The sequence below is a fragment of the Cryobacterium sp. MDB2-A-1 genome, assembly GCF_004402675.1.
In the GTDB taxonomy this organism is placed as follows: domain Bacteria; phylum Actinomycetota; class Actinomycetes; order Actinomycetales; family Microbacteriaceae; genus Cryobacterium; species Cryobacterium glucosi.
The window spans coordinates 1-113,584 of sequence record NZ_SOFK01000024.1 but is presented as its reverse complement, the minus strand read 5'-3'; the positions used below and the strand labels follow the sequence as shown (position 1 = coordinate 113,584).

The 113,584-nt window shown below is 65.6% G+C and carries 110 protein-coding genes, 1 tRNA gene, 1 rRNA gene and 1 riboswitch (1 of these 113 cut by a window edge); of the genes, 39 read left to right on the top strand and 73 right to left on the bottom strand.

The features are described 5' to 3' along the window. A protein-coding gene (locus E3O39_RS08005; protein ID WP_134450240.1) for a CoA pyrophosphatase crosses the window boundary here: on the bottom strand, positions 1-638 show its 5' portion. The gene continues 58 nt to the left of window position 1, outside the view; 638 of the gene's 696 nt are visible here — the first part of the coding sequence; the start codon lies at positions 636-638; its stop codon lies off the left edge, out of view. Between the two features lie 128 nt (positions 639-766). Here E3O39_RS08005 and E3O39_RS08000 point away from each other — a divergent pair, with 128 nt between their 5' ends. Together E3O39_RS08000 and E3O39_RS07995 are read left to right on the top strand one after the other, a co-directional pair. Beyond that, the gene (locus E3O39_RS08000; RefSeq protein ID WP_134450239.1) at positions 767-1,696 is read left to right on the top strand and encodes a hypothetical protein; all 930 of its coding nucleotides are present in this window, start codon (positions 767-769) and stop codon (positions 1,694-1,696) included. A 36-nt stretch (positions 1,697-1,732) separates the two neighbouring features. After that, complete coding sequence (locus E3O39_RS07995) at positions 1,733-2,029, top strand: PGPGW domain-containing protein (RefSeq protein WP_134450238.1); 297 nt, start codon at positions 1,733-1,735, stop codon at positions 2,027-2,029. A 19-nt stretch (positions 2,030-2,048) separates the two neighbouring features. Here the strand turns inward: E3O39_RS07995 and E3O39_RS07990 are convergent, their stop codons facing one another. Then, complete coding sequence (locus E3O39_RS07990) at positions 2,049-2,660, bottom strand: TetR/AcrR family transcriptional regulator (protein ID WP_134450237.1); 612 nt, start codon at positions 2,658-2,660, stop codon at positions 2,049-2,051. Positions 2,661-2,871: 211 nt separating this feature from the next. On the opposite strand from E3O39_RS07990, the gene E3O39_RS07985 reads away from it, so the two are divergent. The 3 genes from E3O39_RS07985 to E3O39_RS07975 are packed head-to-tail and all read left to right on the top strand — an operon-like array spanning position 2,872 to position 4,714. Further along, positions 2,872-3,468 (top strand): DUF6230 family protein, encoded by a 597-nt coding sequence (locus tag E3O39_RS07985; protein ID WP_134450236.1) that lies wholly within the window; start codon positions 2,872-2,874, stop codon positions 3,466-3,468. A gap of 32 nt (positions 3,469-3,500) precedes the next feature. Next, positions 3,501-3,962: a DUF6114 domain-containing protein gene (locus E3O39_RS07980; protein ID WP_174774589.1), complete on the top strand. Its 462-nt coding sequence runs from the start codon at positions 3,501-3,503 to the stop codon at positions 3,960-3,962. Next, a complete protein-coding gene (locus E3O39_RS07975; RefSeq protein WP_134450235.1) occupies positions 3,959-4,714 on the top strand; it encodes a hypothetical protein in 756 nt (251 codons plus the stop codon). The genes E3O39_RS07980 and E3O39_RS07975 overlap by 4 nt, the downstream gene beginning before the upstream one ends. A gap of 78 nt (positions 4,715-4,792) precedes the next feature. On the opposite strand, the gene E3O39_RS07970 is transcribed toward E3O39_RS07975, so the two are convergent. Continuing rightward, positions 4,793-5,305, bottom strand: coding sequence for a MarR family winged helix-turn-helix transcriptional regulator (locus E3O39_RS07970; protein WP_134450234.1), 513 nt, complete (start codon positions 5,303-5,305; stop codon positions 4,793-4,795). 39 nt (positions 5,306-5,344) lie between these two features. Here E3O39_RS07970 and E3O39_RS07965 point away from each other — a divergent pair, with 39 nt between their 5' ends. Together E3O39_RS07965 and E3O39_RS07960 are read left to right on the top strand one after the other, a co-directional pair. Then, a complete protein-coding gene (locus E3O39_RS07965; RefSeq protein WP_134450233.1) occupies positions 5,345-6,265 on the top strand; it encodes a DMT family transporter in 921 nt (306 codons plus the stop codon). Further along, complete coding sequence (locus tag E3O39_RS07960) at positions 6,244-6,519, top strand: hypothetical protein (protein ID WP_134450232.1); 276 nt, start codon at positions 6,244-6,246, stop codon at positions 6,517-6,519. Before E3O39_RS07965 ends, E3O39_RS07960 begins: the two co-directional genes overlap by 22 nt. A 208-nt stretch (positions 6,520-6,727) precedes the next feature. Here the strand turns inward: E3O39_RS07960 and E3O39_RS07955 are convergent, their stop codons facing one another. From E3O39_RS07955 to E3O39_RS07945, 3 genes are all read right to left on the bottom strand, one after another. After that, positions 6,728-8,005, bottom strand: coding sequence for an MFS transporter (locus E3O39_RS07955; protein ID WP_134450231.1), 1,278 nt, complete (start codon positions 8,003-8,005; stop codon positions 6,728-6,730). 93 nt (positions 8,006-8,098) lie between these two features. After that, the gene (locus E3O39_RS07950) at positions 8,099-8,878 is read right to left on the bottom strand and encodes a PspA/IM30 family protein (RefSeq protein ID WP_134450230.1); all 780 of its coding nucleotides are present in this window, start codon (positions 8,876-8,878) and stop codon (positions 8,099-8,101) included. Further along, entirely contained in the window at positions 8,875-9,486 is a 612-nt protein-coding gene (locus tag E3O39_RS07945; RefSeq protein WP_134450229.1) for a hypothetical protein, read from the bottom strand. Before E3O39_RS07945 ends, E3O39_RS07950 begins: the two co-directional genes overlap by 4 nt. A 432-nt stretch (positions 9,487-9,918) precedes the next feature. On the opposite strand from E3O39_RS07945, the gene E3O39_RS07940 reads away from it, so the two are divergent. Then, complete coding sequence (locus E3O39_RS07940) at positions 9,919-12,315, top strand: bifunctional diguanylate cyclase/phosphodiesterase (RefSeq protein WP_134450228.1); 2,397 nt, start codon at positions 9,919-9,921, stop codon at positions 12,313-12,315. A gap of 29 nt (positions 12,316-12,344) precedes the next feature. Here the strand turns inward: E3O39_RS07940 and E3O39_RS07935 are convergent, their stop codons facing one another. The 3 genes from E3O39_RS07935 to E3O39_RS07925 form a co-directional block, all read right to left on the bottom strand. Then, on the bottom strand, positions 12,345-12,836 hold the full coding sequence (locus tag E3O39_RS07935; RefSeq protein ID WP_134450227.1) for a hypothetical protein: 492 nt from the start codon (positions 12,834-12,836) through the stop codon (positions 12,345-12,347). A 365-nt stretch (positions 12,837-13,201) separates the two neighbouring features. Beyond that, positions 13,202-13,825, bottom strand: coding sequence for a response regulator transcription factor (locus E3O39_RS07930; protein WP_134450226.1), 624 nt, complete (start codon positions 13,823-13,825; stop codon positions 13,202-13,204). Continuing rightward, positions 13,822-15,063 (bottom strand): sensor histidine kinase, encoded by a 1,242-nt coding sequence (locus E3O39_RS07925; protein WP_134450225.1) that lies wholly within the window; start codon positions 15,061-15,063, stop codon positions 13,822-13,824. The genes E3O39_RS07930 and E3O39_RS07925 overlap by 4 nt, the downstream gene beginning before the upstream one ends. 224 nt (positions 15,064-15,287) lie before the next feature. Here E3O39_RS07925 and E3O39_RS07920 point away from each other — a divergent pair, with 224 nt between their 5' ends. Together E3O39_RS07920 and E3O39_RS07915 are read left to right on the top strand one after the other, a co-directional pair. After that, positions 15,288-16,358, top strand: coding sequence for an FtsX-like permease family protein (locus E3O39_RS07920; protein WP_134450224.1), 1,071 nt, complete (start codon positions 15,288-15,290; stop codon positions 16,356-16,358). Beyond that, a complete protein-coding gene (locus E3O39_RS07915) occupies positions 16,355-17,038 on the top strand; it encodes an ABC transporter ATP-binding protein (RefSeq protein WP_134450223.1) in 684 nt (227 codons plus the stop codon). Before E3O39_RS07920 ends, E3O39_RS07915 begins: the two co-directional genes overlap by 4 nt. Positions 17,039-17,051: 13 nt before the next feature. On the opposite strand, the gene E3O39_RS07910 is transcribed toward E3O39_RS07915, so the two are convergent. Continuing rightward, positions 17,052-17,834, bottom strand: coding sequence for an SDR family oxidoreductase (locus E3O39_RS07910; protein WP_134450222.1), 783 nt, complete (start codon positions 17,832-17,834; stop codon positions 17,052-17,054). A gap of 157 nt (positions 17,835-17,991) precedes the next feature. On the opposite strand from E3O39_RS07910, the gene E3O39_RS07905 reads away from it, so the two are divergent. After that, on the top strand, positions 17,992-18,843 hold the full coding sequence (locus E3O39_RS07905; protein ID WP_134450221.1) for a Cof-type HAD-IIB family hydrolase: 852 nt from the start codon (positions 17,992-17,994) through the stop codon (positions 18,841-18,843). A 56-nt stretch (positions 18,844-18,899) separates the two neighbouring features. Here E3O39_RS07905 and E3O39_RS07900 read toward each other — a convergent pair whose 3' ends face one another. Next, a complete protein-coding gene (locus tag E3O39_RS07900; protein ID WP_134450220.1) occupies positions 18,900-20,270 on the bottom strand; it encodes an NAD-dependent succinate-semialdehyde dehydrogenase in 1,371 nt (456 codons plus the stop codon). 124 nt (positions 20,271-20,394) lie between these two features. Between E3O39_RS07900 and E3O39_RS07895 the strand changes: the two genes are divergently transcribed. Both E3O39_RS07895 and E3O39_RS07890 read left to right on the top strand, forming a co-directional pair. Continuing rightward, entirely contained in the window at positions 20,395-21,216 is an 822-nt protein-coding gene (locus E3O39_RS07895) for an alpha/beta fold hydrolase (protein ID WP_134450219.1), read from the top strand. 51 nt (positions 21,217-21,267) lie between these two features. Further along, entirely contained in the window at positions 21,268-21,738 is a 471-nt protein-coding gene (locus E3O39_RS07890) for a GNAT family N-acetyltransferase (RefSeq protein ID WP_134450218.1), read from the top strand. Between the two features lie 9 nt (positions 21,739-21,747). On the opposite strand, the gene E3O39_RS07885 is transcribed toward E3O39_RS07890, so the two are convergent. The 7 genes from E3O39_RS07885 to E3O39_RS07855 all read right to left on the bottom strand — a co-directional run bounded on the left by E3O39_RS07885 (position 21,748) and on the right by E3O39_RS07855 (position 26,873). Further along, positions 21,748-22,698: a pseudouridine synthase gene (locus tag E3O39_RS07885; protein ID WP_134450217.1), complete on the bottom strand. Its 951-nt coding sequence runs from the start codon at positions 22,696-22,698 to the stop codon at positions 21,748-21,750. Between the two features lie 45 nt (positions 22,699-22,743). Beyond that, complete coding sequence (locus tag E3O39_RS07880) at positions 22,744-23,532, bottom strand: SCO1664 family protein (protein ID WP_134450216.1); 789 nt, start codon at positions 23,530-23,532, stop codon at positions 22,744-22,746. Beyond that, a complete protein-coding gene (locus E3O39_RS07875) occupies positions 23,532-24,104 on the bottom strand; it encodes a DUF3090 domain-containing protein (protein WP_134450215.1) in 573 nt (190 codons plus the stop codon). Before E3O39_RS07875 ends, E3O39_RS07880 begins: the two co-directional genes overlap by 1 nt. A gap of 9 nt (positions 24,105-24,113) precedes the next feature. Beyond that, positions 24,114-24,821, bottom strand: a complete 708-nt coding sequence (locus E3O39_RS07870; protein ID WP_134450214.1) for a histidine phosphatase family protein — start codon at positions 24,819-24,821, stop codon at positions 24,114-24,116. A gap of 128 nt (positions 24,822-24,949) precedes the next feature. Then, the gene (locus E3O39_RS07865) at positions 24,950-25,468 is read right to left on the bottom strand and encodes an O-acetyl-ADP-ribose deacetylase (RefSeq protein WP_134450213.1); all 519 of its coding nucleotides are present in this window, start codon (positions 25,466-25,468) and stop codon (positions 24,950-24,952) included. Positions 25,469-25,524: 56 nt separating this feature from the next. Further along, positions 25,525-26,505: an SRPBCC family protein gene (locus E3O39_RS07860; protein WP_134450212.1), complete on the bottom strand. Its 981-nt coding sequence runs from the start codon at positions 26,503-26,505 to the stop codon at positions 25,525-25,527. 14 nt (positions 26,506-26,519) lie between these two features. Beyond that, positions 26,520-26,873, bottom strand: coding sequence for a helix-turn-helix transcriptional regulator (locus E3O39_RS07855; RefSeq protein WP_134450211.1), 354 nt, complete (start codon positions 26,871-26,873; stop codon positions 26,520-26,522). A 333-nt stretch (positions 26,874-27,206) separates the two neighbouring features. Here E3O39_RS07855 and E3O39_RS07850 point away from each other — a divergent pair, with 333 nt between their 5' ends. Then, positions 27,207-27,575, top strand: coding sequence for a hypothetical protein (locus E3O39_RS07850; protein ID WP_134450210.1), 369 nt, complete (start codon positions 27,207-27,209; stop codon positions 27,573-27,575). A gap of 143 nt (positions 27,576-27,718) precedes the next feature. After that, a complete protein-coding gene (locus E3O39_RS07845; protein WP_134450209.1) occupies positions 27,719-28,084 on the top strand; it encodes an ATP-dependent DNA ligase in 366 nt (121 codons plus the stop codon). Here the strand turns inward: E3O39_RS07845 and E3O39_RS19830 are convergent. Continuing rightward, the gene (locus E3O39_RS19830; protein WP_323505066.1) at positions 28,057-28,224 is read right to left on the bottom strand and encodes a macro domain-containing protein; all 168 of its coding nucleotides are present in this window, start codon (positions 28,222-28,224) and stop codon (positions 28,057-28,059) included. The two genes, E3O39_RS07845 and E3O39_RS19830, sit on opposite strands and share 28 nt — an antisense overlap. Positions 28,225-28,257: 33 nt before the next feature. Continuing rightward, a complete protein-coding gene (locus E3O39_RS18950) occupies positions 28,258-28,416 on the bottom strand; it encodes a hypothetical protein (RefSeq protein WP_166787437.1) in 159 nt (52 codons plus the stop codon). 255 nt (positions 28,417-28,671) lie between these two features. Between E3O39_RS18950 and E3O39_RS07835 the strand changes: the two genes are divergently transcribed. Beyond that, a complete protein-coding gene (locus E3O39_RS07835) occupies positions 28,672-29,157 on the top strand; it encodes a cupin domain-containing protein (RefSeq protein WP_134450208.1) in 486 nt (161 codons plus the stop codon). Positions 29,158-29,184: 27 nt separating this feature from the next. Here the strand turns inward: E3O39_RS07835 and E3O39_RS07830 are convergent, their stop codons facing one another. The 3 genes from E3O39_RS07830 to E3O39_RS07820 all read right to left on the bottom strand — a co-directional run bounded on the left by E3O39_RS07830 (position 29,185) and on the right by E3O39_RS07820 (position 32,712). Next, positions 29,185-30,138, bottom strand: a complete 954-nt coding sequence (locus E3O39_RS07830) for a patatin-like phospholipase family protein (RefSeq protein WP_241985011.1) — start codon at positions 30,136-30,138, stop codon at positions 29,185-29,187. 247 nt (positions 30,139-30,385) lie between these two features. Further along, positions 30,386-31,042: a response regulator gene (locus E3O39_RS07825; protein ID WP_134450207.1), complete on the bottom strand. Its 657-nt coding sequence runs from the start codon at positions 31,040-31,042 to the stop codon at positions 30,386-30,388. After that, positions 31,039-32,712, bottom strand: coding sequence for a sensor histidine kinase (locus E3O39_RS07820; RefSeq protein WP_174774840.1), 1,674 nt, complete (start codon positions 32,710-32,712; stop codon positions 31,039-31,041). The genes E3O39_RS07825 and E3O39_RS07820 overlap by 4 nt, the downstream gene beginning before the upstream one ends. 222 nt (positions 32,713-32,934) lie before the next feature. Here E3O39_RS07820 and E3O39_RS07815 point away from each other — a divergent pair, with 222 nt between their 5' ends. Further along, positions 32,935-34,416, top strand: a complete 1,482-nt coding sequence (locus E3O39_RS07815; protein WP_134450273.1) for a CitMHS family transporter — start codon at positions 32,935-32,937, stop codon at positions 34,414-34,416. A 95-nt stretch (positions 34,417-34,511) separates the two neighbouring features. Here the strand turns inward: E3O39_RS07815 and E3O39_RS07810 are convergent, their stop codons facing one another. Next, entirely contained in the window at positions 34,512-34,997 is a 486-nt protein-coding gene (locus E3O39_RS07810) for a MarR family winged helix-turn-helix transcriptional regulator (protein WP_198413405.1), read from the bottom strand. A gap of 118 nt (positions 34,998-35,115) precedes the next feature. On the opposite strand from E3O39_RS07810, the gene E3O39_RS07805 reads away from it, so the two are divergent. Next, positions 35,116-37,122 carry an FAD-dependent oxidoreductase gene (locus E3O39_RS07805; protein ID WP_134450205.1) on the top strand — a complete coding sequence of 669 codons (2,007 nt, stop codon included), beginning with the start codon at positions 35,116-35,118 and terminating at the stop codon, positions 37,120-37,122. A 111-nt stretch (positions 37,123-37,233) separates the two neighbouring features. Here the strand turns inward: E3O39_RS07805 and E3O39_RS07800 are convergent, their stop codons facing one another. Continuing rightward, on the bottom strand, positions 37,234-38,124 hold the full coding sequence (locus tag E3O39_RS07800; RefSeq protein ID WP_134450204.1) for an aldo/keto reductase: 891 nt from the start codon (positions 38,122-38,124) through the stop codon (positions 37,234-37,236). A 126-nt stretch (positions 38,125-38,250) separates the two neighbouring features. Continuing rightward, entirely contained in the window at positions 38,251-38,868 is a 618-nt protein-coding gene (locus tag E3O39_RS07795; RefSeq protein WP_134450203.1) for an NADPH-dependent F420 reductase, read from the bottom strand. A gap of 123 nt (positions 38,869-38,991) precedes the next feature. On the opposite strand from E3O39_RS07795, the gene E3O39_RS07790 reads away from it, so the two are divergent. Further along, positions 38,992-39,567, top strand: a complete 576-nt coding sequence (locus tag E3O39_RS07790; RefSeq protein WP_134450202.1) for a TetR/AcrR family transcriptional regulator — start codon at positions 38,992-38,994, stop codon at positions 39,565-39,567. 157 nt (positions 39,568-39,724) lie between these two features. Continuing rightward, a riboswitch (guanidine-III (ykkC-III) riboswitch) is annotated at positions 39,725-39,787 on the top strand. 12 nt (positions 39,788-39,799) lie between these two features. After that, entirely contained in the window at positions 39,800-40,126 is a 327-nt protein-coding gene (locus E3O39_RS07785) for a multidrug efflux SMR transporter (RefSeq protein WP_134450272.1), read from the top strand. A gap of 134 nt (positions 40,127-40,260) precedes the next feature. On the opposite strand, the gene E3O39_RS07780 is transcribed toward E3O39_RS07785, so the two are convergent. The 6 genes from E3O39_RS07780 to E3O39_RS19455 form a co-directional block, all read right to left on the bottom strand. Further along, positions 40,261-40,647 carry a LysM domain-containing protein gene (locus tag E3O39_RS07780; protein ID WP_166788252.1) on the bottom strand — a complete coding sequence of 129 codons (387 nt, stop codon included), beginning with the start codon at positions 40,645-40,647 and terminating at the stop codon, positions 40,261-40,263. A 12-nt stretch (positions 40,648-40,659) separates the two neighbouring features. Then, positions 40,660-41,514, bottom strand: coding sequence for a hypothetical protein (locus tag E3O39_RS07775; RefSeq protein WP_134450200.1), 855 nt, complete (start codon positions 41,512-41,514; stop codon positions 40,660-40,662). A 150-nt stretch (positions 41,515-41,664) separates the two neighbouring features. Next, positions 41,665-44,325 carry a multicopper oxidase domain-containing protein gene (locus tag E3O39_RS07770; RefSeq protein WP_134450199.1) on the bottom strand — a complete coding sequence of 887 codons (2,661 nt, stop codon included), beginning with the start codon at positions 44,323-44,325 and terminating at the stop codon, positions 41,665-41,667. Then, positions 44,322-45,473 (bottom strand): hypothetical protein, encoded by a 1,152-nt coding sequence (locus E3O39_RS07765; RefSeq protein ID WP_134450198.1) that lies wholly within the window; start codon positions 45,471-45,473, stop codon positions 44,322-44,324. Before E3O39_RS07765 ends, E3O39_RS07770 begins: the two co-directional genes overlap by 4 nt. A gap of 340 nt (positions 45,474-45,813) precedes the next feature. Next, positions 45,814-46,083 (bottom strand): hypothetical protein, encoded by a 270-nt coding sequence (locus E3O39_RS19460; protein WP_241985010.1) that lies wholly within the window; start codon positions 46,081-46,083, stop codon positions 45,814-45,816. 15 nt (positions 46,084-46,098) lie between these two features. Beyond that, positions 46,099-46,425: an MBL fold metallo-hydrolase gene (locus E3O39_RS19455; RefSeq protein WP_241985009.1), complete on the bottom strand. Its 327-nt coding sequence runs from the start codon at positions 46,423-46,425 to the stop codon at positions 46,099-46,101. 367 nt (positions 46,426-46,792) lie between these two features. Here E3O39_RS19455 and E3O39_RS07755 point away from each other — a divergent pair, with 367 nt between their 5' ends. Both E3O39_RS07755 and pdxY read left to right on the top strand, forming a co-directional pair. Beyond that, entirely contained in the window at positions 46,793-49,099 is a 2,307-nt protein-coding gene (locus E3O39_RS07755) for a bifunctional diguanylate cyclase/phosphodiesterase (protein WP_134450197.1), read from the top strand. 226 nt (positions 49,100-49,325) lie between these two features. After that, positions 49,326-50,177, top strand: coding sequence for a pyridoxal kinase PdxY (gene pdxY, locus E3O39_RS07750; RefSeq protein ID WP_134450196.1), 852 nt, complete (start codon positions 49,326-49,328; stop codon positions 50,175-50,177). A gap of 109 nt (positions 50,178-50,286) precedes the next feature. Here the strand turns inward: pdxY and E3O39_RS07745 are convergent, their stop codons facing one another. Further along, on the bottom strand, positions 50,287-50,682 hold the full coding sequence (locus E3O39_RS07745; protein ID WP_241985008.1) for a DUF4177 domain-containing protein: 396 nt from the start codon (positions 50,680-50,682) through the stop codon (positions 50,287-50,289). Between the two features lie 326 nt (positions 50,683-51,008). Between E3O39_RS07745 and E3O39_RS07740 the strand changes: the two genes are divergently transcribed. The 3 genes from E3O39_RS07740 (at position 51,009) to E3O39_RS07730 (ending at position 52,077) form a co-directional block, all read left to right on the top strand. Further along, complete coding sequence (locus E3O39_RS07740; protein WP_370294742.1) at positions 51,009-51,158, top strand: hypothetical protein; 150 nt, start codon at positions 51,009-51,011, stop codon at positions 51,156-51,158. A 122-nt stretch (positions 51,159-51,280) separates the two neighbouring features. Then, positions 51,281-51,754 (top strand): SRPBCC family protein, encoded by a 474-nt coding sequence (locus E3O39_RS07735; protein ID WP_134450195.1) that lies wholly within the window; start codon positions 51,281-51,283, stop codon positions 51,752-51,754. After that, positions 51,751-52,077 (top strand): helix-turn-helix transcriptional regulator, encoded by a 327-nt coding sequence (locus tag E3O39_RS07730; protein WP_134450194.1) that lies wholly within the window; start codon positions 51,751-51,753, stop codon positions 52,075-52,077. The genes E3O39_RS07735 and E3O39_RS07730 overlap by 4 nt, the downstream gene beginning before the upstream one ends. Positions 52,078-52,192: 115 nt before the next feature. Here E3O39_RS07730 and E3O39_RS07725 read toward each other — a convergent pair whose 3' ends face one another. Together E3O39_RS07725 and E3O39_RS07720 are read right to left on the bottom strand one after the other, a co-directional pair. Next, a complete protein-coding gene (locus tag E3O39_RS07725) occupies positions 52,193-52,864 on the bottom strand; it encodes a DUF4386 domain-containing protein (protein ID WP_241985007.1) in 672 nt (223 codons plus the stop codon). A gap of 286 nt (positions 52,865-53,150) precedes the next feature. Then, positions 53,151-54,071, bottom strand: coding sequence for a helix-turn-helix transcriptional regulator (locus tag E3O39_RS07720; protein ID WP_198413404.1), 921 nt, complete (start codon positions 54,069-54,071; stop codon positions 53,151-53,153). 37 nt (positions 54,072-54,108) lie between these two features. On the opposite strand from E3O39_RS07720, the gene E3O39_RS07715 reads away from it, so the two are divergent. After that, positions 54,109-55,542, top strand: a complete 1,434-nt coding sequence (locus E3O39_RS07715) for an MFS transporter (RefSeq protein ID WP_198413403.1) — start codon at positions 54,109-54,111, stop codon at positions 55,540-55,542. Here E3O39_RS07715 and E3O39_RS07710 read toward each other — a convergent pair. From E3O39_RS07710 to E3O39_RS07695, 4 genes are all read right to left on the bottom strand, one after another. Next, positions 55,506-56,036 (bottom strand): hypothetical protein, encoded by a 531-nt coding sequence (locus E3O39_RS07710; protein WP_134450191.1) that lies wholly within the window; start codon positions 56,034-56,036, stop codon positions 55,506-55,508. The genes E3O39_RS07715 and E3O39_RS07710 overlap by 37 nt on opposite strands. 3 nt (positions 56,037-56,039) lie before the next feature. Continuing rightward, positions 56,040-57,335, bottom strand: coding sequence for a hypothetical protein (locus tag E3O39_RS07705; protein ID WP_134450190.1), 1,296 nt, complete (start codon positions 57,333-57,335; stop codon positions 56,040-56,042). A 68-nt stretch (positions 57,336-57,403) separates the two neighbouring features. After that, positions 57,404-57,976: an RNA polymerase sigma factor gene (locus tag E3O39_RS07700; protein WP_241975276.1), complete on the bottom strand. Its 573-nt coding sequence runs from the start codon at positions 57,974-57,976 to the stop codon at positions 57,404-57,406. Positions 57,977-58,040: 64 nt separating this feature from the next. Further along, positions 58,041-59,444, bottom strand: coding sequence for a sugar porter family MFS transporter (locus E3O39_RS07695; protein WP_134450189.1), 1,404 nt, complete (start codon positions 59,442-59,444; stop codon positions 58,041-58,043). A 329-nt stretch (positions 59,445-59,773) separates the two neighbouring features. Between E3O39_RS07695 and E3O39_RS19290 the strand changes: the two genes are divergently transcribed. The 3 genes from E3O39_RS19290 (at position 59,774) to E3O39_RS07680 (ending at position 63,618) form a co-directional block, all read left to right on the top strand. Then, positions 59,774-59,941 carry a hypothetical protein gene (locus tag E3O39_RS19290; RefSeq protein ID WP_198413402.1) on the top strand — a complete coding sequence of 56 codons (168 nt, stop codon included), beginning with the start codon at positions 59,774-59,776 and terminating at the stop codon, positions 59,939-59,941. 31 nt (positions 59,942-59,972) lie between these two features. Next, a complete protein-coding gene (locus tag E3O39_RS07685) occupies positions 59,973-61,874 on the top strand; it encodes an ABC transporter ATP-binding protein (protein ID WP_134450188.1) in 1,902 nt (633 codons plus the stop codon). Positions 61,875-62,019: 145 nt separating this feature from the next. Then, on the top strand, positions 62,020-63,618 hold the full coding sequence (locus E3O39_RS07680; RefSeq protein WP_198413401.1) for an MFS transporter: 1,599 nt from the start codon (positions 62,020-62,022) through the stop codon (positions 63,616-63,618). A gap of 1,044 nt (positions 63,619-64,662) precedes the next feature. Here the strand turns inward: E3O39_RS07680 and E3O39_RS07675 are convergent. From E3O39_RS07675 to E3O39_RS07660, 4 genes are all read right to left on the bottom strand, one after another. Continuing rightward, positions 64,663-65,088, bottom strand: a complete 426-nt coding sequence (locus E3O39_RS07675) for a hypothetical protein (RefSeq protein WP_134450187.1) — start codon at positions 65,086-65,088, stop codon at positions 64,663-64,665. Positions 65,089-65,278: 190 nt separating this feature from the next. Next, positions 65,279-65,596, bottom strand: a complete 318-nt coding sequence (locus E3O39_RS19825; RefSeq protein ID WP_134450186.1) for a DUF4190 domain-containing protein — start codon at positions 65,594-65,596, stop codon at positions 65,279-65,281. A gap of 76 nt (positions 65,597-65,672) precedes the next feature. Further along, positions 65,673-66,398 (bottom strand): LysM domain-containing protein, encoded by a 726-nt coding sequence (locus tag E3O39_RS07665; protein WP_134450185.1) that lies wholly within the window; start codon positions 66,396-66,398, stop codon positions 65,673-65,675. Positions 66,399-66,673: 275 nt separating this feature from the next. After that, positions 66,674-69,226, bottom strand: a complete 2,553-nt coding sequence (locus E3O39_RS07660) for a transglycosylase domain-containing protein (RefSeq protein ID WP_134450184.1) — start codon at positions 69,224-69,226, stop codon at positions 66,674-66,676. Positions 69,227-69,476: 250 nt separating this feature from the next. Here E3O39_RS07660 and E3O39_RS07655 point away from each other — a divergent pair, with 250 nt between their 5' ends. Next, entirely contained in the window at positions 69,477-70,565 is a 1,089-nt protein-coding gene (locus E3O39_RS07655; protein ID WP_134450183.1) for a sensor histidine kinase, read from the top strand. After that, positions 70,562-71,173, top strand: a complete 612-nt coding sequence (locus E3O39_RS07650) for a response regulator transcription factor (RefSeq protein WP_134450182.1) — start codon at positions 70,562-70,564, stop codon at positions 71,171-71,173. The genes E3O39_RS07655 and E3O39_RS07650 overlap by 4 nt, the downstream gene beginning before the upstream one ends. Positions 71,174-72,308: 1,135 nt before the next feature. On the opposite strand, the gene E3O39_RS07645 is transcribed toward E3O39_RS07650, so the two are convergent. Then, the gene (locus tag E3O39_RS07645) at positions 72,309-73,403 is read right to left on the bottom strand and encodes a hypothetical protein (RefSeq protein ID WP_134450181.1); all 1,095 of its coding nucleotides are present in this window, start codon (positions 73,401-73,403) and stop codon (positions 72,309-72,311) included. 142 nt (positions 73,404-73,545) lie between these two features. Between E3O39_RS07645 and E3O39_RS07640 the strand changes: the two genes are divergently transcribed. Then, positions 73,546-74,025: a hypothetical protein gene (locus E3O39_RS07640; RefSeq protein ID WP_134450180.1), complete on the top strand. Its 480-nt coding sequence runs from the start codon at positions 73,546-73,548 to the stop codon at positions 74,023-74,025. Beyond that, positions 74,022-74,492 (top strand): hypothetical protein, encoded by a 471-nt coding sequence (locus E3O39_RS07635; RefSeq protein ID WP_134450179.1) that lies wholly within the window; start codon positions 74,022-74,024, stop codon positions 74,490-74,492. The genes E3O39_RS07640 and E3O39_RS07635 overlap by 4 nt, the downstream gene beginning before the upstream one ends. Positions 74,493-74,540: 48 nt before the next feature. On the opposite strand, the gene E3O39_RS07630 is transcribed toward E3O39_RS07635, so the two are convergent. The 3 genes from E3O39_RS07630 to E3O39_RS07620 form a co-directional block, all read right to left on the bottom strand. Then, a complete protein-coding gene (locus tag E3O39_RS07630; protein ID WP_134450178.1) occupies positions 74,541-75,233 on the bottom strand; it encodes a hypothetical protein in 693 nt (230 codons plus the stop codon). 413 nt (positions 75,234-75,646) lie between these two features. Continuing rightward, complete coding sequence (locus tag E3O39_RS07625) at positions 75,647-76,201, bottom strand: hypothetical protein (RefSeq protein ID WP_134450177.1); 555 nt, start codon at positions 76,199-76,201, stop codon at positions 75,647-75,649. A gap of 81 nt (positions 76,202-76,282) precedes the next feature. Then, entirely contained in the window at positions 76,283-77,332 is a 1,050-nt protein-coding gene (locus tag E3O39_RS07620; RefSeq protein WP_166789564.1) for a hypothetical protein, read from the bottom strand. 410 nt (positions 77,333-77,742) lie between these two features. Here E3O39_RS07620 and E3O39_RS07615 point away from each other — a divergent pair, with 410 nt between their 5' ends. Next, complete coding sequence (locus E3O39_RS07615) at positions 77,743-78,984, top strand: site-specific integrase (protein WP_134450175.1); 1,242 nt, start codon at positions 77,743-77,745, stop codon at positions 78,982-78,984. Positions 78,985-79,737: 753 nt separating this feature from the next. Here E3O39_RS07615 and E3O39_RS19285 read toward each other — a convergent pair. From E3O39_RS19285 to E3O39_RS18945, 4 genes are all read right to left on the bottom strand, one after another. Further along, positions 79,738-79,968 carry a hypothetical protein gene (locus E3O39_RS19285; RefSeq protein WP_198413400.1) on the bottom strand — a complete coding sequence of 77 codons (231 nt, stop codon included), beginning with the start codon at positions 79,966-79,968 and terminating at the stop codon, positions 79,738-79,740. Positions 79,969-80,182: 214 nt separating this feature from the next. Beyond that, positions 80,183-80,602, bottom strand: coding sequence for a prevent-host-death protein (locus E3O39_RS07605; protein WP_134563736.1), 420 nt, complete (start codon positions 80,600-80,602; stop codon positions 80,183-80,185). Positions 80,603-80,789: 187 nt separating this feature from the next. After that, positions 80,790-81,827 (bottom strand): hypothetical protein, encoded by a 1,038-nt coding sequence (locus E3O39_RS07600; protein ID WP_134450172.1) that lies wholly within the window; start codon positions 81,825-81,827, stop codon positions 80,790-80,792. Positions 81,828-81,871: 44 nt separating this feature from the next. Then, on the bottom strand, positions 81,872-82,039 hold the full coding sequence (locus E3O39_RS18945; RefSeq protein ID WP_166787434.1) for a hypothetical protein: 168 nt from the start codon (positions 82,037-82,039) through the stop codon (positions 81,872-81,874). Positions 82,040-83,434: 1,395 nt separating this feature from the next. On the opposite strand from E3O39_RS18945, the gene E3O39_RS19690 reads away from it, so the two are divergent. Next, positions 83,435-83,566: a hypothetical protein gene (locus E3O39_RS19690; RefSeq protein ID WP_255454442.1), complete on the top strand. Its 132-nt coding sequence runs from the start codon at positions 83,435-83,437 to the stop codon at positions 83,564-83,566. Between the two features lie 793 nt (positions 83,567-84,359). Here E3O39_RS19690 and E3O39_RS07595 read toward each other — a convergent pair. The 3 genes from E3O39_RS07595 to E3O39_RS07585 form a co-directional block, all read right to left on the bottom strand. Then, entirely contained in the window at positions 84,360-87,869 is a 3,510-nt protein-coding gene (locus E3O39_RS07595) for an SIR2 family protein (RefSeq protein WP_134450171.1), read from the bottom strand. A gap of 299 nt (positions 87,870-88,168) precedes the next feature. After that, positions 88,169-88,465, bottom strand: coding sequence for a hypothetical protein (locus E3O39_RS07590; protein WP_134450170.1), 297 nt, complete (start codon positions 88,463-88,465; stop codon positions 88,169-88,171). A gap of 77 nt (positions 88,466-88,542) precedes the next feature. Next, positions 88,543-89,115, bottom strand: coding sequence for a hypothetical protein (locus E3O39_RS07585; protein ID WP_134450169.1), 573 nt, complete (start codon positions 89,113-89,115; stop codon positions 88,543-88,545). A 901-nt stretch (positions 89,116-90,016) separates the two neighbouring features. Between E3O39_RS07585 and E3O39_RS07580 the strand changes: the two genes are divergently transcribed. The 4 genes from E3O39_RS07580 to E3O39_RS07565 all read left to right on the top strand — a co-directional run bounded on the left by E3O39_RS07580 (position 90,017) and on the right by E3O39_RS07565 (position 94,236). Further along, positions 90,017-90,319, top strand: a complete 303-nt coding sequence (locus E3O39_RS07580) for a hypothetical protein (RefSeq protein ID WP_134450168.1) — start codon at positions 90,017-90,019, stop codon at positions 90,317-90,319. Between the two features lie 11 nt (positions 90,320-90,330). Beyond that, positions 90,331-91,221, top strand: a complete 891-nt coding sequence (locus E3O39_RS07575) for a hypothetical protein (RefSeq protein WP_134450167.1) — start codon at positions 90,331-90,333, stop codon at positions 91,219-91,221. Positions 91,222-91,462: 241 nt separating this feature from the next. Next, positions 91,463-92,317 (top strand): hypothetical protein, encoded by an 855-nt coding sequence (locus tag E3O39_RS07570; RefSeq protein ID WP_166787433.1) that lies wholly within the window; start codon positions 91,463-91,465, stop codon positions 92,315-92,317. Beyond that, positions 92,314-94,236 (top strand): hypothetical protein, encoded by a 1,923-nt coding sequence (locus tag E3O39_RS07565; RefSeq protein WP_134450165.1) that lies wholly within the window; start codon positions 92,314-92,316, stop codon positions 94,234-94,236. Before E3O39_RS07570 ends, E3O39_RS07565 begins: the two co-directional genes overlap by 4 nt. A gap of 237 nt (positions 94,237-94,473) precedes the next feature. Here the strand turns inward: E3O39_RS07565 and E3O39_RS07560 are convergent. From E3O39_RS07560 to rrf, 19 genes are all read right to left on the bottom strand, one after another. Beyond that, positions 94,474-94,547: transfer RNA gene (locus E3O39_RS07560), tRNA-Pro, on the bottom strand. 113 nt (positions 94,548-94,660) lie between these two features. After that, positions 94,661-96,301, bottom strand: a complete 1,641-nt coding sequence (locus tag E3O39_RS07555; RefSeq protein WP_134450164.1) for a hypothetical protein — start codon at positions 96,299-96,301, stop codon at positions 94,661-94,663. A gap of 253 nt (positions 96,302-96,554) precedes the next feature. Beyond that, on the bottom strand, positions 96,555-98,066 hold the full coding sequence (gene der, locus E3O39_RS07550; RefSeq protein ID WP_134450163.1) for a ribosome biogenesis GTPase Der: 1,512 nt from the start codon (positions 98,064-98,066) through the stop codon (positions 96,555-96,557). Continuing rightward, entirely contained in the window at positions 98,059-98,751 is a 693-nt protein-coding gene (gene cmk / locus E3O39_RS07545) for a (d)CMP kinase (RefSeq protein ID WP_134450162.1), read from the bottom strand. The genes der and cmk overlap by 8 nt, the downstream gene beginning before the upstream one ends. Positions 98,752-98,754: 3 nt before the next feature. After that, positions 98,755-99,837 (bottom strand): prephenate dehydrogenase, encoded by a 1,083-nt coding sequence (locus E3O39_RS07540; RefSeq protein WP_241985006.1) that lies wholly within the window; start codon positions 99,835-99,837, stop codon positions 98,755-98,757. A 32-nt stretch (positions 99,838-99,869) separates the two neighbouring features. After that, positions 99,870-100,658, bottom strand: coding sequence for a pseudouridine synthase (locus tag E3O39_RS07535; RefSeq protein ID WP_134450161.1), 789 nt, complete (start codon positions 100,656-100,658; stop codon positions 99,870-99,872). Continuing rightward, the gene (locus E3O39_RS07530; protein ID WP_134450160.1) at positions 100,655-101,302 is read right to left on the bottom strand and encodes an SMC-Scp complex subunit ScpB; all 648 of its coding nucleotides are present in this window, start codon (positions 101,300-101,302) and stop codon (positions 100,655-100,657) included. Before E3O39_RS07530 ends, E3O39_RS07535 begins: the two co-directional genes overlap by 4 nt. After that, complete coding sequence (locus E3O39_RS07525) at positions 101,292-102,116, bottom strand: ScpA family protein (RefSeq protein ID WP_134450159.1); 825 nt, start codon at positions 102,114-102,116, stop codon at positions 101,292-101,294. The genes E3O39_RS07530 and E3O39_RS07525 overlap by 11 nt, the downstream gene beginning before the upstream one ends. After that, positions 102,100-102,987, bottom strand: coding sequence for a ParA family protein (locus E3O39_RS07520; RefSeq protein WP_241975279.1), 888 nt, complete (start codon positions 102,985-102,987; stop codon positions 102,100-102,102). The genes E3O39_RS07525 and E3O39_RS07520 overlap by 17 nt, the downstream gene beginning before the upstream one ends. A 127-nt stretch (positions 102,988-103,114) precedes the next feature. Then, a complete protein-coding gene (xerD, locus tag E3O39_RS07515) occupies positions 103,115-104,020 on the bottom strand; it encodes a site-specific tyrosine recombinase XerD (protein WP_134450157.1) in 906 nt (301 codons plus the stop codon). Next, positions 104,017-104,655 (bottom strand): NUDIX hydrolase, encoded by a 639-nt coding sequence (locus E3O39_RS07510; RefSeq protein WP_134450156.1) that lies wholly within the window; start codon positions 104,653-104,655, stop codon positions 104,017-104,019. Before E3O39_RS07510 ends, xerD begins: the two co-directional genes overlap by 4 nt. Before the next feature lie 3 nt (positions 104,656-104,658). Beyond that, positions 104,659-106,419: a CTP synthase gene (locus E3O39_RS07505; protein ID WP_134450155.1), complete on the bottom strand. Its 1,761-nt coding sequence runs from the start codon at positions 106,417-106,419 to the stop codon at positions 104,659-104,661. Beyond that, complete coding sequence (gene recN / locus E3O39_RS07500; protein WP_134450154.1) at positions 106,416-108,128, bottom strand: DNA repair protein RecN; 1,713 nt, start codon at positions 108,126-108,128, stop codon at positions 106,416-106,418. Before recN ends, E3O39_RS07505 begins: the two co-directional genes overlap by 4 nt. 93 nt (positions 108,129-108,221) lie before the next feature. Further along, a complete protein-coding gene (locus E3O39_RS07495) occupies positions 108,222-109,142 on the bottom strand; it encodes an NAD kinase (RefSeq protein ID WP_134450153.1) in 921 nt (306 codons plus the stop codon). 4 nt (positions 109,143-109,146) lie between these two features. Beyond that, positions 109,147-109,947 carry a TlyA family RNA methyltransferase gene (locus E3O39_RS07490; protein ID WP_134450266.1) on the bottom strand — a complete coding sequence of 267 codons (801 nt, stop codon included), beginning with the start codon at positions 109,945-109,947 and terminating at the stop codon, positions 109,147-109,149. Between the two features lie 58 nt (positions 109,948-110,005). Then, positions 110,006-110,194: a hypothetical protein gene (locus E3O39_RS07485; protein ID WP_134450152.1), complete on the bottom strand. Its 189-nt coding sequence runs from the start codon at positions 110,192-110,194 to the stop codon at positions 110,006-110,008. A gap of 10 nt (positions 110,195-110,204) precedes the next feature. Then, positions 110,205-111,218: an HAD-IIA family hydrolase gene (locus E3O39_RS07480; protein ID WP_370294738.1), complete on the bottom strand. Its 1,014-nt coding sequence runs from the start codon at positions 111,216-111,218 to the stop codon at positions 110,205-110,207. Then, entirely contained in the window at positions 111,211-113,391 is a 2,181-nt protein-coding gene (locus E3O39_RS19450) for a primosomal protein (RefSeq protein WP_241985005.1), read from the bottom strand. The genes E3O39_RS07480 and E3O39_RS19450 overlap by 8 nt, the downstream gene beginning before the upstream one ends. A gap of 115 nt (positions 113,392-113,506) precedes the next feature. Next, positions 113,507-113,584, bottom strand: a 5S ribosomal RNA gene (rrf, locus tag E3O39_RS07470); the annotation flags it as partial.

The following is a 113,584-nucleotide window of genomic DNA, read 5'->3' as shown; positions in this document are numbered from 1 at the left end:
TCGAACATCCGCGACAGCACGATCGCCGTGAACCCCCAGATCAGCCGGCCGCCGACGGTGAAGGCCGGCGAACGGTACGCGGCTCCCCCGACGGTGTGAGCCGTGCTCACCCGGTTGGCGGGGTCGAGCAGGTCTGCGACGGGCACCCGGAAGACGTCGACCGTCTCCAGGTGATCGACGGCTGCCACCTCCGACTCGCGCGTCCACCAGGCCGGCACCGGGGTCACGAGGTGGTTGCTCACCGGCACGGGCAGTGCCGGAAGGGTGCCGAGCGGCTCGAGGCCCTCCGGGTCGAGGCCGGTCTCCTCGACGGCCTCCCGCAGAGCGGCCGCGATCGGGCCGGCATCGGAGGCTTCGAGCCGTCCGCCCGGGAAGGCGATCTGCCCCGGGTGGCTCCCGAGCGTTGCAGCACGACGCAGCAGCAACACGTCGAGGTCCCGTGGGACCTGCGCTCGCGCGCGTCCCTGCACCGGTGACTGGGCAGGCGAAAAGTCGAGCACCCCGAAGAGGACGAGCACCGCAGCGTGCCTTGCCTGCGCCGCATCCGGCAGGGAACGCGTCACCCCGGTGTGCCAGTCCAGGCCGCGCTCGCACAGAGCCGCGAGCTGCGCCCGGGGATCGTCCGTTACGTCGAGCATGACCCCAGCCTAGAGAATCGCGACGAAGGTCCTCCAAGGTGACACAACGGATGCCCCCGCCTCAATCCGCTGAACACGATGCAATATCCAATGCTAAGTTGTTGTGCATCGCGAGTGCTGGGGGCCGCATGTCATCCGATACTGTCTTTGTCTGGGTCTGCGTCGCTGTGGGCTGGCTGATGATCCTGGGCTCACTACTCGTCACGCGGACCCGAGGGGCGCAGGACCGGCGCTTTCTGCAGTTCTGGCACACCACCGGTTTGCCGATCGGCACTGAACTGATGGCGGCCACCGTCCGCCGCCGGATTCGCACCTCAGGAACCGTCGTCCTCGTCGGTGCGCTGACCGGTCTGCTCGCGGCATCCGTGATCCTCCTTCTGCGACCGGAACTCGCCTCGCCCCCGTTCGTCTGGCTGGTCGCCCTGCCGGCGACCCTGATAGGAGCGTCCACACTCGACCTGGGTCTCACCCTTCGACAGTCGCGATTCCTGCCCTCCATGAATGGCACTCGACCGGATCGGTCGCCCGCGGTCGTTCTCGCCGATTACGTCAGCCCTGGACGGTTGCGCGCGGCCCCCTTGCTGGTGATCGTCGCGGCCGTTCTCGCGGGCACAGCCCTCTGGCTGGGGTCCGTCGGCGTTCTCGATCTCGCCGTCTTCCTGCAGAGCGCCGCGCTTCCGGTTCTTGTCGTTGCGGGCTCCAGCCTCGTGGCCGGCAGGTTCGCATCACGGCGGATCCTCCGCCAGGCCCAGTCGGCGGGTACCGACCTCGAGCAGGCCTGGGACGACGCCTTCCGCGCCGAGACCTTGCGCAGCGCGAGCATGTTTCAGACCATGATCGCGTGGCTGGCCGTTGGAGCCGTCGGCCTGGGAATCCTCAACGGCTGGGACGCGGTGACGGGAACGACCTGGAGCACCGGACTCGGGTCCCAGCTCTTCACCTGGGGCTATCTTGCGACGATCATCTGGTTCAGTCACGGGAGCGCAACCGGGTACTCCCGGAGGCACCTTTGGTCGAATCTCGCCCCGACAGGACCCAGTACAGACCACGCGGCCTGACCTTCCCTGCCCAGACGGGTCGGCTACAATCGGCGCATGCCGGTCAGAACCGTAGCCCAGTCCGCCCGCGACCTCATCGGGCGCAACCGCACGGTCGACCGCGTCTACCGCACCTCCGTCGGTGTCATCGGCGGGGGAACCGTCGTGCTGGGTGTCGTGCTCATCCCTCTCCCCGGGCCCGGCGCGTTGATCAGCCTCGGCGGCCTCGCGCTGCTCGGCACCGAGTTCGACGGTGCCAAGAAGGTCAGCCGCCGGGCAAACGACCTCGCCAAGCGGGGTGCCGCCAAGGTCTCCCAGCTGCGTCAGGAGCGCAGGGACGCCCGCCAGGACTGACCGGGATCCGCGACGAACGTCACTCGCGAGCGATCGTGCCCTGCGGGTCAACGGATGCCGCGATCGCCGTGACGCTCCGCTCCAGGAACGACACGATCTCCTCTGAGGGCATCTCGGTGTCGAGCGCGAGGTCGACGAGGATGTCCTCGGCGAATCCGACCCAGGAGCGCAGGGCGAGACGAAGCAACTCCGAGTCCGCGACTCCGAGTTCCAGGAAGACCGTGATCACGCGATCGGCCTGGGCCGCCCGTGCTTCTTCCAGCACCTCGCGCACCTCGGTGTCGCCGCTCGCGACACCGCGCACGAGGGAGAAGAATGTCCCGCGGTACTCGCGGACAAAACCGACGATCCGCGTCAGGGTGTCGCGGAGTCGTTCGAGGGGCGGCAGTTCCGGGGCAGGCTCTGTGGCGTCCAGCATGGCGTCACGGGCTGTGCGCACCACTTCACGGTGCAGGCCCTTCTTCGAGGTGAAGTAGTGGAACAGCAATCCGCGGGAAACGCCGGCCCGCGCGGAGAGGTAGTCGATGGTGAGGGATTCCAGCGGCTGGTCCGCGAGGGACTTCACTCCGAGCGCGACCAGCTGGGCCCGGCGCTCGTCCGGAGTCAGCCGCGTTCGCCGCTCCGTTTCCATGGTTAGAGCATATCCGCGTTCGGCAGCGGGCCGTCCTCGGCACCCCCGAACCGGGCACTCCCACGCGAGTGCCCGGTTAGCAGATCGCAAAAAGCGTTGCCAAACCGTGATGTTTCGCAAATCCGGCTATTAGTACACTCGTCAACAGCGCTTATTGGTTGGCGAGTCAATAACGACCTGCCGGACTGTTTGCCCAGATCAAGGAGGATCTATGAAGTTCACCAAGCTCACCGGCACCCACGCCGGACGGATCGTGCTCGCTGCGGTTCCCGTGGCCCTGCTGTCCACCGTCCTCATGGCGGGGGTGGCCAACGGCGCCGTCCCCGTCTCGTTCGCCGTGTCGGGAGGCCAGTTCAAGATCAGCGCTTCCCAGCTCGATGGGACGGGCTTCTCTCAGTACGGAGGCGTCGCCCAGGAAGGCAAGACCGGCACGTACCACCCCGTCGCGATCGCGAACATCGCGACCGCGAGTCTGGCCGACCTGTGCCAGTCCGTGGTCGCCGTGACCCCGCTCGGCAAGGTCGGCCTGCTCATCGGTGCGGGCGGCGGCGGCAAGCCGGCCACCGCGACCGACCTGCAGATCGGCATGACCGACCTCAAGGGTGACGCGACCTTCGGCAACATCCGCATCGGCGTGGACGCCGCCGCGGTGAAGACGGCGGCCAAGGGCACCACGGGCGACTTCGCCCAGGACGCCGACACGATCAAGGTCGCCGGGCTTCAGCAGACCGCATGGAGCACCCAGGCCTCGGTGTTCACCCTGAACGGCATGCACCTGCAGCTGACCAACGGAACTGAGTGCTTCTAATCGAAGCACCCCGTCACCACGGAGGAGACCGGATGAAAACCAGCACGTGGGCCACATTCACTGCCTGGTGCCGTCAGAGACCGTTCGTCGGTGGCATCCTCGTCGTGCTGGCCGGAGTGGAGATGTTCTTCTCCGGCCAGCTCGACGTCGGCACGATCCACGTGCAGGTCGGGATCGAAGGCATGCAGGCGATGATCATCCCGATCATCGTGGTGCTGCTCGGTATCCTCGCGATCGCGATGCCCACGCACCGGATCTTTTACGGGGTGATCACACTGGTGTTCTCGATCTATTCGCTGGTCGGCGTCAACCTCGGCGGATTCTTCATCGGGATGGTCCTGAGCGCGATCGGCGGCATTCTGGTCGTCGCCTGGATGCCGAAGCCGGCCAGGGCGGGAACCGCCGTCGAGCTGTTTGCGAGCCCGGTCGAGGAGCCCGACATCCAGTTGGGTGAGCTCTTCGAAGAACGCTCGCGTCCGCGGCGTGCCCTGTGATGCGCGACCGCGGGCGCACCCGCGATCTGCGACCGCGCGTCGTCGGCGTCTGGCTCGTACTGTCGCTGTCGGCGATCGGGGCGGCGGCGATGCCGTCGCCGGGTCAGGCCGTGCCGTGCGATCTGCTCCTCGTGGACTGCGGCGTCCCGACGCCGACGCCGAGCACGACCGCTGACCCAACCGTGACGGATGCGACCCCCACCACCGTCCCGACAGCTCCGGTCGATCCGGCTCCCGTCGTTGCCCCGATCCCGGTCCCCACCACCGGTCCGACCGTGGGCGTCACGGCTCCGGGCCCGAACACCCCGGCCGCGGCGGCGGTTGTCGCCGTGGCAGACCCGAATGCACCCGTGTTCGGCAACCCGGCGGCTCAACTCGGCGCATCCTCGATGACCATCACCGGGCTCGCCTCAGTGACGGTCGTGACCGTGTCGCACGCCGACGGCACCACCGTGCCCGCGCTCAGGATCGTGGCCGATGACATTGTTCTGACGGACGCCGTCATCGACGTGCGGTCGACATCCGGCTCCGGCCTCGTGACGAGCTCCCCGCGGATGGAATTGCACGGCAACGTGCAGGTCTACCTGGACTCGATCACCACGACCCTGCCCGACGGAACCAGCGTCAGCTTCGGAGCGGCCACTCCCCCGCCGGGCGGGCTACCGTCGACACTCGGCTCCGTGACACTCGGGCTCGTCGGGACCCTTGCGGATTCCATCGGCTACAGCCAGGTGCACCAGAGCGTGAGCTGACCGCATGGCAGGACGCGGGGCCGGTCGCTTCAGGCGACCGGCCCCGCGCTGGCGGATCAGGCGCTCTCCCGGTGATGCTTACGACGGCAGCGGGGATTCGTAGGCGCGCAACCACCGGGTCAGGATCGCCTCGAGCCGGTCACGATCGTCGTCGGAGAGCTGGTCGACCAGGCGTCGCTCATTGTCCATGTGGTCTGCGAACGCGGCATCGATGACGTCGAGGCCGCGGGGGGTGAGCGCGACGACCCGGCGCCGACCGTCTCCGGCGACGTGCCTGCGCACGATCAGTCCGGCCGCCGCTAGCCGGTCGAGTCTCTTGGTCATCGCGCCCGTCGTCACCATCGTATGGTCGGCGAGTTCACGAGGCGCTCGTTCGTAGGGACTGCCGGCGCGACGCAAGGCAGCGAGCACATCGAATTCCCCCTCCCCGAGATCGTGGGCGCGATAGACACTCGCGAGCTCCCCGGTGAGGTGGGCGGCGAGCCGGTGCAGTCGTCCGATGACCGCTTGCGGGGCGACGTCGAGATCCGGGCGTTCACGTCGCCATTCAGCCTGGATGCGTGCGACCCGATCCGATGCGTCTTCCGTCATACTGCCACTATACCTTCCATGGAAGTTATAGTAGCTTCCATGGAAACTAAATGGCGCTGGCTGCTCGTCACCGCGATCGCCCCGATCGCCTGGGGATCGAACTACTTCGTCACCCGGCAGTTCCTGCCCCTCGACTATCCGCTATGGGGCAGCACGCTGCGCGCCCTGCCTGCGGGCCTCCTCCTGCTGGCGCTGGCGCGGTCCGTTCCCCGCGGCGCCTGGTGGTGGAAGTCCCTGGTACTCGGGGCTCTGAATGTCGGAGCGTTCTTCGTCCTCATCTACATTGCCTCCCACCTCCTGCCCTCGAGCCTTGCGGCCACGATCATGGCAAGTTCGGCGGGAGTCCTCCTGCTCCTGGCCTGGCCGATGCTGTCCGAACACCCGACCTGGACGGCCGCGCTCGGCGCGGGTGCCGGATTCGCCGGCGTGTGCGTCCTGCTCCTCGACGGCGGCAGCGCAGTGAATCCCGTGGGGGTACTCGCCTCGGTGGCCGCCATGCTGATGTCGTCGGTCGGCTACATCCTGGCCAGGAAATGGGCGGCCCGGGAGTCCACCATCGCGATGACCTCCTGGCAGCTGGTCGCCGGCGGACTCCTGCTCCTGCCGTTCGCCGCGTTCGTCGAAGGCCCGCCGCCCGCCCTCGACGGTCCGGCCCTGGCCGGCTTCGCGTACGTCACGGTGATCGCAACAGCCGTCGCGTTCGTCGCCTGGTTCTCGGGTCTCCGGCACCTGCCGGCGGCGACGGTCGGGTTGGTCGGTCTCCTCAATCCCGTCACCGGGGTGCTCCTGGGCACGCTTGTCGCCGCCGAGCCCTTCGGCGCGCGCCAGCTGATCGGTGCGGGTCTCGTTGTCGCGGGCGTCCTGATCGGCCAACGCCGGCGACGGGTGCCGACCGGACCCTCGCGCTCTGGGCGCATGCGCTGTGGCTCCTGCTCCCGTTGGCGGCCTGGGTCGCCCTGATCGCCATGCCCGTGCGCAGCATGATGGCCGGGGGCTGGCCGGACGGGTTGCGCGGAGACCAGTCGACCGCGGTCTGGCTCTTCCTCGGCAGTTACGGCGTGATCGCGGGCGGCCTCCTTGCGACCATGCTCGCCTCCCTGATCAAGAAGTCGTTCTACCTGGCCTGGGTGTGGGTCCATCCCGAGGCGGCCTCCGGCGGTTCAGCGCAGGGATTCTGGCGGTGGATGCCATACCGCTGGCGCTTCGACCTCTGATTCGCCGGCCTCGGCGGCCTCGGCGGCGGTTTCCTCGGGGCATGCTGGATCGCCCTCGCCTTCGAGGAGCAGCCGTTCTTCCAGGCCACTGTCCTCAGTGGAGCGGTCCTCTTCCTCGTCGGGGGCGCGCTGAGCCTCAACTACTGGCACGCCGACGAACCGCTCGGCGCCGGGGAATCCCAGAGCTGAGCCTCGGCTCGGCCGGCAGTCAGTGCGCCTCGGGATCCTGCGGCGCGGCATCCGCCCGCAGGGTGCTGACGGTGTCGGCCGGATCGCGCTGGCGCCGGCTGGCGAACAAGAACGGGATGCCGATCAGCTCAATAAGGCCTCCGATCACGAGCGACGTTCCGTAGCCCCAGAGGTCGGCGGCGCGGCCGAGTGCCGGCTGGACGAAGACCCCGCCGAGGCTGCCGAACAGTGAGTCGAACGACAGCACCGTCGCGCGCTGCTTCGACGGGATCATGTCATTGAGGTACGCCTGCCGCACCGGGCCGGCGACGGCGAAGACGAACCCCCAGAGCACCAGCAGCACGATCGCGAGCCAGAAGAGGCTGGTGAGCCCGAGAGCGATGAGCACGACGATGCTCGTGACGGATGCCCCGATCACCGTGGTCGTCCGCCGGTGGAATACTCCCCGGATACGCGGGGCCAACACCCCGCCCGCGACCTGCGCGAGCGAGAGCACGGCCGCGGCGAGACCGGCGATCGAGTACGCGGACGGGTCGCCGGAGAGCACCAGCAGGTAGGGCTGCAGGGCGTAGAACGAATAGACCCCGACCCCGGAGGCGAAGGGCGCGGACAGGATCACCCACCGGACGGAGCGCCTCCGGAGGCCGTGCTCGATCGACTCGGCGAGAACGGTCCTGGTCGCCTTCAGCGGTCCCTGGGATCGATCCGGAGTGAATCCGAGGTCCTTCATCACGACCGCCGCGAACACGAGCATCACGACGAGCACCCCGGCGCGCAGCAGGAAAGGAACGCCGAGATTGGTCGCCTGGGCGATCACGCCGCCGAGGACCGACCCGGCGAACATCGCAATGCCGGTCACCACGAGTCCCCTGCCGAAGACCGCCTCGAGGCCGTCGGTGTACCCGCTGAAGGTCAGAGCATCGACGAGCCAGGCATCCACAGCACCGGAGAAGAACGTGAAGCCGAGCCCGAGCAGCACGGACACGAGCGCCCACCAGCCGAAGGGCGCGTGCCAGAGCCACAGCAACCAGTACAGCGCGGTGGTGACCGAGAGCGTGATCGTGCCCAGCAGGTAGGACGCCTTCCGCCCGACCGTGTCCGCGACGACCCCGGTCGGGATCTCGAAGAGCACCATCCCGGCGGTGAAGAATGCGTTCGCGGCGAAGGCCTCGAAGTTCGACAGTCCGGCGTCGAGCAGGAACAGCGTGTTGATGCCCCAGATGAAGGACGCGGCCAGGGTGTTGCCGAGCAGGAGGATCAGGTAGATCCTCTGCACGCGCCGCGCCGCGGGGTTCATGGTCGACCTGGTTCCTCCGAGTTCTGCCTCAGGGTTCTGCCTCAGGGTTCTGCCTCAGGGTTCTGCCTCAGGGTTCTGCCTCAGGGCTCTGCCTCAGGGGGCGTCCGGCCCCTGCCCGATGCTCAGCCACGCGTCCGGTCCCGCGCGCTGGGCGCGAGCGGCGCCGTCCTCGGTTGCTGCGCGGGCGTTCTTCAGTTCCTCAAGCTGGCGTTCGACGGATGCCTGACGCACTCCCGCGGACAGCTGCCGGTCGATGTCCGCGTCCGCGGGCGCCGTGAGATCGTTCAGGACGCCCCGGGCGAGCAGTTCATCGGTCGCGGCAGCACGCGCCTGCATCTGCGCAACCCGGTCCCTGGCCCGATCGAGGTTGGCGCCGACATCACCCAGATTGGAACCGATGCCGGCCGCCGCCTCATTCGCCCGCGCCTGGGCCTCGGAAGCTGCATAGGTGGCCTTGAGAGTCTCCTTCTCGGTCCGGAACGCGGTGACCCGTTCGGCGAGTCGCCGCTCGTTGTCCTGCAACTGCCCCTGCTGCCGTTCGAGCGAGGCGTATTGCTCACGAATGGCACCGACCTGGGTCTCGAGGTAGGAACGGCGTTCGAGAGCGGTCCGGGCGAGATCCTCGCGTCCCTGGTCCAGGGCCTCCTGGGCCTGGTCGGCCAATCGCTGGTACCGGGCTCCCATCTCCTGCCCCTGCAGCTCGATCCGTTTCTTCGCCGTCGTCACCTCGGCGAGTCCCTGCCGCACCTGCTGGAGCATCTTCAGCTGCTGTTCATAGCTGTCGTCGAGGGCCTCTCCTGGGTCTTCCAGCCGGTCGAGGGCGCGTGACGTCTTGCTCCGGAAGATGATGCGCAGCCGTGACGTGGCGCTCATGATTCGCTCCCTCTCGTGGTGTCGCGGTGATCGTGCAGGTTGAGTGCGTGCAGTTCCTGGATTCCGGCTTCCAGGGCCAAGACCTCGCGGTCGACCTCCGAACGCAGCGCCAGCAGGACATCATCGGTGAGGTCCCCGCGGCCGCCTGCAACGGTCGCCCGCAGCCGACCAACGAGTCCGGCGACGTCGTCCACACGGCGTCTGGCCATCGGAAGTTCCTCTGCGAGGACGACGGCATCGGTCTCACTCGTCAACAGCACCAGTTGCGCGTCGAGGGCAGCGCCTTCATCCTGGATCCGGTGAAACAGGCGGGGAAGCTCGCCCCGCGGCCCGTCACTGCCCAGCGCGAGATCGACTGCGGCCTGACCGCTTCCCAGAGTGTCTCTCAGTCGGATGCGCAGTCCCAGGACCTCGCGCTGCGGTCCCCGGCTCAGGGCGGCCCGGGTGCGAAGCGCCGCACCGGCCACGGCACGGCTGCGACGAATGCGTTTGTACAGCATCCGCGCCACCACGATCGTCGCGCCTGCGGAGACGACGAGGATCGCTGCCAATGCCAGAATCACCGCGGCCACTGCTGTCATGCCGGCCACCCTGCCCTTCATGTCCATCCCACGAGCGAGACCCCGTGCTTCACCGAACAAAATACGCTCGCGTCCGCCGAATTGTCTGTAGGCGGTGCGAATTCTGCCGATTCTGGTCCCGCCCGGCTTGGACCCCAAACGGGGGACACGATGTGCGAGGATAGGTATGGGACGATCAGCTCGGACGTACGCCCGAGGCGCAGAATTGGAATCCCATCGACGAGTGGGGCGCCTCGATCGCCCTGCACGATCTGCCGGCCCTGTCGGCCCTGCGCACGGGCGCGCCGGTAGCAGAAACCCTGATCGGATTGTTCGTTCCCGGCGATGACACCGACCCGGCTCGTCTGGCCTGGCTCAGGATCTCGGGGATTCCGGCCGTCGACGAGGCCGGTGCGACCGTGGGCGCCTTCGCTCTCCTGGACGTCCGCGAGGACCGACCGGAGGACCCTGCAGGCATCGTTGGCCGGCCTGGGCGACCCGTACGTCCTCGTCCACGCGGTGCGCAACATCCACGGGACCATCATCGACTTCGTGGTGGACGAGGCCAACCCCGCGGCCTGTGCATTCCACCGGATGCCGCAGGGGCAGTTCATCGGCGGCTCGCTGCTCAACCCCATGCCGGCGGCGATCTCCGGGGCGCTCGGCGACCTCTGCGCGGAGGTCCTCGAGCAGGGTGTCCCCTGTCATCGCGACGGTTTCCGGGCCGCCTCACCTCACGGCGACCGGCCGGACCGGTGGTACGACTTCCACGCCGCTCCTGTCGGTGACCGCGCGTCCGTGATCTGGCGGGATGTGACCGGGGAGCACCTCGCCCTCCAGGCCCTGCAGGATTCGGAGCAGCGCTACCGGCTGCTCGCCGAAAACGCCTCCGACGTCGTACTCATGGTCGACTCCGCCGACCGGTATGTCTGGGCTTCGCCCTCCCTCGAAGAGGCGCTGGGCTGGAAGCACGATGACCTGCTGAATCGGATATCCGCCGAATTCGTGCACCCCGACGACCTGCCGGGCGTGCTGGCGGCCCGCACCAACCAGAACGAGGGCGTGCGGCGCCATCGTCCGTTCCGGGTTCGGCGCAGTGACGGCACCTATCGCTGGGTGTCGACCATCACGCGCGACCTTCACGACGCGGCAGGCCAGACCACCGGCCGGGTGATTTCCCTGCGCGACGTGCACGAGGAGACCGTCGCGCGGCAGTCCCTCGAGAAGTCGGAGGAGCTGTTCCGGGCCGTGCTGACGTCATCGACGACGGGAATGATCCTCTGTGACCTCACCGGACGCATCCAGGTCGTGAACGAGGCCTTGTGCACCATGCTCCTCAGCGACGAGGCCTGGCTTCTCGCCAGGCGCACTGACGAGCTGGTGCACCCCGACGACAGGGCGACAGTGATCCAGGCCAGGGCCTTGACTATCGCCACCGCCGCCAGGGCTCCTTTCCGCGAATTGCGCCTGGTCAGGGCCGACGGGGCCATTATCTGGGCCCGCCGGACCGCGTCGGTGATCCGGACCAGTGCGGGCGCACCGGAACGTTTGGTCGTGCAGCTCGAAGATGTCACGGCCGAGCACGAGTCCCGCGAGGAGCTGCTGTTCCAGGCACACAACGACCGGCTGACCGGGATGCACAACCGGGACTGGATCCTCCGCGTTCTCGAGCAGGACCTCGAGGATTCCCGGAATTCCGGGCTCGCCGTCGGCGTGCTGTTCATCGACCTCGACAACTTCAAGCTCGTCAACGACTCGCTCGGCCATGTCGCCGGTGACGAGGTGCTCGCCGTGATCGCAGACCGGATCGCGTCCGCGATGCTCCCCCACGACCGGGTCGGACGCTTCGGCGGTGATGAATTCGTCGTCGTCGTTCCGAATGCATCCGAGCCCGCGGATGTCGAACGTGTCGCGGTGAACATCACGGCTGCTCTCAGCACCGAGCTCTCGATCCACGGACACCGGATCATCCCGACGGTGTCGATGGGAATCGCCCTCTCCACGGACAGTTCCACCGCCGCCAGTCTTCTTCGGGACACCGACTCCGCTCTCTTCCGGGCCAAGAAGTCGGGCAGGGCCCGGTGGCAGTTCTTCGACGACACGATGCACTCCCAGGCGATGGAGCGGCTCACCATCGAGGACGAAATCCGCATTTCGCTGCGGAAGGGCGATTTCGTCGTCTACTACCAGCCGATCGTCGCCCTCCTCGATCGCTCCACCGTCGGCTATGAGGCACTCGTCCGCTGGCAGCACCCCGGGCGGGGACTCCTTGCGCCGGCCGAGTTCCTCCCGATCGCCGAGGAATCCCGGCTCATCCTCGGAATCGATCGCTACGTGCTCGACCAGGTCTGCGCCGTCCTGGCCTCGGATCCCAACGGTGCGACAACGATCAGCGTCAACGTGTCCGCCGTCGACTTGGCCCACGAGTCCTGGGCCGAGACCTTCCGGTCGGCCCTCCGGACCCACGGCGTCGACCCGTCCCGACTCATCGTCGAGGTCACCGAAACGGCCGTGCTGTCACTGCGGCCATCCACCACAGGAAGCCTCGATGCGGTCCGCGATCTCGGCGTCGGCCTGCACGTCGACGATTTCGGCACCGGGTTCTCCTCCATCTCGCTGTTGCGCGACCTCCCGGTCACGGGACTCAAGCTCGACGCGAGCTTCGTCGGGGGCCTCGGTGACGGCAACCGCGGCGCAGATGCCCTGGCGGCAGGCCTCGCGGGGCTCGTCGCGCACCTGGGCCTGACCGGTGTCGCCGAGGGCGTCGAGACCGAGACGCAGGCGCGGACCCTGCTGTCACAGGGCTGGCTGCACGGGCAGGGCTATCTCTTCGGCCGGCCGGCGCCCTGGCCCGGACAGGCCGGGCGAGCCCAATAGCCTGAACGACCCGAACGACGCGAGCAGGTCTAGCCGATCCTGGATAGCCCGACCAGGACCATGTGAGTGCTGTCGCCGTTCAGGCAGGTCTGAAAGACGAGGTCGTGGCCACGCGGAACGTCGCTGACCATCGCGGTGCCAGCGCTCAGGGAGCCGATCACACCGGTCACCCGGTAGACGCCGGCGTCGATGCCGGCCAGGCGGACCTGCGCCCCGGTCCACCGCGGGAAGAGTTCGCCACCGCAGCCCCAGTGCTCGACGAGCATCGGCGTGCCGTACCAGGCTGTCGTGTCCACGAGCCCGGAACACAGGTCGATCTCGGGCTGCCGGCCGGCGATCGTGACGGTGGACGTGAAGTCGTCGCCCATCGACGATCGAGGCTGGACCGGGCCAGCGCCCTGGTCCACGATCGACGGGGAGGAGAGTACATCGACACTGAGCTCGATCCCGGAGTCATGGGAGTTGTCCAGGCCATCCACCGACTCCGCTGCGTCAGGGAGAGTCCCGGCCGCCACGGTCACGACGGAACCCGGTCCTGCCGACGTTGCGCTCAGGTGCTGGCCGGCTCCGAAGACACAGACCGCAGAAACGACCGCCGTCGCGACGCAGAAACTACCGACGATGAGGAGCCGGGCTCGAACCGACTGGCTACTGTCGCGCTGCGCATCTCTCGTGGGGTACTCCGGTCTCGGAAGCCCGGAGCACCGTGAGGGATCCGGTCGGCGTGACGGACCCGCGAAGCCCCAACGCTCATCGATACCAGCTCACGTTCACCGATCGATCAGGCTTCGTTCACCCTTTGTTCACCTTTTCAACATAGTCCGTTAAGAGTCGGGCAGGCGGCAGCCACGCCCCTGACGAGCAGGCAGGCCACCCGAAGGCTGAATCAGCGGATGAGCCCGGCCTCGCGCGCTGCCGCAACCGCCGCCGTGCGACTCGTCGCACCGAGCTTGGGGAAGATATGGGCGAGATGCGACTTGACGGTGGTCTCACTCAGGTGCAGCCCGCGCGCGATGTCGCCATTGCTGTGCCCGGCCGCCACGAGGGTCAGGACCTCGAGTTCGCGAATGCTCAGCGCCGACTGCGCGTCGCGCACCCGGGCGAGCAGCCGGGTGGCCACGGCCGGTGCCAGTGCCGACTGCCCGGAGGCGGCGGCGATCACGGCAGTGATGAGATCGTCCGGCGGGGTGTCCTTCAGCAGGTATCCGGCGGCGCCGCTTTCGATCGCGGTGACGATGTCGCTTTCGGCGTCATAGTTCGTGAGGATCAGCACGGCGGGCGCGTTGTCGAGCGCGCGGATGCGCTGCGTCGCCGCGGCGCCCTCGAACTGGCCCTGGAACTGCAGGTCCATCAGCACGACGTCAGGGCCCAGGCGCACGGTTTCGGCGAGCGCTTCGGCGGTCGTACCGACCGCGGCGACGACAGTGATCGACGGTTCCGTGTCCAACAGGGCAAGCAGCCCGGTTCGCATGATGGGATGGTCGTCTGCGATCAGCACCCGGATGGTCATCGGGCGAGCTCGAAGCTGGCTACGACGCTGGTCCCGTGCCGGTTCCGGTCGCCATCCGGGCGCGTGCTCTCGACCGTGAGCGTCCCGCCCAGCTCGGTGACCCGCTCCCGCATGGCGTGCAGGCCGAAGGTGTTGCGAGCGGTGGGGACGGCAGCGGGTACGACGGCAGCGGGAACGGCCTGTGGGCCGGACTCGGGGTCGAACCCCACTCCGTCGTCGACCACGTCCAGAATGACCTCCGAATCGAGCCGGCTCAACGTGAGGTCGATCCGGCCGGCCCGGGCATGCTGCACGGCGTTGGCCAGCGACCCCTGCGCAATCCGGAGCAGGGCCGTTTCGAGCCGGGTCGGCAACAGGCCGATGTCCCCGGAGATCGTGACGTTGACCGGTACTCCGCTGGCCGCCTCCGTCTCGGCGGCAAGCCGACGGAGCGCCTCGACCAGCGTGGTCTGCCGCAACGCCGGTGGCGAGAGTTCGTCGATGAAAGAACGGGTCTCGCCGAGGGCCTGAGTCGCGGCATCCCTGGCCTGGCCCACGCGCATGCGCACGGCGGCACTCGAATCGGCGGAGCGCTCGGCAGCGTGCAGCAGCAGGACGATGCTGGAGAGGCTCTGGGACACCGTGTCATGGATCTCGCGCGCCAGCCGGCCGCGTTCGTCGAGCACTCCCGCGGCCCGCTCGGCCGCCGCGAGCTGGGTTCGGGTGTCCTGCAGCTCGGCGATCAGAAGGTCCCGCTCCCGGGCTTCCCTGGTGAGCGACCGGTACGCGAGCCCGATGACGACGGCGACCACGGCACCGATCACGGGACCGATCACGCCGCCCACGCTGAATCCGCGATGCACGCCGAACGCGACGATCGCGATCCCGGTCGCGAGGGCGATTGCTGCGGGGCCCGTCCAGCCGGGAAGCAGGTGCAGGTAGATGAAGAAGAGCGGGAAGAGCAGGTAGATGGCCTCTGGGCTGAAAACCGTGAGGACAACCCATTCGAGGCTCAGCGCGGCCGTCCAGGCCAGTGCCCACCCGGGCAGGGAACGGCTCGGGAGGTTGTATGCGACGAGTGTGCCGGTGGCATAGGTTCCGAGCAGCACGGCGGAAAGGCAGATGATGACTCCCGCGGCGGGCATCCCCGCCTGCCCGGCCATCGCGACCACGAGCACGACGAGGCCGAGCACCAACAGGTGCAGGCTCACGCGCAGACCCAGGAAGACGGAGTCGAGTCCGGAGCCGTGCGCGGTCATGGCGTTGCTTCTCTCACTCGGCGATCACCAGTCCACCGTACGGGGAATAGGCCGGGACGGCATCCTTCGAAAGGTGTAGCGGATGCTCCGCCCTTCGTCCCGGAATGACCGTTCGGGTGCACGATGACCGGGCGTTCGGTTCTCGGCAGAGTGGTCAGTGGCGGGCACGGGCTCGCCATCTGCAGCCGGTCCAGTGACGGGACCGGCGTGAAAAGGAGTCCTCTGTGTACGTAGCGTGGCGCGATCTGAGATTCGCCAGGGGGCGATTCGTCCTCATCGGAACCGTGGTGACCCTGATCACCCTGCTGGTCGGATTCCTGTCCGGCCTGACCGGCGGCCTGGCCGACCAGAACATCTCCGCGATCACCGGCCTCGGCGCCGATCGGATCGTCTTCTCTGCCCCGGTCGCGGACTCCGAACGCAGCTTCGCCGATTCCGCTGTGACCGAAGCGAATGCGATCCGGTGGCGAGACCAGGCCGGGGTCCGGGACGTGCACCCCCTGGGCATCAGCCAGCAGAGGGTATCGGCCGGCGACAACCAGGTCGCCGTCGCGCTGTTCGGCAGCGCCTCCGGGTTCGGTTCCGGCAGCGCTCCCGCGAGCGGGCACCTGACCCTGCCGCGGACGGCCGCTGCGAAACTCGGCATCGGGGCAGGCGATTCGGTCACCATCCTGGGTTCAACATTCGTCGTCGACCGGGTCACCGACGACACCTGGTACTCGCACACGCCGGTCAGCTGGCTGGCCCTGACCGACTGGCAGAAGCTCGCCGCCACGACCGGCAGCCCCGGCGCATACGCGACCGTCCTGGCCGTGACCGCCTCGGGAACCGACTGGTCCGCCGCGGACACGGCGACCGGCACGTCCTCGGCCGGCGTCCTGCAATCGCTGACGGCCCTGTCGGCATTCCGCTCCGAAATCGGCTCGCTGCTCCTGATGGTGGCCATGCTCTTCGGCATCTCCGCCCTCGTGGTCGGCGCGTTCTTCACCGTCTGGAGCATGCAACGCCAACCGGACGTCGCCGTCCTCAAGGCGCTCGGTGCGTCCAACCGGATGCTCGTCGGCGACGCTCTCGGCCAGGCCGCCCTCGTCCTCATCGTGGGCGTCGGGCTCGGCATCGCGCTCACCGCCCTGCTCGGCGCACTGGCCGGCACCGCGTTGCCGTTTGTGATCAGTCCCCTGACGACCCTCCTTCCCGGTGCGGCGATGATCGCGCTGGGTCTCGCCGGCGCGGCCTTCGCGCTCCGTTCCGTCACCACCGCCGACCCCCTCACCGCCCTCGGGAGCAACCGATGATCCGCCTTGACCACATCACTCTCAGCTTCCCGGACGGCGACCGGCGGATCACCGCCGTCGACGACGTCAGCCTCACGGTCGATCGCGGTTCCGTGGTCGGGATCACCGGCCCATCCGGATCGGGAAAGTCGAGCCTGCTCGCCGTGGCATCGACCCTGATCAGCCCGGATGCAGGAACCCTGCACGTCGATGACGTGGACGCGACCGCCCTCTCCCTCGCCGAACGGGCGGAGCTGCGGAGGGACAGCATCGGCATCGTCTTCCAGCAATCGAACCTGATCCCGTCGTTGACCGCAGAGGAGCAGCTTGTCGTGATGGGGGAACTCGACGGACCCCGCCGGGGTCGCAGTGCCCGCAACGCCGCACGGGCGCGGGCCAGGGAGCTCCTGGATGCCGTCGGCCTCGCCGATAACGCCGCCAAGCATCCGGCGCAACTCTCGGGAGGGCAACGCCAGCGGGTCAATATCGCCAGGGCACTGATGAATGAGCCGAGCGCACTGGTGGTCGACGAGCCCACGAGTGCGCTGGACCAGGAACGCGGTTCGAGCATCTTGGCCCTGATTCTGCGGCTGACAGCGGAGTTCGACACCGCCACGATCCTCGTCACCCACGACCAGCGCCTGCTCCCGCTGATGACCTCGGTGCATTCGATGGTCGACGGCGCGCTCACGACACGGTGAACGCCCGGTGTCGCTACCAGGTCGCATCCCCCCGGATGACCACATCCGAACCGCCGTCGATGAAGATGACCTGACCGCACAGGTGGGCGTTTTCCTCGCCGGCGAGCCACGCCAGGAGGTAGGCGACCGAGCGCGGTTCGAAGATCCCGTTGAGGGGCATCGGAACCATCGTGGCCATCGCCTCGCGCTGCTGCGGCGTCTTGATCATGTCGGAGGTCATCGGGGTGTCCACGACCCCGGGTGCGACCGCGTTCAGGGGGATCGAGGCGCCGGCCCAGTTGTCCGTCGCAGCGTTCCGGCGGATCCACCGGGCCAGGGCGCGCTTGGTCGTGCCGTAGATCAAGGCTCCCAGCTCCTCGCCGCCCGCTTCGAGCTCGGCGGCGCGGGCCAGGGCATCCGCTTCGTTGCCGGCGAGGAGTGCGGCGAGCAGGATGTCGTCCGGCGGGAAGAGCGAGGCCATCGACGAGACGGCGACGGCGCGGGGGGCGGCCGAGCCGACCAGCAGGGGGCGCAGGTCCTCAAGCGTCGCGATGGTTCCGAAGTAGTTCACGGCCACGGTGGTGGCCGTCGGCGAAGCCAGACCGGCAACGGCGTGCACGGCGTCGATCGCACCGCCGCTCAGGTCGCTCACCTGTTCGACGAGGGACGCGCGCCCTGCCGCGGTGGACAGGTCGACGACCACGTCCGCATCATGGATATCGACGCCGATGACGGTCTCACCGCGCTCCATGAGAAGTTCTTTGGTTGCCTTCCCGATGCCGCTTGCCGAGCCGGTCACAACGGAGGTACGAGGCATGGGAACGACCTTTCGACGGTGAATCGGGCACGGTGTCCACGATGCATGGTGCCCCCACGACCGGGAGCACACAAGGGCGCCGGGCAGGGCGCCGGAACGGGGTGCACGGGGGCCGGCCCACTGTCGACGGTCACCGCACCCCGCGCCGTCCCCGATAATGGAAAGGGTGACTCACCTCCAGGAACCCGCCGATATCCGCCTGATCGTCTCGGACATGGACGGCACTCTCCTCGATGATTCCGGCCGGGTGCCCGACGGCTTCTGGCCCGTGCTCGAGGCGCTGCTCCGCGCCGGAGTGATGTTCTCCCCTGCCAGTGGACGCCAGTACCAGACCCTGCGGGAAACCTTCGGTGAGCGCGAGGGCCTCGTGTTCATCGCCGAGAACGGCACGAACGTCGTTCGCGACGGCACGAGCATCGCACTGGAACCCGTAGTCTTGTCCGTCATCCCCGCCATCGTCGAGTGGGTGCGCACCGCGGCCGCCACGGGCTCCGACGTGGGCATCGTCGTGTGCGGGGTGCGAACGGCGTATATCGAGCGCACCGACGCCGAGTACTTCGCCAGGGTCAAGCCGTACTACGAGGCCCTGGCGATCGTGGACGATGTCCTCGCCGCGTCCTCCGACGACGAGGTGGTGAAACTCGCGATCTACGACTTCGCCTCAGCGGAAGAGCACACCGGGCCGTCCCTGCGCGGCCTCGGACTCGAGGCCGATGTCGTGGTCTCGGGCGAGCACTGGGTCGATGTGATGCGTCCAGGGGTCAACAAGGGGCGGGCGCTGATCCGCCTCCAGCGCGAACTCGGGATCACCCGGGAGCAGACGATGGCGTTCGGCGACTACCTCAACGACGCCGAGATGCTCGACGCCGCCGGAGAGTCCTACGCGATGGCCAATGCGCACCCGAGCATCCGTGCCCGTGCCCGCCACCTCGCTCCGTCGAACGACGATGACGGTGTCGTCACCAGCATCCTCGCCGCTTTTCCCGGCCTGATGCTGGGCGCTCGTTGAGCTGACACGCCCCGTGTCGGCCGGGCCCGATCGGGACCCGGCCGAGGCACGAGTGACTACTTCAGGATGCGGATGAGCTTGCGGTTGGCGAACTCTGCGATCCCGAAGCGTCCCAGTTCCCGGCCGAAGCCGGACCGCTTCACGCCGCCGAAGGGGAGTTCCGGGCTGTCCAGGAGCGACCCGTTGATGAACACCATCCCGGCCTCGATCTGGTCGGCGACGCGCAGTGCCTGCTCCGGGTCGGTCGTGAAGAGGTAGGAACCGAGGCCGTAGGGGATGTCGTTGGCCACCTGCACCGCCTCCGCCTCGTCCTGCACACGGTAGATCGCGGCCACCGGGCCGAAGAATTCTTCCCGGTAGGCGTCGCTCTGCGGGGAGACCCCGGTGATCACCGTCGGCGAGAAGAAGGCGCCGTCCCGCGTTCCCCTGGCAACGACGGTGGCGCCCTGGGCCTCCGCCCGCTGGAGCTGTTCCTCGAGGTTTTCGGCGGCGCCGAGGGAGGAGAGCGGTCCCAGTGTCGTCTCCGGTGACGTCGGGTCTGCCGGCACGTTGCCGGTGATCTTGGCGGTGAAGCTCTCGGTGAAGGCGTCGAAGAGAGCGTCGATGACGATGAAACGCTTGGCCGCGTTGCAGGACTGCCCGGAGTTGTCCAGGCGGGCCGCGACGGCAGCGTCGACGGCTTCCTCGAGGTCGTCCGCGCTGAGCACGATGAACGGGTCGGATCCGCCCAGTTCGAGCACGACCTTCTTGAGGTTGCGGCCGGCGACCTCCGCGACGGCCGCGCCTGCCCCCTCCGACCCGGTCAGGGAGACGCCGTGCACCCGGGGATCGGCGATGATGTCGGAGATCTGGGCGTTGGACGCGTAGAGGTTGCGGTAGGCGCCGGCGGGGAACCCGGCATCCGTGAAGATCTCTTCGATGGCGGCGGCGGATTCCGGGCACTGCGAGGCGTGCTTGAGCAGGATGGTGTTGCCGAGCACCAGGTTCGGGCCGGCGAAACGGGCGACCTGGTAGTAGGGAAAGTTCCACGGCATGATGCCGAGGAGAACGCCGAGGGACGCGCTGCGCATGAACGCGGTGCCCTCGCCGCCCAGCAGTTCGATCGGCTCGTCGGCGAGGAAGGCCTCGCCATGAGTCGCGTAGTAGGAGTAGATGTCGGCGGAGAAGTCGACCTCACCGAGGGCCTGCTCGACGGGCTTGCCCATTTCGCGCACGATGAGCTCGGCCAGGTGCTCGCGACGCTCGGTGTGCAGGTCGGCGACGCGCTGCATGAGTGCCGCCCGCTCCGCGACGGATGTGCGGCGCGAGAACTCCGTGTGGGCGCGGTCCGCCACGCCGATCGCGTCCGAAACCTCGTCGTCGGTTGCCAGCGTGAAACTGGGGCCGCTCGTCCCCGTGGCGGGGTTGGTGACAACGTACTTGTTCATGAATTTCTCCCTGGGTGTCCTCGTTAACGCCGAACGCACTCGCAGCATACCTGTCCGGGCAGGGCTCACGAGGCCGGGCTATCCTGTCATTTTCATTCCGACGATTCTTTGAAGGAGATCCCTCTTGCCGTACTTCAGCACATCCGACGGAACCGAGATCTACTACACCGACCAGGGCGAAGGACAGCCGGTCCTCCTCAGCCACGGCTGGCCGCTCTCGTCCGACGCCTGGCAGGTCGAGGTGAAACTGCTCGCCGACAACGGGTACCGTGCCATCGCACACGACCGCCGCGGGCACGGTCGCTCAGCGAAGACGTATACCGGAAACGACATGGACACGTATGCCCGCGACCTGGCCGAACTCGTCGAGTCGCTCGACCTGAAGAACCTCGCCGTGATCGGTCACTCCACGGGCGGCGGCGAGGTGGTGCGCTATGCGGCGCAGCACGGGGTCGGCCGGGTGACCAAGGTCATCACCGCCGGCGCGGTGCCGCCGCTCATGGTGAAGACGGAAAGCAACCCCGACGGCCTTCCGATCGAGGTGTTCGACGGCATCCGTGCGGGTGTCCTGAGCGATTCGTCCCAGTTCTACATCGAGCTCACCGAAGCGTTCTTCGGGGCGAACCGGCCCGGAAGCGCGGTCTCTGAGGGTGCCAAGCGCGAATTCTGGCGCCAGGGAATGCTGGTGAACCTCGCCGCGGCCTACGACTGCGTCAAGGCGTTCTCGGAGACCGACTTCACCGCAGACCTCACGGCGCTCGAGGTACCGATCTTCATCGCCCACGGAGACGACGACCAGATCGTTCCCATCAAGGACGCAGCACTTAAGTCGATCGAGCTGGTCAAGAACGGCACCCTCAAGGTCTATCCCGGCGCGCCCCACGGCATCTATGGCGACTACCAGGCGGAGCTCGACCAGGACATCCTCGCCTTCCTCGCGACCTAGGCCCCCCACGAACGGTGTGACCGGGCACCGGCCGACGGATAGGCTCGGCTCGTGCCCGTCACCCTGGAACCCCTGTCCCCCAAACGTCTTCCGAAATGGCTGCGACGCAGCGCGGAGGAGTACGCATCCGATCTGATCAGCCTCGGCCGCTCCCCCTCAGATGCTCATCGGCTCGCCGCCCGGAGTCTCGGAAATTCCTTCCCCGGCGGACAACCGGCATCCGGTCAGTACGTGTTCGACGTGCACGACGGCCCTGGCCGCCCGGTCGGCTACCTCTGGATCGGCCGCGCCCAGGGTGAGGACGATTCGGACTGGTGGGTCTGGGATATCTCCATCAACGAGGACGAACGTGGCAAGGGGCTGGGCCGGGAGACCATGCTGCTCGCGGAACAGTTCGCGAAGTCCCACGGCGCCAGGACCCTCGGCCTGAGCGTCTTCGGTTTCAATACGGTGGCGCGGCGGCTCTACGAGACGCTGGACTACGAGACGACATCGATCAAGATGAAGAAGACCCTCGGCTGAGCCACCCGCTCACTCCGAGGCACCCGTCTCCGGGGCACAAGTCTCCGGGAGCACCGGCAGGCTGCGCACTCCTTCGAAGTGGCGCGGATGCCCGTCGATCGGATCGGTGAAGCTCACCTCGCTCGCCAGGAGCTGCAGCGGCCGGGAGAAGTCGTCGATGGCGACGTCCTGGACCACAGGGTAGAGCGGGTCGTCGATGATCGGGATGCCGAGGCCCAGCATGTGCATCCGCAGCTGGTGGGTGCGTCCCGTGCTCGGCGTCAGCCGGTAGACGGCGGCACTGCCGAGCGTGGTCTCCAGCTCGATCAGCGACTCGGCGTTGACCGGTGCCCCGGGCACGACCTCGGCCTGCCAGTGGCCGCGCCGGGTGAGCAGGTGGTTGCGGACGGTGACGGGGAACTCAAGCCCCGGTCGGGCCGGGGCCAGGGCCCGGTAGGTCTTGTGGACTTCACCGCGCTGGAACATCGACTGGTACGCCCCGCGCCAGCGCCGCTCGGTCGCCAGCACCAGCAGCCCCGATGTCACCCGGTCCAGCCGATGCAGCGGAGAGAGCTCTGGCAGGCCGAGCTCGGCGCGCAGGCGCACGACAACACTCTGCACGACGTGCCGGCCGCGCGGGATCGTGGAGAGGAAGGCCGGCTTGTCGATCACGACGAGCCGCTCGTCGCGGTGGATCACATGAATGGTCCCTGGCACGACCGCCTCCGCGGCGAGATCACGATGAAACCAGACGAAGGTGTGCGGCCGGTAGGGGTCGCTGGTACCGACGGGCGTGCCCGTTTCGTAGGCGAAGCGCTCTGCGGCCAGCAACCCGGCCACGTCGACGAACCCGGCCAACCGTTCTGCAAGCCAGGCGCCCATGGTCGGCCACGGCTTCGGCCGGGATGGGTCGCGCTCCGGGGTGCAGACCCAGGCCGCGTCGAGCCCGTGACGTTGCGGAAGGGGCGAACGCGGGGGCATCCACTGATCGTACCCACCCGACGATCACAGGTCAGGGTCGCAGGGTCAGAACAGCGGCCAGGGGACCGCGGGCATCTGGCCGCGCGGGGCGGGGAACCGGCCCGCCGCCCGCAGCCGGTCACAGCGGGCGGCCAGGGCCTCGAGCTCGTCCGCGTCGAGCAGTTCCCCGAGGGTGACACCGAGGTCGCCGTCGAGCCCCGCGCGCACCCGGTCGACCCCGTCGAGCTCCTCGGCGCTGAGGGCATCGCCCAGCCAGCCCCACAGCACCGTGCGCAGCTTGTGCTCGACGTGGAACGTCAACCCGTGGTCCACGCCGTGCCGGTGGCCATCCGGCATGGCGAGAATGTGGTTGCCCTTGCGGTCGGCATTGTTGACGACGATGTCGAACACGGCCATCCGGCGCAGCGCGACCGAGTCTTCGTGCACGAGCGTGACCGCCCGGTCCTGCTCGTCGCGACCGTCGAAGACGCGGCGCCAGCCAGCGCCCGGCCCGATCTCCCAGGGCACCAGGTCGACGGCGTCCTGTTCGGGATCCGCGTCCTGCCACAGCTGCACCATCCCCGGGCCCATCGGACCGTCGCGAAGCCAGGTCCGGGGTACGACCTTCCACCCGAAGGCCTCGGAGACCCGGTATGCCGCAACCTCCCGGTTCGCGAGGGTCCCGTCGGGGAAATCCCAGAGCGGATGCTCGCCGGCGACCGGCTTGTAGACCACCGGGACGCCGCCAATGCTGCCGAGGAATGTCGCGTTCGAGGCGGTCGTGATGCGGCCCGTGAGTTCGAGCTCACCGCGTTCAAGCCCGCCGGCCTCGAGCTCGCCGGAGCCCGGCGTCATCAGGGCTCGTCGCGCAGCACGCAGTCGTGCCCGTCCGGGTCGATGGGGTCACCGCAGAGAGGGCAGAGGGGGCGCCCGGCGCCGACGACTTCGTGGGTGCGCTTCGCGAAGGCCCTGGCCGTGCCGACCGGAATCCGCAGCAACAGCATCTGCTCGGGGTCGGCCGTTGCGGCATCGACGACGGCGAGGGGGTCGTCTCCGAGGCCCTCCTCGTCGACCACCACGATCGGGAAGGCCTCGATCACGATCTGCACGGTCGAGGGGTCCCAGCCCAGGGTCATGGTTCCGGTGCGGAAATCCTCCTCGACGGGTTGCTCGAGCGGTTCGTTGTCCACGAGCTCCACAGGTGTCGTGGTGGGGACGCTGAAGGGATTTCCCTCGGTGGACATCAGCTGATCGAGGATCTCGTCGATGCTGTCGGCGAGGAGCGCCGACTGCTGCTTCTCCATGGCGATGCTGACGATCTGGGTTCCGCTGCGCACCTGCAGATAGAACGTGCGCGACCCCGGCCGGCCGACGGTACCGACGACGACCCGGTCCGGCCAGTCGAACTCATGCAGGATTGTAGGCATGGGGATATTTTAGGCTCCGGTTTCCTGCGGCCGCTCAGTGCCGGCCCCACCGCCGACCGGCGCATCGGCCACCGGGCCGGCCGCCGCCAGCCAGGACAGGTCGCCTGCGTCGGTGTTGATGGCGTGGACACTCGGGCGATGGGGCCCGTAGCGCACGATCGAGACGGATGCTGGTCCGACGTTGATCCGCTGGAACAGGTCCAGGTGCATCCCGAGTGCGTCGGCGAGGACGGACTTGATGATGTCGCCGTGGCTCACCGCGACCCACACCGCACCGGGACCATGCTCGGCTTCGAAGATCGCATCATGGCGCCGGATGGCCGCGACCGACCGCGCCTGCATGGCGGCCATCGATTCGCCGCCGGGAAAGACGACCGCAGAGGGGTGCGCCTGCACCACCGGCCACAGGGGCTCCTGGGCGAGGTCGATCAGGGTGCGGCCCTGCCAGTCGCCGTAGTCGCACTCGGTGATGTCCTCGTCAACGGGAGTCGAGGGAGTGCCGCCCTGCAGGTCGAGGATCAGCCGGGAGGTCTCCCGGCATCGCTGCAGGGGGCTCGAGACCACGCCGACCAGAGGCACGACGGAGAGCCGCTCGCCGGCGCTCGCGGCCTGGGTGCGCCCGATCGCGTCGAGTCCGACCCCGAGAGATCGCCCTGCCAGGAGTCCGTCGGCATTCGCGGTGGTGCGGCCGTGCCGCACGAGGATGACTGTGGCCATGCGTACAGCCTAGGGAGTCGGCGGCCCGAGTCGCCGAACCCATCGGGCGCCGATGCGTGCGGAGTGCCCTCCCCGCTGTGATGCGAGGATGAGGTGCCGGCTGGCTCTCGGCCTGTCGCCGACTCTTCTCAGCGCAGCCGGGCCAGTGCCGACCGGAACGCGTCGATCGCGTGAGCGTTGAACAGCACGAACGTGACGACATCCACGGCCGTGGAGCTCGCGGCCACCGTCTCGACGGCGATACGCGCCGCGTCGTCCATCGGCCACCCGTAGACGCCGGCGCTCACCGCAGGAAAGGTCACGTGGTGGGCGCCGAGTTCGTCGGCGACCCGCAGCGACTCGACGTAGCAGGAGGCGAGCAGGTCCGATTGGTCGAGGGTCTTCGCCCATATCGGGCCGACGGTGTGGATGACCCACCGGGCGGGGAGGAGCCCCGCCGTAGTCGCGACGGCGGCACCGGTCGGCAGCCCGTCCGGCAGCGTCGTGGCACGCAACCGGCGACATTCCGCAAGGATGCTCGGGCCTCCGGCCCGGTGAATCGCGCCGTCCACTCCCCCGCCCCCGAGCAGCGTGTGATTCGCCGCGTTGACGATCGCGTCCGCGGGCAGCGCCGTGATGTCGCCTCGGACCAGCTCGATGAGTGCCATGATCCGACGTTACCAACCGCGTGCACGGGCGACGCACGAGGCTGATACGGCTGGAGCTAGGCCAACGTCGGCTGCAACAGCCCCTCGAGGCGCTGGTAGCTGGTCTCCATTCCGCCGGTCATGCCCGTAGCAAGCACCGCGTCACGCTGCTCCGCATTGGCGTAGGTGATGACGAGTGAGAGCAGGGTTCCGCCCTCGACTTCCGTGAGGGTCAGCTCGTTGAGCGTTGCCGGGAAGTCCATCCCGATCATCGCCTCGGTCGTGACCGCGCGGTGCGGTTCGACCGACTCGAGGAGCTCACCGGTGAAGCCGAATCGCTCCTCGCCGCCGTCCCGCTGCCACTCGTAGCGGTAGCTGTCACCGACGGCTGCTGCGATCTCACAGACGGGCATCGACCAACCATCCGGTCCCAGGAGCCACCGCTTCATGAGGGCGGCATCGTTGTGGGCCCGCCACACCTGGTCGACGGTGCCGCGGATCACCCGTGCCACCCGCACCTGGGTGTCGCTGAGGATCTGCGCCTCCGCCAGATGGTCGGCGGCGTATGACGCCAGGTCGGCCAGCACCTGGTCGATCTGGGCCATCGCCTGGCGGGTGCCTTCGAGCATTCCCATCTCGATGAGCTGCTGCATCTGGTCGAGGGAGCCGAAGTACGACGTCGTCTTCAGGCGACTGCCGCCGGGCGTCTCCTCGAAAGCGAAGTCCATTCGGGTGGTGGGGTGGTCGGCGTTGGGCACACCCGCCGCATCCGAGAAGCTGTCAAGCACTTCAAACGCGTGGGGAGCATCGGTCGAGGTCCAGTCCCAGCAGCCGTAGTGCGTATCGCCCTCCGGCCCGGTCATCGCATACACGCTGCGTCCCCCGGTCAGAGCGTCGTGCCGGTAGAACGTGGCCGGATAGGTCGGCGGGCCCCAGAACCGTTCGATCTGGCGTGGATCCGTGTACGCATCCCAGAGCCGGCGGAGGGGCACAGGGAAGTCGGCGACGATCGTGATCGTGAGCTGGTCGAGGTCTTTCTCGACGGAGGTGACGGGCATGATGATCCTTTCGGTTAGGTGTCAGGTGTAGCCGGAGAGTCTTCCGCGAGCAGGCTGTCGAGGCGGTCGATGCGCGAACGCCAGAGCTCCTCGAAGTGGTCGAGCAGGCGCTGGGCCTGACGGATGCGATCAAGGTTTCCCCGTACCATCCGCTCACGGCCCCGCGCTGCCTTCGTCACGAGATGGGCCTCCTCCAGCACGGCAATGTGTTTCTGGACGGCCGCGAAGGACATCTCGTAGGAGTCCGCCAACTGCGACACCGAGATGTCGGTGACCAGCGTGCGGCGCACGATATCCCGCCTCGTCGCGTCTGCGAGGGCGCGGAAGAGGCGGTTCACATCCTGTTCAGAAAGCTCTGATACAACCATTTGATTGTACGATACCCAGCCACAACGAATCGCGCAAGCGATCACCGCGCTCGCCTTGACCGGTTTCGGAACGGCTCACTATGGTGTTGACGCGGAGTACCGGATCGATGATGCCTTGGAACGGCTCGTCGCAGGGTGGACTGTTGAACTCGAGCCGCACCGCTTCGCGGCGCCGAGCAGGTGTTCGGCGCGCTTCCCGCGACGGCTACGTCAGCCGCGCGATCGCGAACGCGAAAGGAGCACGCAGAGTGGACGGTGCGTGCATCGGGCTCACCTCCTCAGATCGTGTCACGTTCAGGACGATTCCAACGCCGGCCCCGCTATATTCGTGTCATGAAGCGCATCACGTACGCAGGCGGGTCCATTGTCACCGGTGATGCCGTTACAGCGGCCCTACTGGATTTCGCGACGCACCTGGATCCGGGCGCGGGGAGCCTGACCGTGGACATACCCGTTCGTGAGACGAACGGGGCTACGACTACGCACACGTTCCTGTTCGGTCCGGCAAGCCAATTCGAGGTGGCCGATGCCGAGAACTTGCCAACCGTCGACGAAGGCGAGCTTTTTCCCGTTCCGGTCTTTCCGACCAGCAGACCGGTCGCCGTGACCGAGCCGTCCCCCGCCGCCGAAACGGGGGCGGAAGACTTCAATCGGGCAATCCTGGACATCGATGGCGGACTGGGGCAGGGCGCCACGACCTGAATCAGGAGAAGACCGGGGTTTCTCAATATGCACCGCGGCCGCTTCGGCCTATGGTCAGAATAATCGTCCACCCAAGCGCTGTTGCCCTCACCTCCGCCCTGTCGTCGATGTATTCCCATTCTCCCGATCAAACGAGGTTTCCCGTGGGTAAATTCATTTACGGAACCCCGGCCATGTCGGTAGAGATTGACGATCGCACCCTGGCTCACCTGAAGGTCGTGATCATCGCGAAGCTGCGCCGCGGCGAGAGCTTCACGTTCTCCTGGGAGAAGTCGCCGGAATCGGGAAGCGGTCGCAGTTCAATCTGGCTCAACCCGGCCGTACCGCTCCAATTCGAATTCGCCGGCAGTCAGGAACCGCACCTGAACCGGGCCTGGTTGGAGCAATTGGTCGGCCTTTCCAACACGCCGGCCGGCCTGCGCATAGTCGCAGAACCGGCTGCGGCCGCTGCTCCTGGTGACGCCGAGTCGAGGCAGTTACATCAGCGACACCCGCACCCTCGCCCGTGACCCGTCCCCTGGCTGAGTAAGACGGTCCAAGCGCTGGGCTGCGTGCTCACCGCGGGGAAGGCTACCCGGCGGGCACCGACTTCGTCGGCCACCCGGAGCGACTCGACGCAACATGACGCGAGCTGCTCCGGGTGGTCGATCGCCCGACTAGCGGGCCGGGTCGGTCACCCGGATCAGCGGTTGCTTCCCCTGACGGCGCGAAGGACCCACCCGATGATCGCGATAATCAGGAGGACAGCACCAACCCAGAGCAGGAACTGGAGGGCTTGAACGAAACCACCCACCACAAGCAAGACAACCGCGATGATGGCGACGATGACAAAGAGATTCATTTTTTGCTCCCTTGACTTGCGAGAAAAACGGAGCTGCCGGGGTCTGGGGCAACCAGCGAAGTGTGTGTGAGTGATGCGGCACACGATGCCATGATCCAGCCTACGCGCGGGCATCGACGGCGGAGGAGCGGCGTCCCACCGTTCGTCCAACCTCCACAGCTCCGCGCACATACCCGTGACGACTCTGAACGGTAGCCAACCACAGTCGATTCAACGAGACTGGGGGTAAGCCCCCGAGAAAAAGGAACCCCCACCATGACTCGCAGCGACATCGGCCCCCACCCGGACTCTTTCGACCTGGAAACCGCCACCACCGAGAACACGAACTATCGAACAGTAGCCTGGAGCGGCAAGTATTTGCAGGTCACCCTGATGTGCATCCCTGCCGGAGAATCCATCGGACTTGAAATGCACCCCGACACCGACCAGTTCCTGCGCCTCGATGCGGGCGCCGGGAGGGCACAGATGGGGCCGGAGAAAGACAACCTCGTTTTCGAGCAGGACGTTTCTGACGGGTGGTGCATCCTCGTCCCCGCGGGCACCTGGCACAACGTCACCAATATCGGTGACGGACCCATGAACCTCTACGTCATCTACGCACCGGTCCACCACGCCGCCGGGAATATCCACAAGACGGCCGCCGAAGCCGCGGCCGACGAAAAGGCTGGAACGGACACACCGCCCGCCTGGACACAGCAACCCGCCTCGTCCCGACCCGACGAGGAAGCAAGCTCCTCGTAGCTCTCCTGAGCCCTGAGGCGGCTTCCTTCAGCGCCAGAACTCGGTAAGCCCCTCCGCACGGACCCGGCCTTGGTTGAATCCGGCCTGGGCGGCGGACGGGCGCAACGAGACGTCCATCGCCCTGGCGCCGAACAGGTATTCGGCGTTGCTCTCGGGGAAGATCGTTTCGACGCGGCTGCCGCCTGCGCGCAGCGCGTCGACCTGGGTTGCAAGATGCAGGCCCCACTCCACCGGCGTCAGTGCCCTGCCGCCGAACGGTGACAGCACCAGCACTCGCTCGTACCCGGCAGCCAGATCGGCGTTCTCGGCGTTGGACCGGTAGCCGCCGTCGATATATCGACCGCCGCCGATACCGTAGGCGAAGCCACTGGCACAGCTGGCGGCCACGGCGTCCACCAGATCGACCCCGCTGTGCCGGTCGAACACCACCGGCGCACCGGTATCCGCATTGACCGCGGTGATCTGCACCCTTCGTTCGGGCCAGTCGTGGCTGGGCAGGCGCGAGGCGACGGTGGCGCGCCACCGGGCCTGCACCGCCGGGTCCGATGCCGCAGCCAGGTCGAGCGCAACTGCACCCATTCTGCGGCGCATGTCGGCCGCGTCCTCGGCGGCGGCGATGATGCGGCGCCGACGTTCCAGGTGATCGGTCACCGGACCACCCTGAGCGCGATGGCCGTCCGAACCGGCCGGGGCGGTGCGCTGCGCAGACACGGGCACGGGCACGGCGACCAGAGTGGGCGCCAGGAGGTCAGTGGGGTTCGCGCCCGTGAACTGAGCCGCAGCTGTCGCTCCGGCCGAGGTCCCGATGATGAGATCGGCGTCGGTCACGTCGAGACCGGCCTCGTACAGGCCGGCGATGACCCCGATCAGCCACGCGTTACCCGTCGATCCGCCGCCACCGAGGACCAGGGCCGTGCGGGAAGGGCGCGGGGAGACGTCGCGTGAGATCGGCTCCGCATTGTGCAAACGGTGTTGATTCATAGTCGTAGCTTTCTGAGAGTGCGCGAAGCGCTCCCCGCGACGGCTACGTCAGTCGCGCGATCGTGAACTCGAAAGGAGCGCCCAGAGTGGACAGTGTGTGCATCGGGCTCACCTCCTCAGATCGTGTCACGTTCAGGGGAACTCTACCGGTTCGGGGTCGGCGAGCCAACCGATGAGCCTCCTGGGAGATCATGCGGCGCCGGTCCTGTCGCATCGGGCCCGCCGCATGCGCCTGAGAACCCGACGCTCAGCGTCGAACGCTGTATCGGTGCTCGGGGCGACCGGTCGAACCGTAACGAAGGGTCACGTCGACATCACCGCGGGTTGCCAGGGCGGCAAGGTGCCGCTGCGCCGTCGCGCGCGACAGACCGGCACGGCCGGCAATCAGGCTTGCGGACGATTCCCCGTCCTGGAGCAGTTCGATGAGCAACTTCTCGGTCGTGGACCGCGACACCGACGCGACTCCACCATCCCGCCCGTGCAGCACCCGCTGGGCCCTGTCGATGGAATCCTGGTCGAGTTGGCGGTCCTCGGCGACCAGGGTGCGGAACCGGCGATATGCCCCCAGCCGTTCGCTCAACCGCGCGGGTTCGAACGGTTTGATGAGGTAGTCCAGCGCGCCGGCGCGGAGGGCACGGCGCACGGTGGCGCCATCCGACGCCGCACTGATCATGAACGCGTCCACGTCGATCTCCGCAATGAAGGCGATCCCGTCGCCGTCGGGAAGGTAGACGTCGCAGATGACGAGGTCGGGAGACAAATCCCGCACCGCCGCGCGCGCGGCCCGCACTCCCCGAACCGGCTCAAAAGCGGTGTAGCCGGTACACGCATCGACGATATCGCGATGAAGGCCGCCGACGTGGAAGTCGTCGTCGACGACGAGGACGGAAATCGGATCGGTCATTGTTCTTCTCCTTGTAGTGGGCGTGCCTGCTCCCCCATAACCCCGGGCAGCCGGGCGCAGAACACGGCACCGTGTCCTTCCCGGCCTCCGGCGTCGACCAGCCACACCTCTCCGCCGAGGCGCGCCGCGATCTCGCGCACGAGCGGAAGGCCGATGCCCCGCCCATGCACCGCGTCCGGGTCCAGATCCGTGCTCCGCACATCACTGAACACGCGTGCCCCGTTGGGCACGCCCTGCCCGGAGTCGGCCACGGTCATGACGAGCGTGTCGCCGTCGTCGAGCAGCTCCACCTCCACCCAACCCGGCTGCTGACCGCACACGGCCGCACTCACTGCGTTCTCAATGAGGTTGGCGAGCACGGTGGCCACATCCTCGGGCGCAGAGACGACCCCGCGCACCAGTGAGTCCAGACCCACCGACAGGCGGACTCCACGCTCACCGGCCTGAGCGGCCTTGGCTTCCACCAGCGACACCAGGAAGGGCTCGGTCAGGTGCTCGCCGGCGAACGGACCGCCGGGGGTGCGTGACGCCTGAAGCACGTCGTCGAGGTAGCCCCGAGCGTCGGACACGCGGCCCGCATCCATCAGACCGGCCGTCACGTGCAGGCGGTTTGCGAACTCGTGACGCTGCACCCGAAGTGCGTCGGTCATCGACGCCACGGTTTCCAGGCGGTCCGTGAGACTCACGATGTCGGTGCGGTCGCGGATCACCGCGATCAGGCCCAGGTCCCGATTCGCCCGCGACACCACGTGAGTGTCGATGTAGACGACATGGTTGGCGATTACGACCGGATCGGCGGCATCCGTTCCCCGCTTTCCCCGAGACGGTGGCTTCGGCTCACCGGCCAGAGCTGCGACCACCGGCCCCGGCAATTCGAGGTCGCGGATGCGCCGTCCGACCAGGTCCGAGATGCCGAGCAATCGCGCGGCCGTCGCGTTGGCGACGGTCACGACGCCGTCCGGTCCGGATGCGAGCACTCCGTCCCCGACGCCGTCGAGCACCGCCGCCTGATTCTGGACCAGCGCGGCCAGTTCCTCGGGCTGCAGGCCGAGGGTGAGTCGCTCGAGGCGGCGGCGAATGACGAACGACACGACAGCGCCCAGTGCGAGGGCAACGGCGGCAGCCAGCGCGACGCCCCCCAGCAGCAGGGGAAGCTCCTTGAAGACACTGCTCGGAGCGAATCCAACGCTCACGTCACCCACCGGCGCGCCGGTGGTGGGATCGCGGACAGGAACTTTTGCGCGAGCTGACTCGCCGAGGGTGCCCGATTCCCACGACACCGTCTCGCGTCCAGCCAGAGCCTCGGCGAACTCTGTGCTCACCACCGCTCCGAGCAGCTGAGGCTCGGGGTGTGCGAATCGGATTCCGTGATCGTCGGTGATCACGATGAACAGTGCACCGGTATTGGCTTCTGCCGCCGCGGCGAGGGTTGACAGCGGTCCGCCGCGGAGGCCCGCGTTCGTCGGCGTGCCGACGTCTGCAGAAGCGCGGGCGATACCCTCGCGCACATCGGAGTCGGCGGCGACCGTGCGGGCGATCGACAGCGCCGACGCCTCGGCCTCGGCCCGGAGCTGTTGCACGCCGATCCAGACGAACACGCCGGTGCAGATCACGACGACCGCGCTCACGCAGGCGAGTTGCAGCAGCAGCATCTGCGTCGAGAACCGCATCTCCGTCCCCTTGCGGCGCATTGAGCAGAATGCGCACAACCAACCATATGCGCAATACGTGCAGCAAAGGGAGATACCGGATGCTTCGTCATCGGTCTGCCTAAGCTTCAGGCCATTCGTCATACGCCTCGGCAGTGACTGCCGATCGGGATCCGCCTGGCTCGGCTGCACCATTCAGACATAGACAAAGGAGTCGATGTGCTCGTCATCCTCGGATGCACCATGATCCTCACCTTCATGGTGCTCATCATGACCAGGCGGCTCACGCCGATGGTCGCCCTCATTCTCGTCCCCACGATCTTCGGCCTCTTCGCCGGTGCCGGCCTGGGCCTCGGCGACATGATCATCGAGTCGATCGGGGACCTGGCCCCGACGGCGGCGCTCCTCATGTTCGCGATCATGTTCTTCGGCATCATGATCGATGTCGGGCTGTTCGATCCCCTCATCCGGTTCATCACCCGCTTCCTCGGCAACGACCCGGCCAAGGTCGTCCTCGGCACAGCGATCCTGGCCGGCGCGGTGTCGCTCGACGGCGACGGGTCGACGACCTTCATCATCACGACCTCAGCGATGCTGCCGATCTACCTGCGTCTGGGCATGAGTCCGGTCGTACTCACCTGCGTTGCAGGCCTGATGAACGGCACGCTCAACATCGTGCCGTGGGGTGGCCCCACCGTGCGGGCGGCCTCGGCACTCGGCGTGTCGCCGACCGACATCTTCGTGCCGATGCTGCCGTCTCTTGCGACGGGAGTCATCATTGCACTGGCGTTCGCCTGGTTCCTCGGGCTCGGCGAACGCAAGCGCATCGGGTCGCTCGAATACTCACAGGCTGCGCAGGCGAATGCCGCCCCGCTGGCGTCGCCCGGCTTCTCGCGCGGCTTCTTCGGCGGCAACCGCGTCGTGCGCGGCACGGAGGTCAGTCCGGGTGCAGCGGCAACCCTGTCGACGACCGGCATCGTGACGGTGCGGCCGGGCCAGCGTGTGCCGGTGGGTCACACGGCCCTGGCCGAACAGAAGGTGCTCGACGCCGAAGATCACGACACGATGATGGCCGACACGATGATGCGGGCGGATCGTCCGACGCTGCGGCCCAGACTCATTTGGGTGAACCTCGCGCTCACCGTCGCCGTCATGATGCTGCTCGTGCTCGATGTCATGCCCTTGGCCTATATCTTCATGGTGGGCACCGGCGTGGCGCTCGTGATCAACTTTCCGAAGCTCCGCAGCCAGGCCGACGAGATCGTCGCGCACGCGCCCAGCATCGTCGGCGTCGTCTCGATGGTGCTCGCCGCGGGCGTCCTGGTCGGAGTGCTGAACGGTACCGGGATGGTCACGGCGATGGCCGACTGGGTTGTCCAGGTCGTGCCGGCATCGATGGGCGAGTTCCTCGCGGTCATCACCGGAGTGCTCTCCATTCCGATGACCTTCTTCATGTCCAACGACGCGTTCTACTTCGGCATTCTTCCCGTGCTCGCCGAGAGCGCAGCAACCTACGGGATCTCCCCGGTCGAGATGGCCCGCGCCTCGATCATCGGTCAGCCCGTTCACCTGCAGAGCCCGCTGGTACCGGCCATTCTTCTGCTCGTCTCTCTTGCAGGCGTCAACCTCGGCGACCACCACAGGAAAGTGCTCTGGCGAGCCTGCGTGATCTCGCTTGTGATGCTGGTCGTCGGAGTGCTTGTCGGCGCCGTCCCGTTCGGCTGAACGCGGTTACAACCCGGACAGCCAGAGAGTCCCGGAGACCTTTGCGTTTCCGGGACTCGTGGTCGGGCCGACGGGATTCGAAACTGAGACCGGGCTCAAGTCCTCAGTGGGTCACCGGATGCATCGGAAGCCGATGGGGCCGGTCGGGCGGCGTGTTCAAACAAATCGCGCAATCTGTTGAGTACGGGAATCGCGGACGCCAGAACGTCTTGTTCGGCGGGCGAGAGCATGTCGATGGCCGCGGCCACGGTCGCCGTGCTCGTCCGGTCGAACCGGTAGAGCATGTCCCTCGCGTGGGGCGTCGCGACGAGTATCGCTGAGCGGAGGTCCCCGGTCGAGGCGCGCTCAACCAATCCAGCCGCCGTCATGGCTTTCACGAGGTTGCTGACGGTCGGGCGAGCGATGCGGAGAGCGATCGCGGCGTCACGGGTATTGACCGGGCCGGAGGCGACGAGAACTCGCAACAGTTCAATCTGCGCTTCGGGGATGTCCGGCAAGTCTTCGGCGGCCCGGGTCGCCCGGGACATCTCCCGACGCAAAGGCCCGAGCAATCGGGTGAGTTCGGTCGCGATCTCGCTCACGGACAGCCTCCGGTATCGATGTAGGTTTGCCACAAACATAGGTTTGTGGCAATCTCAGTTTAACGCGAATTTCGGGAAGCGACCGTTTCCGAAATCGCCCTGAGAGAAGGCCCTGACGATGCTTGAAGAAAAATACCGCGTTCTATTCGAACCCCTGAAAATTAGGAACCTGGAGATTAAGAACCGCTATGTGATGGAGCCGATGGGCCCCGGCGGATTCTGCGACGAACAGGGCGCCTACACGGAGCGTGCCGCGGACTATTACGTGGAGCGAGCCAAGGGTGGCGCCGGTCTCATCATTACGGGTACGACGATGGTCGAGAACGAGGTCGAGGTCTGCTCCCTGCCCTCCCTCCCCTGCGCCACATTGAACCCGAACCACTTCATGCAGAACGCGAAGCAGATGACCGAGCGTGTGCACGCATACGGCGCCAAATTCTTCTGCCAGCTGACCGGAGGCTTCGGCCGCGTGTCGATTCCCTCCATTCTGGGTAAGACGGCCATTGCTCCATCACCCATCCCCCACCGCTGGATAGACGGAGTGGTCTGTCGCGAGATGACCGTTGACGAGATCCACTACATCGTCAGGAAGTTCGGTGAGGCCGCCCTGGTCTGCAAGAAAGCCGGGTTCGACGGTGTCGAGATCCATGCCCTCCACGAGGGCTACCTGCTCGACCAGTTCGCGATCTCCTTCTTCAATCACCGCACCGATCAGTACGGCGGATCGCTGGAGAATCGCCTCCGATTCGCGACGGAGATCGTTCAGGAGATCAAGAAGACCTGCGGCGCGGACTACCCGGTCTCCCTGCGCTTCGGCCTCAAGTCGATGATCAAGGACTGGCGCCAGGGCGGACTCCCCGGGGAGGAATTCGAGGAAAAAGGCCGCGACATCGAAGAAGGCATCGAGACGGCCAAGGCCATGGAGGCTGCCGGCTACGACTGCCTCAACGCGGATGTCGGCACCTACGATTCCTGGTACTGGACCCACCCGCCGATGTACCAGGCCAAGGGCCTCTACCTGCCATACAACGAAATCCTCAAGCGCCACGTCGACATCCCCGTGATCACAGCCGGACGAATGGAAGATCCCGACCTCGCCTCGGACGCCATCCGGAACAAGCAGACCGACTTCATCGGCATGGCCCGCCCGCTCCTCGCCGACCCCGACATCCCCAACAAGATCCGTGCGGGCAAGTACAACACGGTCCGCCCGTGCCTGTCCTGCCAGGAGGCCTGCATGGGCCGTCTGCAGCACTTCACGTCGATCTCCTGCGCCGTGAATCCGGCCGCCGGTCGCGAGAAGACCTACGCCCTCGAGCCCGCGGTCACCAAGAAGAAGATCCTGGTGGTCGGCGGCGGGGTCGCCGGTTGCGAAGCAGCCCGCAACCTCCACCTGCGCGGCCACGTCGTCGACGTGTTCGAGAAGTCCGATCACCTCGGCGGCAACCTCATTCCCGGCGGAGCGCCTGACTTCAAGGAAGACGACCTCGCTCTGGCCCGGTGGTACACCAACGAACTGGTGACCATGGACATCCCCGTTCACTACAACACCACCGTGACCCAGGAACAGGTTGAGGCCGGCGACTACGACTGTGTCATCATCGCCACGGGCTCCAAGCCCAAGCGCATGACCCTCGAGGGCTCCGACAGGGTCTTCACGGCGGAAGACGTCCTGCTCCTGAAAGAAGACGTCGGCGAATCTGCCGTGATCATCGGTGGAGGCCTCGTTGGTTGCGAGCTGGCCTTGTGGCTGGAGGGCCTGGGCAAGAAGGTCACTCTGGTTGAATACCAGCCGGACATCCTGCAGCTCGGTGGCCCACTCTGCACCGCGAACTCCGACATGATCCGGGACCTCATCGCGTTCAAGAACGTCGACCTGGTCGTGAACAGCATGGTGACCGGCGCCCGCGATGGCGGCTTCGTCATCAAGGACCGCGAGACCAACGAGGAGACGGTCCTGATGGCGGATTCGGCAGTTGTGGCCGTCGGCTACGTCTCGGAGCGCTCACTGTACGAGGAGCTGCGCTTCTCCGGTCCCGAATTGCACCTGATCGGAGATGCCGGCGAGGTCTCCAGCATCATGTACGCCATCTGGAATGCCTATGAGGTCACGAAGAACATCTGATCGTCATCGGTGGAGGCCCCCATCCCGCGTGAGCGTGGGTGCGGGGCCTTCACCGTGATTTGTGCGGTGACGAGCGCGTCATCTGTGCCTGTTCGCTGATCGCCATCGTGTTCACGCCTCCGGAATCACGAAGCGGTTCTCGTCGATGCGGCGGGTGTCGGGTTCGGGGCCGCGGCGGATGCCGAGGTCGAGCCCGTCGATCGCCGCGAGTTCGGCATCCGTCAGTTCGAAATCGAAGACATCGAAATTCTCGACGATGCGGGACGGCGTGATCGACTTCGGGATGGCACTGCGCCCCTGCTGGACGTGCCAGCGGATCATGACCTGCGCCGCCGACTTGCCGTGCACGGCTCCGATCGCCTCGATCACCGGGTCATGCAGCGGGTTCTTCGCAGTGCCGTCGCCCCAGCCCGGGTAGAAGTTGATGCCGCCGATCGGAGACCAGGCCTGGGTCAGGATGCCGCGGGCAGCATCCGCCGCCTGGGTCTCCTTCTGCACGAAGTACGGGTGCAGTTCGATCTGGTTGACGGCAGGAACGATGGTGCGCGCCTCGAGGAGCGCATCGAGGTGTTCCGGCTTGAAATTGCTCACGCCGATCGCCCGCACCTTGCCCTCGGCGAGGAGGGTCTCAAGCGCGCGGTAGGCCTCGAGAGTCTTGTCGAAGCTCAGCGGGACCGGCTGGTGCAGGATCAAGAGGTCGAGGTAGTCGAGGCCGAGCTTGCCGGTCGCGACGTCGAAGGCGTGCAGGGTCTCCTCGTAGCCGTACTGGCTGATCCAGACCTTGGTCTCGACGAAGACCTCGGCGCGATCGACACCCGAGTTGCGCAGTCCTTCGCCGACCTGCCGCTCGTTCATGTAGGCGGCAGCCGTGTCGATGTGGCGATACCCGGTACGCAGCGCGGTCTCGACGGCGGCCGCGGTGTCCTCCGCGGAACTCTGGAAGACCCCGAGACCTACCGCGGGGATATCGACGCCATTGTTGAGGGTGAACGAAGTAGTCATGCTTCGAGGCTACGTGCGGTCCCGTCAACGAGGGAGGGTGGCTCAGTACCTCCCTGTGCCACCCCGGCCCGCTGCCCGGCGAGGCCTGCTCACCACCGTTGCCGGGCACGCGGTTGGAGAGAATCGTCAGAGGACCTTCGCGCCCATGGCGATGTCGAAGCCTGCGCCATGGGCGGCCAGGCCCACCAGGAGGATGCCGGCCCATTCAAGGGCGTGGGCCATCTCAAGCGCTCCTGCGTCGAGGGGCCGCATGCCCAGGCTCTCCACAAACGCGGCGACCTCTGCCTTCGCCCCGGCGCTGTCGCCGGCGAAGAACACATCGACGGCCTTGTCCTCAGCAATGACGCCGCCGAAGATCGTGTTGAATGCCTTCACGACATGTGCGCCCTCGGGGGCGGCCGCTGCCATCTGCTGCGACACAGAGTTACCCGGGGTCGTCACGACTCCACTGGCGTCAGCGTTGAACGGGTTGGTGATGTCGACGAGGATCTTGCCGGCCAGCGCATCGCCGTAGTGCGCGACCACGTCAACGGCGCCGGCGTAGAGGACGGCCACGATGACGATGTCCCCCGTCGGCCGTGCGCCGAACGCGCCGACGGTGGCACCGTTGCCGATCTGTTCGGCGAGAGCCTGCGCCTTGGCGGCGTTGCGGCTCATGAACTCGATGGTGTGGCCGTGCTTCGCCGCCCGTGTGCCGATGGCGGTCGCCATGTTGCCCGAGCCGATGATGCTGATGGTGGTCATGAGGTGTCTTCCAATCGCCGCGTCGATGTATGTACACCGATCTGAGTACCTAACCTAACGGGCTGATGCGCGGCGAGTCAAGCTATGCACACCGATCGGTACCAACGGGCTACGCTAGGGACTATGACGGAGTTGGAGAAGGGACCGCGCGGCCTGCGGAGCGGCAGGGGCGCTCGAGAGCGCCTTCTCAGCGCGTCCCAGCAACTGTTTCCCGATCAAGGCATCAACTGCACCGGCGTTGACCAACTCTGTGCGGTGGCCGGGGTCTCCAAGCGGACGCTGTACCAGCACTTCGACGGCAAGGACGAGCTCATCGCCGAGTATCTGCGCCGTTTCGATCCCGACATCCTGCCCGAAGTCTTCGACCGCTCCGACCTGACGCCGCGCGAGCGACTCCTCGCCATCTTCGACATCCACTCCCCCCTGTGCCCGTTCATCGGGGCTGCCGTCGAAATCCAGGACCCGGGCCATCCAGCACGCGTCTTCGCCCGCACCTATAAAGAGGGCTTCGCCGCCCGGCTCGCTGATACCGCCCGCGAGGGCGGCGCCACCAACCCCGAACAGCTCGGCGAGCAACTGGCACTGCTCCTGGACGGTGCCTCGGCTCGCAGCCGAGTCCTCAACACCGACACGTTTGCCACCGCGGCCGCCATCGCGGTCGTCCTCATCGACGACGCCCTCCCCAAGGCGTCGGCATAAGCATCGATCCTCGTCGACGCACGACAGTCCGAGCTTTGGTGTCACCGGCGGCAACGCTCCGGAGGACACGGGAGTGGAGACTCGCGTGTCCTGGCAGTGAAACCGCCGGCCTGGCGCGGTGATCAGGCGTTGCTCAGGGCGCTCAAGCAGAATGGCCGCAGAGCCCCTGACGGTTCCCGGACGATGGCCAAGTACCCGGTGCGCGACAAGACTTGCCAGTGGAGTCATCATGTTGCCGTGGATCGTTCTGTCCCTCTCCGGAGTTCTCGAGGCCGTCTGGGCAACCGCCCTGGGCAAGTCGGCGGGATTCACAAAGCTCGTCCCGACCCTCGTGTTCGGTGCGGGGATCATCGCAAGCATGGCGGGACTCGCTTTCGCACTGAGAGAGATCCCGATCGGGACCGGCTATGCCGTCTGGGTCGGGATCGGTGCGACGCTGACCGTCGTCTACGCGATGGTCACCGGGACCGAATCGCTCAGCATCCTCAAGATCGTGCTCCTCCTGGGACTGATCGGCTGCGTGATCGGACTGAAGCTCGTGAGCGACGCCGGTCACTAGCATTCAAAACAGATACCCCGGCCGTTCGCTTTCACCGGCGAATGTCCGTGCCCGACGGCTGGAACCAACGCCTCGAAGCGCATTGGGCTCACCGTTTCGTGCCACGGGTCGAGCGCGGCATCGTTGACGATCGATCAGGTGTAGCCGCGGGTGCCGAATTGGAGTTTGTCGCCGGGATGGATGGTGGACATCCCGACCTTGCCGCCGACGAGGGTCTCGACCTGCTCGGGGTAGACGCCGAAGCGAGTGGCGATCGTGCTTGCGGAGTCCCCACTGACGACGGTGTAGATGATCTTGCCCGAACTGTCCGTCGTCGCGGTCCCTTCTGCGCCCTCAAACGGCCCTTGGTCTCGCGGCGTCGGGTACGTCGACAGGTGCGAGGTTGCCGTCGGCGAGGGCGTGCTTGTCGGAGACGACGCAGGCGTGCTGCCGTTAATGCTTGTCGAACTTGCGCACCCGGCGAGTGCAGCCGCGAGCGTGAGCGTCAGTGCGGTGGTCACAATGATTCGGTGGGCGTCCATTGCCATGGGTGTTCAGTCCCTGAGGTGTTCGGGCATTTGTGGGCATTGTTTGTAGATGCCTTGATCGGGGGGCCCCTGGTCGATGTGTGCATAGGGCTGCCAGGTCACGGTTGCGGGGCCTTGGCCGGTGTAGTTGGCCATGAAGGATTCCAGGGTCGGTGGCGGATCAACCCGGATGTGGGCGGCTTCCAGGCACGGCATGAGGACCGTTGTTTGGTACTGGTAGAGGTAGGTGACCTGCGACTCGTTCAGCGGAACGGAGTTCTTCGGGTCGCTGGGAAACCGGGTATTGCAGACGTAGTCCGCGATCGCATGACGCTCCTCATCGCCGAGCGCCACGTAGGTTTCGATGCCGCCCTCAGGGCTCGCGACCGCAGGGACTCCTGCGGCGGTCAAGCAGGCGGCGATCACCGACGGGATTTCCTCCAGACTCAGGAACCTCTCCCGCGTCGCCGTCGGCACGGCCACGTCCGGATAGCTGGCGACGAATCCGTCGCGCAAGGCAGTTTGCGCCTGATCGGCCAGCTCCTGCCGGGCGGCCTCGGTCATCACGGGCGGGATGGGCGCCGGGATGGGCGTGGCCGACGGTGGAGCGACCGGCGCGGCGGCGCATCCGCTCAGCACGAGGAGCACGAGCGCAATGCCGAGGACCTTCCAGGACACCCGTGCCGCGCGCGGAGCCGGGACCTTCAGTGTTGGGCGCACCCGATGGATGCTGCCGTCAGGGAGAGACGCGGAAGGTGCCGAGAACGGTGGTGCCGTCGCTTCCGAAGAGCGGACACGGTCGAACAGCAACCCGGACGCGCGGCGATCCGCACTATTCGACCCGCGCGAAAAAACCAGATCGGACTCCCCCGCAGTCTTCATGACCACCCCCATGACTATTGAACGCCATCCGCGGGCAATTCACGGCAAATTGCCCCTGATCGGGTCAGAAAATTTCAACGCGCCTTGTGCCGATCACGTGTCAGCATGGTCGCGTTCCCGCAGCCTGCGTCACGGTGTTCGGCGACTCACTCACGGCAACACCTCAAAGATGCCGCGCGCGCCCTTCTCGGCGTCCGACATGACGTGGCTCACGAACGGATAGTGCCCAGCCTCGGAGAAGGACAGCTCCACGAATCCACCCTGCGCGGAGGCCAGATCGAGCACTTGCGAGCCACCCGTCCCGGTGCTGCCGCCGTCCTTGAGCGGGTAGTCGCCCTCCTTATAGACGGTATGGAACTGGCCGCCGACGATGTGGAAGGCGCTGCCCACGTTCGGGCCGGCATCCAGCACCCAGACCCGCACGGTCTCGCCGACCCGGGCCGGAAGCGGACGGGCGGCGTACTGGTTGGCGTAGCCGTTGAAGACCATCAGGTCGGGGGTCTGCGCCTTGACCTTGACGGCGTCGACCTCGCCGCCCTGCGCGCCGAGGTAGAGCTCGGACTGCACCAGGAGGTACTCGCGGTCTACGTCGGCCAGGCCGGGCGGGTCGATGATCACGGCACCGAACATGCCGTTCGCGATGTGCACCGACATGGGCATGGTGGAGCAGTGATAGAGCCAGATGCCCGACCGGGTGGCGGTGAACGTGTAGACCAGGCTCTCACCGGGCTGGATGGTGCGCATCACGGCGTCGGGGGCGACGGCGCCTGCGTGGAAGTCGATGGAGTGCCCGACCGTGCCCTTGTTCACCAGGGTGATTTCGAACACGTCGCCCACCCTGCCGCGCAGGGTGGGGCCGGGCGCGGTGCCGTTGAAGGTCCAGAGCATCTGGGTGACACCGGGGGCCACCTCGGTTTCCACATTGCGCACGACCAAGGTACGGCGATGCACCGTGGCGTCGGGAGCGGGCGGCAGCACGGCATCGTGCGCCTCGAAATTCGCGTCGGGTACGGCCGTGGGGTCGATGTCGGTGGCGGCGGAGGGTCCGGTCACTGCCGCGTCCTGGCCGGTGTGACTGCCGTCCGCGGACATGCCCGCCATGCCGCCCATCGAGGTGCTGTCGCCGGTGGCGGATGCGCCCGCGTCGCCCACCACGACGATGCTGATCTCCATGCCCAGCAGCCGGTGTCCGGCGATCGAGCACCAGCCGTCCACGCTCGCGCCGATCACGCCAACGGCCACGGTCGTGGTGGTGCCCGGGTCAAGTGACCCCGACACAAGGCCGGACTCCAGCACCAGGTTGTGCGCCATGTCGTCGCTATTGGTGAGGGTGATCATAAGTGCGTCGCCGAGCGGCACCTCGATGCGGTCGGGCACAAAGCGGGTGTGCACCATGTCCACGGCGACCGTGGTGGTGTGACCGGTCGCGGCAGCGGTTCCAGAGGAGCCCGCGGCCTGGGTCGACACCGCCGACAGTTCCACCGAGGCCGGGTCGACAACGATGCCCACGGTCACCGTGAGCAGCAGCACGCTCGCGGCCGCGAGCATCCGCCCGGTGCTGCGCGGTCGCGGGCCCTGCACCGGCCGTTCGCCCGGCGCCACGCGCACGAGCGGCAGGGCGCGCACCCGCCGGTTGGCGCGGAGGGCCCGGGTGAACAGCACCAGGAAGCTGGCCAGGGTCGCCACGATCAGCATCGACAGCGCCACGGTGAGGGTGCTGGAGACCGGCAGCAGCGACAGGAGGAGGGCGCCGTTGACGACCACGACCCGGAACAAGCCGCCGCGATCGAGCTCGGCGGCGGCGGCTTTGAGGGCGGCCGGGCCGCCACCGAGCACGACGGGCACGAGGTGGCTGAGGGCGCCGAGCAGGATCTGGGCGGCGAAGCCGATCGCGAAGTACGGCACCAGTGTTTCCACGCCGGCGGCCGCGACCGTCCAGCTGGGGGCGGACGCCACGCGCAGACCGAACCCGAGGGTGCAGAGCGCGAACCAGATCTGCGCGGCGCCCAGGCTCCAGGCTGCGAAGGTCACAGCTGGCGCCCGGCGCAGGTGCCCGACACCCTCCCAGAGCACGCGGCCGAGGGCCACCAGGTAGACCAGAACACCGAGTGCAACGACGAGGCGCAGGTCGGCAAGGCAGCCCAGCCCGACGAGAACCAGGCCACCCGCCAGCACCGTCAAGGTGCTGCCGGCTGCCACTGTCGCGCCCGCGACGCGGGTGTGCAAGACGGTCGGCCAGAGCAGTGCGATGGTGCCGATCACGGTGAGGCCGACCCAGCCGAGCAGGTTGAACGCGAGGTGACCGATGAACAGGCGTTCGTAGTCTTCGCCTCCCCCGTCGAGCCGGGCCATCAGGATGCCCAGGGTGACGCCGGCGGCGAGCATCACCGCGCTCGCCACGTAGTAGCGCACCAGCGGGGCGAACCGGCCCGGCATCGCACCCCGGGTCTGACCCACGATGACGGCGGCGTGGGCCAACGCGTTCAGGCCCACCAGGATGCCGCCGACCAGCACGAGCGGATACCAGCCGATGACAATGCCCGTCATCACCGCGATGGCGCCGACGGTGTGCGTACTCAACCGCAGTCCGAGCGAGAGACGATGGCCGAGGGCCTTGCGCCGTAGCAGGGTATCGGCGAAGTGCTGGCTCCAGATCAGGATGGCCGTGCTCACCGCGCCGAGGAGCAGCAGGTGCACGAGCAGCCAGCCCGACGAGGGCAGTTGGCGGTGCAGCAGGGTGAGGATCACCGCGGCAGCCAGCCACGCGGGCACCAGGCTGCCCGAGACGATGTGCCAGAGCTTGTCTTTCACAGCAGCGACCTCCCCAGGGGCGCTGCTGACGGGGTCGCAGTGTTGCGCGGTGTCGTCCGCACGGGCGGCACGGTGGTTCCGCGCAGAACCGAGACTGCGGCAATCGCCACGAACAGCAGCACCGCGACGATGTTGAACACTCCGCCCCACTGCACCAGCACCGGCCGGCCATAGGCGTCGCCGAAGAGTACCCGCACCAGCAGCGACACATGCAGCAGCGACGCCGGCAAGTACATGACCGGCCGATACGGCAATGGCCGGCGCAGCACGGCCGGCAGGATGGTGGGAGCGTGCGCCATGATCATCGACATGACGAAGCCCAGGAACACGGCGTGCATCATGGCGTCGTAACCGGGGCCGGAGTAGACCGGACCCCGCAGCAACCAGATGCCGCCCACGACGGCGAGCCAGCCATACCCGGCCAGCAGGCACCAGGCCATGTAGCGGGGTAACCCGACCGAGCGCACCATGCGGGTGGCGATGTCGTGCCGGAACAGCCAGGCCACCAGCGCCAGCATCCCGGCACCGAGCAGGGGGTAGCCGGCGATCGGCCAGACCAGGGCGACGACCGAGCCGAAGCTGAGCGCGAGGCTGATGCCGAGCATCCACTGTTCGGCGCGCCGGTTGACGGTGGGCGAGATGCGGGACAGTTCGAGGCGTTCGCCGGCGATCGTGAGCACCAGGAAGAGGATGAGCAACGGTGCGAGCTGCGGGATGCCGATTCCGCGCAGCCAGAAGATCGTGGCCATGAGCCCGGCCAGGGCGCCGAGCACCTGTACGGCGGTGGAGACCGAGCCCTGCTTGCGCCAGATCTCGACGTAGATTGCCAGCAACATGGTGGTGCCGGCGACCAAGGCGGCCTGGCCCACGACCACCGGCAGCGGTGAGATGAGCGCGATGCCGCCGGCACCGAGCAGGCCGGGCGAGAGATAGGCCCACCTGCGGCGCACGGCCACGGCCCGCTCGAGCACCACGACGGTGCCGACGAAGCCGAACACCATCAGCGGGCCGTGCACCTCCGTGAGTCGGGTGCTGTCGACGGGCGCCCAGAGGCCGAGCAGGAGCAGCGCGCCGTTGAGTCCGGCGAGCAGGGCGATGCCCCCGAGGAGCAGGAAGACCAGCCGGGCGGTGACAGGAGGCCGCTCCATCGGGCCGGTGCCCCGCGTAGCGCTGCCGGTTCGGCGAAGAGGGCTCGGCGTAGTCATCGGCGGCGTGGGTCAGGTCAGGTTGGGGTCGGGGTCAGATGGCGCGCGTGGGTGCTTCGGCCGATGCTTCATGGTCGGCAGGTTCGGCACGGCGACGGTCCGATGACAGGATGATCGGTTCGACGGTCACGGCTTCTCCTTCGGCGGGTCGAATGACCCCAGAGTGCCATTATAGAGGACGAACATCCTTTTAATAGGATCGTGCCATCAGAGCGCTGGCTGCTACTCGCGGCCCTCGAACGACACGACGAAACCGATGACGCGGTCGCACACGGAGATCCCGCTAATTTGCGGTCCAGGACGTGTGCTCGTGGGTGATCCAGACGTGTTCAGGATGCAGCGAGAGAATCAGTCGCTGGCCTTCGGTCTCGGGATTGTCCAGCTCGCCGAACCACACCGCGGTGTCTCCGGCGATGATTGTCGGACGCTCGCCGGTATCGACGACAACGATCTGTGAGCCGCGGGTGTGGCCCGGCGCCGGAAGGAGGCGAATCCCGGGAAGCACGTCGAATTCTCCATCGACGGGCACATAGTGCACGCCGGGCGGGTCCACCCATTCTCGGATAGTTTAGTCGTCTTCGGTGCGGGCATCGTCAAGTTCCTGGCGCTGGACGTAGATGGGCGTGCCGGGGAAGAGGTGGTTGCCGCCACAGTGGTCGAAGTGAAGGTGTGTGTTGATGACGATATCGACGCTCTCGAGGTCGAATGCCTGCGCCTTGAGAGAGTGGGGGCGAGGGTCGAGATCGGCCGCTGCGGGGTGGATCTCTGTGAAACCGGTGTCGACGAGCACCCTCGCATCGGGATGTTCGATGAGGTGCACGTAGACGGGCATTGGGTACCCCTCTGCGGTCAAGTCACCGACATGAATGGGCGTGATTGTGATGGGGGCGTTCATGACGCGTCTCCTTCGCGAGTAGCGGATGTTGTCGTTCGTTCAGCCCAGATTCCGACGTTCACAGCACCCAACCTAGAAGCTCTACGGTCCAGCGTGAAGGGCCATTTATTGACCAGTTGAGTGGACCATTCGCCAAGGTGAGCGTGTGTCTGTGGACTGGGGGCGCGGAGGCCTCGACCTTCGCGACTCCCCCAGTTTGGGGCGGTGACCTCGGGTCGACACCTCTTGAGGGGAATGTCACTCAATGGGTCGATAGATTGGTGGGAGTTCTAGGGGGGACTGTGGTTGATCGTTCGAGCGTCTGTCCTCGCGAACGCGACCTGGTCCGGAGTACTACCTCAAGTCTGCCTATTCCGGTGAGGCGCTGATGCGCGCGCGGATTCATACCGGACTGGTGTGGGCGATGGTCCTGGTCCTGGCCGCCAGCGTGGTCGGGCTGGCTGTGCATTGGGGCGGATGGGGCCCGGCAGGTGACGTCTGGTTCGAGCCGGTCCTTGTCGTCTCGGTAGGGCTGACGGACCTGTTACCCGTCGCAGTGTGCTGGATGGCTGTCGGAAGGGTCGGACTTCGGCGCCCGGAGGTTCTGCTCGCCGCGACCGCGATGACCGCCTACGTTGCTGGTGACTGTTACAGAGCCTGGGTAGAGGCCACGACCGGCTCGATTCCGTTCCCGTCGGTTGGCGACGTCCTGTATTCGCTGTTCTACCTGCTGATGCTGGCCGCTCTGATCGTTGCGGTGCGCCGCCACGTGCGGACGCTGGCATCGTCGGTCTGGCTGGACTGCGTGGTGGGGTCGCTCGGCGCAGCCGCGGTGCTGGCGATTCCGCTGAGCCCGGTGCTGGACTCGGCCCTGACCAGTTCATCGTGGTTGGCCACCGTGACGGCGATCTCCTTCCCACTCTTCGATCTGCTGCTCGTGGCCGCTATCGGCGGGATCGGCGCCTTGGGGGGCAGGCGGCTGGGAAGACGGTGGGTGTTGCTGTTCGTGGGCCTGCTGGTCTTTGCCGCGGCGGACGTGCTCTACGCGCTGCAGGTGAACGCCAACACCTATGTGCGCGGTACGCCGCTAGCCGCGGCCTGGGCGATCGGACTTGCCCTGTTGGCATTGTGGGTCGACGGTATGGAGCGAACTCATCCGGCCGCGGTACCCGAGACGAGCCCAGCGACCGGCAGGGCGGCACTGATGGTGCCGGTGGTGGCCACCGCCGCAGGGCTAGGGGTGCTCTTGGTGAGCAGCCGGGTGCCCTTGTCAACGCTTTCGGTCGCTCTTGCGGGGGCGACGTTGGTCGCGGCGACAGCTCGCACCCAGGTCGCCTTCCGTCAGGTCGCGTGGATGGCGCATCTGCGCCGCGTTGCCTCTGCAACGGACGACTTAACAGGCCTCCCGAACCGGCGGGCCCTCCACGTAGAGGGGCACGCGCGCTTGGTGGACCCGGAGCGTCGCCGCCAGTCGCTGCTGATGCTCGACCTGGATAAGTTCAAAGAGGTCAACGACAGCCTGGGCCACCACGCCGGAGACCAGCTGCTGGTCCAGGTCGGCGCCCGCCTGCGTGAGCACCTGCGGCCTGGGGACCTGCTGGCGCGTCTGGGCGGCGACGAGTTCGCGGTCCTGCTCGAGGATGCCGGCCACGCCGAGGCCATTGACGTGACCGTCAAGTTGCGCGCCGCGCTGGCCGAGCCATTCGCTCTGGAGGACATCACACTGCACACCAGTGTCAGCGTCGGTATCGCGCTCTTCCCCGACCACGGTCTGGACCTGAGCTCCTTGTTACGCACGGCCGATATCGCCATGTACAAGGCCAAAACATCGGGCCGTGGCCAGCACGTCTACATCACCGCCGACGACACCGACGCCACCACCCGGCTGAAGACGGTCGAGGAACTGCGAACCGCACTGACCACCGACCAGCTCGTGGTGCATTACCAGCCCAAGATCGACCTGGACACCGGCGAGGTCCACAACGTGGAGGCGCTGGTGCGCTGGGATCACCCCACCCGAGGCCTGCTCTACCCCGACGCGTTCCTGGCCTTGGTCGAAGAATCAGGATTGATGCGGACCCTGACCCGGGTCGTCCTTCAGGTCGCCCTGGACCAGGCGGCGGTGTGGCACGCCGAAGGCCGACCCCTCACGGTCGCAGTCAACCTCTCGGGCAGCACGCTGATCGACACCAGCCTGCCCGACGAGGTCGCAGCAATGCTGACGGTCCGTAACCTCCCGCCGGGTGCCCTCCAGCTGGAGATCACCGAGGAGTTCCTGATGGCCGACCGCGACCGGGCCCGGAGCATCCTGACCCGGCTGCGGAGCAGCGGTATCCAGATCTCCATCGACGACTTCGGCACCGGGTACAGCTCACTCTCCTACCTGCGCGATCTGCCCCTCGACGAGCTCAAGCTGGACCGCTCGTTCGTCTTCCCGATGGTCGACGACGCCCGCGCTGCAGCACTGGTCGCCTCCACGATTAACCTGGCCCACAGCCTCGGCCTGCGGCTGGTTGCCGAAGGCGTCGAGACCAAGGCCGCTTACACCGAGCTCGTCCGCCTCGGCTGCGATCAAGCCCAGGGCTACTACATGTCCCGGCCCGTCCCCGCCGCCGAGCTCGACCTGTGGCTCAGCGCCCGAGACATCGCCGACGAGTTCACTGAGATGACTGGCCTGCTGCCTTCTCTCGACTGACCTTCCGCCACGGGTCTCGCCTACCCGCTCCTCAGCATACGCGCTCTCTTCGTATCCTGTGCCTCACGCGTGCGATCCCATTCGACGCGATAGTAGACCGAAGACCACGCGGCGGCTCGACCTGATCGGGGGCGCAGTGGGACCGCCGATGACACGCGGCGCGGGATTCCGTTGGTTTCGACTGCCCCGACGGCCCTAGCTTCTCGAAGGGAGGAGGATTGATGTCGTGAAGATTCTCTCGATTCAGTCGGCCGTCGCTTATGGCCACGTTGGCAACTCCGCAGCCGTGTTCCCCCTCCAGCGCATCGGGGTCGAAGTGCTGCCGGTCAACACGGTGAACTTCTCCAATCACACGGGATATGGCGCGTGGCGCGGGTCCCTCATCACACCCGAGGATGTGCACGATGTCATCCTCGGCATCGAAGAACGTGGTGTGCTCCCCCAGATCGACGTCGTGCTCTCGGGATACCAGGGCGGCACCGGGATCGGCGACGTCATCGTGGATGCGGTGCAGCGGGTGAAGGCGGCGAACCCGTCGGCCATCTACGCGTGTGACCCCGTGATGGGTAACGCGAAGTCCGGGTGCTTCGTTGCGCCCGAGATCCCCCACCTGCTTCGGGATCGCGTCGTCCCCGTGGCCGACATCATCACTCCGAACCAGTTCGAGTTGGGATTCCTCACCGGAACCGAGCCCTCGACGCTGGACTCTACACTCGCATCCGTCGACATCGCCCGGGCGATGGGACCGGGCACCGTGCTCGTGACCAGCGTGGAACGCCCCGACCGCGAACCCGGCACCATCGAGATGCTCGCCGTGGATGCTGCGGGCGCGTGGATCGTGCAGACGCCCCATCTCCCTTTCAAAGCCAACGGATCGGGCGACGTCACCGCGGCGCTCTTCTCGGCGCACTACCGCGCGACAGGTGACGCTGCGGTCGCGCTGGAACGCACCGTGTCCAGCGTGTTCGATCTCCTCGAGCTGACCTACCAGTCAGGTGAGCGAGAACTGCAGCTCGTTCAGGCGCAAGAATCCTATGCGCACCCGCGCATGCAGTTCACGGCCCAGCGAGTGCGATAACCGCTGGAGGCCCCGAAAGCGGCCAACACGACGGCCGGCGAATACGCCGACGTACAGAGCGGACAACGCGTCACCTCTGCTGCGTCACACCCACCGCGTCTGGGAGTCGTCAGTTGATCCCCAGTCGCTCAAAGACCAGCGTGGCCTGGATGCGGTCGCCGCCCCCGAGACCCTTACTGCCTGAGGCTGACGTCGTGATGGTGTGCAGTCGATAGCCGAGAGCGGCTTGCGCGTTGATGGACTTTTCCAGCTCGGTGAGGTTGCCGGATCCGGTACCGAATAGCTTCTCCTTGAGCACCACCTGCAACACGACGTAGCTCTGCCCATTTTGCGCCGGCCGCGCTCTACCTCCCGCAACGGACTCCGACTTGATGTGGTCGATCAGAGCGGCGGGACTGTTCACCGGCGCCTCGTCTTGCCAGACATCCGTCCACTGGTTGCCATCCCACCGTCGCTGGCGACCCGAACCGTCGTCGTACCAACCTGCTGCTGCGTTCCCCACCATTGCCTCGTTTCAGTCGGAGCTGGACGATCGTGGTGAGACGGTCGGGTTCGTTTACCCCGATATTGGAACCTCTATCAGGAGTGTCTCCCAAGACCGTCGAACTGAATCGACCGTTACCTAACTATGCCGCTTCCACCCAGCACCTAAGCCACACCGGACGCCCCACAACGGGGAGCGGACTTGTGCAGTCACCTCCGCACGGAAAGGCTTGCCGCGGCGGCGACCCTCAGGTTCAATACTTCTTGCCGCCGACACCCGGCACGGACGTTTCATTGGTCATCCATGCCGCGACCTGGAGTTCGTCGAGATCGTCCACGGATTGCGCCATGCCCCACCTGCTGCCGAGCGTGCGCGGCGAACTGCTCGCCCGGCTCGGCCGCACCGACGAGGCCCGATCCGAACTGAGCACCGCCGCCGACCTGGCGAGCAACGAACGCGAGAGCGCGGTGCTGCGCGCCGAGGCAGCCGCGCTCTGACGTGTGCGCACGGCCTGATAACCACACCCGGTTGCAACTTTTTGGTTGCAGTTTTTCCTCGCTTGTGCAACTCTTAGGTTGCAGCAATCAACTGAAGGACTAATCCACCGAAGGGATGCACCATGAGTACGAATGTCAACGAGTTGTCCGTTGTCGATGCCGACAAGTTCACCGTCTCACGAACCATCACGATCGCAGCCCCCATCGAGAAGGTCTGGGCGGCCGTCACCGAGGCGCAGCACATCGCCCGCTGGTTTCCCGAGCACGCCACCCTGTCACCGCTCGCGGTCGGCACCACTGGCGTCTTCGGCTGGTCCGACCACGGCGACTTCCCGGTCCGCATCGAGGAGCTCGACCCCCCGCGTATGATCGCCTACCGCTGGGGCAACAGCAATGCCGCCGCATCCACTCTCGAGTCGGGCGAGACCACCGTGTTCCGCTTCACCCTCGAAACAGTGGATGCCGGCACGCAACTCACGGTCGTCGAATCCGGTTTCGACGCCCTCCGTGACCCCGCCGCGAGCATGGACGGCAACCGCGGCGGCTGGGACTTCGAGCTGGACGAGCTGGTCGCCTACCTCGAAGGTTCCGAGTGACCGCGTCCACCCTCGTTCCCGTTTTCGCCGCCCTCGGCGATGACACGCGCTGGAGCATCCTGGCAGCCCTCGGCGGGGCGGACGCATCGGCGTCCGCCCTCGCCGAGGTCCTCCCCGTCTCGCGCCAGGCGATCGCCAAGCACCTGGCGGTGCTGCAGGACGTCGGACTGGTCGAGCCAGTGCGAGTGGGTCGCGAAGTCCGGTACCGGGTGCTGGGCAGCCAGCTCGCCGAGACCGCCCGGCGGCTCGACCTGATCGGGGCGCAGTGGGACCGCCGGCTGGCGACGATCAAGCAGATCGCGGAGGCGCTGGAGTCGGAGTAACGCACTCGATCCCGAGACCCGGCGACATCCCCACGGAATCTGTTCCCGACGCTGCCGTCGTCTGTGCGCGTACCTCGGAATCCGAGACAGTGGCGACGGGAAGGACCCCGGTGAACTATCGAACAGCAGCGCTGAACAAGCTCCTCTTTTCCAGGGCCACGATGGCCTGGGGGCTGAACCCTCTGACGATCAGCCAGATGCCGAGCGAGAACTCGAATACGGCAACGAGGAGCGCTGAGGCTCCCGCCAATGCGTCGTGTTGACCGATGAGCCCGGTGAATACGGCGAGATAGCTTGCAAGGAGTACGGGGGCTCCAACGATTCCGATCAGGGACAGGGCCCGGGGCACCAGACGGGACTGGAACAGCAAGATCCCCAGCAGCAGGTCACAGACGGCCGGCATGAAACTCTGACTCAAGAGGAAGATGCGATCGTACAGGTAGGCGAGCGTGTGGCCGGCGACCACGACGTCTGTTCCAGTACCGCCCTGCCGTAATGCCACGATCGTCAGGATCACGGAAACGCCGAGCAAGATGGCGCTCGACTCCAGTATCCGTGCGGCCACCAGGCCCAGTGCGGCCGCTTCGTTCTGCTTCTTGAGCACGGGGAACAGAACGACGGCGGTGCCGATACCCGCGAGGGCGACAATGATCTCCGAGAGACCGCCGAGCACGGCCCCGGTGTCCGGGCCGGGGCCAAGAACATAGTCCGCACCCTTTACCGGGCCGTACAGGACGAGGGACGGAATCGAGACGAAGGTGAGCACATAAAGGATGCCCGCGATCAACGAAGTCCTTCGATATGGGGAGCGAGCCGGGACGGTTGCGTGTTCGGTGGCAATGTTCGTTCCTCCACTTTTCGGTTTTCAGGTCGAGGCAGGTCGATCGGGCAAGCACGATGGTCTCGACGGGATTCGCAAGATCCTGAGCTTCGTCAGCGTAGTCCCGCGTCCCCGCTGGGGATAGGAGCGCCCTCCAGTGGCCGTCCGAACCCCTTTGAGCGATGACAGCTACGACCCGGTGACGGATGATATGGACCTCACGCGACCGATGCTACGTGCCCACTCGCATCCGTCACTGGCTGAGTTGGGCGAGGAGTTGTAAGGCGTCGGCGTCGGGGGTGCCCGGCTGTGCCTGGTAGGTGAGGACGCGCAGGTTGGATTCGGCTGGCCGGAGGACGTCGAAGTCGAGGGTGAGCCGACCGACCAAGGGGTGGGCGAAAAGGTGTTGGCCATAGCTGAGGTCGTGCACGGGGTGCTCGGCCCAGATTCTGGCGAACGCGTCGCTGCGTTGTGCGAGCTCACCGATGACACCGCTGAGACGTTTATCGTCGGGGCAGGTGCTCGACGAGTACCTGAGGAACCCAACGACTTCGCGCGCCATGGTCTCGGAATCCTCGAACAGCTCGGGGCCGGCGCATCCGAGGAAGAAGCGCTGGGCGAAATTCGGACGGATGTCGTCCCGCTCGGTCGCGTCAAAGGGAAGGTCGTGGGCAAGTAGTAGGTGACCGAGCCTGTTCCAGGCGTAGATATCGTTGGCGTGATCGAAGACGATCGCAGGCCCGGGAAGGGCCGCGATGAGCCGCAAGATGCTCTGGCGCGGCCGTTCGGCTGGGACACCGATCGCACGCGCGTACGAGGGGCGCGCGAGGCGACGGAGGTGGAGTGCTTCATCGGGGTCGAGCCGCATGGCGCGAATGAGGGCTTCGATCACCTGATCAGATGCTCGCTCTGCATCCGCTGCCTGCTCGAGCCGGGTGTAATAGGCGACGCTCACGCCGACCAGCTGAGCGATCTCTTCTCGCCGCAATCCGGGAACACGCCGCGCCCCATAGGCATTCACCCCAACCGCTTCCGGAGTCAGCGCGGCGCGGCGGCTGCGAAGGAAATCCCCGAACTCTGTTGACATCATCCCAGTATGCGCGGTGCAGCGACCGGTCGGGAGGATCAGCCTGACCCTGCTGGTGGTACGCACACCGGGGGTCTGGCTGGTCATCAACGGCAATGACAGGCTAGGGCAAATGCACTCACGTATGACCCGACACCAACTCGTCGCACTCCTGATCCTCCTTTCCTCGCAGTTCCTGCTCTCGGTGGACTTTTCGATTCTGAACGTCGCACTTCCGGAAATCGGGTCGGCATTGGGGTTTGCGTCCGCCGATGTGCAGTGGGTCGCGACGACGTTCGCGCTGTGCGCGGCGGGCTTCACATTGTTGCTCGGGCGGCTGGGCGATTGGGTCGGACGTCGCCGGATGTTCGTCATCGGTATGGCAGTCCTCGCTGGAGCATCGCTCGTGGGCGGCTTCGCTGGCTCTCCCGCGGTTCTGCTCGTAGCGCGGGCGCTGCAGGGCTTGGCAACAGCGGCCGCGATGCCCGCCGCGCTCGCGCTGATCACCTCCATCTTCCCGGAGGGGCCGCTCCGACGCCGGGCACTCGGGCTGAGCAGCGTCCTCGCCTCGCTGGGATTCACTGCCGGCGCGGTGTTCGGCGGGATCTTGACGAACTACCTGTCCTGGCGGGCAGCGTTCCTCGTCAACGTCCCGATCGCCGCCGCAGTCGTTGTACTGGCGCTACTCATCATCCGCGAACCAACCAGAGAGCATCAGGCCCGCCTTGACGTGCGCGGTGCGGCGCTCATCACCACGGCGCTGATCACCCTGGTCTTCGCGATGTCCCGCTTCGGTGAGCACGGCGTCACGGACCCGAACGGCCTGATCTGTCTCGCCGCCAGCATTGTCCTGATCGTCTTCTTCATCCGCACCGAGCGACGCCACAGCGCCCCGCTGGTGCCCCTGAAGCTCCTGACACGGCCGAATATCCTCGCCGGTCACCTCATCGGCTTCGCATCGCTCGCGATGGAGACCGGCCTTGTGTTCCTGTCCACGATGTACTTCCAGCACGTGCTGGAACTGGACCCGCTCATCACCGGTCTGATCATCGGCTTGACAGGCGTCGGCGCTGTCGTCGGCGGCGTCATCGGACCCCGCGTCGTCGGACGGCTGGGTATCCGCGGCGCGATGCTCCTCGGCCTCGGAACCCAGGCGCTGGCAACCGCCGCACTCGTCGCCGTGAACGACCACCCCGGATCGATCGCCCTCTACTCCGTGGTCGGCTTCATAGCCGCGATCGGTCATATGGTCGCCGTCGTCACATTCCTGGTTGCCGCGACGTCCGGTGTCGAACCAGGACAACAGGGCCTCGCGACCGGCTTGGTCACAATGACACAGCAGGTCGGCATGACCCTCGGCACCCCGATCGTGTCGGCGATCGCGACCGCTGCCGGCGGCCTCTCCAGCCTCCTCGCCCTGCGCATCGGAATCGGCATCGACGCCCTCATCGTCGCCGCATTCATCGCGGTGGTCGCCATCGTCCTCCGACGAGTCGGCACTCGCCGTGCGCCAGAGTCACCGCTCGACGCACACCCCGACGCTCACTCCGACGCAGAACAGGCGACAACCCTCTCGTGATCCTCCACGAGAACACCCATCCCACGGTTCTCCTGCAAAAGGAACGCACCTTTCTCCTCATCGACCGCGGGACATTCACACCTGCTGCGCCTCGGCTGGTCGGCGGGACGTCCGCCGTCCTGGAAACACACGACCACCCCGACCACTTCGACGTCGACCTGCTCTCCGCGGCACTCGAGTCCCAGCGAGAGCCCCGGATCTGGGCGCCGGCTGACGTCGTGGCGCAGGTCCACAACAACGATGGCCGGGTTACGGTCGTCGCACCCGGGGACCGTGTCGATATCGATGGCTTCCAGGTGGACGTCGTCGGAGGAACGCACGCGGTGATCCATCCGGATATGCCCGAGACCGGCAACTCGGTCCTGCATCGAGACGATCGCGATCCTTGGATCCATGAGTCGTTCGTCAACCAACGCCGCGGTCGCCCGTGACACGACGCAGAGCAGCCTCTGCACGAACCGGGGAATGAAATAGTCGCCCGATGCGACTGTCATGGTCTAGAAGGCCCGGAAGTCCAGCTTCGATTCCGCGACGGCGAGAACCGACCAGGTGCCGCCCTCGGCATCCGTGAATGCGAACGCGGGAACCACCAGGACGCTCCCGTCCGGCTGCCACTGGGTGGTGAGACCCAGGCGTGCACTGACGATCTCGACCTTGTTCACCGGCCAGGAGACCGAGGTGCCGGCGACTGGTGTTGCCGGCGGCTCCGTCGGTGCCACCCACTCCTTGGTCGTCGACGCCTGATCGCGGAGGGCGATCGGCAGAGACGTCGCCGCTCCGCTGAACCGCGGGTCTGAGAGGCGTTCGAAGCCCTCTTGCTCGCTGACCACCGGGTACGTTCCCAGAGCGATGACGTCGGCGAGGGCACCGTTGGCGTTGACGACACCACCTTCGGCCATCTCCAAGGACCAGCCCTGGTCGACCTGCTGCCCGTCGATGACCGGTTTTGCCGTGACGGTTCGTGTGGGAGAGCCCTCCGACACCTGAGAGGTGAATTCGAACTCGGCAGGGTCCCGGCCGGCGGCGGCGAGGAGCGCACGAAGCGCTCCGATCGCGGCGTCTTCGCTCGGCGGCTGGCCGGTCGGCTCGCAGGCGCTGTCACCCTCGCACTTCCACGGGTTCACCTGCGGGTTCTGGAAGTAGAAGGACAGCATGCCGTCGAGACTCACGGACAGGCTCGGGGCGCTGCCATCCTGCGGGCCGGCGACCCAGCTGCCGTCCCGCAGGTCGACGGGTAATCCGATGCCGAGCGCCGCGGCGAGCGCGGCGACCTTGTCTGAGCTGGATGCCGAACGAGGGTCGTAGGCATAGGCCTGAGCTGTGCCCGCCTGTGTGCCAAGACCGGACGCGCTGAAGGCGTTCCGGCCGGATCCGTAGGGGTAGGTCGAGGAAGACATCTTCTGGTCGGTCGCGGCGCCAGAACCCACGGATGGCTCCATTCCGCCTTGCGCGACGCTTTCGGGGCGCCCATTGGACTGCAGAGTGATGGGCGGAGCAGCGCCGTCGGCCAGGCTCTTCGGCCCGCCTTCGCTCGCTCCGATCCCGTATCCCGCGGCACCGACGATCGCGATCGACGCCGCGACCGCGACGAACGGGAGCCAGCGCGGCCGTCGGCGTGCTCGTGCCTTCTCCAGGTCGGCCACGGGTGCCGATCCGGCCATCGGTTCAGCCTCAGGGCCGGTCATCCGAGCGACGACCTCGTCGGCGAACCCGGCACGTGCCTCGATATCCCCCGCGGGGTCGGCGGCACGCAGCCGGGCGACCGGGTCTTGTTGTTTGTCGTCGTCGTTCATGTCAATCAGCCTCCGGGCTTTCGGTTCACCTGGTATATGTGCGCTCCGTGCCGCATCTTGCAGAAGCCCTAGAACGACATCCGCTCGCCCCAGGCTTCTCGCAATCGCTTGCGCGCACGCGACAGCGCGGCGTCCGCCCCGGATCGGGAGATACCGAGCACCTCGGCGAGCTCGGCTCCGTCCAGACCCTCCCACGCGTGCAGAAGAAGGATCTGCCGGTCGCGCTCGCTCACGCTTGCCAGCGCGCCACGGAGTTCCGCATCGAACAGGCTGTTCAGCTCCGGATCGCCGTCGACTCGCGCCACGCCCGACTCGGGCACCTCGTCGACCGGAAGATCGATGTGCTTCCTGCGCGCATTCGCGAGCGTGAATCCCGCCGTGCGATACAGCCACGGCAGCACGGCCTCCCGGGGCACGTCGTTGCGTCGACGCCAGGCTGTCGCGAAGACCTCAGCGACCAGGTCCTCGGCATCCTGACGCGGCCCGCGGCGGGCGAAATAGCGGATGAGCGCGGTCGAGTACTCGCGGACCATCACGGTGAACCAGTCCACATCGGCCGCAGTCGTGGGCGGGTCCGCACTGTCAGGCAGCGCCACTCCCTCGCTCCTGTCCGCGGTGGCTGGGGTGTCGGCGATGCTCACCTACTGAATATGTCGCATCCGCCGTAACTCTTGCACGCAGCGCCCGAATTTTCGGAGAACATCGTCACCTTCCTGCCCTCTCGTAAGAAGCGAAAGCTTTCTGGGTCGGAATACTTTTGGTTTCGATGTCCTCCAACGTGCGGCCACGAGTTTCGGGGACACGAGTCCGAATGAAGATGACACCAAGAATGCAAATGGCACCAAAGATCGCGAACACCGCGTCCTGGCTCATCAGTGCGGTCATGATCGGGAACAAGAGACCGACAGCGAACGATCCGATCCAGTTGAAGGACGATGCGATACCAGAGGCCCTGCCGCGAATCGCCATTGGGAAGATCTCTCCAACGATCACCCAGGTGAGTGGGGCCCACGTGAACGAATAGGCTGCCACGTAGATGCTCAAGAACACCACGATCATCATCGGGTTCGCGTCCTTCATCACGGTATTCAGTATCGCGGGCAGCAGGAAGGACACACCCATGATCGTGCCGCCCGCGGTCAGCAAGAGGCGTCGGTTGAACTTGTCCGCGATCACCAGGAACAGCAATGAGCCGAGCACGAGGAGCACGCCCTGGATGATCGGCCACATCAGCGCCGAACTTGCCGCATTACCTGTGGCCTTTTCCACGATCAACGGGATGTAGTAGAAGATCGCGTTGGCACCTTGGAGCTGCTGGAACGCGGCGACACCGACACCCGCAATGACGAGATACCGGTACTTGCTGTCGAACAACGTTGCAAGTGAGGTATTGCCAGCCGCCTGCTTCTCGACTTGGGCCGTTTCTGTGATCGATCTGAGCTCGGCATCGACCTCGTCTGGGCGGCGAATGTAGCGAAGTACCGTGAGTGCCTCGTCTTCCTCGCCGACTTTCACCAGGAACCGGGGCGATTCGGGCAACCGCAACACGCCCAGATACAGAATCACAGCCGGCACTGCGGCCGTCGCGAGCATCACTCGCCACGCCCACGCTTCGGGCAGATCCTTCAGCAGGAAATCCAAGATGTATGAGATCAGCATGCCGGAGACAATCATTGTCTGATTCAGGCCGGACAAGCGTCCACGTAGCCGCGCGGGTGCAAGCTCGGACATGTACGCGGGAACCGATGCGGACGCCGCGCCGACCGCCAGCCCCAGGAAGATTCGGGCGATGACCAGATAGATGACACCATCCTCGGGTGCCAGGCCGCAGAGAATTGATCCGAGCATGAAGACGACCGCTGCGGCGAGAATCATCTTGCGCCGTCCGAATCGATCGGAAAGCTGTCCGGCCACAGCGCCACCGAAGATGGCGCCGAACATGACGCCAGAGGTTACCCAACCGATGATGGCGGCATCGTCAAGGCCCCAGTCGCTTTGCAGGAACGGGAGCGCCCCAGTCATGACTCCGATGTCGTAGCCGAAAAGGATGCCTCCGAATGATCCGAAGAAGTAGATGAACTTGCTGTCGATCTTTTTTTCTTTTTCCATTTTTCACTCCGAGTGAGGAACTAGTTTCAGCCCCGGTTGATCACCAGGAAGGATGGCTGGCCGGGACGTCGTCTCGGGCCTAGGCCGTTGTGTCATGAGTGCGTTCTCGGCGATGAAATGGAGCGCGGCACATTGTGGTGTGCTCAGCTATTCCCTATCGCAGCTGTCCACTCTGACGCATGCCTCTGACGCATGCCCTTCCCGGTTATGGGACTTGGATGCCACGCCAGTGGGCTCTTTGGCCGAAAGTGATCGCTAACATCAAGCTTTTTGTTAGCCTAGCTCACAAGATTTCAGCATCGTGCCGCTGACCGACTGTGGTCGAGGCGGTGGTTCGCCGACCGGGCCCGCTCCTTCGGCCCGGCCGCGGGGTCAGTCTCCGGCTGTTCCCCGGCTGGAACACCACCACGACCACCAACCACGATGACAACCGTCTTGACTTCCGCCTCGGAGCCGGCGCAGCGGAGAACAGCGAGCTGGGGCACGTCGCCATCTAAGCTGGGCCTTCTGCCCACGGAAGGAACCTCAATGAGCATGGAAAGCGCGGCCTGGAGCTCGCTGTACAAGATCTCTTCCGCCAGGGACGGCAAGCACGGCTTCTCCCGTGAGTCCGTGCGGCGGATCCTGACGTTCGCGGTGCCCTACCGGTCCAAGCTGCTGATCTTCATTACCCTCTCCATCGTGGGAGCTTTCCTCGCGGTCGCGACGCCGGTACTCGCCGGCAAGGTGGTCGACGTCATCGTCGCCCAGGGCGCGGTCACCACGATCGTTTGGATCGCAGTGGTCATCGCCCTCGTGGCCGTGGCCGACGCCGCCGTGTCACTCGTGACGCGCTGGTACTCGGCGCGGATCGGCGAAGGCGTGATCCTGGACCTCCGCACTGCCGTCTTCAACCACGTGCAGAAGATGCCGATCGCGTTCTTCACCCGCACGCGGACGGGCGCCCTCGTGAGCCGCCTCAACAACGATGTGATCGGCGCTCAGCAGGCCTTTAGCGGAACGCTGTCCGGCGTGGTCACGAACCTCGTGGCGCTGACCCTCACCCTGATCGTCATGCTCAGCACGTCCTGGCTCGTGACGGTTCTCGCCGTGATCATGCTCCCCATCTTCCTAGTACCCGCGCGCCGCATGGGCAGCCGCCTCGCCGCGCTGCGCCGCGAGGCCGCCGACCACAATTCCGCCATGAGCACGCAGATGACCGAGCGCTTCTCGGCGCCCGGCGCCACCCTCGTCAAGCTGTTCGGCCGGCCCGACGAGGAGGCCGAGGAGTTCCGCGTCCGCGCCGCCCGCGTCCGCGACATCGGGGTCCGGACCGCGATGCTGCAGTTCGTCTTCTTCACCGCACTGATGCTCGTCTCTGCTCTCGCTCTGGCGCTCGTGTACGGGCTCGGCGGCTCCCTCGCACTCGCCGGCCAGCTGAATACCGGTGACGTGGTCACCCTGGCGCTCCTCCTCACCCGCCTCTACGCGCCGCTCACCGGCCTCGCAAACGCACGGGTGGAGATCATGAGCGCGGTGGTCAGCTTCGAGCGCGTCTTCGAGGTGCTGGACCTCGAACCGCTCATCCAGGAGATGCCCGACGCCGTCCCCGTCCCCGAAGGCCCAGTGGCCGTCGAGTTCGACAACGTTCGCTTCGCCTACCCGTCCGCGGACAAGGTGTCCCTCGCCTCTCTCGAGGAGGTTTCCACGCTGGACACCCGCGGCGGCGACGAGGTGCTGCACGGCGTGTCCTTCAGAATCGAGCCGGGGCAGACCGTTGCCCTCGTTGGTTCGTCCGGTGCCGGCAAGTCCACAATTGCCCAGCTCCTCTCGCGCTTGTATGACGTCGACAGCGGCGCCGTGCGCCTCGCGGGGACGGATGTCCGCGATGTCACTTTCGTCTCCCTGCGGCACACCCTGGGCATGGTGACGCAGGACGGCCACCTGTTCCACGAGACCATCCTCTCCAATCTGCGCCTTGCGAGGCCGGAGGCGTCCGACGACGAGGTGTGGGACGCCGTCCGCCGTGCGCGGCTCGAACCGCTCATCCGGTCGCTACCGGACCAGCTGGACACCATGGTCGGAGAACGTGGCTACCGGCTGTCCGGGGGTGAGCGCCAGCGGATGACCATCGCGAGGCTCCTGCTCGCCCAGCCGCGCGTCGTCATCCTCGACGAGGCGACGGCGGCGCTGGACTCGACGTCTGAGGCCGCCGTGCAGGCTGCGCTCAGCGAGGCGCTCAAGGGACGGACGGCGATGGTGATCGCACACCGCCTCTCCACCATCCGCAACGCGGACCTGATTCTCGTCGTTGAGGACGGCTCGATCGTGGAGCGCGGTACGCACGAGGAACTGCTGGCCGCGGGTGGGCGGTACGAGGAATTGCACCGGACCCAGTTCGCCGTGCAGAAGAATGTTGCGCCCGAAGAGGAAGCGCTGAGCCGGACCTAGTCGCTGAGCTCGGTCGTGTCGGCACAGGGAAGGATCCGCATATCGCTGTGCTCATGCCTCGATCACACACGCATGTGTGCTTGTATGGTAGTGTGCAAACATCCCCGGAACGAGCCTGGGACCCTGAAGCAGAAGGCACAAAGACGTGAGCCCCCTCATCGACAAATCGACCCCACGCGTGTACACGGCCCGACCCATCACGCTTGCCCGGAGCATCGGCTTCGGTGTCCTGGACCTCATGGGCGGCGGCTGGAACACCATCATCAGCGGCCTGATGCTGTACTTCTTCACGACCTACGGGGACGTCAGCGCCGTCCAAGCCGGCACGATCCTCTTCATCGCCCGCATCGTCGACGCGGTCGTCAGCCTCATCATCGGCCCGCTGACCGACAACTTCTATCGGACCCGCCTGGGCAAAAAGTTCGGCCGCCGCCACTTCTTCCTGCTCATCGGCGCACCCTTGCTCCTCGTCGTTTTCCCCCTGCTGTGGATCTCGCAACAGGGCTTCTGGTACTACCTGATCGTCTACCTGGCTGTCGAGATGATCATGGCGATGATTCTCATCCCGTGGGAGACCCTGCCCACTGAGATGACGGACAACTACAAGCTGCGGACCAAGCTCAGCTCAACCCGCATGTTCCTGTCGGCCACGGGCACCTTCCTCGTCTTCTTCATCCCGGCCCAGATCAAGGGGACGAACAACCCGAACGCCTACCTCATCACCGGTCTCATCTTCTCCGTGCTGTTCGCCGGCGCCGTCATCACGACGTACTTCACCACCTGGGAGCGCAAGCTCACCCCGGAGTTCCTCGCGGAGCTCGACGCCCAGCCCAAGGTGCCTGTCGGAAAGCTCATTACCGACAACCTCAAGGACTTCGGCTCGACGTTCAAGAACTCGAGCTTCCGCAAGCACCTGGCGATCTATCTCTTCTCCTTTACGGGCAAGGACATCTTCGCCACAGCGCTGACGTTCTTCGTCGTGTACGCCGTGCACGGCAGCGAGTCTTTCGGCCTCACCCTCCAGGCGCTGTCCATCATCGGGCTGCCGACCACGGTGCTCGCCGCATTCCTCATGATCCGCAAGGGCCCGCGCTACTTGTTTGCCATGTCCTACTCCGTGATCATCGCCTGCCTGCTCGCCCTCGGCGCGATCTACCTCATCCAGCCGTCCTCGACGATGGTGCTGCTCGTCATCGTCGGCCTCGCGTATCAGGCCGGACGATCCATCCTCGAGTTCACGCCGTGGAACGTCTTCCCGTTCATCCCCGACGTCGACCGGATTATGACCCGCCAGGACCGCGCCGGAATCTATGCCGCGGTGATGACCTTCGGCCGCAAGTCGACAGGCGCGGTCGCGACCCTCATCGTCTCGTGGTTCCTGGACCTGGGTGGATTCCTCAAGCCCGGCAGCGAGGGCGGCGTGCAGCTCGACGCCTCGTGCCTCAACTCCTGCCCCCTCGTTCAGAGCTCCGGCACCCAGCACGTCATCGCACTCGTCGTCATCGTCGGGCCGCTCGTCCTCATCGCTATCGCGTTCGCCATCTCACGGTTCATGTACCTCGACCCGCAGAACCACGCAGTTCTGCGCGCCGAGATCGACCGCCTCGAGGCCGGCGGCTCCAAGGACGAGGTCACCTCCGAGGCCCGTGTGGTCGTCGAGAAGCTGACCGGCCACCCGTACGAGTCGGCCTGGCCCGAGGACGCGATCTCCCCGCCCGCCCCGACCGTCTCCACCAAGGGCTGACCGGCACACCGGCTCGATGGCACGGTGCCGCCGCGGTGGCGGCACCGTGCCAAGTCGGCATCCATCGCGAGCTGCCGGTTAGGACAGAAGGGGCGCTTTCGCGAAGCCACTAGTCGCTGGATCCCAGCCAGCGAGATGACCACGAGAGAACATCGAATACGGATACTCTGCAGCCTCTGGTGAGCCGCCACCTGGCTGGTCACGAATCCGTCGATGAAACTCTTCGCGATGCCGCTGGCCGCTCAGGCCACAACCTCGCCGGGACCGCAGACGACGTGCCGCTATTCACATGGCTAAATCATGACTGCCGCGGGAATGACAAAGCCCCGGACCACGCTACTTCCGCGTGATTCCGGGGCTAAATGTCGGGCTGACAGGATTTGAACCTGCGACCCCCTGACCTTCCGACGCTGATTTTGGAGGTGACAATGTGATCACCAAACCCCGAACTTCGTTGATTTTACGCGGAAGTTGGGGCTTCAGTGGTTCTCTGGAATCACTCCTATATCGTCATGTTGCGCTGCTCATCATGACTAAATCATGACTGTTTCTTGGTATCGAAACGGCCAACGCGTGGTGGCAGCCTAGACGTTGGATGCGCTCCTTGGTGCTAGTTGAAATGGCCGGAGAATTTGTAGGGGCTGTTTACTCCGACGTCAATCGCAAAGGTGTACTGCTGTATCCCAGGCGGGAGGGTCATCTCGTAGTCGGCAGGTCCTGAGCAATCGCCGCCCATGAACACGCTCGGGTCATCTGCCAGTGTGACCGAACCCTTCCCGTCGAAGCATTCAAAGTGGGCGAAGAACACCACGTGCGCGGCATTGGGAGATGGGTTCGGCACGGTGATCGACCTCGGGCCAGTGCCAGACTCTGAGACTCGCGTTGAGGCCCCAGGCAGTTGAGTAGCGCCCGGTGAACTGGCGGCCCCTTGCGGATCGGTATCTGTGTTGGTGGGCGACGTCGGTGCGCACCCGGTGAGGGACGCGCTGAACAGGAGCGCGGCCAGGATCAGGGCGCAGTTTCTTCCGAAGACATGCACGTCAGCTACCGCCCGACAACGAAGTGGACGACGTCGCCGCCGAGTGACCTCGTCACTGATTCGGCGGATGCCTTCTGCCCGGGGAGATCGGGATCGGGCCCGGGCGTGGCGTCCAGCGACAGCTTCAGAAGCTCGTCCTGGTTGCTGGTCAGCTGAAGCTGCAAGATCGGAACGCTGCCGGCCGTCACGGTCCAACCCTCACCCTTCGCGTAATACATCTCGGCCCCGTCCGATTTGAGGAGCATCGTCAGGTCCCCGTGCGGTTGGTCCATCCAGCTGTTGACGTAGATGAGGCGCCCGTCGAGAGTGCATGTTGCGGTCGAGACAAGTCCCGGTCCACCGCCACCGACGTCTCCGGCTGCGACCCCACTGCAGCCTTCGATACTCGAGGCAATCGTCACCGCGTTCTCGCCGTAGTACGTCGTCGGCATCGGCATCGGACTGGACCCCGCCGTCGGGACGCTCGAGCACCCGGAAAGGAGTAACACAGAGATCAGACCTATCGCGGCACGCTTCATCGATTCCCCCATTAATGTTGCCCTGACATTACCGCTGATCATGGGGCGTCGTCGAACCCGCTTTCAGGGTCAGCGGCTCTGCGCGTCACAAGCCCATATCTCGTCATCCGAGGTAGAAACGGCCGATCACGTAGAACACGAAATCGACGACGCCAATGCACATGCCCGCGATCGCGAGGCCCCGACCACGGGCACCGGTCCGACGTATCGTCCGGAGAGCTCGGCCACACAGAGCCGTAGCCAGCGCTCCGACGAATCCGAAGACGATCAACCCGACGCAGGCGAGTACGAAACCCCAAATTGCCGTCCTGTTAAATGGCGGACGCGTCCCCTGGAGGCCGTCCACCGCCCACGGATCCGCTGTTACAGGTGCAGGCACGTCGTAGTCGTCCCGCGGAACGGGAGGCGGGAATTCTGTCATGGCGAACCCTCTCTTCGGAACCGAGGGCAAGTGGCGCCCCCCGTCAACGAACTTACTTCCGATCGCGGACTGCCAGTCACCAGCGAAGGCCCCGTGAGCCCTCTGACAGGTTTATGGTGATGTTGGCCAGATTGAGTCGATCGCCGAACCGATCCGGGTTGAGCCATTCGAGGTCTTCCGCGGTGATGCCGAACCGGGCAGCGATTGCATTCTCCGTGTCGTTTGGAGCGATCAGGTAGCTGACGGGAGTGCCGTCAGCTCCAAGGGAAACCTGACCTCGCGCGCCCTCGGCGGAGCCATGGTCGGTGACAGTGGGGCCCGCAGTCATGTTGGGAAGGTCCCAATTGAGTGCGGCGGTCGCGATGACACTCCCCAGTCCGATCGGCGCTCCCGACGGTGCCGCCCAGATCACGGCTGTGCGCATGAAGCGGGGGTCGTTCGTCTCGAAGCCACCGTAGTCGACGCTCGGCGTCGAGAAGGTTTGATCGGATTCCTGACTGAGGGCGTCGTATCGGTAGTAGCTGAAGCCGTGCTGCAAGTCCCATTCGCTTGCCGTGGACGGCAGGGAATTCAGCTCGAGCGAGGTACCGGCAAGCGGCACAGGTTGCAAGCCGGTCAAGGTGACGTCGAACCCATGGTCCGCGCCGTTCGCCTTGATCTGGATCTTCCCCTTGGTGCCCGCACCGCTGAACTCTCCCGTAGCGATTAGTGTGCCGGGAGTCAGGTCCGACAAGACCGGAACCTTCGTCACGATGTCTTTCTCGGCAGTGGCCGACGGTGCAGGCGCCGCCGCAATGGACACTTCCGAAGTACCAGGATGCGCCGCAGGAGCCGAGCAGCCCGTCAAGATCGCCGCAAGCAATATCGCTATCCCGACGGAGCCAACGACCCTCGCCCCTCCCATTGGCATCGCGAGTCGAGCGGTCATACAGATTCCCCCCAAGGTGCCCCACGCGTTCCCCACCGGCCCGCGATGAGCGAACGGACTACCGTCATCGACAAACCTATGCGGGACGCCTCTCACGCGAAATGTGCCGTTGGTCACATTGAACGCGGATACAGCCCCGATCGCTTCGGTTATCCGGAAGCCGGGGCGCCGATGAGCTTTCCGACGACGATTGTGATCGTGTCACCGGGCTTGGCGCCACTGCCTGCGGTCGGGGTCATCGTGAGGACCTTGCCTACCTGTGACGGGTTGGAGACAGCGGTTTCGTTCTTGACGACCGTGAAATTTGATAGCGCAGATCGGGCTTCTGACTCCCCCTTTCCGACGACGTCAGGAATGACGATGAGCGCAGCGTTGCTGGAGTATGCCGTGACCGTGGAGCCTCGGCCAGAGCTGGTGCCGCCAACTGGGTCCGTCTTCGCGATTGTCCCCGCAGGCAGCTCGGAGTCAATCGCTCCACCGTCGACGATGTTGAAGCCGGCCGCCTCGAGAGCGGCGCGGCCCTGGGCGACGGATTTGCCCCTCAGGTCAGGGATCGGAACCGGGACGGCATTGATTATTGATCCGGAGGCAACGGGGAATGCATCGCCGCCATACTTGGCGTTTGCGACGCTCATGACAGCTGGCCACATCCTGTGCCGGGCGGTTGCTGCGGATTGGCCGAAGAGTTTTGTGTTGCGCTGGTCAATGTCCCCCGTGACGCTCATGACGCCGACGACCGTGGCGACTTTGGTGCTCGCGCCGCTCATCCAGGTGTCCTTGTTACCGTCTGTGGTTCCGGTCTTGCCGATCATCGGTACCTTCGGGCTGGTGGCGGAGTAGGACGGGTGGGCCGTGCCAATCCCACTCGTCATGACCTGCTGCATCGCATACGTGACTCCGGCGTCCACTGCCGGATCGACGGACTGATGGCACTGCGTTTGGGGCACCGCAATGGGCGCGCCGAAAGCGCCCACGATGTGGTCGATCACGATCGCACTGCAGGTGGTGCCCTTGTTGGCGATGCCGGCGAAGGCGACGGCCATGCTCAGCGGCGCGACCTCGTTGGTGCCGAGCACCGCGGAAGCGCCCTCCTGCAGGGGGTCACCGTCGGCTCGGGTCACGTCGAATGCCTCGGCAGTCTTGCGGATGCCACACAAGTCCAGCTTCTTGGCCATGCCGATGAAGCCGGTGTTGATCGACCCGATCGTGGACTCCAGGGCGCTGTAGTTAGCCCCCGCCTCTCCGGAGTCGTTCTTTGGGTTGAAGACGAAGCTCTGGTTACCGAGGCAACTGTCCCGAAACACCCCCCAGTCGCTTTTGCGCCGGGAATCGACACGCTCGTTGAGCGAGTGTCCCTCGGTGAGCCATTCGGCCAGAGTGAAGACCTTGTACGTCGATCCGGGCTGGAACCCGTGCGAACCGCCCTGATCGACGTTGGTGTTGTAGTTGATGCCCGTCAGGTTCGACCCTGTGATCGGCACGGTCGGGTCCGTGCTGTAGTCCTTGTTCTGAGCCATGGCGAGAACCCGACCCGTTCCGACACCGACGCTCGTGATGACACTCCCGAGGTCCCACCCTGGGTACGTGTCGGGAACGTTGGCCTTCATCGTGGTCTCGGCGGCGTCTTGCAGTTCCAGGTCAAGGGTCGTGTATACGTTGAAGCCGCCGCGGTGGAAGGTCGCCAACCGCGTGGTGGCGTCGGCCCCGAATGTCGGGTCGTTCTGCAGGGTGTTCACGACGAGGTCGCAGAAGAAGGCGCTGCCGCCGGCGGTCTGGCAGCCGGTGCTAGGGACATGGATGCTGGGCTCGATCGGGCTCGCGATCGCGGCATCATGGTCTGACTGGTTGATTTTGCCGTACTTGAGCATCTGATCGAGGATGTAATCCCTGCGGTCTTTGTTCGCGGCGTAGCCGTTGGCGGCGCCGTTCGTCGCACTGTCCGGGGTATCGAGCTGGAACTTGACGGGATTGTTCACGATCGCGACGAGGCTCGCGGCCTGCGGGAGCGTCAACGTCGCAGCAGTGGCGCCGAAGTAATATTCGGCCGCGGATTCGATGCCGTAGACGGTGCCGCCGAAGCCGGTGATGTTCAGGTACTGGCGGAGGATGTCATCCTTCGCGTATTTCTTCTCGACGCCGATCGCGAGGCGCATCTCCTTGAGCTTGCGGTCGGGAGTGGTCGCGGTAGCCGCGTCATAACAGTCCGACTTCTTGACGGCATCCGTCAGAACTTCACACTTCTGAACCTGCACGTTCTTCACGTACTGCTGCGTGATCGAGGATCCGCCACGAGCGGAACCACTCGCGAGGGTGGTCACGAGGCCGGTAAGGGTGCCCTGGAGGTCGACGCCGCCATGCTCGTAGAAGCGTGGGTCTTCCCCGGCGACCGCGGCATCCTTGACGAACTGGCTGATCGCAGCCCAAGCGACCTCGACGCGGTTCTGGTCGTAGAAAGAGGCCAGCAAGTACGGGGACCCGTCAGCGGAAGTCGCGTAGACATTGCTCTTCTGTGCGAGCTGGTCGATGACCAGGTAGTCGGGCAGGCTCTGGAATACGTTGATTGTGTTTGATGCCGCGATACCGGACAGTGCGATGGCAGGAGTCACTGCGGCAGCAACCAGCACTCCGGCCACGGCACTCATCGCGACAAAACCGAGGAACCCGCCGAGTGCCTCAGCCGATCGCTTCCGGGGCTTAGACATCTTTTGAATCCCCACATATTGCTCCCCGGCCAGTCGAGTTCGTACGACGCACATTCCCCCCACGGTTCCCCACGCGTTTCCCGATCGGACGCGCGATCAGCGCGCAGACGATCGTCCTCGATAAACGTATGCGGGACGCTTCCAACACGGAATGTGCCATTGGTCACATTAAATGCGGCGACCGCGCTGGTCAGCGTGACCACTCATCCACCTGGGGCAGGGTGCCATCGGGAAGTGGCAAGCTGTGGACATGCCAGTAGCCGAGCCAGCCGAGCGCGCAATCATCCGCGACCGGATTGTTGCGTCCGTCGATGCCACGTTGCGCGCGCAGCAAAGTGTTCTCATGGACGATGACGTCACCGCAGGTGAAGTTCGCGGTCAAGTCCGGGACATCGTCAACGACACCCTGCTCGCCCTCGCCGACGAAGCAGATCTTGGAGTGTTCGACCCGAGTGCCATCGTTCAGCGCGTTCAGGCCGGCATCGCCTCAGCGAACATTGGTCGTTCCCGGGCGGGCCACGATGTCCACCCCTCAGACAGTCTCTCTGCAGCGAGCGCCTTGTTCGATCTGGCTCTCCCCCGCCTCATCGAGGCGCTGGGCGACGTGACGTTCACCGCGCCGACAGCGATCGCCGTCGCGAGGGCCTTGCATCACTGCATCATGGCACGGGTGGCCTCGGCGTCCGTCGGCTACGTGGATGTCCTTCTCGAACGTCTCTCCGTAGCGCAGACAGAAGAGCGGATGCGCGTCTCACGCGAACTCCACGATCGTGTCGCCCACGGTATCGCAGCCAGCCTCCAACGCGTCAACCTGGGGATCACAGCCGCGCGCACCAGCACCGATGACGGCATCCAGATGTTCACGATGGCCACCGGATTGCTCGAACAAGCGCTCGACGACACTCGAGAGATCGCCCTAGAACTCCGGCAGACCGTGGGGAATAACGTCCTCGATGACGCTGTGCGTGACTTCCTGGGCGACGCGGCGTCAGCAGGGTCCACGACAGCGGTCCACACGGAGGGCATACCGCGCCAGATCCCCGCGGGAGTCGGCGAAGAGGTGTTCCTCATCATTCGGGAAGCGCTGAGGAACGCGGTCGCACACGCAAAGGCGGCACACATCGATGTCACCTTCACCTGGACCGCCCACAACGTCGCAATCGAGATCCACGACGATGGCATCGGATTCGACCCGTTCCAAGTGCGCACTGAATCCATGGGACTACTGACCATGCGCGAACGAGCTGACGTCATCGGCGCCGACATGACTATTACGTCGAAAACCGGCGAGGGCACGTCGATCACGCTCACCGTGCCGAGCAGGAACGGTACGCGGTGACAATCGATGCCCGACGTGTCGTCCTGGTCGACGATCACGCCCTCTTCCGAAGTGGGCTCTCTCTTCTCCTGCAACAGGACGAGCGAATAACGATCGTCGCGGAAGGCGAATCCGGTGAACAAGCCGTCATTCTCGCTCTCGAGCACAGGCCCGATGTACTGCTCCTGGACGTGGAGATGGCCGGAGCGTCCGCAGAATCGACCCTGCGGCAGATCGCCCGCAAGGCTCCGGACGTGGCGGTGATCATCCTCACTATGCATCGCGACAGCGTGCTCAGGCAGGAGCTTCTGCGAGCCGGTGCGGCCGCGTACTTCACCAAGGACGTCGCCAGTCACGACCTCATCGCGGCAATCCTTGCCCCATCCCGTCCACAGACCACGACAGCCGGCGGCGATGAGCCAGCCCGGCCCAACAAACTGCTCTCCGACCGAGAGATGCAGGTCCTACGAATGGTCGGCCAGGCAGCCTCCAACAAGGACATCAGCAGTCGGCTCTCAATCGCCGAGGGCACAGTGAAACGGCACACCACGAACATCTACGCCAAGCTCGGCGCAACATCCCGAATCGATGCCATTCGAAAGGCAGCACGGCTCGGACTATTCACGTGACGGCTCCGTCGTGGACTCTCGACGCACGGAAGAGAGATTGGGGGCGCTATGGCTGCTTCGGCCGAACTGACACAATCGTGGGTCCCTCGGGTCGGCGCGACCTCAGCGAGGCTCCTGCGGAGTAGATCCCGACAAGCCTGGACGGGATGCCTATCACTCTTCGCTCTTCCAACAGGAGCCTTAGCCGTATGGGCAGCCTTTGGCGTGAGCGCTCCCGATGACCCCCCTGTTGTCGAATTGGGTGTCATCATGTTCGTCGCACTCGCGGGCACCTGTGCCAGCGTGGGCCAGCTCGTTGCCGCTCGGAGAAACCGCTCTCGGGCGGTCACGAATGCCTTCCACTTCCTCCACCATCGGTATGGGTACATCAGTGTCTATGACCTCAGTAGAGCCATGGCTTCCGTCCAGGGATTCGATATGTGGTTGAGTCACCTCTCCCCTGCCGCTGGTGACGCTATTGGCGGTACGCGGGTGGCACGAACATGGGATGCGAATATTGTTCGGCTGATTGCATCTGGCCCGACTTCACGAGGAATCCGGCTCCTTGCACTGATTCCACTGCTCCCGGGAATCGGAACGTGCATGGCTCTGGCCCTGCTCGGGGCGACCGGCAACTTCCCCAATCGGAGCGTTTGGCTCACTAGTTGGTCTGTCGGCGGCTCACTCGTAGTCCTCGCATGTGTGGTGTGCTTGGTGGCCGTTCTCCGGGATCGCGCAGAGCTACGCCGGGGCTACACCACGGTCTTGTCAAGCTCGCCTCCCTTTGACAACCAGACTGCCTTGGACCTCGTGGACTGTACCTAACCAATAGAGAACCGACCACCAACCTCCAACGAAGAGGGTGAGGCTTCCCGAGAAAGCGACTATCGTCCCGACACCGAAACCCGCAACGAATATCAACGTCAGCAGCGACACAATCGACGTAACGCACCAGAACCACGCGGAGGGCCTTACGGCGATCCGCGACCTACTCACTTCACTCATCATTACCTCGATCCTTCCGAGAGGTTTCGGGCCTGCTATCAGGCGGGCCGATGCCATTTGCCTCCAAGCTGGCGTGCCGATTGCATGGCATTTCAGGTCGGCCGGGGACTGGAGGCGTCTGGGTTGGTGTTGTTCCTAAACCACACGCGCCCTATCCGTGGGGCCGCTTCGTTTCGATGGCGCCGATGGTCGTCGCGACCGCCGAGCCGCTGGCGGGGAAGGCGGGGATTCTTCCGCTGACGAGGAACGGTAGCCGCAGTGTTCGACCGCGCTCGTCGATGGTCGTGAATGCAGCTGCACTGAACGTGCGGCTGCCGTTGTCGACGGTTGTTGCCTCAATCGATAACAGTTGGGACCACGGCAGGTGCAGCGCTTGAACGGGTTTCGCGCCTCCTTGCCATAGCCCGATGCCCGTATCGTCGATTGCCCACACGAAATAGGTGTGGATGGGTACGACTGCCAGCTGCAGCTCCCGCGCCGTCTCAACTAGCTCTTCCGACCGGCCGGCCGGCACGAGAAGTGCGGATGGGTAAGCGGCCGCGACGGCGGCGTTCCTGCGCCGACCGCGCGCACGAAGCATCCCCAGCGGCGCCCAGATGCAGGCCCCTACCGCGACCACGATCGCGAGAAACACCGTCGCTCCTTGTGCGCCGCCGCCAGGCCCCGGCTCGTCGAAAACTGAAATGCCAATCAGCGCGAGGCGCACGCCAAAGCCGGCAACGAGAAGCAGGATCAGCGCCCACCACCACTTCGACGGTCCAGCGTTCGGAACACGTTCCGGCGGGACCGCGATGCGGTCAAGAACGATCGGTGCTGGAGAGCTGGCCGTTGGAACCATCGGGCGGTAGGCATCCGGCAGTGTGTAGTTCCTGGCCGCGTACGCGCGCGCTGACTTCAGCAGGAAGGTCCCCGGCGCGATTGGTGAACCCGCGGGACGCAGAACAGCCCCGGTGACGGGATCGAGACGCTCGACGAACACGGCCTCGCGCGGCAGGGTCGTGTACCCGGCCCGAATCTCCCTCGCCCGGGCGAGTGCCATCCACAACCGACTCATGGGGACCGTCATCACGCACAGGCCCCAGGCCACCCAAGCGGATGTCGCCGCGACCGTGTGCGACTGCAGGAACGTGCTCGAGACCAGAACCACGACAAGCGACACGAATGCCACCACAAACACAACGGCACTGCCGAGGCCGACCCACAATATCCGATAGGCAGAGACGCCTCGGAGCAAAGTAGCGCTCATTTCTTTTTTGCTGACTGAGTGGTCATTCTGTGATCCTAGTAGCCTGGCAGCACACCGACATCGTTCGCGAACTTCCGGATTGAGATTCGGATGACGGCTCCGTCATAGACTCTGGACGCACGGTAGGGAGATGGGGGACGATATGGCCACTCCGGCCGAATTAACACAAACATGGAGAACGTGGGAGCCGCTGATCGGCCCCGGCTATGCCCGCGCCCTAGTGCCGGTCCGGAGGCGATTCACCTATTCCATCCTGAGTTACGTCTTCGGATTGTTCCTGATGGTGTTCTTGGCCATGGGACTGCGCGACAGCCCATTCGTGCCCGAGGCGTGGGTCACCATCGTCGTCTTGGTCACCATCGTCGTCCTTTTCTTGGGGGCGACTGCTGTCGGATTTTACGGTCTGTACGCCTTCGGGCGGGAAATGCGAAAGGACCTCGCGGGGGCGGGCTTCCCTACCGATCGCAGGGCGCCGATGCAGTATCCTCGCCTCTTCGAGGAATGGCTGGACCGAAATGCCCTGACGTCGGAAACCATTGTCAGTGTCGGAAACGCCCGGCACGGCGAGCACGATGACTCTCGCCTGTCAGGTCCACTTCCCATCACTGAGGAAGACCGATGACAAATCGACTCAACGAGACCAGTGACGCCGATCCCTGGGCCGCGCGGATCGGCGTGGATGCCGCGGCCACTCTGCGTCGATCGAACCGGGCATTGTTCGTCGCCATCGGGTTCCTGCTCGTAACAGTTGGAGGTGTCATGCCCGTGAGTGTGGTCCTTCCGTTGGGGAGTGACTTCCGGAACTACCTGACGCTCGGGATCGCTTCTTTCGCGATCCTGGGGTCCTTCGCCGGTCTGGTGCGGCAGTGGCGTCTTCGAGCGAAAGCATGCACTCAAGCTGCAATCTTTCTGCGTCTTGCAGAGCGCACCGGTGAACGAATACTCCCCGGACTGGCGTTGAAGAACACAACGATGTTCGACAACCTCATGCATACCCGAGGCGTCTCCTCAGAGGGACGGTATGTCCCACATCCCAGCGCAAACTGGGTCAAGAACAATTTGGGCAGGTTCGGCGTAGGCAAGTTCTGACGGATCCATTCACTGGCTCGCCCCGCTTGTCGAAGCCGCCACGAGACGTCAGTCATTTGCGTCCTGCACGACGCTACAGCTCGAGAAGCTAGCTGTCAGGCTGAGCGAGTTGCCGATCCAGTGACCTCTCTCGTCAAAAGCGATTGTTGAGACAAGTCGCTGGCGTTCGGTTCGGAAGATGAACCTGTCCGCCTCACGACTCACGACCCTGTCGGCATCTGCGGTGCAGTAGTACGCCACCCGCGAAACGCCTTCGCGGGCGAGCCTCGTGGAGTAGTTCTCGTAAATGTGCATGTAGCGCTGCGTGGACTTCGCGGTCAGCTCCACTTCGACCAGCTCCGCCCGGCCCTCGCGCGTCGCGATACCGTCCGCTTGGTGGTCGAGAATGCTGATCGGCCGTCGATCGCGCTGCCAGGTGTAGCCGAGAGCGAGATACCGGGCCGAGACCGTCGCGACAGCGACCTCGTGCCGGGTGGTCTGCCGGAACAGGTTCGGCGGCTGTCTCCCGACCGCGTCGTGCGTTGCCCAGACGATCGACGCGCCCTGGAACGTCGGCCGCGCCCGGGCGACGAGTCCCGCCTCGACCATCCGCATGATCCAGTGCTGGGCCTTCCTCGTGCTGATCGGCTCCGCTGAACCGAGCATCGCGCCCAGGGCCCAGCGGATCGCATCGACCTCCGCCAGACGCACAACGCCCAGCCACTCGACCATCGCCAGATCACGCTCTGTCACCTGCACCATGTCGTTCTCCGTCCCTCAGAACTTCAGCCACTCACCGTCTTTTTCTTCTTGTCTTTTCTCTTTGTTTCTTCTTTTTCTTTCATTCATATTTCTTTCATCTACCTCTGACTCTTTCCCTGTCCCACCACCTCCCCTTTACTTCCCAACCCCCCACACAATGCCGTTGAGTGTGGGGGGTTGGGAAGCGAGCGCAGCGAGGGGGAGGCGGTGGGACAGGGAAAGAGTGCCCTCAGGTCGTCGTTTACCTATTCGCTCTCGATGACGGGGTAAACGACCACCTGACCGAAGGTCGAACGGCGAAATGGTCAGCCAGGCGCAGCCGTTCGCACTCGAACTTCGAGTGGATAACTCACCGTTCGGGCCGCGATCGGAGGCTTCACTCGACCTTCACTGCGCCCCCGATTGCGACCGCGTCAGCGCTGCGCGACAAACCATCCCGCCGCAGTGCAGCCCGGCAGGGCGATGACGATGGCTACGATCGCCAGCTGCAGTCGCCCGTTGCCCCTTGTCACGGTTTTCGCACGCGCGAATAGACCGTAGCTGAGCGCGGCAATGTACGTGAGGAGTGTGAGTACCGGCAACCAGCTTCCGGCTATCCGAGCACGATCTTGCCTTGCAGTAGACGAGTACGCTCCCTGGACCGGCAGAAGAGCGAGTGTGAGGAATACCAGAAGACCCATGAATATGAACAGGACGATAATCGCAAGCGATGCACCCCACGCCGCGCTTATCCGTCGTCGGCTCTGGTGAAAACGCATTTGCCCGAGTACCGTGAGGCACCCACCGAGGACAGCGGTAACCACCCAGTACGTCAGCGCGGCCTGAGCAATGACAGGACCATCGCTCCCCAGGATCGCGTTTCGCATGTCAGACGAAGCTTGGCCGGCCACGAATACTGCTGGCAGAACAGCCAGGACGACAACGGCCGCAGTTAGCTGCGACACGACATCTTCTCCGCGCTTATTCACGACAGCACATCATGAATGTCGGGTCCATCGGCGCCCATCATCGTGCGGATGAGTCGCGCCACCAGAGAGAGCACCAGCGCTTCATCGCGCATCCGTTTCAGACTTAGAACGAAATCCATCAAGACGCATTGCGATTTCGGCAACGAAGTGCCGACTCGCTGGAAACATTCCGCCTCCGCGGGGCGTCCGTAATACGAGCGTCGCCCGGCCTCCTCGGATCGAGCTACTGCTCACCTGAATCACCAAAGCAGGCAGCGTTCGCATCCCAGCTTCGACCCAACCGACCGTGCATTCTTCTATCTCGTTCCAGCCCAACGTCACAGGTTTGGACTCGATCCGCTCCACAAACGTCACTTCTGTGTCGCTAGCGACAAGAGCCAATGTTGTGGTCTTCGACCGCGCTATGAGTGTGTCAGTCGTCTCCGTCTTTGGACGAGGTACGAAGGACAGCGTGGGGAATGCGTCGCAAATGAGTGCGGTCGGGAATTGGGCATCGAGCGCAGCCAGGGTGGACTTCCTTCGACTGATCCACACGCCGCGAACGGTCAGCCACACAACTACGCAGAGAACGGTCACGCCCAGCAGAACATAGCCGGGAAGGACTGCTGTCTTGGAACCCTCGGAAGCCTGCGCGACTAGCCGGCTCGACTGCAGGAGAACAAATGCAGCAACGGTGACTACGACACCGAGGGTCGCAGCGAACGTTGCATTCCGCTTGGTCCACACTCTTGGCGTTGCCACGATTGCCCCCTGCCACTTGCGCAGCGCCTTCAGCGATCGCGCCTGCGGATAAGGATCGCCGGCCGCCCGGATCACATCGCCCGTTTCGGGATCGCGCTGCTCGAGCTGCTGATACGCGTTGAAGAGGGTCGTGTATCCCGACCGGATTTCACGATTGTTCTTCCGATAGAAGGGAATTGCCACAGCGAAGAGGGATCCAAAGACGTACGCACCCCAAAGCCCCAGCAGCGTGACGAGCACCGACTTGTCCACGCGACCAGCGAACGCCAGCACCGCCGAACCGATAGCCGCGAACATCGGGACCACCATAAAAATGCTCAGCCGAATGCTGATCTCCCCATATGCGTATGCGGTTCGTCCTGGCAATAGCCGTGCGGAGTCACTGCTCATCTTTGTCCCCCATGGTCTGCCAATACCCCTCGATTGCATTTGGCGATCTCAGTGTATGTCGCCGTCGTCGACCCCAGACGAGTGGACTCTTTTCCGCCCGGCTCCGTTGTCGAGAGTTGTCCACAGGTCTCGTTCGCGCGCGCGTACTGCTTATGTTCTGTTATTCCTGTTCTTTACTGTTAAGGGGGCCACTTTCTTGTCCCCAAATTGACAACTTTTTGGCCCCCTAAGGGGACAAATATTTCGACCCCTAAAGGACGGAATATTTGCCCCCTCTGACGCGGCTGACCGCGGGTTATACACAGGGATCGCCCCCAGTTTCGCGCCCGGCCGCATGAAGCTTGACGTGTCGTAGGTCATCGCTAGAGTCGGCGTCAACACGATCCTTCACTGCCCCATGAGAAGTGGTGATGATGGCCAAGGCATGGATAGTCGATCGCTGGCAGCGGATCGACCCGGACACCGGTCACAAGACGAAGTCGCCCCAACACGGCCGAGGCTCCCGCTGGCGCGTGGACTGGTACGAGGACAAAGCGGACGGCACCAAGGCCCTCCGGTCACGAAGCTTCAAGGTGAAGTCCGGAATTGGAAGCGCCGAGGAATACGTCACATCCATCGACAACTCCATGCGCGCCGGCATCTACTCGTCTCCGGAGGATTCGCGCCGCAAGTTCCGCCTCGTTGCGGACGAATTCCTCCAGTCCAAGAAATCGATCAAGGACAGCTACCGGTACCGGCTCGAAAGGGACCTGAAGATCTGGGTCAATCCGAAATGGGGAGGACGGGCCATCGGCTCCATCACGCGCCACGAGATCGAGTCGTGGGTGAACGACCTGCATACCGGGACCGCCCCCTTCGAGTACACGCGAGGTGTCGTGAGTCTGTCGCCGGATGGACTCAGCCCATCCTCGATCAAGAGCATCGTCGTCCTTACCGGATCAATCTTCAAATACGCGATGCGGCATAACTGGACGACGGCAAACCCGGTCGACGGCGTCGATCGACCGAAGGCGACGAAGAAGCCGATGGTGATCCTGGGCCACGCTGAAGTCGAGCGCCTGGCGGCATCAGCCAAGCGGCTCACGGAGGACCAGACCGATCGCGCCTTGGTCCTCACGCTTGGTTATGTCGGCCTCCGGATCAACGAAGCCCTCGCACTTCAGGTCGGCAAGCTTGATCTCGACGCGCGTCGCGCCACGATCATGCAGACCTGGTCTCAGGGCGCAACCCGCTACCTCGGCACGCCGAAGTCGGGCAAGGCGCGCACGGTGTCGCTGCCCGGGTTCCTGGTCGCCGAGCTGCGGCCACTTGTTGAGGGCCAGCCGCCTGACGCATTCGTCTTCCGTGCCGTCCGCGGGGGCGACATCCACGAGTCGAACTGGCGAGGCCGCGTCTGGGCCAAAGCCATCATCTTGGCTGGACTGGAGTCAAAGAAGCCGACCCCGCATGATCTCCGACACGCTGCCGCGTCGATGATGATCGCGAGCGGGGCCGACGTGAAGGTTGTCCAACTCCAGCTCGGCCACGCACGCGCCACGGAGACTCTCGATGTGTACGCGCACCTGTGGCCGGATCGCCTCGACGTGGTGTCGGACGCTGTAGAGCTCGCTCGTGCGGTCGCACTAGAGGCTTCCGAGGCAGCCGGGAAGTAAGACCTAGCGAATCTGCCGCTTAGGTCCACGTCATACGAATGCTCTTGGGCCTCTGGTGAGCCGCCAACTGGCCGTTCATGAATCCGTCGATGAGATTCTTCGCGACGACGCAGGCCGCGCACGGCACAACCTCGCCGAGACCACAGACGACTTCCCGCTGTTCATCATGACTAAATCATGACTGCGGGGGAAATGACAAAGCCCCGGACCACGCTACTTCCGCGTGATTCCGGGGCTAAATGTGGGCTGTTCGCGAAACCTGTTAGAGCGCGGAACTCGGGGTTCTGGAAAACGCATTTTCCTCCGCGGACTGACACTTTTTCCTCCACACCTGTTGTCCAACCCCCGGGCCTAGGAGAATGGTCTCCGCCGCGCTTCCATCGCGCGTGATTCCTCGCTGTCTTGCATCGTTGCTGCGGGCGTCGCCCCGTTAGAAACGGTGCTTCCCGCAACGAGAAATAGGCATTTCTCGAGCGTCGAGAGCCTTTGCGGCGTTCGCGCGTTAGTGAGGGTCGAGTGGAGTCGGGTGAGGACTCCTTAGGCTCCGAAATAGGCGGCCTCGACGCGGGCCTGAGGCAGGCCTGACCATCGCGCAATAGATTCCGCGTGAAACGGTGTTTTGGTAGTGGATCGCACCGGATTCGTCCCTGACCATAGCGTCATGCAGACGGCCACGTTCCACAACGCCCATAGCCTCAGGGTAAGTCTGGGCGGGCCGCATGAAGCTCACATGCGAAGGAAGCGGCGCGATGACTAATTCTCGCTGTTTGTGAGACCGTGAGGCTCGGCAAGCTTCTCGCTCAATAGCTTCGCTGCCTCTCCAACGGTCAGCGCGAAAATCGTGTCTTCGTCGACGCCTTGCTCGCTCAGCGCTCGAACCAAGTACAGCGGTAGTGACTCCCGAACAGCCACCATCTGAGGCCCGCCTCTGTCGGGCACATTCTGATTCTGCACGCAATCCCAGAACGAATCTGCGTCAACCATAAGCTGCTGCCTAAGGATGTGAGCCCACACGCTCGCGCCGTACGACGTTGAATCAACAGGTTTTGAAATTCGTGTCCTGAGGATACGCCCATCCCAGAGCGCCAACTCGTACGTTCGATGGTGGTTTACAGGTTTGCCAACGGCACCCCGAACGAGTTCCCATTTCTCAGTTGTACAGAAATCATCGTGATACTCGCGAGTCGCGGCCGGGTATTTACTCACCGCCGCGGTCAAACCAGTCGATTAGCTCTTCGTCAGTTGAAATCTTTATGAGTTGAACTAGAGCCCAATTGTTTGCGTGGTTCGGAGCCTGTTCTAGTCGCTCTTCCCAGTCCTCGGCGTATTCCCGAAGTGAAAGCACCAAGTCAGAAAGAGCATCATCGACCGACGCCCCTTCCGAAACAAATGGGCGACCCTCCATCAAGGCGACGGTGCGGCCTTCCTCGCGGGCAATACGTACTCGCGGTGAGACCGCGCGGAAGAAATAGGACCGCAACCGGTCAACAGGCATTACTGCCGAGAGTTCACCATCTCGCTGAACGGTAACGGTGCGGCCGCGCGCGGTGGCATCAAACACATCCTTGAGGTGTGTTCGAGTAACTGTAAAGGAGCCGTAATCGGCAACGAGTGACATTTTGACCTTCTCCATGCGGGAACCCCACTTGCGCGTACATCAAGTACGTCAAGTACATGTTACGCCCATGAGGTTGACATTTGTCACCCCACTGTCAAGTCTGTTGTTGTGAAACTTGCGATTGCGCTTGTCACTTCGGCGCTGAGACCCACGGCCAGCACCTCTCACGACACGGCAAGCGGCGTTGCTAGCGGCCAACCCGATCAGCGGTGAAGCTCTGCACGCCTCTCACTGAATCGAACGGCCACACCGCCTCCCGCACTTTGCGAATATAGGCCGTTTCGATGCCCGCACCTCCGTCGCTCGCTTTCGTGAACTCGTCACTGATGAACTGGCGAACATGCTCGGGAAGCTCGATCTTGCGTCGATCAATCGTCGGCACGGAGTCAAGCGGCCAGTCCGCGTACTCGTGCACCAGCGTTCCGCCGTCAACGGTGTAGGTGACGCTCACGTTGCCCCGCGCGGCGAAGTCTTCTTCTCGCTCCCGACGAAGAACGAGGGTACGTCCGCGACTCTCCATTTCAAATGCGAAGAGGTGCGCGAGGTCTTCCTCTTCGAGAAGGTCGAGTGCTTCGCTGGACTGGTACACGCAGTGCACGAAGACCATGAAGCTCTCCATCAGTTCCAGTTGACGGAGCGGAACCCATGCAACGTTGTCGTACAGAATGTTCGAGATAAGGATGACCTCGCGGAACGGGGAGGTTTGAAGCGCCGCCCGAAGGCGAGGAGTGAAGAATTCAGCAGTCGAATACTCCGCGCCGATGCTCTCGCTGCTTGAAAAGTGATCGCCAACAATCAGGTTGATGTGTCCGAGCGTGTAGTCGTAGCCCTTCTGCGCCTTATTCTTCCGCTCGATGTGCTCCGCGAGAGCGTCGGCGTGGTCCCGTAGCGATCCTGTCTCGCTGAAGATCGCTTTGACGTTGTCCTGGACTACGTTGCCGTCAGGGTCTTCGATGCGGATCGTGACCACGTTTATGCCCTTCACATCGTCCTTGTGGATGGGTTCTTCACCGTCCCACAGCCGTTGCATATAGTCGGGGAGCTTCACAAGTCGCGCGCTCGACCCGTCTTTGAACAGTTCGGTAATCTCCACGCCGAAGGTGTACCCGTTGCGTGTCAGGTAGAAGTCGGGAGAATCGGCATGCTCGACTGCAAACTCCGCGGGCACGTCGTAGATCAAATCGAGAATGTAGCGTTCCCACTTGAGGCTGTCTGAGTTCTGCACGGCATCATCTTGGCAGAGGCCGCGCGCAGTCGGAACGTTCGGCGTCAATCACTCACGTCGTACATGATGGGAGTTCCGCCAACGACGATGACGCGCTTGACTTCCTTACCCTCGCGCATTGGCTCAGCCAGAGTCTCAAGAAACGCCTGATGGTTCGCGGGCGAGACGACCTCGCGCCATTCTTCCGACTCGACCCACGGGTCAAGCTTCATGGTTGGGACTGCTGCAGCTTTGCCAGACTCTGACCTGCCTCACAATTTGCCTACTCGCTTCTGTCTGAGGATCACTCCTGAGCGGAATCTGCGAGGGGTTCGAGGTCGCTGATGACGCTGGACACGTGCAGACGTGCCCGGTGGTGTCGTCCTCAGGCGAGATCTTCCAGCGGCAATGATAGTTACCGATAACACACTGATATGTCAGCATGGCCGAAACCCGCCTCGCGCTGGCATCGAAGCACGGAGGTGAAAAATCCCTGAGTCCAATCGGGCTCCCAGCGCCTCTGGGCTCGCACGTGGCCTGTTTCGGTTGATTCGTGCTTATCAGCTGCGATGGCTAGGCGCATGAGCACCACGATAGCGGTGGTGACGATGGTGACGTCACGAAACCGATTTCGCCCCGCCAAGATGTGGCAGCAAATAGCCGGGTACGTGACCCACTGAACCGTAGCTAACCGGTCTGGCCGTGAAAGAGGCGCTGGTTTGTCGCTCGTCGGCAGGCTCACAGCCGTGCGCAGGAGCCGACACCCCCGCCGTTCAAGATCGGCGTGCAGGGCGATGAAATCAATAACATCGTCTACGAAATCAGGCAGATCGAAGAAATCGACCACTTCGCCCTGGTCCCGGAAGGCATCTACGACGGAGCGGACTTCGCTCGCGTCGAGGACGGGCGCGGAGAGCTGATTTCGGGGCCCTCAACACAGCAAACACAGTCCTGCGCAGCTCAACTGTCCCGGCCGATCCCTTACGGGACAAGGGATGCAAGGCCCAACACAGTCAGTACAGTAGTACATATCTCTTATAAGAGAAAAAAAGTTAAGTTAAGGGACCCTACGCAATTAGCGGGGTCTATACCCACATAAGCTCCCAGATCCCCCTATAGGGGTATATGCGCGAAATGCTGTGCCAGCTGTGATTGACCCTCGGATCCCTTGCAAACATTGGCATGCGCTGGCGCTGACGAGCTGTGTTCCACTGTGTTGAAGCCTGTTGCACTGTGTCAGGGTGAACTCCGAGCCTGACCGCGGCACAGGTCGCGCCCGTCGAAACGCATGGCCGGCGCAGGACAATCCCTTGGGCCACGGCCGCTATCGTCTCGCAACCAGACCGGGTCTATGTGTGACCTCCATTGTCAACAAGGTGGCAGGTTCAAAAGGCATCTTGGCCTCCAGGGCGTTCCCGACTCCTCGTGAGCCGTGGACCGTGGTGGAGGACAACTCGAGTGCGCCTGACACTGGTACCCAGAATCCAGCTCCCAATCACGCAACCGAACGGGCAGAGCGCCATCTCTGAAATGCCGATTGCTTCCTATACAGATAGCCGCCGCTGAATAGCCGCGTCTACCTCCTTCTCCACCTCTAACAGCGACCGAGAGGATCGGTCCCCAGAGCCATGACTGACGTCATTCAATTCAGCCAAGCGGCGTTGCCCCTGAGGTCCGGCTTTTATCGCCAACACCGAGCGAAGGACTGGGATATCGGTTTCATCGGCGGGGTCGACTATGAGGGCGGCGACATATCCTGAAAGATGATTGAGCTGAGTGATCGACATCTGATGGCGGATCTCTGTTAGCGGCCACGAAGAACGGCCCATATCCGGCCACGGGCGAGCCCATATACGGCCAACAGCCGATGGCCGTCTGTGGGCAGGCCGTTCGTCGGAGCACTTGACCCCGAATAGGTCCGCCGCAAATACCGTGAACCGGTCGGAATCCCCTCCCTGCGGTCTCCGTGTATGCACGTGAATCTCGTGGAACGCTTCTCTCCGGCCCTGTCGCGGTTCCTGGCCGCCACAGGGCACGGGGGGGCCACTCCGGGACGTATGCCGCCACCTCTTCGACGTCGAGCCGGCGGCCCGCGGACCCTGAACCCGATACCGAGCGCGACGGCGTAGATCTGGAATCCGGGGTGTCGCCGCCGACTGAATCGGGCGTTCCCTTTGGCCGCCAGTGGGCAGCTCCAATGGCCATACGCAGCAAAAAACCCGATTCCCTATTGGCCGCGTATGGGCATTTTTCAATGGCCGCCGACACGGTATCGGATGCATCCAAAACGGTGCAGTCACATGAGAGGAATTTCAACGATAGGGACTGCTCCCGTTCATGTATTCCTCCTGCCGCTGACCAGCGACATTGGCCGGCGTCCCCCCGCCGGGATCTACGCCAAAGTTGTACGAAACTCAGTCGACGCACTCCGCGCTTTCGGCACGAGTGGTCACTGGATCTCAGCGCTGGCGCTGGCGCTGGCGCTGGCGGGAGATCCTCCGGCGCCGCTCTAGTCGAACAAGAACGGGTCTGGCTCGATTTGTACCGTCGAGGCTAGACCACGTCCAGATAGCTGCGCGCCGGACCAAATCCTAACTCGAGCAGTCGACCCCAAATCTCTCTCGCCAACCCTGCGTCCTCAGCACTTGCCTTCTTTGTTGCGTCGACGAGCATATTGAGAAAAGGAGGAATTGTCGTTCGTCCCATCAAGAGGTGGTTACACAGTCGCAAGAAGGCATTATTGTCGTTCAAAGGGAAATCGTCGACATCGAAGTAGTCGAAGCCCCCTTCACTGTCTGAGTTCCAGACGCGCGGTCCGGCGACGAATAGGGAAGTTGCGCGCTGGACATCTATGCCTCGCAGGGTGGTCCATTCCAAAAGGGCCCTTTGCTCTGCCCCGTGCAACGGCGGCTGACCGTCAAGGCGGTGTTGCCAGTATGCAAAGAGAAGCCTTTGGAAGTCCGAATCGTTCCCATCCAGGTGGTGCACGATGCTACGGATCCATCTTGCACGCGTCGTCACCGGTGCCGCCGCGACAAAGGGATCAGCCCACGTGTGCTCATCCGCCAGTGTGTCAAAGACAAAGTGCGCTGCGTGGATCTGAATGAATGCTTCGACCGTGCTTGGCAGGCGTCGAGCCACAAGCGGCCAAGCGACACGCGTAGCGTCTCGGGTGCGTAGGCGAAGCTTTTTTGACATAAATCGAGCAGAGTAGATACCTGCCCAGAGGCTTAAGCTTTGCGCCGATTCAGTGATTTCGTGTAAATCGGACTGCATATATGCATCAAACCAATCCGGAGCAATTTCCAGAATGTAGCCCGCGAACCTCGCCACCATCATCGAGCTGGGATCTGACGAGTTGGCCGATTGTGCGCCCATCAGTTCCGTGAGGCCTGCTAGCCCCTCGCCGTCGATTTCAACGACGTCACGCTTCTGAGCAAGGCGCAACACTGTTTCGACGTATGCAAACGCAAGAGAACCCCGCGCAGTCGCGTGGGCCTGAGATGGATCGGTCGGTGGCTCGTCCGAAGGCACCGCCACGGCACGTCGCCAGAGGCCCAGCAGGAGTCGGCATCGCTCTAAAGCAAGCCCAGGAGACGGTTCGGTGCCGCTCTCCGGATACGTAATCGGATAGACCAAGCGTCGACCTATCTCCGAAAAGTCACCCCGAAAGTGATCGACACGCTCAAGGATTGACCCTGCTGACCATGTTCCTTGTCTGCGGATCGCTTCCTTCAACGTCAGCGTCCAGACTGCTGGTGACCAGAAGGACTGATTGACAAACTCATCCAAGAGGTCGAGCTCTAGACCTTGTTCCGCATCGAGCCTGTCTTGCACCTCACGAAGTACTGAAGCATTGTCGTATATGTCGTCAATTTCAGGAAGCGCGGCCAAATACGCAACCATGTGTCGCAGAGACTTGCCCCGATAGATACCCTCAGGATCCGGATCAGGATCCGGATCCGCTCCGGAGCCCGATTGAATCCAGGAATTCAGATCAGGGTGCTCGCGCGGTCCGAATCGAGGGTGAAGCAACTGCAGCGTATGTAAGGCCGCGTGAACCGGATCGTCGGAGCTCGCGTCCGCGCTCAGCCAGACCAAGACGTTGTACCGCTCGTACTCTCGCACCTCAGCATTCCGCTGAGGAGCGGTCCCTCCTGCGACTTGCGCCAGCAGTTCCTCCTGCATCGCCCTCGATGCATGACGGTACATGACACGGAGCAATCGGAAGGTTTCGGGTTTCGTTGACAGATCGTAAACGAGGTCCCGCCGAGCAATGAGGCCGACGAGCATGTCTGCTTCGACTCGCCTTGACTCGGCTAGCGCATCGAGCGCCAAACGGCGCACCATCTCGGAGGGACTATCCAATAGGTCGAGCGCTTGCTTTGGACCTTGGGTCCGGACGAACTCACGAAGCAGATCACGTGCAATGTCGACCACAAGAACGTAAGGATCGTCGCTCATATAGGGTTCGACGCCATCGACCTGGCCCCGCCGTATAGACAGCGCATCCCGTCGGCCGTCGCCGTCGAATAGTGATTCAGTTGCCTCAACTGCGCGGATCAAGTTGAGTACGACGGAGAGAAGGTGGCCCGGATCTGAGAGCGCCGGCAGCATAATCGGCCACGCATCCCGAATGGAAGAATTCCTCCAAGCGAGCGTCATCTCGGTGTCCATCGAATCACGACCGCCGAGCCAACTCTGCCTGCTCCGGAATCCAAGGCGAGGAGTTAGAAGTTGATGCAACAGAGTCTCAGCAGCTTCAATGTCCTGGGTGGCCACGCCGCGCAGCAATGAGGAGAGCCGTTCACGATCCTTTGAAGGCTGGTCCGCCGAGATTACCAACAAGAGACGGCGGTGGAAGGTCGTGTTCTCATAGTTGCCATAGAGATGCAACCAGATATTCAACCAGAGGCTTGACGAGAGATGGCCCTGGTGCTGACTCACTATGGATAGGAGTACCTCGCCGTGATCCGCTGAGAGGCTACTAGCCACCCATAGCGCCCAAGCCGCTACTTCATCGCAATCGGGCGCGCTTGAGTCGAAGAGTGGCGCCAAAATACCAAGACCGTCCAGTACCGCCATCCACGCTACTGGCTCCGCGGTACTCCTAAAATGGCGAGCGTGTTCTGGATCGGCGAGCAGCCAGCGAATTCGTCGTTCGGAGTATTTGAGGTTGGCTGGGCCGCTGTCAACGATAGCTGCCGCTGAGTCAAAACGATCTTGCGCCGTAGCGGAAACACGCTCTTGCCAATGGTGCACGAAGGATTGAAGAGATTCATGACGAGTATTGGCAGATGAGGGATATGGGATCGGCGTGACGCCAAGTCGGCTCCACTTTGATCCAAGCTTTTCGGGATGTTCCAACTCCGTGAACGCGTATCGACGACTCGCATCTGCCGGCAACGCACGGGCGAGGTATCGCATAACAGTGTCGTCCGCGCTATAGCCAACGAAGACAACGGTGTACCTCTCGAACATCCGTGTCAGAAACTGAGTGGCCCAGCCTTCTGTAATGTATGCCTGTCCAAAGTCCCTATCCGTGACTACCATTCTCTGACCGGGTTGCGAATCGACGTGGCCATGAAGATGAACGAGCCCGCGGAAATCATTTCCGAGAGGCAAAGCTGGGGCAACATACACGTCCAATGGAAGTTCCAGACGCCCTGCCGCCGCCTCGAATAGCAAGTCAAAGTTTGTTGTCACGATTCTGGGCGCACTGCGCGGACCGCTCATAATCTGAAGGAAGTCTGAGTGATAGCTATTGGGTTCAATCACCGAGCGAAGGCGCGAGGCCACTCTCGCATGCACGTCACCTTGCAGCTCGTTGAGCTCGCCCATGACCACATCAAACTGGACAACAGCCTCTGGATCCGCAGGGAAGAGGTCCGAACGACCAAGCTCATCGGCGATTGATGCGGCGAGCCCTCGAAAGCCGGGCAGCGACGAAGGCCAGGCCGCGGAGATGCCTGCCCCGCAGAACAGGACAAGCGAGTCATCTTGAAGCGCGCGCTCAACGCTGTCTGGAAGCTCGATACCGTCGGATTCCCATTCGATTTCCACGAAATCTCTCCAGACGTTCACGATTCATCAACATCATTGCACGACTGCGGATGCGTCGGTCACCGATCTCTGCGACGCAGGCTTACCAAAGCAGACAACGCGTCACGCTGACACGATGGCAACAGGATTGTTCTTGGGTCATGGCATTCGCGCGTAGCTGAAGCCAGGGAAGGGACTGGTGAGGCAACTATCTAGGACCCCCGAGTAGAGACATTCGCTTGAATTGCAGATTCGGACGATCCTCCGCTTAGCCATTGCGACCGCACAACGAGCAACCGTCAGGAAGTCTCGCTACGGGACTACCACTCGACGGTTGCTTCATTCCGTGCCTTCGCCAGGAGCTCGTTCGGATCGCGCAAGTGGTTGATCGGTCGATCTCCCCCGAAGTAGCCGGATGGTGAGCAGAGCCAGATGACGAGCACTTCTGGCGACCATCTGACTTCGACGGCGAGCGCAATCAACTGAGCGATGACGGGTTCGACATGACCCGCCACGAACTGAAAACCGGGAAACACATAGACGCCACCTCGCCTGACCGCGAGAATCTCGCCATTCTTCCTCATCTTCTCAACTGAGCCGGTTTCTCCTGCCGGCATTTTTAGGACTTCCAATACTTCGTCGGTAGTTAGCAGACCCCTGGTCGCCTCAATATCCCTCCACTGTATTTCTGCCCTCACTTCCCGGGCCCTTCGCCGCGCGCCGTCACGTACTCACGAATCCGGAGCACTTCAGCGACGGTCAATCCCCTCTCTGGTTTGGTGCCGACCAGGAGCGAGTTCGCGCTGCCGAAGGTCTGGTCCATGCTGCGCCGTTGGGGCGTCCACGGTCTGGTGCTCTCGTCGCCGAGAAGGTCGTCGACCATGACGAACACCTCGCTCTCTAGGATTCGACTGATGGCTAGGGTTTTGATCCAGTTGTCCCGGAGCATGAGGTCTCCTTGTCGCGTGCCCACCGTGGCGATTCGCCAAGATCCTCCGTGCAGCCCGAGCGCCAAAATGAGGTGGTTGGCGCCGGCGTCCCAGGACGTGCACCAGACCGGTTCGATGAGTCGCTCGTCGACCAGGTCGTTCAAGGCAGAAATCGCGGCGCGGCTTACCCAGGCATGCGCGGGATACGGCGCAGGAGCGAACGTCGGAAATCCCTCCAATTCCCACCAGACAGCCGCATTCTTGAAAGGCATGCCGCAGAGCCCACCGTCAACATCCATGAAAAGTGGCATCGGAACCCTGTCGCTTTTCGATGCCATGCTGTCCTACCGATCAGTCGCGAAGTTTGTCTCATGCGCGGCGCGATGCCGTAATTTGAGATCCGTTCGAACGAAGCTACAGCGCCTCCTACGATCCGACATTGAATTCGCTAAAACGTTGTCACGGGCTCGGTGTTTTACCGACGACCATTGAAAGAAGCTCGGTCAGGCGCACGGCACGATCCGTGCGGAGGGTGCCCGTTTGCAGCTGCCGAAGTTGCCTGCCGAGCCAACGAGCGAGCGCAAATTCTGCCGGATCCGCCCCGTTCAGGTACGGCAGTCGTCCCTTGTCCTGCACGTGTCGCACACAGTCTGCAAGGCGCGCTTGCCAGACGCTGTCAAGTGGATCCCAGTTGAATGCGGGTGAGACGTCGAGCCGGATGTTCTGGAAGCTGGTGAGTGTGTCGGCGTAGCGTCGTTGATATCGTGCCCACTCCCCCAGGCGGCGCTCAATGCCGGGCAGGCTGGCGCGATCTCGCGTGTTCTCACGAGGGGTGTGGCCGTGGGTGCGCGCGAATGCTTCGTAGCGATGGAGGGCAGCCGCCCAATTGTCGGCCCGCTTGGAGCTTCCGCCTCGACGTGGCCCTCGCGTTGACGCTACGTCCCCGTCAGCGGTTGCGTAAAGCACAGATCGTTGGTCTGGTTCTCCGGCTTGCCTCCAGAGCGTGACTGCTCTCGAATGCAGGTGGTTCGGATCGGTTTCGTGTCGCATGGCGCGCCCTTCCGGGTCGCACCAATTGCGGCCTCCCCGGACCTATGCGCGGTGCGGCGAAAGGTCGGCCTGAGCGCGGATTTGTCGCTGAGTCGGTGGTTTGGATTCCGGTAAATGCCTACGGTGGTGCTTCAGCGGCCCGAGTTGTCCGGCGTGCGGATGTCTCCCCGCGAGAACGGAGACGGGTCTATGGACGCCCTGACGGACGATGCGACCGGCCGCTACCTGGTGACGACAGAATCAGGAAGCCACTACACGCTCGATTTCAACCGGCGAGTCTTCCGGCGAACGACCGATCCGACTCTCGTGGCGCGTCACGGTCTCCGCGGCGATGGCGAAGACATCGACCTGGTCGAAGTCATGCAGTGTCGCCTCGGAAGACCGATGATCCTTCTGATCAACCTGTGGGTTCCTGACGTGTGGTTCACCACCCGGGAATCCAGCCCGGTCGTTCGCATCGAGCCGATGCCCGAACAGCCGGGCCGGCTATGACTGCCGGTGCTGTGCCGCCGCTCGACTACCGGCCGATCAATGCTCTTCCCTACTGGGACGAAATCGGTGAGTTCGTCAATGCCGCGGTCGCGGACACCGCGAGCATTTCGGGACGCGAAGCACGGTCGTTGTATCCGGCCGCCGTGGCCTTCGTGATGTGGTGCTGGCAGAGCCGAGGCACGCCGTTGGAACGGCCACGCATCTTCCGCCTGATCGTCGTTGAGGAGTTCGTGCACCTGGGCATGGCGTCGTATGCCCGTGGCAGCAAAGCCACCCACCGGGCAACGCTGACCATCATGGTGGAGGCGCTCAACCCCGCCGAGACGGTCCGCTCGCGACGCGCTATCCCCCGTTCGGCTCCAACGAAGCCCTACACGCACGCAGAAGTCGCGGCACTCCACAGCTGGGCGGCGGCGCAGGGCACACGTCGGCGCCACGAGGACGCGATGTCCCTCCTGGCACTCGGACTTGGCGCCGGCCTCGCCACTCGAGAGATCCTCGGCGCCCGCGTCGCAGACCTCGAGACCCGCGACGATGACATACACGTCATCGTGTGGGAGGGCCGGCCGCGAGTCGTTCCGGTCCGACCCGATTGGCAGCGACCCTTGCGCAGGATCTTGGCAGACCTCGACCCGGCCGCGTTGATCTTCCGGCCTGGTCGGACCGGGGCCAGCCCGGGACAGCTCACGGATTTTCTCTTAAGGTCCCGTACAGAGCTTGATGTGAGGCCCAGCCGGATGCGCACGACTTGGCTGCTCGAGCATCTCAATGCCGGCACGCCGCCTAAGGAATTGCTGCGAATTTCGGGGCTGAAGAACTTCGCCGCACTCGACAAGATCGCCGCATTTGCCCCCAAAACAGGGCACACTAGCGCACTACCTGCGACGAGTAAATCCCACTGATCAGGAAATTCAAGCAGAGCGGTGATGGTTAGTGTTCACGGAGAGGGTTCGCTGCCGACAGTTTCGGGATCGCCCCACGCACGTAATGTTCGTGAACAGAAAAGACCGACTCCACAACATTTTTCTCGCCGACTCCGCGACGTATGCGCACCTGCGCGCTTTGGACCCGGAGCTTCCCGACTTCGCGTGGGGAATCATCGTGCGTTACCGGCCGCAGATCTCCCCCGTGCAATGGGAGGCCGTGCGCGAATTCACGATCTCGAACGCCGTTCAGATGCGGCCGCGTACCTTCGACGCGGCGCGGCGCCTGATGTCGATGTCAGCGCGGTTCGGTGCCTGGGTATGGACGACTACGGGCACGCAGCTCACTGTCGAGCGCGTCTACACGCAAAACAACGTGTCCCTCTACCTACACGCCTGCCTTCCCAAGCATTCGGAGTCTCACCGGTGGGGGTTCGTCCGGCAAGTCGGTACCATCGCCGACACCCTCGCCGACGCGGGTATCAAACGCCTCCCGGCACCGCACCTTCCCGGACGTAGACGCAGCCCTTTCACCGTTTCTGACGCAGCCACGATGCACAGCTGGGCTGCTAGCCTCACCACAGACCTGAAACGGCAAAACGCTTGGGCGCTCCTCGGCCTCGCCGGCGGCGCCGGTCTCCGCGCACACGAGATCATCGAAACGCGCATCAGCGACATTGAAGTCATCGACGGCCGCGTGTTCGTCAACGTCCCTGGAAAATGTGCACGACGAGTCCCGGTCATGCACCTCTGGAACCGCACGTTGATGCGCAGCGTGCAGGGTCGTACAAACCCCGACGAGTACGTCTTTCGCGGCTATCGCTGGGACGAGTACAGGCCCCGTGCTATTCAGAGCTTCTTGACCGAACACCCCGCCCGCGTCCGTGCCACCGTGTCCAGACTGCGCTCGACCTGGATCGTCGCACAAATCGATAACGGGCTTCCTGTCCCAGTGCTCCTGGCCATCGCCGGCTTCGTCACAGCCCAGAGCCTCGACAAGCACCTCATCTACGCCCAGACCGCGAACATCGACGCGTACGTGGGCCTCATTATTGGCGAAGAGGTCGCCCGGTGAGCGCCGGCGACATCGACTACGCGTTCAACGGGTACGCGCCCGACCTGGGCGGTATGACACAGACCGAGGTCATGGGTCGCGGCCGTATCCACCAGCTCATTGACGACGAAACCGTGGCGCTCATGGAAAGCCGGGTTCGAAAGACCGGGGTCCTCGAACGACTGCAGCAATGGACCGATGAAGATGCCAGCGGAGTCAGCGTCGGCGGTCGTCCGTCACTCATCTCCGAAAAGGCGCTCCTCACTGCCCTTCTCCTTCTCGCCAAAGAAGGAACGTCAATGTTCCTGACCAGCGCGCGTGACCTCTTCATGTTCCGCCTGAGCGCCGCCTCCCGTGAACTCCTCAGCCTGGAAACCCCAAGAACAGCGTTCGTCGGCCACGTCGCCGAGAAGAGCCGCTGGTACGCCAACACAAGCCGAGCCTTCAACCGCATCAACGCCCTAATGGATCCGTTCCCGCAGGAACGCCGCCACTCCAAGACCTACACGCAGATCCAGGAAATCCTCCGCATGCACGATGAGGACCTGGCGGACAAGCGAAAAGCACGCCTTGACGAATTCACCAAACTCTTCCTCGTCATGACCTACAACGAACAGCCCCGTGACATCCGTCGCGCCTCCAAGAAGGTCGATGTTTCCTTCGACCAGACCTACGTCGGCACCCCGACAACCAAGGGCTACTCTCGGAAAAATCTCGCAAGTCGCGTCAAGACAGAGACCGAGACCAAAGAGAAGAAGACCCTGAAGCCAGGCCCGGTCGACGCCTTCGCCGGCTGGCACGTCACAACCGGCGAACGCATCGACGCACCGAAAGGGCAAATCGACAACACGACTCCTACTAAGAAAGCCGGCTCCGCGAACTACCGCTGGGGCTGGGAAATCAACATCGCTGTCCGCGTCGATTCCGAAGCCCCCGGCCAACACAGATTCCCCGGACTCGCCGTCGCCGCCACCATGAGCCTGCCCAACGTCCGAGTCGCCGAAGAAGCCGTGTCCCTCATGAGAGCTACCAAAGCCCTCGGACTGGAGGCCGGCGTCGGCGACGCCGACAAGCAATACTGGGCAAACTCCACAACCGAACGCCTTCATGACGATGCACTCAACGAGGGCTTCACACCCTCGACGGACTACCGCGTCGACCGACTTGGCCATCAAGGTGGCGACCACGGCGCTCTCTTCATCGAAGGCAGCACCTACTGTCCCGGCACTCCCAAACCTCTTCAGAATGCGACGAAAGAACTCCTGGGCCACATCATCGACACCGCAACATACCGGGAGCGAATCAAGAGCCGCTCCGCGTTTCAACTCCACGTCAAAGAGAAACCAGATGCAAAGGGCCGCACCGTACTGAGGTGCCCCGCCCTCGGCCCCAGCCCAACCGTGACCTGCCCCCTGCGCGAACTCCTGAAGACCGCGACGGACCGGCCCCGCCCCGCTGTAGACAGCGCAGACTTGAGCGACTTCACCGACACCATCTGCATCAAGCACTCCGTGTCATTCGACACCGCAGAGTTCAAGCGCACTGCGCAGGCATTCGAATACGGCACCCCCGAATGGGACAGGTTCCACACCCACGCCCGAAACTCCATCGAGTCGCTCAATCACCAAATCAAAAGCGGCGGGACCGAAGACATCGAATCCGCCAGCCGCCGACGCGTCCGAGGATTCGGCGCCGCACAGATCATCGTCACCATCCTGCTGACGAACTTCAACCTCCGCAAAATCGCCGCCTTCATCAGTGACAAAATCAAAGCCGACGCCAAGAAACACGTCCACGGAGAACCCGCTCTCATCCGACGACGCGACCGCGAATGGCACAACCCTTACACCGACACCTATCCCCTCGGGGTGGAACGCCCAGACAAGCTGAAACGCCCCGATGCGGACGACGAGACCGGCGGTCCACCGCAGCGGATATAGCAATCACCCGACGGCCCCGATACCGCCCGAGAGGGCAAACTACCCAGCGTTCGAGACAATCCGACGCGCGCAAAATCGGAAAATCCAGCCTCCACTCGACCGATACCTGAAGTAGTACGGCCGCATTCGACCGTGAGACGCCCAGAAACAAGAAAACGCTCCTGAGAATCCTCAGGAGCGTTTTCTATTTCGACTTCATGGCCGGTTTCGTGAACAGTTTCGCGAACGGCCCAAATGTCGGGCTGACAGGATTTGAACCTGCGACCCCCTGACCCCCAGTCAGGTGCGCTACCAAGCTGCGCTACAGCCCGTCACCCTCCGCCAACACACTTCGAGAAGCGCATTCTGCAGGAGACAACTTAGAAAGCTTACCGCCTCCGGCGACCTCTTGTGTGCACAACGGATGCCCGGCGACGCCCGTCCCTCAGCGCGGCGTCCACCGGGGCGAACGACCGCTCCCGCCAGCGGACCGCCCGGCCCCGAACTCGCGGCGCAGCTGCCGCCAGATCCGGGGCAGCAAAACGGCATCGCCAAGGAGCGGGCGGCGGTGCTGCACGATGACCGAACCGAATCCGGGGGCCGCCGGGCTGAAGCTGAGGCGCTCCGGGAAATTCGCGAGCGTCCAGCCGCGCACGCCCAGGTCGACCGCGGAAACCGAGCCAGGTGCGGACGGTGAGGCGGGTGAGGCCGGCCCGGACCCGGCGCGGGCCGGCATGGCCAGGCCGCGGGGGGCATCCGCTTCGGCGGGCAGGGCCGCCACTCCCCCGGGCCGACCGCCACGGAAATCGCCGAGCGCGCTCGTGCGGATGAGCGCGGTGGACCCGACCCAGAAGGAGGCCCCATACCGGGACGCACTGCGGTGCAGGAGGCTGCGGATCCCTGGGAAGAATCGCCCGGTGCACTGGCCGCCCTGCGGGAACGACGGGGTTTGGACCACGGCGACACCGCGGTGCTCCGGTTCGTCGAGGAAGTAGATCGAGCGCAGGCAGTAGTCGCTGAGGAGCTGGGCGTCCGGGCCGAGGGTGAGCAGGTAGTCCGTCTCAGCGACGTCGCCTGTGGCAGTGGCAGTGTTACCGATCTGGTCCACGTAGCCGGCGAGGCTGCCGTCGAAGATCTCCAGTTCGGCGGAGAACGTCCAAGCGAGGCGGCGCTGAAGACGGAGCATCCGCTCGGGGGTCTGCGGGATGTGCTCGGAGATGGCCCGGTCGAGGTCCGCGGCGATGCGGGCGAAGTCGGCGGCGGGACCGCCGAGGGTGTGCGTGCTGAAGATGGCGCTCGAAGGGTCGGTGACGGCCTCGTCGAGGCGCTGCCGGGCCAGCCAGGCGACGGCCCAGCGGTAGTCGGCGGCGAGGCCGTCGATGAGGTCTTCGGCCACCTCGTGGGCGTCGGTCGCGTCGTGGCCCCAGGCGAGTTCGAGCTCCAGCACGAACAGGGCGTCTTCGAACCGGGCGCGGGGTTCGGCCAGGGCATCGGTGAGCCGGCGCACGATCATCAGGGCCTCGGCCTGGGCGCTCGGCTCTGAGCTGGCGTCGAGCAGCAGCACGACCCGGAGCGTGGGGTATTCCTGCAGGGCCGCGGACCAGAGCGACGCGCGCAGGGCGTGCGGCCCGGTTCGGGCACCGGCACTGTCGCCCCCGGCGACGAGCACGGTCAGGGCCTCCTGGCGTGCGGCGAAGTGACGCTCCAGTTCCCTGCGCGGGACGCGCACGTGCTCGTTCAGCCGGATCAGGGCGCCCTGCCGAGCGGCGAGGTAGCAGAGGAGCGCTATCGCACACAGGGTCGCGCCAGCCACGGACAGCGCGCGGTCGAGGATCGACCAGGGCGCGCCGTCGATTCCCGTCTGGCGGAGGACGACAACGGCGAGCAGGGTCGCCCAGCCAGCCACCACGGCGAAGATGGCGGCGCGACCATAGGCGATCTCGGGGGCACTTCGGAGCGATGCCCGGTCAGCGTGCGGCGCAATGCGGGCATCCGACGGCGCAGTCGACGCGAGTGGTGCGGCGGGCGGCACCGTTCGGGCGGCGAAACGTTTTCGGGTCAGCGAAGCAGGGAACTTCGTATGCATGGACAATCCTCGGGTAAGGCTTGAATGTCGAAATCCCCGATTCGGGCGGGGATCCAACACGTGTGGCGCCACAGGTGCGCTAGCCCGAATGTAGAGCAGGTCCCGGGTGGGCGACAGTCCCCGCTTCGGGGCGAAGCGCATCCGCCGACGCCTGTCGACACGTCCACGCCGACAGGCGCTTAAACGACGGATGCGTCGCCTCCCCCTACCGGGGACGGCGACGCATGCGTCAGGTCAAGCGTGGAACGACTGCTTAGCGCTTGCGCTTCTCGCGGACGCGCATGCTGATGTTGATCGGGCTGCCCTCGAAGCCGTAGACCTCGCGGAGGCGACGCTGGATGAAGCGACGGTAGCCCGGGTCGAGGAACCCGGTGGTGAAGATGACGAAGGTCGGCGGGCGGCTCGAGGCCTGGGTACCGAACAGGATGCGCGGCTGCTTGCCGCTGCGCACGGGGTGCGGGTGCTCGGCGGCGAGTTCGGCGAGGAAGGCGTTGAACTTGCCGGTGGCGACGCGGGTGTCCCACGACTCGAGGGCGACCTCGAGGGCGGGGACGAGCTTCTCCATGTGGCGGCCGGTCTTCGCCGAGATGTTCACGCGGGGGGCCCACGCCACGTGGGCGAGGTCGAGCTCGATCTCACGCTCGAGGTACCGGCGACGGTCGTCGTCGATCTGGTCCCACTTGTTGAAGGCGAGAACGAGGGCGCGGCCGGATTCGAGGACGAGGTCGATGACGCGCACGTCCTGCTCGGAGATGACCTCGGTCACGTCGATGAGCACGACGGCGACCTCGGCCTTTTCGAGCGCGGCGCTCGTGCGGAGCGAGGCGTAGAAGTCGGCACCCTGGGAGAGGTGCACGCGACGGCGGATGCCGGCGGTGTCGACGAAGCGCCAGACCTTGCCGCCGAGCTCGACCTGCTCGTCGACCGGGTCGCGGGTGGTGCCGGCGAGCTCGTTGACGACAACGCGCTCTTCGCCGACGACCTTGTTGAGGAGGCTGGACTTGCCGACGTTCGGGCGGCCGAGGATGGCGACGCGGCGGGGGCCGCCGACTTCCTGCTTGGCGACGGCGGAGATCTCGGGAAGCTTCTCGAGGATCGCGTCGAGCAGGTCGGCGACGCCGCGGCCGTGCAGGGCCGAGACGGGCCACGGCTGCCCGAGGCCGAGCGACCACAGGTTGGCCGATTCGGGCTCCTGGCGCACGTCGTCGACCTTGTTGGCGACGAGGAAGACCGGCTTGCCGGCCTTGCGGAGCAGGCGAACGACGGCTTCATCGGTCGAGGTCGGGCCCACGTTGGAGTCGACGACGAACATGACGACGTCGCACAGCTCGATGGCGAGCTCGGCCTGCATGGCGACGGAGGCGTCGATGCCCTTGGCGTCGGGCTCCCAGCCGCCGGTGTCGACGATGCTGAACTTGCGTTCGTGCCATTCGCCCTTGTAGGTGACGCGGTCGCGGGTGACGCCGGGGGTGTTCTCCACGACGGCCTCACGGCGGCCGAGGATGCGGTTGACGAGCGCCGACTTGCCGACGTTCGGGCGGCCGACGATGGCGATGACCGGCAGGGCCGGGAGGTAGGTGATCGCGTCGGGGTCGTCCGTCACCGAGTCGAGGACATCGAAGTCCTCGTCGTCGAGGTCGTAGTCGTTGAGCCCGGTGCGGAGGGCGGCGGCGCGCTGTGTCGCCAGGTCGTCGTCGAGATCGTCCAGTCTTGCCCCGAGGTCGGGGTCGAGATCGGGAAGTGTTTCGTCGTATTCGTTAGTCATGCGAGGTCCTCGCGGTACGTGTGTTGATGACCTCGATGACCGCGCCAATGGTCTGTTCGAAGTCGAGATGGGTGGAGTCGACGGTGTTCACACCGTCTGCGGCGCTCATGAATTCGACGACCTGTGAGTCGGCGCGATCCCTCGATCGCAACTGATCTGCCACGGTTTGAGCCGATTGAGTCGATATTTCCGCAGAGCGCCTAGCCATTCTAGCTTGTTCGGATGCCGTGAGCAGGATCCGGACCTCCGCCTCCGGTGCGACGACGGTCGTGATGTCCCGTCCTTCGACGACGATTCCGGGCCGGTCGACGCCCGCTGCGATGCTGCGGAACAGCGCGGTGAGGTGGGCGCGCACGGCGGGGACGCGGGCGACGGCGCTCACGATCGCCGAGACGGCCGGCTCCCGGATGGCCTCGGTGACGTCGACCGCTCCGACGCTGACGGCCGGGTCGTCGGGGTCTGTGCCGATCGCATAGTCGAAGGAGGGCAGGGCGCCGATGACCGCATCCGTGTCAGCGGGGTCGATGGCGCGGTCGCGCACGAACCAGGCGAGGGCCCGGTAGGCGGCGCCGGTGTCGAGGTAGCCGTAGCCGAGGCGGCGGGCGACGGCACGGCTGACGCTCGACTTGCCGCTCCCGGCGGGGCCGTCGATGGCGACGACGAGCGGATGCGTGGATTCAGTCATGTGCTAGCCGGCAATCCGCCAGCCGCGTGCGGCCAGCTCTTCGGTGAGGCGGGTGACGGCCTCTGGGAGCACGGAGATCTCGGCGAGGCCGAGTTCCGCACCGGGTGAGTGCTCGAGCCGGAGGTCTTCGACGTTGACGCCGAGGGCGCCGATCTCGTTGAGGAGCCGGGCGATCTGGCCGGGTGTGTCGTCGACCATCACGGTCAGGGAGACGAAGCGGCGGTCGTGGCCGTGCTTGCCGGGCAGCCGGGAGACGCCGGCGTTGCCGCCGGCGAGTTCTTCGGCGACGCGGCGGCGGGCGCCGGGGGCCGCCGGGTCGGCGAGGGCGGTGATGAACCGGTCGAGGTCGTCGCGGTATGCGGTGAGGATCTCGCGCACCGGGGCCGCGTTCGCGCCGAGGATCTGCACCCACAGTTCGGGGTCGCTCGCAGCGACGCGCGTCACGTCGCGAAGGCCCTGGCCGGCGAGGTTGAGGGACGCGGCGGGGGCATCCGTGAGACGCCGGGCCATCAGGGTCGAGACGACCTGGGGCACATGGGAGACGAGGGCGACGCCGCGGTCGTGGTCCTCGGGGCTCATCTCCACGAGGGTCGCGCCGAGGTCGAGGATGAGGTCGTCGATCGCGGTGGCCTGTTGGTAGCTGATGCCGTCGTGGGCGGCGACGACCCAGGGCCGGCCGAGGAAGAGGTCGGCGCGTCCGGCGAGGGGTCCCCCGCGTTCGCGGCCGGCGAGGGGGTGCGAGCCGATGTAGCGGGAGATGTCGGCGCCGCGGGCGCGCAGTTCGGCGAGGGGCGCGAGCTTGACGCTCGCGACATCCGTCACGATGGCGTCGGGGAAGGACTCGAGTTCGCGGGCGACGATCTCGGCGGTCACGTCCGGCGGCACGCACACGACGATGAGCTGCGGCCGGTCGCCGGCCAGGGACGCCCGGCCGGCGCCGTAGTCGATCGCGATGCTGAGGTTCGTCGGCGAGGCGTCGGCGAGGATGACCTCGATGCCGCGCGCGCGGAGGCCGAGGCCGATGCTCGTGCCGAGCAGCCCGGTGCCGACGACGCGCACGGGCCCGATCAGGCGACTTTCGACCACGGGTGTCTCCTGACTTCGTGCGTGTTGTGCCTCTAGTATTCGGTGTCCGCCCGCGAAATCGTGAGCAGCTGACCGAGTTCAACCTTAGTCAAGTCGCGCAGGTCACCGGCCCGCAGGGTGCCGAGGTGCAGGGGCCCGAACTGGCGGCGGACGAGGTCGACGACGGGGTGGCCGACGGCCTCCATCATCCGCCGCACGATCCGGTTGCGCCCGGAGTGCAGGGTGAGCTCGACGAGGCTGAAGCCGTCGCCGGGAGGGCTCGTCAGGATCCGGGCCTTGTCGGCATTGATCGGACCGTCGTCGAGTTCGATGCCGGTCTGCAGCAACTGGATGGTCTGCGCGGTGACGCGGCCCTCGACCTTGGCGATATAGGTCTTCATCACGCCGAAGGAGGGGTGCGCGAGGATGTGGGCGAGGTCGCCGTCGTTGGTCAGGATGAGCAGGCCGCTCGTCATGGCGTCGAGGCGGCCGACGTTGAAGAGGCGCTCCTCGAACTGCTCGGTGAATTCGCGCAGGTCGGGGCGGCCGCTCTCGTCCTGCATCGAGGAGACGACGCCGACGGGCTTGTTGAGCATCACGTAGCGGCGGCTGGTGTCGAGCTGGATGGCGACGTTGTCGACCATGATCTGGTCGTGGTCCGGGTGGATGCGGCGTCCCAGTTCGGTGACGACCTTGCCGTTCACGCGCACCCGGCCCGCGGCGATCAGGTCTTCGGAGACCCGGCGGGAGGCGACACCGGCCGAGGCCATCACCTTCTGCAGGCGCACGCCGTCCGCGGCGGCTTCCGGGTTGGTGGGCGTGCCCTGGGGGTCGATCGTCATGGTGAATCCTCAAATCCATTTGCGCCGTCTGCGAGCAGGGGCGATAAGTAGGGCAACTCGTCGAGCGAGTTGATTCCCAGCTGTGTGAGCAGCAAGTCCGTGGTGCCGTAGTTGATCGCACCGGTCTCACTATCGGTGAAGACCTCGGTGATCAGGCCGCGCCCCACGAGGGTGCGTACGACCGAGTCCACGTTAACGGCCCTGATTGAGGCTACCGCCCCGCGGCTGATCGGTTGCTTGTACGCGATCACGGCGAGGGTCTCGAGGGCAGCCTGGGTCAGTTTGCTCGGGTTCTGGGTGAGCACGAAGTCGGCGACGGCGGTGTCGTGTTCCGGTCGCACGTAGATGCGCCAGCCGCCGGCGACCTCGCGCAGCTCGAAGCCGCGGCGCACGGTACCTGCCGTGCCGTCGAAGTCGGCGACGAGCCGGGCGATCGAGCGGCGCACGTCGCTCAGCGGCCTGCGGAGCGCGGTGCCGAGGTGCAGCAGGCTCTGCGGTTCGTCGGCGACCATCAGGATCGCCTCGAGGGAGCGGTCCAGGGCGGCGGCCTCTGTGGCGAGTGCGCTGCCGGGTGCAGGAGCTGCGCCGGGCGTGCGGGTCGCGCCGGTTCCTGCGCCGGGGCCGGCCAGGGTGTCAGTTGTCATAGTCCGCTCCGAGGTTCGCGAGGGTGTCGTCCGACCAGTCTTCGTCCGGGGACGCCGCGGCACTCCAGTGCAGGCTCAGGTCGCCGAGGGGTTCGAGCTGGTCGAAGGAGAGGAAGCCGCGCCGGTAGAGCTCGAGCACGGCGAGAAAACGTGCGATGATCACGCCGGTCAGTTCGACGTCGGCGATGAGTTCACGGAAGGTGAGCGTGTCACCCGAGCGCAGCATCCCGACGAGCCAGGCCGCCTGCTCACGGATGCTGACCAGCGGCGCGTGCAGGTGGTCGAGCCCCACGGTGGGCACCTCACGCGGAGTGAGCGCCCGGGTGGCGAGGGCGGCGAAGTCGGCGAGGGAGAGCGTCCAGACGAGTTCTGGGGTCTGCTGCCGGAACTTGTCCTCGAGGCGCACGGAACGCACGTGCCTGCCGGACTCGACCTCGATCCGGCCGAGGAACCAGGCCGAGGCGGTCTTGAAGGCGCGGTACTGCAGGAGCCTGGCGAAGAGCAGGTCCCTCGCCTCGAGCAAGGCGGCATCCTCGGCGTCGACGAGCTCGCCCTGCGGCAGGAGCCCGGCGACCTTGAGGTCGAGCAGGGTCGCGGCGACGACGAGGAATTCGCTCGCCTGGTCGAGTTCCTCGGCCTGGTCGAGCCCCTTGAGGTGGGCGATGAACTCGTCGGTGACGCGGCTGAGCGACACCTCGGTGATGTCGAGTTCGAGCTTGCCGATCAGGGAGAGCAGCAGGTCGAACGGGCCCTCGAAGTTGCCCAGGGCGACCGAGAATGTCCGCGAGGGGACGGTGTCAGGCGACAGCGCCACGCTGGATCAGTTCCCGCGCCGCCTGGCGGTAGGCCTTGGCGGCCGCGTGCTCCGGCGCGAACTCGGTGATCGGCACCCCGGCAACGCTCGCGTCTGGAAACTTGACGGTGCGGCCGATGACGGTTTCGAGCACGCTGTCGCCGAAGGCGTCGACGACGCGCTCGAGGACCTCGCGGGAGTGCAGCGTGCGCGAGTCGAACATGGTCGCGAGGATGCCGTCGAGTTCGATCGCGGGGTTGAGGCGGTCGCGCACCTTGTCGATGGTCTCGATCAGGAGGGCGACGCCGCGCAGGGCGAAGAATTCGCACTCGAGCGGGATGAGCACGCCGTGGCTCGCGGTCAGGGCGTTGACGGTTAGGATGCCGAGCGAGGGCTGGCAGTCGATCAGGATGACGTCGTAGTCGGCGGACACCTTGCGGAGCACCCGGGCGAGGATCTGCTCGCGGGCGACCTCGTTGACGAGGTGCACCTCCGCGGCGGAGAGGTCGATGTTCGCGGGCATGATGTCGAGGTTCTCGACAGCGGTCTTCTGGATGACCTCGGCCGGGGTGTACTTGTTGCCGAGCAGCAGGTCGTAGACGGTCGGCAGGTCGTGCGTGGGGATGCCGAGGCCCGCGGAGAGTGCGCCCTGGGGGTCGAAGTCGATGGCGAGCACGCGGCGGCCGTAACCGGCGAGTGCGGCACCCAGGTTGATGGTGGTCGTCGTCTTGCCGACGCCGCCCTTCTGGTTGCAGAGCGAGATGATGCGCGCGGGGCCGTGGCTTTTCAGCGCCGCGGGTTCGTCGAATTCGTGTTTCGGCCGTCCGGTCGCACCGACGACCACGTCCTCGAATCCGGGGAGTAGTGTCCGGTCAGCTTTTTCGCGCTTCACTCCGGTGTCCTCGTTCCGTCCTGCACCCATCACTCAGTCGAGTGTAGCGAGCCGATCGGCGCCCTTCCGCAAGGATCGCCGGGAAGCCGCGGTTCCGCATCCGCCGGATTCAGCGGGCTCAGCGGGCTCAGCGGGCGCGCGGGTGTGCCGTGGTGTACATGTCGCGGAGGGTGTCCGCCGTGACGAGGGTGTACAGCTGGGTCGTCGCGACGGAGGAGTGGCCGAGGAGTTCCTGCACGACGCGCACGTCGGCGCCGCCGGCGAGGAGGTGCGTCGCGAAGGAGTGCCGGAGCGTGTGCGGCGAGACGTGGCCCTCGAGGCCGGCGCGCTCGGCGGCGGCGCGGATCAGGAGCCAGGCGTTCTGGCGGCCGAGGCGCCGGCCGCGCAGTCCGAGGAAGAGCGCCGGGCTCGCGGGGCCGCGTGCAGAGAGCAGGGGCCTCCCCCGCACCAGGTAGGCCTCAACGGCCGCACGGGCGAAGCTGCCGACCGGAACCAGGCGTTGCTTGTCGCCCTTGCCGGTGAGCCGTACGACGTCGAGGTCGAGCACGTCGTCGACGTTGAGGTCGACGGCCTCGGAGATGCGCGCGCCGGTCGCGTAGAGCAGTTCGAGGAGCGCCTTGTCGCGCAGCTGGTGAACGTCCTCGCCGTCGGTCGCGGCAAGCAGCAGGGCCACCTGCTCGATGCTGATGGCCTTCGGCAGCCGGGTCGCGAGCTTCGGCGGTTTCACGTCGTGGGCGACGTCCGCGTCGACGAGGGATTCCTCGAGCAGGAACCGGTGCAGCCCGCGCACGGTCGACAGCATCCGCGCGATCGACGCGGCCGTGAGCGGCGACTCGGCTCGGGTCGCGAGGTGCCGCACGAACGCGGAGACGTGCAGCGCGGTGACCTGACCGGGTTCGGTGAGGCCCTCGGCCTCGAGCCAGCCGGCGTAGACCACGAGGTCGCGCCGGTAGGCGGCGACGGTATTCGCGCTGAGCCCGCGCTCGATCGCGACGTGCCGCAGGAACGCTTCGACCGCCGCCGCGACCGTCATCGGCCGGTGTGATTCCAATTGTTCGGGTGCCGCGGCCAGGGCAGGTCTGCGGCGCCGAGGGTGCTCCAGTCGCGTTCCTTCGCGGCGAAGGCGGCGAGCACCGAGATCACGAGCGCGGGGTTCTGCACCCGGCGTGCGAGCACGGCGTCGAGGCAGTCGGCGAAGGGGACCCAGCGGATCTCCATGTCGGCTTCCTCTTCGGTGCGGTTGAAGACCTCGGGCGCGGCGGTGAGGCCGCGGGCGAGGTAGACGCGCAAGGCCTCGTTGCTGCCGCCCGGTGACGTGTAGAACTCGCTCAGAACGTGCCATTCGGCGGCGACGTAGTCGGTTTCCTCGCCCAGTTCGCGCTTGGCCGCCTCGACCGGATGCTCGTTGGCCTCGTCGAGGAGGCCGGCGGGCAGTTCCCACTCGCGCATGCCGACGGGGTGCCGGTACTGCTTGATCAGCAGCACCCGGTCGTCTTCGTCGAGGGCGAAGACGGCGACGGCACCGGTGTGGTCGACGTAGTCGCGCACGATGTCGGAGTCGCCGTAGCGGAAGGTGTCCTTGCGGATGTCCCAGACGTGCCCGGCGAAGACCACATCGGACTCGGAGACCGCCGCGGAGGCGACCTCGTCCTCGAGGAACTCAGTCACGGCTCAGGCCTCGGCGCCGACGACCGCAGCGACGTCGACGGTCTCGTCGCCCGTGTCGTTGCCCTCGTTGACTTCGAACAGGCGGCTGGCCTGCTGGCGGTCGAGTGCGGCGCCGATCAGGCCGCGAAAGAGCGGATGCGCGTGGCTCGGGCGCGAGCGGAGCTCCGGGTGCGCCTGGGTCCCGACGTAGAACGGGTGCTCTGCACGCGGCAGCTCGACGTACTCGACCAGGTGGCCGTCGGGAGAGGTCCCGGAGAACCACATGCCGGCATCCGCGATCTGTTCGCGGAACGCGTTGTTGACCTCGTAGCGGTGACGGTGGCGTTCGGAGGCCGAGGGGGCCCCGTAGAGCTCGGCGACGAGGGAGCCCGCCGCGAGGTCGGCCGGGTAGAGGCCGAGGCGCATGGTGCCGCCGAGGTCGCCGCCGGCGATGATCTCGACCTGCTCTTCCATGGTCGCGATCACGGGGAACTCGGTGTCCGGGTCGAACTCGGAGGAGGACGCCCCGGTGAGGCCGGCCTTGTTGCGGGCGTATTCGATGACCATGCACTGCAGGCCGAGGCAGAGGCCGAGCACGGGGATGCCGTTCTCGCGGGCGAAGCGGAGAGCCCCGAGCTTGCCCTCGATGCCGCGCACGCCGAAGCCGCCGGGAACGCAGATACCGTCGAGGTCGCCGAGCAGGCGGGTGGCGCCTTCCTCGGTCTCGCACTCGTCTGAGGCGATCCAGCGGACGTGGACCTTGGTCTTGTGGGCGAAGCCGCCGGCGCGGAGGGCTTCGGTGACGGAGAGGTAGGCGTCGGGCAGGTCGATGTACTTGCCGACGAGGCCGATCGTGACCTCGTGCTTGGGCTCGCGCACGGCGTCGAGCACCTTCTGCCAGCCGGTCCAGTCGACGCTCGTGACGGGCAGGCCGAGGTGGTCGGTGATGTATTTGTCGAGGCCCTGCTCGTGCAGCACGGCGGGGATCTCGTAGATGCTGGGCACGTCGACGCAGTTGACCACGGCGTCTTCGTCGACGTCGCACATCAGCGCGATCTTCCGCTTGTTGGCGTCGGAGACGGGACGGTCGCTGCGCAGCACGAGCGCGTCGGGCTGGATACCGATCGAGCGGAGCGCAGCGACGGAGTGCTGGGTGGGCTTGGTCTTCTGCTCGCCGGCCGCGCCGAGGAAGGGCACGAGGGAGACGTGCACGAAGAAAACGTTCTGGCGGCCGAGCTCGTGGCGCACCTGGCGGGCGGCCTCGAGGAACGGCTGCGACTCGATGTCGCCGACGGTGCCGCCGATCTCGGAGATGATCACGTCGGGGCGCAGCGCGTCGTCGGCCTGGAGGCGCATCCGGCGCTTGATCTCGTCGGTGATGTGCGGGATGACCTGCACGGTGTCGCCCAGGTACTCGCCGCGGCGTTCCTTCGCGATCACCTGCGAATAGACCTGGCCGGTGGTGACGTTCGCGGCCTGGTTGAGGTTGATGTCGAGGAACCGCTCGTAGTGACCGATGTCGAGGTCGGTCTCCGCGCCGTCGTCCGTGACGAAGACCTCGCCGTGCTGGAACGGGTTCATCGTTCCCGGGTCCACGTTGAGGTAGGGGTCGAGCTTCTGCATGACCACGCGTAAGCCGCTGGCCGTCAGGAGATTGCCGAGGCTTGCCGCCGTCAGGCCCTTGCCTAATGAAGAAACGACACCACCAGTCACAAAGATGTGCTTGGTCGTGCCGTCTGTATTGTCCGCGTTTCTATTTTCCACCACGGGCTTCGACTCTATCATCGGATCTTCGTGGATCCGCCAGCACTCGCGAGGTTCATCAGTTCGCGGGCGTGTTCGAGGCCGCTCACGGAGTCGGGCAGGCCGGACAACAGCCGGGCCATTTCGGCGGCGCGATCGTCGCCGGTCAGCTGGCGAACACTCGACTCTGTGACGGAACCGTCGCTGTCCTTGACGACGCTCAGGTGGTTGCCCGCGAAGGCCGCGACCTGGGCGAGATGGGTCACCACGATGACCTGGGCGGTTTCGGCAAGCCGGGCGAGCCTTCTGCCGATCTCGATCGCGGCCGCGCCGCCGACGCCGGCGTCGACCTCGTCGAAGACGAAGGTCGGAACCGGGTCTGTCGCGTTGATCACGACTTCGATGGCGAGCATCACCCGGGACAGTTCGCCGCCGGACGCGCCGCGGGCGAGGGTGCGCGGTTCGGCTCCCGCGTGCGGGCGCAGGAGGATGCCGACCTGGTCGCGGCCGTGCGCGGTGAGCTCTCCTCCGCTGTCGACCTCGACGACGAGGGCGGCGTCGGGCATCGCGAGGGCACTGAGCTCGGCCGTGACGGCGGTGCCGAGGGCTGCGGCCGCCGTGGTGCGGATGCCGGTGAGCCGGTCCGCGAGCGCCTCGACGACGAGCAGCTCGGCTTCGGTGTCGGCGCGGAGCTGCTCGATCCGGTCGGTGTCCCCGTCGAGTTCGAGCAGGCGGGCGCTGCCGGTGTCGAGGAAGGCGATCGCCTCGTCGAGGCCGCCGGCGTACTTGCGGGCCAGGCCGGTCAGCACGGCCCGTCGCTCCTGCACGATCTCGAGCTCGCGGGCGCCGTCGGCGTCGAGGCCGGCGAGGTAGCTCGAGAGCTGCGCGGCGACATCCGCCACGAGGAAGCCGGCATTCGCGAGGCTCTGGGCGAGCTCGGACAGGGCAGGGTCGTGGTCGCCGGCGCGTTCGAGTTGCCGGCGCGCGGCGTCGAGCAGGGTGACGGCATCCGGAAGCCCGTCGGGGTTCTCTTCCGCGGAGAGGAGTTCACGGGACTGGGCGGCGGCGAGCCGGAGCTCCTCGAGGTTGCCGAGCCGTTCGGCGCGGGCGGCGAGGTCGTCGTCTTCGGCCGCCTGCGGGGCGATCGCCTCGATCTCGTCGATGGCGGCGCGGAGGTCGGCGGCCTCGCTCGTGCGCTCGTCCTGTTCGGTGACGAGGCGGGCGAGTTCGGCGCGGTCGTCCTGCCAGCGGTGGTAGTGGGTCTCGAAGTCGGTGAGCACCGGGCCGAGTTCGGGGCCGGCGAAGCGGTCGAGGGCGGCGCGCTGGGCGCCGGCGGAGCGGAGTCGGACCTGGTCGGACTGCCCGTGCACGACGACGAGGTCGCCGCCGAGGTCGCCGAGCACGCTCGCGGGGGCGCTGCGGCCGCCGACGATGGCGCGGCTGCGGCCCTCGGCCGAAACCGAACGGCTGAGGATGAGGTCCGGGCCGTCGAGGTCTCCCCCGGCGTCGCGCACGCGGCCGGCGACGGTGCCGTCGGCGTCGACCTGCCAGCGGCCCTCGACCCAGGTCTGCTGCGCGCCGTGGCGCACGAGGCCGGGGTCTGCGCGGGCGCCGAGCAGCAGGCCGAGCGCGGTGACGACCATGGTCTTGCCCGCGCCGGTCTCGCCCGTGACGGCGGTGAAACCGGGGCCGAGCGGGAGGGTGGCTTCCTTGATCACGCCGAGGTCGCGGATGACGAGTTCTTCGATCACGAGCGGGCCTCCCCCGCGACGGGCCTGGTCACGCGCGGCTCACTCGCGCGAGGCGCGCAGGGCTCATCCACGCGGGGCTCACTCACGCGGCGCTCACTCACGTCCGACCGGTCCGCGCCAGCCCGTGACGGGCAGGTTGAACTTGTTCACCAGGCGGTCGGTGAACGGGCCGGAGTGCAGGCGGGCGAGGCGCACCGGCACCGGGGAGCGGCGCACGATCACGCGGGATCCGGCGGGCAGGTCGTGCACCCGGCGACCGTCCGCGCAGAGCACCGCGGCTCCGCCGTAGTGCGCGAGCACCTCGACGGCGAGCGACGAGTCCGGCCCGACGACGAGCGGGCGGGAGAAGAGCGCGTGGGCGCTGAGCGGGACGAGCAGGAGCGCGTCGAGGCTCGGCCAGACGATCGGGCCGCCCGCCGAGAAGGCGTACGCGGTCGATCCGGTCGGGGTGGACATCACGATGCCGTCGCAGCCGAAGGAGGAGAGCGGCCGGCCGTCGACCTCGACGACGACTTCGAGCATCCGCTCACGGCTCGCCTTTTCGACGGTTGCCTCGTTGAGGGCCCAGGTTTCGTAGATGACCTCGTCGCCGAGTTTGACCCGCACGGCGAGGGCCATGCGCTCTTCGACGAGGTAGTCGCGGAGGAGGGCGCGGCGCACGGCTTCGCCGAGGTCGTCGCGTTCGCTCTCGGCGAGGAAGCCGACGTGACCGAGGTTGATGCCGAGCAGGGGCGCCGAGCAGCCGCGCACGACCTCGGCGGCGCGCAGGATGGTGCCGTCCCCGCCGAGGACGATGACGAGCTCGAGCTCGGTCGCCTGCACGGTTTCGCCGAGGATGGCGAGACGGCCGTCGAGCTCGGGGCAGGCGGCGAGGATGTCGGTGAGTTCGGTGGGCGCGAGCACGGGGGTCGCGTCGGAGGCGAGGAGCTGCTGGCAGACGGTCACAGCAGCCCGGAGCGAGTCCGTGCGCCCGGTGTGCGCGACGACAAGGATGTGCCGGGGTGATGCAGTCATCTCGTCACGCTCCCACCAGTGCCGTTGTGCGGTCGATCCATTCTGTCGGATTGCTGCCCACCCGCGCGCTCATCCAGCACAGATACTCCCGATTGCCCGCGGCGCCGACGATCGGGGATGCGATCAGGCCGTTTGTGCGGAGGCCGAGGTCCCAGCCCGCCCAGAGCACGCCCGCGATCGCGTCGGCGCGCAGGGCCGGCCGGTGCACGACGCCCTCGCGGATGCTCTCCTTGCCGACCTCGAACTGCGGCTTGATCAGCAGCACGAAATCGGCGCCCTCCGCTGCCGTCGCCACGAGGGCAGGCAGCACGGTCGGGAGTGAGATGAACGACAGGTCGCCGACGACGAGGTCGGGGCGGGTGTCGACACCGGATGCCGCGGCGAGCGTTTCCGGCGTCGCGTAGCGCAGGTTGAACCCCTCGACGGCCGCGAGGCGCGGTTCGAGGGCGAGTTCGGGGGCGAGCTGGCCGTGGCCGACGTCGACGGCGAGCACCTGTGCTGCGCCGCGTTCGAGGAGCACCTGGCTGAAGCCGCCCGTCGAGGCGCCCGCGTCGAGCACGGTCCGGCCCGCGACGGGGATGTCGAACGCATCGAGCGCCGCGATGAGTTTGTGGGCGCCGCGGCTGACGTAGTGGTCGGTCGGGGCAACGACGAGCACCTGGTCGGCGCGCACCTTGGTGGACGCCTTGACGACGGGCTGGCCGTCGACCGTCACGAGGCCTCCGGCGATCACCTGCGCTGCTACCGTGCGCGAACGCACGAGCCCGCGGTCGGCGAGGGCCGTGTCGAGGCGCTGGTCGGGCATCCGCTCAGGAACAAGCTCAGCCTCGGACCCGGAGTCCGCCCCGGCATCCGCGTTCGCCTCAGGGCCGGGGTGCACTGTCGCCGCCCTCGAGGTGCGTGCGCAGCTCGTCGTGCAACTGCGCGTATGCCGCCGCGCGGTCTTCGAGGGGCAGGTCGCCGATGTCTCCGAGCCGGGACAGGAGTTCGTCCGCCATGGTCACATTTTCGGGGCTGACGCCCTGGGGGATGTCCGCTGGGTTCTGCTGCACCCTCTCCACGTTACCGTCTGAGATACAGTCGCTCCGGAACATTCAGCCCATAGACGGGCCGGCCGGACGCCCAGATCACGGCGCACGCGGCGCGGAGCAGATTGATCCCGCCGTCGCCCTCCGCGACGATCTCGACGTCAGCACCAGTGATGCGCACGCTCGCGCCTGCGACGGTCGCAGTGGCGCGGTCCTTGGAGAACACGGTCTCCGGGTAGGGCTCGTGCAGCTGGCGCAGGTCGTCGAGGATGAAGCGGGGGCGCTCCTTCTCTGCGGCGGCGAGGGCCTGCTTGGCCTTGTCGATGCCGGTGAGCACGAGCACCGCGGGAATGCCCGCCCGGTTGGCGCCGAGGATGTCGGTGTCGAGCCGGTCGCCGATAAAGAGCGCGTGCTTCGCCTGGAAGCGGGTCATGGCTTCGTCGAAGATCGCGACCTCCGGCTTGCCTGCCACGATCGGGAGACGGCCAACGGCGCTGTGCACGGCGGCGACGAGAGTGCCATTGCCGGGCGCGATGCCGCGGGCGACGGGGATCGTCCAGTCGGTGTTCGTCGCGACCCAGGGGATCTCGATGCCGTCTTCGTTCGGGTGCAGGGCGAAAGCCGCCTCGGCGAGGTCCTTCCAGCCGAGTTCGGGCGTGAAGCCCTGGATCACGGCTGCGGGGTGGTCGTCGGCGGAGCGGGTGATCTCGAATCCACCCTTCTCGACCTCCTTCACAAGGCCGGCTCCCCCGATGACGAGGATGCGCGCGCCGGCGGGCACCTCCTGGGCGAGCAGCCGGACGGCGGCCTGCGGCGAGGTGACGATGTCCTCGGCGCGGGCGTGCAGCCCGAGCTCGGTGAGGTGGTCGGCGACGGTCTGGTCGGTGCGGGAGGCGTTGTTGGTGAGGTAGCCGACCCGCACGGTCTCCGCGGCCTTGTTCAGGCTCTCGATCGCGAACGGGATCGCGTGCGGTCCCTGGTACACGACTCCGTCGAGGTCAGCGAGCACCACGTCGACGCCGGTGAGCGGCGTCGTCGTTTCACTCATGCGTCGGCGCCTGAGCATCGGACTCCTCGTCGGTTCCCGTCGCCGGGTCCCCTTCGGAGTCCGGCAGCACCACGTCGATGGTCTCGTCGGCGACGTCGATCTCGTCGATCTCATCGAGCTCTTCGACCTCGTCGATTTCGGCGGCGGGCTCGTCGGTTTCGGGCTCGTCACCGTCTTCGTCGTCGTCGTCGCTCGCATCGTCGACGTCGAAGTACTCGTCGTCGGTGTCCTCTTCGTCGATCTCGAGAATCTCGATGGTCTCGTCGATGTCGGCGGCGGATGCCTGGGCGGCATCCGCGCGGTCGGCGCGCTCATTCCACTGCGCGGCCTCGTCGGTGCGGCCGAGTTCCTCGAGCACCTCGGCGTAGGCGGAGAACAGCTCGGCACTGTAGGAGAACGCGGTCTTCGGGTCGAGCTGCGGGATGTCGAGCTCGGCCAGGGCGGCCTCGGTCTCCCCGAGGTCGAGACGGGCACCGGACATCGCGATCGCCAGGGCGACCTGGACGCCGGCGGGCAGGGTGGAGCGGTCGACGGAACGGCCGAGCTCGAGGGCGCGGTCCGGGCGACCGACGCCGCGTTCGCTGTCGACCATGAGCGGCAGCTGCGAGTTGGACCCGGAGATGCGGCGGTAGGTGCGCAGTTCGCGCAGAGCAAGGGCGAAGTCGCCCGTGGCGTACGCGGTGATCGCGAGGCTCTCCCGCACGACCGCGATGCGGCCGGCACGGCGGGCGGCGCTCATCACGTGACGGTGGGCGAGCTCGGGGTCTTCGTCGATGACCCGGCCGGCCATGGCGAGGTGGGCGCCGACGGCCTCGGCGTTGTCCTTGGTCAGGGTCTTGAGTTCGTTCCGTGCAATCCGGTCGAGGTCGGCAGACGAGATGTCGTCGGGGAGCTCGGGGTCGTCGTGGCGCGGGCGCACCGAACGCAGCTCGCGCTGCATCCGCTGCTCTTCGGTCATTTCATCTTCGACGGCGCGGGCATCGCGGTCGCCGCGGGCGGGGGCGCCGTCGCGGGTCCAGAGCTTCTTGCCGGCGTCGCCGCGCGGTGCTCCGGCGCGGGTGGCCGAACCGCCGCGCTGGGTCGCGTTCGCCCAGGGCTTGCGGTCGCCGCCCGACTGCGGACGCTCGGTGCGCGGTGCGTCCTTCGACCACGGCTTGCGCTCGCCGGTCTGGGGACGATCGGAGTTGCCGCGGTACGCGGGACGTTCGCCGTCGCGCTGCGGGCGGTCGGTGCGGGGCGCGTCTTTCGACCAGGGCTTGCGCTCGGCGCCGCCCTGCGGACGGTCGGAGTTGCCACGGTACGGGGCGCGCTCGCCCGACTGCGGACGGTCGGAGTTGCCACGGTACGGAGGACGCTCACCATCACGCTGCGGGCGCTCAGTGTTGCCGCGGTAGGGCGCGCGCTCACCGGACTGCGGACGCTCGGAGTTGCCACGGTACGGAGCACGGTCGCCCTGGGGGCGCTCGGAATTGCCGCGGTACGGGGCACGCTCGCCCGACTGCGGACGCTCGGAATTACCGCGGTACGGAGGACGCTCACCATCACGCTGCGGGCGCTCAGTGTTGCCGCGGTAGGGCGCGCGCTCACCGGACTGCGGACGATCGGAGTTGCCACGGTACGGAGCACGGTCGCCCTGGGGACGGTCGGAGTTCCCGCGGTAGGGGGGACGCTCACCATCACGCTGCGGACGATCGGAATTGCCACGGTAGGGGGCACGCTCGCCACTCTGCGGACGCTCGTTGTTGCCGCGGTACGGAGGACGATCGCCGTCGCGCTGCGGACGGTCGCTGTTTGCACGGTACTGGGGACGATCGCCCTGGGGGCGCTCGCTGTTCCCGCGGTACGGGGCACGCTCGCCGCTCTGCGGGCGGTCGGTGTTGCCGCGATAGGCGGGACGGTCGCCGTACTGGGGGCGGTCGCCCTGGGGACGGTCATTGTTTCCGCGGTACGGTGCACGTTCGCCACCCTGCGAACGGTCGTTGGTGCCACGGTAAGGGGGACGTTCGCCGTCACGCTGGGGACGGTCGGAGTTGCCCTTATAGGGAGGACGCTCACCGTCGCGCTGAGGGCGATCGGAGCGGCCCTGATAGCCGCCGGAGCCGTTGTTGCCGCGAGCCCCGGGCGGGCGTCCGCCGTCGCGTGCGTCATTACCGTTAGTTCCTGAAGGGCTCACTGTGTCTCCTGTGTAATTGGTTGCCTCGAAGGCAGACTCGTCAAGCCTACGGCTTAACGCAAAATGGCCACCCGTTAGGTGGCCATTTTGTGTATTTCTGGTGTTTCTAAGTTAAGTCCGGCGGTGTCCTACTCTCCCACAGGGTCCCCCCTGCAGTACCATCGGCGCTGAGAGTCTTAGCTTCCGGGTTCGG

Coding starts and splice junctions, on each gene's coding strand:
- E3O39_RS07655 (WP_134450183.1), top strand. CDS start 69,477: ATGCCAGTAGCCGAGCCAGCCGAGCGCGCAATCATCCGCGACCGGATT.
- E3O39_RS07635 (WP_134450179.1), top strand. CDS start 74,022: ATGACAAATCGACTCAACGAGACCAGTGACGCCGATCCCTGGGCCGCG.
- E3O39_RS07910 (WP_134450222.1), bottom strand. CDS start 17,834: ATGCCTCGTACCTCCGTTGTGACCGGCTCGGCAAGCGGCATCGGGAAG.
- E3O39_RS07740 (WP_370294742.1), top strand. CDS start 51,009: ATGCCCCACCTGCTGCCGAGCGTGCGCGGCGAACTGCTCGCCCGGCTC.
- E3O39_RS07705 (WP_134450190.1), bottom strand. CDS start 57,335: ATGAACGACGACGACAAACAACAAGACCCGGTCGCCCGGCTGCGTGCC.
- E3O39_RS07820 (WP_174774840.1), bottom strand. CDS start 32,712: ATGCGGTTCTCGACGCAGATGCTGCTGCTGCAACTCGCCTGCGTGAGC.
- E3O39_RS07620 (WP_166789564.1), bottom strand. CDS start 77,332: ATGAGCAGTGACTCCGCACGGCTATTGCCAGGACGAACCGCATACGCA.
- E3O39_RS07720 (WP_198413404.1), bottom strand. CDS start 54,071: ATGACCAGCCAGACCCCCGGTGTGCGTACCACCAGCAGGGTCAGGCTG.
- E3O39_RS07905 (WP_134450221.1), top strand. CDS start 17,992: ATGGAAAGGGTGACTCACCTCCAGGAACCCGCCGATATCCGCCTGATC.
- E3O39_RS07800 (WP_134450204.1), bottom strand. CDS start 38,124: ATGACTACTTCGTTCACCCTCAACAATGGCGTCGATATCCCCGCGGTA.
- E3O39_RS07775 (WP_134450200.1), bottom strand. CDS start 41,514: ATGAAGACTGCGGGGGAGTCCGATCTGGTTTTTTCGCGCGGGTCGAAT.
- E3O39_RS07880 (WP_134450216.1), bottom strand. CDS start 23,532: ATGACGCCGGGCTCCGGCGAGCTCGAGGCCGGCGGGCTTGAACGCGGT.
- E3O39_RS07590 (WP_134450170.1), bottom strand. CDS start 88,465: ATGCCGGCAGGAGAAACCGGCTCAGTTGAGAAGATGAGGAAGAATGGC.
- E3O39_RS07755 (WP_134450197.1), top strand. CDS start 46,793: ATGCGCGCGCGGATTCATACCGGACTGGTGTGGGCGATGGTCCTGGTC.
- E3O39_RS07970 (WP_134450234.1), bottom strand. CDS start 5,305: ATGACGGAAGACGCATCGGATCGGGTCGCACGCATCCAGGCTGAATGG.
- E3O39_RS07875 (WP_134450215.1), bottom strand. CDS start 24,104: ATGCCTACAATCCTGCATGAGTTCGACTGGCCGGACCGGGTCGTCGTC.
- E3O39_RS19825 (WP_134450186.1), bottom strand. CDS start 65,596: ATGACAGAATTCCCGCCTCCCGTTCCGCGGGACGACTACGACGTGCCT.
- E3O39_RS07925 (WP_134450225.1), bottom strand. CDS start 15,063: ATGACCGCGCACGGCTCCGGACTCGACTCCGTCTTCCTGGGTCTGCGC.
- E3O39_RS07605 (WP_134563736.1), bottom strand. CDS start 80,602: ATGTCACTCGTTGCCGATTACGGCTCCTTTACAGTTACTCGAACACAC.
- der (WP_134450163.1), bottom strand. CDS start 98,066: ATGACTAACGAATACGACGAAACACTTCCCGATCTCGACCCCGACCTC.
- E3O39_RS07645 (WP_134450181.1), bottom strand. CDS start 73,403: ATGAGCGCTACTTTGCTCCGAGGCGTCTCTGCCTATCGGATATTGTGG.
- E3O39_RS07965 (WP_134450233.1), top strand. CDS start 5,345: ATGGAAACTAAATGGCGCTGGCTGCTCGTCACCGCGATCGCCCCGATC.
- E3O39_RS07850 (WP_134450210.1), top strand. CDS start 27,207: ATGAAGCGCATCACGTACGCAGGCGGGTCCATTGTCACCGGTGATGCC.
- E3O39_RS07640 (WP_134450180.1), top strand. CDS start 73,546: ATGGCCACTCCGGCCGAATTAACACAAACATGGAGAACGTGGGAGCCG.
- xerD (WP_134450157.1), bottom strand. CDS start 104,020: ATGACGGTCGCGGCGGCGGTCGAAGCGTTCCTGCGGCACGTCGCGATC.
- E3O39_RS07535 (WP_134450161.1), bottom strand. CDS start 100,658: ATGACGATCGACCCCCAGGGCACGCCCACCAACCCGGAAGCCGCCGCG.
- E3O39_RS07505 (WP_134450155.1), bottom strand. CDS start 106,419: ATGATAGAGTCGAAGCCCGTGGTGGAAAATAGAAACGCGGACAATACA.
- E3O39_RS07885 (WP_134450217.1), bottom strand. CDS start 22,698: ATGCCCCCGCGTTCGCCCCTTCCGCAACGTCACGGGCTCGACGCGGCC.
- E3O39_RS07685 (WP_134450188.1), top strand. CDS start 59,973: ATGAGCATGGAAAGCGCGGCCTGGAGCTCGCTGTACAAGATCTCTTCC.
- E3O39_RS07915 (WP_134450223.1), top strand. CDS start 16,355: ATGATCCGCCTTGACCACATCACTCTCAGCTTCCCGGACGGCGACCGG.
- E3O39_RS07615 (WP_134450175.1), top strand. CDS start 77,743: ATGATGGCCAAGGCATGGATAGTCGATCGCTGGCAGCGGATCGACCCG.
- E3O39_RS07830 (WP_241985011.1), bottom strand. CDS start 30,138: ATGAATCAACACCGTTTGCACAATGCGGAGCCGATCTCACGCGACGTC.
- E3O39_RS18945 (WP_166787434.1), bottom strand. CDS start 82,039: ATGAAGCTTGACCCGTGGGTCGAGTCGGAAGAATGGCGCGAGGTCGTC.
- E3O39_RS19285 (WP_198413400.1), bottom strand. CDS start 79,968: ATGGTTGACGCAGATTCGTTCTGGGATTGCGTGCAGAATCAGAATGTG.
- E3O39_RS07675 (WP_134450187.1), bottom strand. CDS start 65,088: ATGCCGACGACGTACTACGGCGAGAACGCGGTGACGATTGCCTCGAGT.
- E3O39_RS07950 (WP_134450230.1), bottom strand. CDS start 8,878: ATGAGCGCCACGTCACGGCTGCGCATCATCTTCCGGAGCAAGACGTCA.
- E3O39_RS07860 (WP_134450212.1), bottom strand. CDS start 26,505: ATGCCCGTCACCTCCGTCGAGAAAGACCTCGACCAGCTCACGATCACG.
- E3O39_RS07990 (WP_134450237.1), bottom strand. CDS start 2,660: ATGGAAACGGAGCGGCGAACGCGGCTGACTCCGGACGAGCGCCGGGCC.
- E3O39_RS07945 (WP_134450229.1), bottom strand. CDS start 9,486: ATGGACATGAAGGGCAGGGTGGCCGGCATGACAGCAGTGGCCGCGGTG.
- E3O39_RS07495 (WP_134450153.1), bottom strand. CDS start 109,142: ATGACTGCATCACCCCGGCACATCCTTGTCGTCGCGCACACCGGGCGC.
- E3O39_RS07825 (WP_134450207.1), bottom strand. CDS start 31,042: ATGACCGATCCGATTTCCGTCCTCGTCGTCGACGACGACTTCCACGTC.
- E3O39_RS07585 (WP_134450169.1), bottom strand. CDS start 89,115: ATGGCATCGAAAAGCGACAGGGTTCCGATGCCACTTTTCATGGATGTT.
- E3O39_RS07735 (WP_134450195.1), top strand. CDS start 51,281: ATGAGTACGAATGTCAACGAGTTGTCCGTTGTCGATGCCGACAAGTTC.
- E3O39_RS07530 (WP_134450160.1), bottom strand. CDS start 101,302: ATGACAACTGACACCCTGGCCGGCCCCGGCGCAGGAACCGGCGCGACC.
- E3O39_RS07930 (WP_134450226.1), bottom strand. CDS start 13,825: ATGACCATCCGGGTGCTGATCGCAGACGACCATCCCATCATGCGAACC.
- E3O39_RS07900 (WP_134450220.1), bottom strand. CDS start 20,270: ATGAACAAGTACGTTGTCACCAACCCCGCCACGGGGACGAGCGGCCCC.
- cmk (WP_134450162.1), bottom strand. CDS start 98,751: ATGACTGAATCCACGCATCCGCTCGTCGTCGCCATCGACGGCCCCGCC.
- E3O39_RS07555 (WP_134450164.1), bottom strand. CDS start 96,301: ATGCATACGAAGTTCCCTGCTTCGCTGACCCGAAAACGTTTCGCCGCC.
- E3O39_RS07745 (WP_241985008.1), bottom strand. CDS start 50,682: ATGGTGGGGAACGCAGCAGCAGGTTGGTACGACGACGGTTCGGGTCGC.
- E3O39_RS07985 (WP_134450236.1), top strand. CDS start 2,872: ATGAAGTTCACCAAGCTCACCGGCACCCACGCCGGACGGATCGTGCTC.
- E3O39_RS07580 (WP_134450168.1), top strand. CDS start 90,017: ATGGACGCCCTGACGGACGATGCGACCGGCCGCTACCTGGTGACGACA.
- E3O39_RS07955 (WP_134450231.1), bottom strand. CDS start 8,005: ATGAACCCCGCGGCGCGGCGCGTGCAGAGGATCTACCTGATCCTCCTG.
- E3O39_RS18950 (WP_166787437.1), bottom strand. CDS start 28,416: ATGAATCTCTTTGTCATCGTCGCCATCATCGCGGTTGTCTTGCTTGTG.
- E3O39_RS07865 (WP_134450213.1), bottom strand. CDS start 25,468: ATGGCACTCATCGAGCTGGTCCGAGGCGACATCACGGCGCTGCCCGCG.
- E3O39_RS07790 (WP_134450202.1), top strand. CDS start 38,992: ATGACGGAGTTGGAGAAGGGACCGCGCGGCCTGCGGAGCGGCAGGGGC.
- E3O39_RS07695 (WP_134450189.1), bottom strand. CDS start 59,444: ATGGAAAAAGAAAAAAAGATCGACAGCAAGTTCATCTACTTCTTCGGA.
- E3O39_RS07795 (WP_134450203.1), bottom strand. CDS start 38,868: ATGACCACCATCAGCATCATCGGCTCGGGCAACATGGCGACCGCCATC.
- E3O39_RS07480 (WP_370294738.1), bottom strand. CDS start 111,218: ATGAGTGAAACGACGACGCCGCTCACCGGCGTCGACGTGGTGCTCGCT.
- E3O39_RS07660 (WP_134450184.1), bottom strand. CDS start 69,226: ATGTCTAAGCCCCGGAAGCGATCGGCTGAGGCACTCGGCGGGTTCCTC.
- E3O39_RS07805 (WP_134450205.1), top strand. CDS start 35,116: ATGCTTGAAGAAAAATACCGCGTTCTATTCGAACCCCTGAAAATTAGG.
- E3O39_RS07780 (WP_166788252.1), bottom strand. CDS start 40,647: ATGGACGCCCACCGAATCATTGTGACCACCGCACTGACGCTCACGCTC.
- E3O39_RS07765 (WP_134450198.1), bottom strand. CDS start 45,473: ATGGAGCGGCCTCCTGTCACCGCCCGGCTGGTCTTCCTGCTCCTCGGG.
- E3O39_RS07710 (WP_134450191.1), bottom strand. CDS start 56,036: ATGACAGTCGCATCGGGCGACTATTTCATTCCCCGGTTCGTGCAGAGG.
- E3O39_RS19690 (WP_255454442.1), top strand. CDS start 83,435: ATGACTGACGTCATTCAATTCAGCCAAGCGGCGTTGCCCCTGAGGTCC.
- E3O39_RS07630 (WP_134450178.1), bottom strand. CDS start 75,233: ATGGTGCAGGTGACAGAGCGTGATCTGGCGATGGTCGAGTGGCTGGGC.
- E3O39_RS07870 (WP_134450214.1), bottom strand. CDS start 24,821: ATGGCCACAGTCATCCTCGTGCGGCACGGCCGCACCACCGCGAATGCC.
- E3O39_RS07815 (WP_134450273.1), top strand. CDS start 32,935: ATGATCCTCACCTTCATGGTGCTCATCATGACCAGGCGGCTCACGCCG.
- E3O39_RS08000 (WP_134450239.1), top strand. CDS start 767: ATGTCATCCGATACTGTCTTTGTCTGGGTCTGCGTCGCTGTGGGCTGG.
- E3O39_RS07995 (WP_134450238.1), top strand. CDS start 1,733: ATGCCGGTCAGAACCGTAGCCCAGTCCGCCCGCGACCTCATCGGGCGC.
- E3O39_RS19455 (WP_241985009.1), bottom strand. CDS start 46,425: ATGAACGCCCCCATCACAATCACGCCCATTCATGTCGGTGACTTGACC.
- E3O39_RS07855 (WP_134450211.1), bottom strand. CDS start 26,873: ATGGTTGTATCAGAGCTTTCTGAACAGGATGTGAACCGCCTCTTCCGC.
- E3O39_RS07980 (WP_174774589.1), top strand. CDS start 3,501: ATGAAAACCAGCACGTGGGCCACATTCACTGCCTGGTGCCGTCAGAGA.
- E3O39_RS07715 (WP_198413403.1), top strand. CDS start 54,109: ATGACCCGACACCAACTCGTCGCACTCCTGATCCTCCTTTCCTCGCAG.
- E3O39_RS07835 (WP_134450208.1), top strand. CDS start 28,672: ATGACTCGCAGCGACATCGGCCCCCACCCGGACTCTTTCGACCTGGAA.
- E3O39_RS07490 (WP_134450266.1), bottom strand. CDS start 109,947: ATGCCCGACCAGCGCCTCGACACGGCCCTCGCCGACCGCGGGCTCGTG.